Here is an 82,607-nt window from a genome sequence, read left to right on the forward strand (position 1 = left end):
GGCTCCTCCAGCATCCGGCGCGGACTGCCGCGCGTCGCGGGTGGCGAGCCCTGGCCGCCCGCGGGGACCGTGCCCGCGCGTGCGACCGCCGACACCTCCTCGGCCGTGGCGGCGGACGCCCCCGCGATCGCGGAGACTCCGGCTCCGGCCGCGGCACCCGCGACGGCGGAGCCCGCCATCCCCGGCACCGTGCTCGCCCCGGCCGCCGACATCAGCACACCGCTGCCCTGGACCCGCACGGTCTGGAACGGTCGTGCCCCCCGACACCTCCCGGCCGCTGCCACGATCGCCACCCCGACCGCTCGCCGGCGCCCGACCTGGACCCAGGCGATCGCGGTGCTGTTCGGCGCCGCCGCTCTCGGTGTGCTCGCGGCCGCGGCCGTGGCTCTGGTCCGCGCGCTGCTCAGCCTCCCCTTCCTGCAGGACTTCCTGGCAGCCTTCCCGGGCGAGTACGAGCCGCCGATCCCGGTCGAGCCCGGCTTCGCGCCGTGGGTCAACTGGGCGCACTTCTTCAACATGTTCCTGATCGTGCTGATCATCCGGTCGGGCCTGCAGGTGCGCACCGAGAAGCGGCCGAGCGTGTTCTGGACGCCGCGGAACAACCCGAAGGGCAAGATCAGCCTGAACCTCTGGTTCCACCAGGCGCTCGACATCCTGTGGCTGCTGAACGGCGTGATCTTCGTGGTGCTGCTGTTCGCCACGGGACACTGGGTGCGGATCGTGCCGACGAGCTGGGAGGTCTTCCCGAACGCGCTGTCGGCGGCGCTGCAGTACATCTCGTTCGACTGGCCGCACGAGAACGGCTGGAACAACTACAACAGCCTGCAGCAGCTCGCCTACTTCGTCACCGTCTTCCTCGCGGCACCGCTCGCCGCCGTCACCGGGTTCCGCATGTCGGGGCTCTGGCCCAAGAAGGCGGAGCGCCTGTCGAAGGCGTACCCGGTGGAATGGGCCCGCGCCCTGCACTTCCCGGTGATGCTGTACTTCGTGGCGTTCATCATCGCGCACGTCGCGCTCGTGATGCTGACCGGCTTCCTGCGCAACCTCAACCACATGTTCGCCGCGCAGGATGCCGCGACGTGGACGGGGTTCTGGGTGTTCATCGCCTCGCTCGTCGTGATCGCGATCGCGTGGGTCGCGGCGCGCCCGCTCGTGCTCGCGCCGATCGCGAGGGCGTTCGGCAAGGTCTCGGGGCGCTGATCCATGACCGACCGCACCACCATCGAGGACTACTGGCGCGAGGCCCGCATCGCGCTGCCCCACCTGCCCGAGGCCCTTCCCGAGGCGTGGGGTTTCGGCGCGACGCCGGAGCACGCCGACGAGCTCCTGGAGCTCGTGCTCCGAGGCATCAAGGTGGGCACCGCGTCCTCCGTCTGGGACTACGAGGAGACGGGGGACCCGCTGCCGACCGTCGGCGAGCTCAGCATCATCCTCGACGGAACCGGCGCCCCGCGCGCCGTGATCGAGACCACGGCGATCGACATCGTGCCGTTCGACGAGGTCGACGAGGCGCACGCGTTCGCCGAGGGGGAGGGGGATCGCACCCTGGCGCACTGGCGCGAGGTGCACGAGCGCTACTGGCGCACCCACTCCGAGAGCCCGCGCGGCTACGAACCCGACATGCCGGTGCTGTGTGAGCGCTTCCGGCTGCTCCTGCCGACCGGCGTGGAGGACTGAGGAGAGGGAGATCATGGCAGAGGCCTACATCGTCGACGCGGTCCGTTCACCGGTCGGACGCCGTGGCGGCGCTCTCGCGGAGATCCACCCCGCCGACCTCGGCGCGCACAGTCTGCGGGCCCTCGTCGACCGCACCGGCATCGACCCTGGCGCCGTGGACGACGTGATCCTCGGAGCCATCGATGCGCTCGGGGGACAGGCCGGGAACGTCGCGCGCACCGCGTTGCTCGTCGCCGGCTTCCCGGAGCACGTGCCCGGCGTGACGATCGACCGCCAGTGCGGATCCAGTCAGCAGGCCGTGCACTTCGCCGCGCAGGCGGTGCTCAGCGGCACCAGTGACCTCGTGATCGCCGGCGGGCTGCAGAACATGTCGCGGATCCCGCTCACGGCGGCCGCGACCGTCGGCCGGGAGTACGGTTTCACGACGCCGTACGCTGAGTCGCCCGGATGGCAGGAGCGGTACGGCGACCAGGAGATCTCGCAGTTCCGGGGCGCGGAGCTCATCGCCGAGCGGTGGGACATCTCGCGGGAGGAGATGGAGCGGTACGCGCTGGAGAGCCACCGCCGGGCAGCCGTCGCCCAGGACGAGGGGCGGTTCGCGGCGGAGATCGCGCCGCTCGCCGGGCTCGACCACGACGAGGGCGTGCGCCGGGACACCACGCTCGAACGCATGGCCGGCCTGCCGCCGCTCGCGCCCGGGGGACGGATCACCGCGGCGGTCGCGTCGCAGATCAGCGACGCATCGAGCGCCGTGCTCATCGCCAGTGCGCGGGCGGTGCAGGAGCACGGCCTCACCCCGCGGGCCCGCATCCACCACCTCTCCGTCCGCGGCGACGACCCCGTGCTCATGCTCACGGCACCGATCCCGGCGACCCGGCACGCGCTGGCGCGCACCGGGCTCCGGATCGAGGACATCGACCTGCTCGAGGTCAACGAGGCGTTCGCCTCCGTCGTGCTCGCCTGGATGCGCGAGACCGGTGCGCCGCACGAGAAGGTCAACGTCAACGGCGGCGGCATCGCCCTGGGGCATCCGATCGGCGCGACCGGAACCCGCATCCTCGCGACCCTGCTCAACGAGCTGGAGCGCACCGGCGGCCGCTACGGCCTGCAGACGATGTGCGAGGGCGGCGGCGTCGCGAACGTCACGATCATCGAACGCCTCTGAGAGCAGACGGAAGGGCCGCCCCGCGGGGCGGCCCTTCCGGTGAGTACGAGGGTCAGGGGCGCACGAAGCGGACCTCGGTGAGCGTCTCGCCGAGGAACGGCTCGGTGTGCGCGGCGCCGTCGAGGTGGAACCCGTTGCGCGTGTAGAAGCGGTGCGCGCGGGGGTTGTCCTCGGCGACCCAGAGGTAGAGCGGCTCGTCCTTCTCGGCGGCGGCGTCGAAGAGCTTCTGGCCGATGCCGGTCGAGTGGTACGCGTCGAGCAGGTAGATGAAGTACAGCTCGCGGAACGCCGGGGCGTCCTTGTCGCGGGCCGGACCCGAGCCGACGAAGCCGACGATCTCGCCGTCGACGAGCGCCGCGTTCATCTTGAAGTCGGGGCCCTGCGAGGCCCAGTGCGTCCAGAGCTCGGCCATGCGCCGAGGCGAGACCTTCTCTAGCGCCGCCTTGCTGATGAGGTGATCGTAGGTCTCATGCCAGCACTGCGCATGCACGCGACCGAGGGCTTCCGCATCCACATCACGGACCGGACGGACGATGACTTCGGGCTGGGCTTCGGCGCTCATGCGGTGACTCTACGGCGGGTCCGTGGAAATCGGAAATCGGGATGACGGCCGGGGAAAGGCCCACCGGGGGCATGGAGGAATCGGACAACGAAGTTCGGCCGTCGTGCGCGGATGGCTACGATCAGTCCTCGTGAACGTGATCTGGCGGACCCTCCTCGTGATCCTCGGTGCGCGTCGCCGCGTGCGGCAGGGGAAGACCCTCGACCCCACCGCCGTCGGCACCGTGACGGTGACCACCCTGCCCACCGACCTCGACATCCTCCGCCACATGAACAACGGCCGGTACCTGTCGCTGTTCGACCTCGGTCGCTGGGACCACCTCATCCGCACGGGGTTGTTCGACGTGATGAAGGAGCAGGGCTGGTACGCGGTCGTGTCGAGCGAGACGATCACCTTCCGCAAGTCGCTCCAGCTCTGGCAGCGGTTCGAGGTGCAGTCCCGGTTCATCGGGCACGACGAGAAGGCCCTGTTCCTGGAGCATCGCGCCGTGGTCGGCGGCGAGGTCTACGCCAGGGCCATCGTGCGGGCCCGCGTGCTGCGGCGCTCCGGCGGCACGGTCAGCAACGAGGAGCTCTTCGCCGCGGTGGGCAAGCCCGACGGGGTGCCGGAGATCGACGCGTGGGTGCACGACTGGGCGGCCGCGTCCGCCCTGCCTCCCGTGCGCACCCCGGCCCCCAGCATCTGGAACTGAGCCGACTCCAGCCCGCACGGTCGGGCACCCCGGGATTCCGCGACCGGCGACCTAGGGTGGTCACATGGCAGAGTCGTCGTCATCCTCCGCGGAGGCGGGGGCATCCGCATCCCTCGCCGATCAGGCGGTCGAGCTCGCGCGCCGCTGGGTGATCGAGGCGGCCGCGGCCGACGTCGACCCCGCCGCGGAACGCCTCGCCGGAGTGCTCCGCGACGCCAACGGTCTGCCGTTCACCCTCGGTTTCGTCGACGGCGTGATGCGGCCCGAGAGCCTGACCGCCGCGGCCGCCCAGCTGCGCCGGATCGCGCCCATCGTGCCGGAGTTCCTGCCGTGGTACCTGCGCTCCGCGGTGCGGCTCGGCGGCGGCGTCGCCCCGGTGCTGCCGACCCCGGTCGTCCCCCTCGCGCGACGGGCGCTGCGCGAGATGGTGGGGCACCTCGTGGTGGACGCCCGGCCCGCGAAGCTCGGACCCGCGATCGAGAAGCTGCGGGAGTCGGGCTCGCGCCTGAACCTCAACCTCCTCGGGGAGGCGGTGCTGGGCGAGGCGGAGGCGCAGCGGCGGCTCGACGGCATCCACGAGCTCATCCGGCGTCCGGACGTCGACTACGTGTCGGTCAAGGTCTCGGCCATCGTCAGCCGCATCTCGATGTGGGGCTTCGACGAGGTCGTCGACCGGGTCGTGGAGCGGCTGCTCCCGCTGTACGTGACGGCTGCGGCAGACGGCACCTTCATCAACCTCGACATGGAGGAGTATCGCGACCTCGACCTCACGATCGCCGTCTTCACGCGGATCCTGGAGGACCCTCGGCTCATCGGGCTCGAGGCCGGGATCGTGCTGCAGGCCTATCTGCCTGACGCCCTCCCGGCCCTCCAGGAGCTCACCGCCTGGGCGCAGGACCGCGTGATCCACGGGGGAGCCCGCATCAAGGTGCGCCTCGTGAAGGGCGCGAACCTCGCGATGGAGCACGTCGAGGCGACGCTGCACGGGTGGACGCCTGCGCCCTACGACACGAAGCTCGACACCGACGCCAACTACCTGCGCTGCCTCGACTGGGCGCTGCGGCCCGAGCACACGACCTCGGTGCGGATCGGCGTGGCCGGCCACAACCTCTTCGGCATCGCCCACGCGTGGCTGCTGGCCGGGGAGCGGGGCGTCCGCGACGATGTCGAGTTCGAGATGCTGCTCGGCATGGCCCAGGGGCAGGTGCAGGCGGTGTCCCGGGAAGTGGGTCCGGTGCTGCTGTATGTGCCGGTCGTCACGCCGGCCGAGTTCGACGTGGCCATCAGCTATCTCGTGCGGCGGCTGGAGGAGAACGCGTCGTCCGAGAACTTCCTCTCCGCGGCGTTCCACCTGCACGACGACGAGACGCTCTTCGCCCGCGAGGCCGGCCGCTTCCTCGACGCACTCGACCGGGCGGGGGACCCGGCCCTCGGCCTCGGCTCGCGGCGCACGCAGGACCGCCTCGCGCCCGTGCACGAGTCCGTGCGGCCGGCGCCGGTCAGCCCGGTCGCGGAGGCCGATCTCACCAAGGCCGTGCTCGGCATCGTGCGCGGCTCGGACGACGCCGACACCGGCGCCTTCCTCGAGACCGCCGTGTATGCGGCGCGCGAGCGCGGGGAGGACACCGGGGGCGCCCCGGGCTTCGCGAACACGGCCGATACGGATCTCGCCCTCCCCGCCAACCGCGAGTGGGCGGCGGGGATCCGCGCACGGCTCGCGGATTCGACGGTCGGGACGGAGGTCCTCGACGCCGCCCGCGTCGACGACGCCGACGACCTCGGCCGCATCGTGCGCGGCGTGCAGGGCGCGGCGGCGGCCTGGGGTGCGCGTCCCGCGGCCGAACGCGCCGAGGTGCTGCTGCGCGCGGCGGCGGCGCTCGAGTCCCGGCGCGCGGAGCTGGTCGAGGTCGCCGCCGCGGAGACCGGCAAGGTCTTCGCCGAAGCCGATGTCGAGGTGAGCGAGGCCGTCGACTTCGCCCGGTACTACGCCGCGACGTGCCGTGAGCTCGATGCGATCTCCGGCGCCGTCTTCGTCCCCGCCCGCGTGACCGTCGTCGCGCCGCCGTGGAACTTCCCCCTCGCGATCCCCGCCGGTGGCGTGCTGGCGGCGCTCGCCGCGGGCTCCGGCGTGGTCCTGAAGCCCGCCCCGCAGGCGCGGCGGTGTGCGGCGGTGCTCGTGGAGGCCCTGTGGGACGGCGGCGTCCCGCGTGAGGCTCTCGCTCTCGTCGACATCGAGGAAGGCGACCTCGGCCGTGCCCTCATCACGGACGAGGCGGTGGACCGGGTGATCCTCACCGGATCGTGGGAGACCGCGGCGCTGTTCCGCTCCTGGCGTCCCGACCTGCCCCTGCTCGCGGAGACCAGCGGCAAGAACGCCATGATCATCACCCCCTCGGCCGACCTCGACCTCGCCGTGGCCGACCTCGTGAAGAGCGCGTTCGGTCATGCGGGGCAGAAGTGCTCCGCAGCGTCGCTCGCGATCCTCGTCGGGCCGGTGGGGCGCTCGCAGCGTTTCGCCCGTCAGCTCGCCGATGCGGTCCGCTCGCTGCGGGTGGGCTGGCCCTCGGATCCGCTCGCCGAGGTGGGCCCCGTCATCGAGAAGCCCGAGGGCAAGCTCGCCTGGGCCCTCTCCGAGCTGGAGGGCGACGAGCGGTGGCTCATCGAACCCGCCCTCGATCCCGCCGACGACGGCAGCGGCCGGCTCTGGCGTCCCGGCGTGCGGGTCGGCGTGCAGTCCGGCTCCCGCTTCCACACCGAGGAGTTCTTCGGCCCGGTCCTCGGGATCATGCACGCCCCGACCCTCGCGAAGGCCGTCGATCTGCAGAACGCCGTCGCCTACGGTCTCACCGCGGGACTGCACACGCAGGACCCCGACGACCTCTCCTTCTGGCTCGACCGCGTGCAGGCCGGGAACCTCTACGTCAACCGCGGCACCACCGGGGCGATCGTGCAGCGGCAGCCGTTCGGCGGGTGGAAGCGCTCCTCCGTCGGGGCCGGTGCCAAGCCCGGCGGGCCGAACCACCTCATCGGACTCGGGTCGTGGCGCGCCCAGCACGGGTCCCCGGCGTCGAGCACGCTTCATCTGCGGGGGCTCGACTCCCGGATCACGGGGCTCATCGAGGCCGCGCAGCCGTCCCTCCCGTTCGAGTCGTTCGAGTGGCTCCGGCGGTCCGCCCTGTCAGACGCGTTGGCCTGGGACCGGGAGTTCGGCCGGGTGCGGGACGTCTCGCGGCTGGAGATCGAGCGCAACCTCTTCCGGTATCGCCCTGTGCCCGTGGAGATCCGCGCCACCGAGGACGCCGCCCTGCACGACCTGCTGCGGGTCGTGATCGCGGGAGTGCGCGCGGGGGCAGGGTTCGTCGTGTCCACTCCGGTCGGGCTTCCGGCGGGCGTGCGGCGTGCTCTGGGCGACCTCGACGCCGTGGTGTTCCTGGAGACGGAGGACGAGTGGCTCCAGCGGATGCGGGTGGCCGAGGGGGCTGGAGCCTCGGGAGATGCCGGTGTTCCGGCGCTTCCGCGGCATGAGCGCGTGCGGCTCGTGGGCGGACGGGAGTCGGTGGCGGCGCTGCGCTCCGTGCTGACGGTGGCGACGGGCGGTGATCCGGACCTCGCGGTGTACGACGCGGAGGTGACGGCGGCGGCCCGCATCGAGCTCCTTCCGTTCGTGCACGAGCAGTCCGTCTCGATCACCGCCCACCGCTACGGAAACCCCGACCCCTGGAGCGCCTCCGTCATCTGACCCCCGCGGGGCCCGTCCGCCGGGGTGCCCCGCCCGTTTCGGTGCGGGTGCAAAAACGTACCGCTCCGGGCCGTCCGGGGCGCGTTTCTGATCCCGCTCGCCGGGGGCCGCCGCGCCCGTTTTGGTGCGGGTGCGAAAGAGGGCCGCCTCGGTGCTGCTCGGGTGCGATTCTGATCCCACCTCCGGGGTGTACGTGTCTCCACGCCGCGGGTGCGAAAAGGCGCTCCTCCGGAACGATGGGCGTGCGTTTTCGATCCCGCCTGCGGTGGGTGTGCGGGATTGGGGTGGGAGGTTCCTGGGACGCGGGATCGAAAAGGTGCCCTCGGGGGCCTGGGGAGGGGCGTTAGTGATCCCGCGGCGCGGGACGGGGCCAGGGGCTACGGGAGGCGGTGTAAAAGATTCTTGACACGCGCGGGAGTGCAGACGTATCCTCGTGTCAAGAATTTTTGACACGAGGAGATTCGCATGGTCTACGAGGAGCGCAACGTCTGGGCCGGGCTCATCGTCAGCCCGATCGTCGCGGTCGTCTACGTCGTGCTGCTGCTGCAGCAGGCCGGCGGCGGACCGCTCACCGCCACGGACTGGTTCCCGCTGATGCTCTGGACGATCGGCGGGGGCATCGTCGCGACGATCGTGCTCAGTGTCCTCTGGGGCATCATCGCGGGGATGTCCGATCCGGAGGGCATCGGCCGCTCCGACATCCGCGACCGGGACATCGGCCGGATGGGTTCCCGCGTGGAGCAGGCCTTCGTCACGATCGCCGGTCTCGGCGTCATCGTCCTCTGCGGTCTCGGCGCCGACGTGTTCTGGATCGCGAACACCATGTTCGCCGGGTTCCTCGTGGCGGCCGTCGTCGGCGGTGTCGCCCGGGCCGTCGCGTACCGGCGGGGGCTGCGCTGATGGTCAAGCCCACCCTCGTCTCCAACACCATCCGGGCCCATCGCGAGCGTGCCGGACTCACGCAGGCCGAGCTCGCCCGCACGATCGGGGTCACCAGACAGACCCTCATCGCGATCGAACAGCAGAAGTACTCGCCGACGCTGGAGCTCGCGTTCCAGATCGCCCGGGCCTTCGGGGTCGGGCTCGACGACCTGTTCGCGTATCCGACCGACCCCGGAGGTGCCGCATGACCGAGACGATGCCCGCCTGGACCCGCGAGACGTACGGCCCGGCCGCCGGGACAACACTGACCCGCCAGCCCGTCCCCGAGCCGCATCGAGGCGAGGTCGTGCTGCGCGTGCAGGCCACCGCCCTCAACGCCGGCGACGTGCGGCTGCTCCTCGGCGACCCGCTGCTGGTCCGGCCGTTCTTCGGGCTCACCCGCCCCAAGCACCCGGTGCGCGGGCTCGACGTCGCCGGCACCGTCGTGGCGGTCGGCGCCGACGTGGTGAACGCCGAGCTCGGCGAACTCGTCGTCGGGGAGCTGCAGGGCGGCGGCGGCCTCGCCTCCCACGCACGCATCGCGGCCGACCGCGTCGTGCCCGTGCCCCCGGATGTGACACCCGAGGCGGCGGCCTGTCTGCCGATCGCCGGAGGCACCGCGTGGCAGGCGCTCGATGCCGCCGGAGTGGGGTTGCGGCACCGTGCGCAGCGGGTCCTCGTGATCGGGGCGTCCGGCGGCGTGGGGACCTTCGCCGTGCAGCTCGCGGCGCTCCGCGGTGCCGAGGTGTGGGCGACGTGCCGTGCGCGCAACGCTCTGCTGCTGGAGCGCCTCGGAGCCGTGCGCACGCTCGACCACCGTACGTCTCCGCTCACCCACCTGCCCTCCTCCCGGTTCGACGCCGTCATCGACATCGCGGGAGGTGTGCCGATCCGCGAGCTGCAGCGCCTCGTCCGTCCGGGTGGCCGCGTGGTGCTCGTGACCGGCGACGGCGGACGCGTGCTCGGCCCTGTGCCGCGGATGATCCGCGCCGCCGTGCTCTCGCTCCGCGGACCCCGGGTGGTGTCGCTCACGGCGACCTCGCGCCCCGAGGTCCTCACGAAGCTGCTCGAGCTCGTCGAGGAGGGGCATCTGGTTCCGGTGATCGAGCGCACGTACCCGTTCGACGAGGCCGTGTCCGCGCTCGCGCACGTCGAGGCCGGGCACACGGTCGGCAAGGTCGTGGTGACGCAGCGCGAGGGCTGAGGGCGACACGGGATGGATGCTGGTGGCGCCCAGGGTCCGGTGGCACAATGGTCACCGGCGTGCCCGAGTCGCATCTTCCCCTCCGCCTCGTCCGAGCAGTGGGTCGAAGGACCGCCGGGCCCCTGGACAGCGTCCGCCGCGCCCGTTCACACGAGGAGCATCCATGTCGACGCCGGAGACCGCCGTCACCACCGCCCCCACGCGCACCGCGCACCGCCGCCACTACCTGATGTGCCGTCCCGAGCACTTCACGGTGAACTACTCCATCAATCCGTGGATGGAGCCGTCGCGGCCGACCGATACCGCCAACGCCGTCGCCCAGTGGCAGAAGCTCTATGACCTGTACCTCGAGCTCGGTCACGAGGTCGAGCTCATCGATCCGCTCCCCGGCTACCCGGACATGGTCTACACGGCCAACGGCGGCTTCCTCATCGACGGTCGCGCCTACGTGCCGGAGTTCCGGTTCGTCGAGCGCCAGGGCGAGGCTCCGGCCTTCGCCGACTGGTTCCGCGCCGCCGGCTACGACACGGTCATGCCGAAGGAGGTCAACGAGGGCGAGGGCGACTTCCTGCTCGTCGGCGATGTGATCCTTGCGGGCACGGGCTTCCGCTCCACCGGTGACAGCCACCGCGAGGTCGGCGAGGTCTTCGGCCGCGAGGTCGTGTCGCTGAACCTCACCGACCCCCGCTTCTACCACCTCGACACCGCGATCGCGGTGCTCGACCCCGTGCAGGGCGTGGAGAACGGCGGCCCCGAGCGGGCGAACATCGCCTACCTCCCCGGGGCCTTCGACGACGCCAGCCGTGCCGAGCTGGAGAAGCGCTTCCCGGACGCGATCCTCGTGTCGGACGAGGACGGCGCAGTGTTCGGCCTGAACTCCTCGAGCGACGGCTACAACGTCATCATCTCGCCGCGGGCGAAGGGTTTCGAGCAGCAGCTCCGGGAGCGCGGCTACAACCCGATCACCGTCGACCTCTCCGAGCTCCTCCTCGGCGGCGGCGGGATCAAGTGCTGCACGCTCGAGCTGCGGGGTGCGAAGTGACGATCGAGCAGGCGGCGGGCGCTTCGACCCTTCGACAGGCTCAGGAACCCGGCGAGGTCGCGGAGCCGCACGTCGCGCACAACTACCACCCGCTGCCCGTGATGATCGCGCGCGGCGAGGGGGCGTGGGTCACCGATGTCGAGGGCAAGCGCTACCTCGACCTGCTCGCGGCCTACTCCGCGGTCAACTTCGGGCACCGGCACCCCGCGCTCGTCGCGGCACTGACCGAGCAGCTCGGTCGGGTCACGCTCGTCAGCCGGGCGTTCCAGAGCGACACCCTGGAGCCGTTCGCCGCCGCCCTCGCCGAGCTCTGCGGCAAGGAGCTCGTGCTGCCGATGAACACGGGTGCCGAGGCGGTGGAGACCGGCATCAAGGTCGCCAGGGCCTGGGGCTACCGCGTGAAGGGCATCCCCGAGGGGAAGGCGCGGCTCGTCGTGGCGAAGGGCAACTTCCACGGCCGTACGACGACGATCGTGAGCTTCAGCGACGACGAGACCGCGCACGACGACTTCGGCCCCTACACGCCGGGCTTCGACCGCGTGCCTTTCGGTGACGCGGAGGCGATCGCCGCGGCGATCACGGAGGACACGGCGGGCGTGCTCGTGGAGCCGATCCAGGGCGAGGCCGGGGTCGTGATACCGACGGAGGGGTACCTGCGCCGCATCCGCGAGATCTGCGACGAGAAGAACGTGCTGTTCATCGCCGACGAGATCCAGGCCGGCCTCGGGCGTGTCGGCGAGACGTTCGCGTGCGACCGCGAGGGCGTCGTGCCGGACCTGTACCTGCTGGGCAAGGCGCTCGGCGGCGGCATCCTGCCGGTCTCGGCCGTGGTGGGGAACACGGATGTGCTGGGCGTGATCCGCCCCGGGGAGCACGGCTCCACGTTCGGCGGCAACCCGCTCGCGGCGGCCGTCGGCCTCCGCGTGGTGGAGATGCTGCAGACGGGCGAGTTCCAGGAGCGTGCGCGGGCGCTCGGTGCCCACCTCGAGCAGGCGCTGCAGCCGCTGATCGGCCACGGCGTCACGGAGGTGCGCATCGCCGGGCTGTGGGCGGGCGTCGACATCGATCCGGCCGTCGGCACCGGCCGTGAGGTCGCGGAGAAACTGCTCGACCGGGGTGTGCTCGTAAAGGACACGCACGGGCAGACCATCCGCATCGCCCCGCCGCTCGTCATCCGGGCGACCGAGCTCGACTGGGCCGTCGAGCAGCTCAAGGTGGTACTCGACGCCTGACCGCGCCCGACCCACCCCCTTCTGCAGGAGCCACCCCCTTGCGAACGTTCGCAAGGGGGTGGCTCGTCTCGAAGGGGGTGGGTCGACGGATCAGGCCGGCGGGGAGTCGGGGTCGAGCGTGCGGAGGGTGTCCTCCTCGGCGGCGTTGTCGGCCGCGAGCTCGTCCTCGGTGTTCTCGTCGCCGCCCAGCGGAGCGGGGTGGCCGGGGCCGGAGCTGCCCTGGATGGCGCCGCCGGTCGACTCGCCGCGGGAGCTGTCGCCCTGGATCGCGCCGCCGGTGCCGTCGCCCTGGCCGGAGTTCTCGTCAGGGACGTCGACGCCGGGAGCGCCTTCGGCCGGATCCTGCGGGTGCGGGGTGCTCATGTTCTCGTCCATGACCCGACGCTACGACCGTCGGGCCGAGATGAGGAAGGCGTTGACAAACGCCTTCGCAGCTCACTCGCCGTCGCGGCGCGGGAGGCGGATGGGCGTGGTGGCCGCCGTCTTCTCCGTGTAGTCGACCGGCTCGACGGGCTGCACGACCCGCAGCGGCCGCGTCTCGTCGAGCGTCAGCCGGAAGCGGCTGCTCTCCTCACGGCGCAGCCTCCCCGACGTCAGCACCCAGGTCACGCCGATCGCGCACGCGATGAAGCCGGCGGTGCCGCCGAGCATGATGGCGGCACGAGGACCGAACGCGTCGGCGACCCAGCCGGCGATCGGCGCGCCGACCGGAGTCGATCCCATGATGACGGCCATGTAGAGGGCGAGCACGCGCCCGCGCAGTGCCGGATCGGTCGTGATCTGCACGTAGCCGTTGGCCGTGGTCAGCAGCGTCACGATCATGAAGCCGGTGAACGTGAGCGTGACGGCATAGGAGAGGTACGTGGGCATCGCGGCCGAGACGAAGGCCGCGATCCCGAAGCCGCCCGCCGCGAGGATCACCACGCGCACCCTCGCCCGGTCCCGACGCGCGGCGAGGAGGGCGCCGATCAGGGACCCGATCGCGAGCACCGAGCTCAGAACCCCGTACCCGTCGGCGCCGGCTCCGAACTCCAGCGCCATGGTCGAGGCGAAGATCGGGAAGTTCATGCCGAACGCGCCGATGAGGAACACCGTCACGAACACGACCTTGAGGTCGCTTCGCGCCCAGACGTAGCGGAAACCCTCGGCGAGACCACCGCTGCTGCGGTTCTTCGGACGCGGCGCGAGCAGGTGCGTGCGCATGAGCAGCAGCGCGACGATCATGGCGAGGAAGGTCGCGGCGTTGACGATGAACACCCAGCCGGAGCCGATCGCGACGATGAGCAGGCCGCCGACCGCGGGGCCGATCATGCGGGCGAGGTTGAAGGAGGCGGAGTTGAGCGCCACGGCGTTGGAGGTCTCCGTGGCGGACACCATGTCCGACACGAAGGCCTGTCGCGCGGGGGCGTCGAAGGCGTTGACGATGCCGAATCCGAGGGCGAACGCGAACATCATCGGCAGGGTCATCACCCCGGCGAGCAGCAGGGAGCCCACGGCGATCGCGAGGGCGAGGAGCGCGCCCTGCGTGGTCAGGAGGATCCTCCGCCGGTCGAAGCGATCCGCGACCCAGCCGGTCAGGCTCACGAGCACCAGGGGTGGGCCGAACTGCAGCGCCATGGTGACGCCCATCGCGGTCGCGTCGTTGTCGGTGAGCTCGGTCAGCACCACCCAGTCCTGCGCGGTGGCCTGCATCCACCCGCCGACGTTCGACACGAGGGCTCCGGCGAACCAGATCCGGTAGTTGATGTTCGCGAAGGAGCGGAACATGGCGCTCATCGCTCCACCACCCTCCGCATCAGGGCGCTCGCTTCTCGCAGCGTCGCCAGCTCCGCTTCGGTGTAGTCGACCTCGCGGAGCATGTCGGCCAGCAGCACGTCGCGGCGGCGGATGGTCTCGACGACGATCTCGACCCCGGCGGGGGTGATGTCCACCTGCACGCGGCGGCGGTCGTCCTCGTCAGGGGTGCGGGCGACATAGCCCTGCTCCTCCAGGCCGTTCACGATGCTCGTCATCGAGGGGGCGGTCACGCGCTCGCGCTCGGCGAGGGTGGAGATCGTGCGCCGACCGTTCATGCGGAGGTCGGCGAGGACGGCGAGCTGGGTGTCGCTCATCATGTCGGCGGCACGGGCGCAGCGGAGCCGGCGGGCGAGCCGGAACGTGGCCATGCGGAGGTCTGTGGCGGTGAGGTGCAGGGAATCATCGGACGCAGACATACTTAGTTAGTCTATCTAATATTTCTGGCCCGGGGGCGGCCAGGGGCGGGGCACCGGGCACAATGGAGGGGTGACCCGAACCATCCCCCTCGAAATCGCCGTCCAGGATCCCGCCGGAGTGCGCATCGCCGCTGAGGTCGGCGCCGCGCGCGTCGAACTCGCCACGGCCCTCGCGCTGGGTGGGCTCACCCCGTCGCCGGCCACCCTGGAGCTCGCGCTCGAAGCCGCGGGGGTGAAGGGCCCCGAGGTGCACGTCCTCATCCGTCCGCGCGCCGGCGGCTTCCACTACAGCGCCGACGAGCTGGCCGTCGCCGAACGGGACGTGCGGCACGCGGTCGCGGCGGGGGCCGCAGGAGTGGTGATCGGCGCGCTCGACGGCGAGGGGCAGCTGGATCGCGACGCCATGGCGCGGCTCCGGGATGCGGCCGGGGGAGCTCCGGCGACGCTGCACCGCGCGATCGACGTGACCGCCGACCCGGTGGCGACCCTGCGGGCTGCGAGGGAGCTCGGGCTCCGGCGCGTGCTCACCTCCGGAGGGGCGTCCGCCGCGATCGACGGCATCGACACCCTGCGCGCGCTGGTCGCCGCAGCCGAGGGGCAGATCGAGGTGATGGCCGGCAGCGGCGTCGACGTCGCGAGCGCTCCGGTGCTCGCCCGGGCCGGTGTGGACGCCCTCCACTTCTCCGCGAAGCGGGCCGTGACCGAAGACGGCGGCGTGCGCATGGGCTCCGCCTCCGACGGGGTCGGCGGCTACGAGGTGACGGATCGCGACATCGCCTTCGCCATCCGCGACGCCATCCGCGGCGCCCTCGCGGAGACCGACCGGTAAGGCAGGATCATGACCGAGACCCGCGAGTACACCGACAGCCACGGCATCGCCATCGTCTACGACGTCCACCCGGCGGAGGGCACGCCCCGCGGCGTCGTCCAGCTCCTGCACGGGGTGGGCGAGCACGCGGGACGGTATCCGGCGCTGATCGCCGCGCTCACCGGAGCCGGGTTCACCGTCTATGCCGACGACCATCGCGGGCACGGACGCACCGGTATGCGCCAGCACGGCGACCCCGCCCGGCTCGGACGGCTCGGCCCCGGCGGACTCCGGGCGGCCAAGGACGCGGTCTGGCAGCTGACCGGCATCATCCGTGACGAGAATCCCGACCTCCCGCTCGTGCTCCTCGGGCACTCGTGGGGGTCGTTCCTCGCGCAGATGCTGGTGAACGAGCACGCGGAGGCCTTCGATGCGGTCATCCTGTCCGGCTCGGCGCTGCGGACGCCCCGCTCCCTGAACCCGGCGCCGCTGAACGCCGCGTGGGCTGCCGACGACGCGACCGGATACGAGTGGCTGAGCCGCGACCCCGCGGTGTGGAAGGCCTTCGAGGAAGACCCGCTCACGACGGGGGTGCCGCTGCTCAAACTCTTCGGCCTGCTCGACGCGGCGCGACTCTACGGACGCCCGGCGAAGCACCTCGCGCGCGACGTTCCGATGCTTCTCCTCGTCGGCCGTGACGATCCGGTCGGCGGTCCCCGCAGCGTCCACAAGCTCGCCGACGCGTACCGCCGACGCTCCGGGCTCACTGACGTCACGACCCTCGTCTACCCCGACGCCCGGCACGAGATCTTCCAGGAGCTTCAGCAGGACGAGGTGCGCGCCGACGTCCTCGCGTGGCTCGACGCCCACATCCCCGCCCGCTGACCCCCGCCCCGGCCCGTTCCGGGTCCAGGTCCAGTTCCGGTCCGTTCCGGGTCCAGGTCCAGTTCCGGTCCGGGATCACTTTCGCCCCTTCCGCCGCTCCCGCGGGATCACTTTGGTTCCCGGAACACGTCCCAGAGGCGCGTTCTTGCACTCGCGAGGAGTGTGCGGGCGTCGGCGTGCGTCGAGGAGGCGGCGTCCGCGGCGGCGTATCGGGATCGCTTTCGCGCCTCCGGCCATCCCGCGGGATCACTTTCGTGCCGCCGGCCATCTCGCGGGATCATTTTCGGGCCTGGGGCGGGCTGCGAAAGGACGTTTTCGAACGCGCACGGTGAGCTGGTGCGTTGGCGCCCGCGCGCATCGTCGGGATCACTCGCGCCTCACCCGCTCCGGGATCACTTTCGTGCTTCCCTCCGATCCTGCGGGATCATTTCCGGACCTGGGGCGGGCGGTGGGAGAGCGTTCTCGAACACACGCGGTGAGCGGGTACGCCGGTGGTCGCGCCGCTGATCGGGCGGTGGTGGTGAGTTCGGAGCGTGCGCGTGCCGGAGGACCGCGCGGTGGCGGGATCAGGAACGGCTGGGGGACGGGATGGCGGGTGCGGTTTTGATCCCGAGGGAGGTGTGTGGCGGGCGTGTCCGGGTGGCGGGGGACTGTGACGCGGGATGACGCGGGGTGAAGGCGTGTGACGGACGGGGATCGCGGGCGACGGGGGCAGCCCTAGATTCGGGGCACATCCGCACGAGCGAGGGGGAGGGCCCGCGGCGATGAGCTTCCTGACGGACTGGCACGAGTGGCATGCGGCGCGCGAGCGCTATGCGGGGTCGGAGTACGGGCCGTCCGCGCTGGAGTCGACGAACTGGCTGATCACCGAGCCCGCGGCGGTCGACGGCGTGCCCGGGCTCTGGGCCCTCACCGGGGACGGCGGCATCCGCGGCAGCGAACTCGGACCGTCGGGGTCGGTCGTCACCCTCCGCGGCACCCAGACCCTGCGTCTCGGGCGGCGGGAGCTGCGTGTGTTCGACCGCAACGGACTGCTGGCGCTCCGCGTCTGGAACCCCGCCCGTCCGCAGCGGGAGTGGTTCACGGCGATCGACGCCTACGCCCCCGACGAACGATGGCGGATCCCGGCCACGTTCGAGTCCGCGCCGGACGAGCGGATCGTCGTCACGGCGGTGGACGGCGAGGAGCGCGAGACCCCGATCGCCGGGCGCCTGCGGTTCGAGCTCGCCGGTGCCCCGCATGAGCTCACGGTCACCCGCGGCGGGAGCGGAGCGCTGAGCGCGGTCTTCGCCGATGGGACGAACGGGCTGGAGACGTACCGGTTCCGGTTCCTCCCGGTCGACGAGCCCGGTGCCGACGGGTCCGCCGTGATCGACTTCAACCGGGCGTATCTGCCGCCCTGCGCTTTCTCGGACCAGTTCATCTGTCCCCTGCCCACGCCCGGCAACCGCTACTCCACGCCGATCAGGGCCGGGGAGCGGGTGGTCGTGCTCGGCGGCTGACCACGGCGGCAGCACGCGCCTTAAGCTGGATCCGTGCACGGAGAATACAAGGTTCCTGGGGGCAAGCTCGTCGTCGTCGACCTCGAGGTCGAGAACGACCGGATCGCGCGGTTCCGGCTCGCCGGGGACTTCTTCCTCGAACCGGACTCCGCGCTCGACGACATCAACGCGGCCGTCGAGGGACTCCCCGCCGAGTCCGACGCCACGGCCATCGCCGCTGCCGTCCGCGGCGCCCTTCCCGAGGGGGCGCAGCTGCTCGGCTTCAGCCCCGAGGCCGTGGGCACCGCCGTGCGTCGCGCGCTGGTCACCGCACCCGGATGGCGCGACTTCGACTGGGAGATCGTCCATGAGAAGGCGGTCTCGCCGCGCATGAACCTCGCCCTCGACGAGGTGCTCACCTCCCGCGTCGGCGAGGGGCGTCGGCGTCCGACGCTGCGCATCTGGGAATGGGACGAGTCGGCCGTCGTCATCGGCTCCTTCCAGTCGTACCGCAACGAGGTCGACCCCGAGGGCGCCGCGAAGCACGGCTTCGACGTCGTCCGCCGCATCTCGGGCGGCGGTGCGATGCTCATGGCCGCGGGGCAGATCATCACCTACTCGCTCTACGTGCCGGCCTCGCTCGTGGCGGGCATGACCTTCGCCGACTCCTACGCGTTCCTCGACGACTGGGTGCTGCAGGCGCTCCGGTCGCTCGGCATCGACGCCGTCTACCAGCCGCTCAACGACATCGCGAGCCCGACCGGCAAGATCGGCGGCGCCGCGCAGAAGCGCCTCGCGAACGGGGGTGTGCTGCACCACGCCACCCTCTCCTACGACATCGACGGCCAGATGATGACCGAGGTGCTGCGGATCGGCCGCGAGAAGCTCAGCGACAAGGGCACGACCTCGGCGGCCAAGCGCGTCGACCCGCTGCGGAGCCAGACCGGGCTGGAGCGCGCCGAGATCATCGAGCGCTTCAAGGACACGTTCCGCTCGCTCACCTCCGCCGAGGACGGCGGCATCACGCCGGACGAGTACGCCGATGCCCAGGCGCTGGTGGAGTCGAAGTTCTCGACCGACGCGTGGCTGCACCGGGTTCCGTGAGCCGTTCGACAAGCTCAAGCCCTTCGACAGGCTCGGGGGCCCAGGGCCTGGGGCGGGTGTCGGTGATCGAGGGGGACAACCTCGCGGTCGCAGCGACTCTGCCGTCCGCATCCTTCACACTCGTCTACCTCGACCCGCCCTTCAACACCGGGCGGGTGCGGGAGCGGCAGGTGGTCACCGCCCGCCGCACGTTCACAACTCCGGAAGAATCGGCGGATCCGGACGGGTGCAGCCCCCAACCGGCCGAAAGCGCGTCGGATCTCCTGAGTTCTGAACACGCGGTCGGCGAGCCCGAGGTGCGGCACGGCTTCCACGGGCACCGGTATGAGCGGGTGCGCGGCATGCTGCGCGCGTACGACGACAGCTTCGACGACTACGGCGCCTTCCTCATGCCGCGGCTGGAAGAGGCCTGGCGGCTGCTCGCCGACGACGGCACCCTGTACCTGCACCTGGACTACCGCGAGGCGCACTACGCGAAGGTCATGCTCGACGCGGTGTTCGGCCGGGACTGCTTCCTCAACGAGCTCATCTGGGCGTACGACTACGGCGCGAAGTCCCGGCGGCGGTGGCCCACCAAGCACGACACGATCCTGGTGTACGTGAAGAACCCGCGGACGTACGTGTTCAACTCCGACGACGTCGACCGGGAGCCGTACATGGCGCCGGGCCTTGTGACCACGGAGAAGGCCGCACGCGGCAAGCTCCCGACCGACGTGTGGTGGCACACGATCGTCCCGACCACCGGACGCGAGAAGACGGGATATCCGACGCAGAAGCCGGAGGGCGTCCTGCGGCGTATCGTGAGCGCGTCGAGCCGGCCGGGTGACCGGGTGCTCGACCTCTTCGCGGGCAGCGGCACGACCGGAGCCGTGGCTTCCGCACTCGGTCGGGAGGCGGTGCTCGTGGACGACAATCCGGAGGCGGTGCGGGTCATGGCTGCGCGCATCCCACACGCGGAGGTCCGTCTGGCCTGAACGGGACGCGCTCGGCGGAGGCGTCAGATCCCGATCGAGACCTTCCGGAGCGTCGCGGTCACCGTCCAGAACGTGCGCATGCCGGCGGTGAGCCGCATCACCGACCCGGGTCCGAGCTCCACCGGAGGGAGTGCGGGTGCGGTGAACGTCACGGTCGCGCGACCGGAGAGCACGACGAACACCTCGTCCTCCTCGACGTCCACCGCGGTGCCCGGCGTCATCTCCCAGACGCCGATCTCGATGCCTCCTGCGTCGTCGAGCACCGAGTACGCCGTGGTCGGCGCGCCGTCGCGGACGTCCTCGTCGGGCAGCGGGGTGTGCGTCAGCGCGAGGCGTCCGGCGTCGACGACGGCCCCCGGGGCGAGCGCGGTCACGAGTCGAAGCCCATGCCGAGCGCGTCGAGCGTCTTCAGGAACAGGTTGCGGCGCCCTTCGTTGTGGTCGGCCTTGTCCATCGCGGCGCGGACGAGGTTGATGCCGACGGACGCGGCCGGCTCCGGCGGGAACGGGATCGGCTTCTCGCGCACCATCCGCAGCTGCGTGCGCTCGGTCTCCTCGCCGGCGAGTTTGTCGAGCATGACGTCGGCGGCGAACCGGGCGGCGCCGACCCCGAGGCCGGTGAACCCTGTGGCGTAGGCGACCCGGCCGCCGCGGGCGGTGCCGAAGAACGCGCAGAACCGGCTCGACGAGTCGATCGCGCCGGCCCAGCGGTGCGTGAAGCGGAGGCCGGCGAGCTGCGGGAAGGTGGTGAAGAAGTGCGAGGCCAGCCGCCGGTGGCTCTCCATCCGATCCTCGTAGGCGGGGCGCACCTTGCCGCCGAAGTGGTAGACCGCGTCGTAGCCGCCGAACAGGATCCGGTCGTCGGCGGTGAGGCGGTAGTAGTGGAACTGGTTGGCGCTGTCGGCGAGTCCCTGGCGGTTCCGCCAGCCGATGGACGCGAGTTGCTCCGCCGACAGCGGCTCCGTCATCAACACGTAGTCGTACACAGGCACCGTCATGAGGCGGTTGCGCTTCAGGAGCGAGGGGAACACGTTCGTCGCGAGCGCCACGGCATCGGCGGTTACCCGGCCGTGCTCCGTGACGAGGGTCACCGGGCCGGAGTCCGCGCCCTCGATCCGCCGGACGAGGCTGTGCTCGTGGATCTCCACGCCGAGCTCGACGGCCACCCGAGCGAGCTCCAGGCCCAGCTTCGCGGGGTGCACGAGGGCGCTGCCCTCCCGGTCCCACGCGCCGGCGAGGAACGTGGGGGAGTGGACCTCCGCCTGCACCGCCTCCCGGTCGAGGAAGCCCTCCTCCTCGCGCAGCCACTCGACCTGATGCGGCTCCACGGCGACCGCGAGCTGGCCCGTCCGTTCGAACTCGGCATCCATGTCGTACCGCCGCACGGTCTCGGCGATGCCGTCGAGGTTCTCGTGGCCCAGCTCCTCCAGCCGGTCGATCTCCTCGGGCCAGCGGTTCACGCCGTTCTCGTGGCCGTGGGTGAGGCTGGACTCGCAGAAGCCGCCGTTGCGCCCGGACGCCGCCCAGGCCACGCGGGACGCCTCCAGGAGGACCACCTTCCGCTCCGGATCCCGCTCCTTCGCGCGCACGGCCGTCCAGAGTCCGGTGTAGCCGCCGCCGACGACCACGAGGTCCGTGTGCACGGTGCCGCGCAGCGGCGGATGCGAGGGGCGCTCGACGTCGTCGAGCCAGAAGACCGACAGGGCCGTGTCGCGCAGGGCGTCGTCGACGACGGACTGCGGAGGACGCCGGCGTTCGAAGACCGTGGTGCCCATGTTCACTCCGATGCGAGGGGAGCGCGTCAGCGCGTTCCCCAGTTGTAGAGGTCTTTGTAGAGGCCGGCGTAGAGCAGGCTCTCCGTCTGGATGATGCCGGGGATGGTGCGGATGCGGGTGGCGATGAGGTCGAGCAGATGGTCGTCGTCCTCGCACACCGCCTCGACGAGGATGTCGAACGTCCCGAGGGTGACGACGACGTACGCGAGCTCGGGGATCGCCGTGAGCTCCTCCGCGATCGCGCGGGGGTCGCCGGACACCCGGATGCCGATCATCGACATGCGGTGGAAGCCGAGTTGCAGCGGGTCGGTCACGGCGACGATCTGGATCAGGCCCGATTCGGTCAGCCGCTGCACCCGTTGGCGGGCCGCGGCCTCGCTGAGCCCCACCTCGCGGGCGATCTCCGCGTAGGGACGTCGCCCGTCCTCCTGCAGCAGTTCGACGATGCGCTTCGAGATATCGTCGAGGGCGGGGGGAGGCGTCTTCGGACTCATGTACCGATCGTGACATTCCGATGGGCCTTGCGCAACTGAATCCGTCGATCACTGGCCGAAAAGCTACAGATTCCGTGTCCGGATGGCTACCATGGCGCTATGTCCTCACCGTCGACGATGACCGTGCCCCTGCAGAACTTCATCGGCGGCCGCGCCGTCACGGCAGCCGGGAGCGGCCGCCTGCCCCTCATCGATCCGGTGACGGAGGAAACCTACGGCGAGATCCCGATCTCCGACCGCACCGACGTGGATGCCGCGTACGCCGCGGCCGCGGCGGCATTCCCGATCTGGAGGGACACCCCGCCGTCCGCGCGCCAGCTCGCGCTGTTCCGCATCGCCGAGGACATGGCCGCGCGGGCCGAGGAGTTCGCCGACCTCGAATCGAAGGACACCGGCAAGCCGAGGGCGACGCTCGTCGCCGATGAGATCCTGCAGTCGGTGGACCAGCTGCGGTTCTTCGCCGGCGCCGCGCGGAGCCTCGAGGGTCGAGCCGCCGCGGAGTACCTCCCCGGGCACACCTCCTTCGTGCGCCGGGAGCCGATCGGCGTGATCGGGCAGGTGACGCCGTGGAACTACCCCCTGAACATGGCGGTGTGGAAGATCGCTCCCGCGCTCGCGGCCGGCAACGCCGTCGTGCTGAAGCCGGCGGAGTCCACGCCGCTCACCACGCTGCTGCTCGCCGAGATCGTCGCCGCGCACACCCCCGCCGGCACCCTCAACGTCGTGCTCGGCGATCGCGAGACCGGAGCGGCCCTCGTCGAGCATCCGACGCCGCAGATGGTGGCCATCACCGGCTCGGTGCGGGCGGGCATGGCCGTGGCCCGCTCCGCGGCCGAGGACGTCAAGCGCGTGCACCTGGAGCTCGGCGGCAAGGCGCCCGCGATCGTCTTCCCTGATGCGTCGATCGAGAAGGCGGTCGATGGCATCGTCACCGGTGCCTTCTTCAACGCGGGGCAGGACTGCACCGCCGCGACCCGGGTGCTCGTGCACGCGTCGGTGCACGACGAGCTCGTCGCCGCACTGGTGGAGCGGACCCGCACGCACGCGCGGACCGGGGCGCCGGAGGAAGAGGGTGTGCTGTACGGGCCGCTGAGCAGCGCGGCCCAGCTCGCGCAGGTGCAGGGCTTCGTCGACCGGCTTCCCGCGCATGCGACGGTCGCGACGGGCGGGGCGCGGCAGGGCGACCGTGGCTACTTCTGGGAGGCGACCGTCGTGACCGGCGTGCAGCAGCACGACGAGGTCGTGCAGAGGGAGATCTTCGGACCCGTGCTCACCGTCCAGGCCTTCGACACCGAGGAGGTGGCGCTCGCGATGGCGAACGACGTGCCGTACGCGCTCGCCGCGTCGGTGTGGACGCGGGATCACGCTCGCGCCATGCGCTTCTCCCGCGATCTCGACTTCGGGTGCGTGTGGATCAACACCCACATCCCATTCGTGTCGGACATGCCGCACGGCGGGTTCAAGCACTCCGGATACGGGAAGGACCTGTCGCAGTACGGCTTCGACGACTACACCCGGATCAAGCACGTGATGAGCGCGCTGGACTGACGACGGGACCGCTCAGCGCGGGGTGAGGTGCTTGACGCGGCGGTGCTCCCGGAGCGTGAACTGCGGGCGCTGGTCGATCTTCGTGGCCCCGTCGAGCTCCCACCCGTGCCGGGCGTAGAAGCCGTCGGCGCGGTCGTTGCCGTCGAGGACCCAGAGGTAGGCGCGGGTGTGGCCGGCGTCGATCATGCGCTGCTCGGCGGCGTCGAGGAGGGCGTGCCCCGCGCCCGTCGACCACGCGGTGGGATCGGCGTAGATGCCGTACAGCTCCGCATCGTCCAGTCCGTCGGGGTCGCGGCCGGAGCCGGACGAGGCCCAGCCGACGACGGTGCCGTCGCGCTCGGCCACCAGGGTTCCGAGGCTCGTGGGCAGCGGGTCGGCGAAGATGCGGCGCCACCCGTCGGCGCGCTCCGAGACGGACAGCCCGTCCAGCACCTCCTGGTCGATGAGGCCCTCGTAGGCCGCCTGCCACGACCGCACGTGCACTCTCGCCACGGCCTCGGCATCGTCGGCGACGGCGTCTCGGATCACCAGGGGCGTCATCCCTCCACTCTATGCACGCCCGCCGACGTCCTTCCGACACCTCCCGTCCCTTCCTCCTTCGGTCACCGGGTCACACCTGCACGACCTGGGTACGTCTGTGGGACCCAAACCCGTGTTCCGTCCTGCAACCGTGCCCGGGTCGTGCAAGCGACACAGCCGGAGAGGACGGGTCGACGGGTGCGACGCGATGTGGCAGGCTGGCGGGCACCGACTCCGCACGAGAATCGACCCTCAGAGGTTCCGCCGCATGTCACGACCCCTCGCAGGACCGCAGACCCTGCTCCGTACACTCAACGGCCGCGCGATCCTGGAACGCCTGGCCCGGAGCGGACCGCAGACCCGGTCCGAGCTCATGGCGGCGACCGGCCTCTCCCGCACGGCCGTGACCCAGGTGCTGCGGATGCTCGATGCCGCGGGAGCCGTCACCGCAGCCGGGGTCGACCGCGACACCCGCGGACCGGCGGCCGGCCGCGTCGCGCTGCACCCGGCCCTCGGCTTCGCGGCCGCCGTGCACGTGGATCATCACGCCGCCCACGTCGTCCTCGTCGACGCCAGCGGCACCGTCAGGGCCGAACGGCACGGAGCCTTCCCTCCGGGCGAGGACCGGGTCGCGCACATCGCCGCCCTCGTCGCGGCCTGCCGGCGATCCGTGAAGGGCGCGCTCCACCTCGCCGTCGTCGGAGTGCCCGGGATCGTGGCCGCCGACGGTGCGATCCGCGACGACCAGGGGCCGGACGGCGGCGCCTTCCGCTCGGCTCTCGTGGCCGCCCTCGACTGCCCGGTCCGCGTCGAGAACGACGTCAACCTCGCCGCGCTCGCCGAGTCGACCGCCGGCGTCGGCATCGACCTCGCGAGCTTCGCGCTCCTGCTGCTCGACGACGACCTCGGAGCCGGCATCGTGATCGACGGGACGCTGCATCGCGGGTTCTCCGGTGTGGCGGGCGAGGTGATGTACCTCCCGCAGACGCCGGTGCCCATCGGCGCCCCCGTCGCGGGCGCCACGGTGGTGCGCGACCTCGCCCTCGGCCTGGGGCTGGATGTCGACGCGCCGTTCCTCGCCCACCTGGAGGCGGCACAGCGTGGCGACGAGGCGGCGCAGGCGCTCGTCGCCGAGATCGGACGCCGGCTCTTCCTCGCGGCGGGCAGCGTCGCCCTCGTGCTCGATCCCGAGGCCTTCATCCTCGGCGGGGAGGCGGTGCACCCGGCGCTCCTGGACGCGATCGAACGGGTCGCGGACGAGTTCTCCGCGCAGCTGCCGCTCCGGTTCCTCGCCTCGGCGTTCGGGCCGGAGGCGCCGCTCGTCGGAGCCGTCGGGGAGGCGGCCTCCGCGCTCCGTGCCGACGTCTTCACCCGGATCCTCACCCCCTCCCGCGCAGCCGCCGCCGGCCGCTGACCGCCCGCCCGACAGGACACGCCATGACCGCCTCCTCCGCCCTCGCCGACCGACTCGGACTGCCGTCCGGTGCCAGGGCGGTCATCCTCAACGCCGACGACTTCGGGATGTGCCATGCCGCGAACGCCGCGATCTCGGGGCTCCTTCTCCGCGAACGGATCGACTCGGCGACGGTGATGGTGCCCTGCGCCTGGTCCCCGGAAGCGCTCGCTTTCGCTGCCGCGCACCCGGACCTCGACGTGGGCGTGCACCTCGTGCTCACGAGCGAGTGGCGTCGGTACCGGTGGCGTCCGCTCACTGGGGCCTCGACCCTCGTCGACGCCGACGGCTTCTTCCCCGCCGACGTCGCGACGGTGGAGCAGCGCGCCTCCGAAGCGGACGTCGCGGCCGAGATCGCCGCCCAGCTGCAGACCGCGCTCGATGCCGGTGTTGACGTGACCCACCTCGACAACCACATGGGCTCCGTCTACGGGCTGCTGACCGGCCGTGACTTCCTGCGCGCCGTCTTCGAGCTCGCCGCCCGACAGGGCCTCCCCTTCCGCCTGCCCCGCGAGATGGAGGGGGCGGACGCCGATCCGATGCTGCAGGCGAAGCTCACCGAAGCCGCGGCGGTGGCCGATGCGTTCGGGGTGGAGATCGTCGACCGGCTGTGGACGCACCCGTTCGAGCTGCGCGGCGAGGGCACCGCCGACGAGGAGTCGTACGAGCAGGTCCGAGACGGCTTCCTCGCGGTGCTGCGCGCCGTCCCGCCCGGGGTCACCGAGATCTACCTGCACCCGATGGCCGATGGCGAGGAGCTGCGCGCCGCGGTGGACTTCGCGGCGGCCAAACGCGGCTATGAGCTGCGGCTGCTCGACGACCCGCTCGTGCAGCAGACGATCGCCGAGGAGGGCCTGGTCCGCGTCGGCTGGCGCGCGCTACGGGAGCTGCAGCGCGGAGACACCCGGTGACGGCGCTCGGCGAACGGCTGCGCGACCGCCGTCTCGACGCCGCTCCCACCCGCTCCCAGACCATCGCCTTCGGGGCCTCGGGGTTCCCGACGCAGCTGATGACGCAGACGTTCTCGGCGTTCGTCGTGTACTTCTACGTCTCGCACCTCGCCGTCCCCGCCGGGTGGGTGGCGGCCGCGATGATCGCACACGGCATCCTCAACGCAGCGCTCAACCCGGTCGTCGGAGCGCTCTCGGACCGGATCCGCACGCCGTGGGGCCGCCGCATCCCGTGGATCGGGCTCGGCATCGTGCCGCTCGTCGTGGCCTTCGCCCTCGTCTGGATGCCGCCCGCGCTCCCGGCGGCCGGGCTCATCGTGTGGTTCCTCGTAGTCGTCGCGGTGTACGACATCGCCTTCGTCGTGGTGGTGCTGAACATCTCCGCGCTGTTCCCGGAGATCTTCCGGACCACGGAGGAGCGCGCCCGCGGGAACGTGCCGCGGCAGATCTTCGCGATCCTCGGCATGGTGCTCGGCACGGCCGGAGCTCCCGCGCTCTACGACGCGATCGGCTGGCCGGGGATGGCGCTCGTGCTGTCCGGCGTCTGTCTCGTGCTGCTCGCCTGGTCGTTCCTCGGCGGGATGATCGAGCGCCGGGTACCGGAGGCCGCCTCCGAGGCGATGCGCTGGCGGGACCAGCTCGTCTACACGTTCCGCAACCGCGCCTTCGTGCCGTACGTGCTGGGCTCGCTCTGCGTGCAGACCTCGATCGCCGTGATCCTCGCCGCCGTGCCGTTCTACGTCCGCTACTCGCTGGGGGCGGCCGAGGGGGAGGGGAGCCTGCTGCTCGGCGCCATCTTCCTCACGGCCATCCCGTCGATCGTGCTGTGGAGCGCGGTGGTCCGGCGCACCTCCCCGCGCACGGCGCTGCTGTGGAGCGTCGCGGTCTTCGGGGTCGCGGTGCTCGGCTACCTCCTCCCGACGTCCGTGGGGGCGGCGGCTCTCGTCGGGATCGCGGTGGGGGTCGGCGTCGGCGGGCTGCTGCAGCTCCTCGAGGTCGTGCTCGCCCAGATCATCGACGACGATGCGCACCGCACGGGCCACCGCCGCGAGGGCGCCTACTTCGGCGTGAACGGCTTCGTCGTCCGCGGCTCCGTCGTCCTCCAGGCGATCGTCGCCGCGGCCGTGCTGACCGCGACCGGCTTCGACGCCGAGCTCGGCGACGCGCAGCCGGAGGCCGTCGACGGCGGCATCCGGCTCATGCTGGCGGTCATTCCCCTGGCCTTCACCGCCGTCGGATGGCTGTGCTTCTGGGTCTACCCGCTCCGTGCACGGGACGTCTGAGCGTCGCGGAAGGGAGAACAGGGGGCGACCCTGCCGAGGGGCCGCCCCGAGTGCTCACCAGAGCTCGGTGCTGTACGGACGCGCCCACAGCGCGACCGTGAGGGTGACGGCCTTGAGCCAGGCGTCGAGCATCTCCTGCACATCATCCTCCCCGGTGCCGCCGTTCCTGAGGAACGGGCGGATGGTCAGCGTGATCGGGGTGATGAAGCCGATGAGATCGCGGAGGGGGATGTACGCCGAGGTGGACGCCACGCCGTCCGTGCGGTTCTTGCCGCTGGGGTGATGGCGTCGGCCGATCTCCTCCTGGTAGGCGAGCCACGTCTCGTCGTAGGGACGGTTGCACAGGTCGTCGATCCACCGGGCGAAGCGGCGGCGGACGGCTCCGAGGTAAGCGGGATCCGGGGTGCCATCTTCTCCGGCGAACGTGGCGACGAGGTGCGGGTGCGCACCCACGAAGCCGTACCAGACGTCCAGGATGGCCTCGGTCTGGGGCACGAGGATGGCCCCGGCGCGGCGGAGGGCCTCCTCGTCGGCGCTCGACCAGAGCACCGAGGCCTTCAGGCGCTCAAGATCGGCGAGGGTGACGGGCGATGTCGGGATCCGGGGGTCAGCGTAGTCGTATCCGGCGGTGTGTTCGTGCACGAGGCGGTATCCATCTCTCGAAGGGCGGCGGATACCGCCTCCGTAGACGAGCGGAGCGCGGCACCCGTGGTGTGTCCCTCGACTCTGCCGCAGGAGAGCGGACGAAACAGCTCAGATCGACCGGACTTCGGTGCGGATCGTCCAGAGCTCCGCTCGTGTCAGACGGCGGCGGCGCGGCGAGCCTCCCAGCCCGTGCGCACCATCTCGTCGACCGTGTAGCGCATGGTCCAGTCGAGGTCGCGGGCCGCGAGCTCGCCGGTCGCCACGATCCGATCCGGGTCTCCGGGGCGCCGGGGGCCGATCTCCGGGGTGAAGTCGATGCCGGTGACGCGGGCGACCGCGTCCATGATCTGCTTCACGCTGAGGCCGTCGCCGGAGCCGAGGTTGTACGCGGGCTCGATCGGGGCGCCCGAGGCCAGGCGCTGTGCCGCGGCGACGTGGGCGGCGGCGATGTCGCCGACGTGCACGTAGTCGCGCACGTTCGTGCCGTCGGGGGTGTCGTAGTCGTCGCCGAAGATCTTGGGGGTGCGCCCCTCGATCAGCGCCTCGAAGACGATCGGGAAGAGGTTGTGCGGGCTGACGTCGTAGACCGTCGGGTCGGCCGAGCCCACGACGTTGAAGTACCGCAGCGAGGTGTGGCGCAGCGGGCGGTCGGAGTCGGCGGTGGCGATCGCCTGATCGCGGAGCAGCCATTCGCCGATGAGCTTCGACTCGCCGTAGGGGCTCGCGGGCCGCTTGGCGGTGTCTTCGACGACGAGGGAGACGTCCGGGGTGCCGAACACGGCCGCCGAAGACGAGAAGACGATGTTCGCGACACCCGCCGCCGCCATCGCCTCGAGGATGATCCGCGTCCCCTCGACGTTCTGGGCATAGGTGTGCAGCGGGCGCTGGACCGAGACGCCGGCGTACTTGTAGCCCGCCACATGGATCACGCCGTCCGCCTCGTGGGTGCGCAGCGTCTCCTCGACGAGCGCGCGGTCGAGGATGCTGCCCTGCACGAACGGCACGCCCTCCGGCACGAACGAGGCCACGCCGCTGGAGAGGTCGTCCAGCACGACGGGGGAGAGGCCGGCCTCCGCGAGAGTGCGGACGACGTGGGCACCGATGTAGCCGGCGCCGCCGGTGACGATCCAGGACATGCGTTCCTCTCCTGCCGCGGCGGTGGCGGCTCGACCCTTCATTGTGTCAGGCGTCGCGGCGCGGACCTGCGGACGGGCTGACCTCGAACAGGTGCGGGGCGTCGAAGCCCTCGGCGGCGAACCGCCCCCGTACCGCGTCGGCGAGGTGCGGCACGGCGTCGCCGTCGACGAGGGCGATCGCGGCACCGCCGAACCCGCCGCCGGTCATGCGCGCGCCCACCGCCCCCGAGGTGAGGGCGGTCTCCACGGCGGCGTCGAGTTCGGGCGTCGAGATCTCGAAGTCGTCGCGCATCGACGCGTGGGACGCGACGAGGAGGTCGCCGATGCCACGGGCGCCCGCGGTGCGCAGCGTCGCCACAGTGTCCTGCACGCGCTGGTTCTCCGTGACGATGTGGCGTACGCGGCGGAAGGTCACGTCGTCCATCAGGCTCTCGGCGCGGGCGAGGTCGGCCACGGCGACGTCGCGCAGCGCGGGCACCCCGAGGATCGCGGCCCCGCGCTCGCACGCGGCGCGGCGCTCCCGGTAGCCGCCGGTGGAGTGCGCGTGCGTGACGCGGGTGTCCATCACGAGCACCGCGAGGCCGGCGTCGGCCATGCCCAGCGGCACGACGTCGGCGGTGAGCGAGCGGCAGTCGAGGTAGATCGCGGAGTCGGGCTCCCCGAGCATCGACGCCATCTGGTCCATGATCCCGGTGGGCGCGCCGACGGCCTCGTTCTCCGCCGTCCGTCCGATCCGGGCGAGGGCCACGGCGTCGAGACCGGTGCCCCAGAGCTCGTCCAGCGCGGTCGCCGTCGCTCCCTCGATCGCGGCGGACGACGAGAGCCCGGCCCCGACCGGGACGTCGGAGGCGATCGCGATGTCCAGGCCGGAGACCGCGGTCGTGGGGGCGCCCGCGCGGAGGGCCCAGGCGACGCCGAGCGGGTAGGCGGCCCACTCCGACACCGCGGGTGCCGCGCCGGCCGGGGTGGGGAAGAGGCGGTCGAGGTCGTCGAGGGCGATCTCGACCGGCTCGTCCGCGATGGTCGAGGCGACGCGGAGCCGACCGTCGGCGCGGCGACCGACCGCGGCGACGGTCCGCTGCGGGATCGCGAACGGCAGCACGAAGCCGTCGTTGTAGTCGGTGTGCTCGCCGATGAGGTTCACGCGGCCCGGGGCGGACCAGACGCCGTCCGGCGCGTGTCCGGTGAGGGCGGTGAAGAGGTCGACGGCGGCGTCGTGTGCGGAGGTCATGCGGAAGCTTCCTGATCGGTGCGGGCGATCGCTTCGCGGAGTCGGGCGGCGCCCTGCTCGGGCGCGACCTCGGCGGCCCACGCCCACATCGCGGCCTCGGAACCTGCGAGGAACTTGAGCTTGTCGGCGGCGCGGCGCGGGCTCGTGAGCTGCAGGTGCAGGCGCACGGTGTCGCGGCCGACGTCGACCGGAGCCTGGTGCCAGGCGGCGATGTACGGCGTCGGGCTGTCATAGAGCGCGTCGACACCGCGGAGGAGGCGGAGGTAGAGCGGGGCGAGCTCGTCGCGCTCCTCCGCCGTGGTCTCGGCGAGGTCGGGCACGTGCCGATGCGGCATGAGGTGCACCTCGAGCGGCCACCGCGCCGCGAAGGGCACGAACGCCGTCCAGTGCTCGCCGCGGAACACCACCCGCTCGGACGCCTGCTCCTCGGCGAGGATGCGGGCGAAGAGGTCGGGCGCGGTGCGGTCGACCGCGTCCAGCACCCGGGCGGTGCGCGGGGTCACGTAGGGGTACGCGTAGATCTGGCCGTGCGGGTGGGGGAGCGTGACGCCGATCGCCTCGCCGCGGTTCTCGAACGGGAAGACCTGCTGGATGCCGGGGAGGGCGGACAGGGCGGCGGTGCGGTCGGCCCAGGCCTCGATGACGGTGCGGGCGCGGGTCACGGTCTGCGTCCCGAAGGAGCCGGAGTGCTCGGGGCTGAAGCACACGACCTCGCAGCGGCCGACCGCGGTACGGGTGCGCCCGAGTCCGAGGGCCGCGAGGTCGTCGAGGCCGCGCGGGGGGTTCGTCGCCCCGGGGGCGGTGCCGACCGGCTCGGCGAGGGCGGGGCCGAATGCGGGGGAGCGGTTCTCGAACACGGCCACGTCGTACCGGGACGGCACCTCGGACGGATTCCCCGGCGTCTGCGGCGCGAGCGGGTCGGCATCGGCTCCCGGCATCATGACGCGGTTCTGACGGTTGGCGGCGACGGTGATCCAGTCGCCCGTGAGCACGTCGAGCCGCATGGTCGCTGTGTCCGGCCGCGGGGCCAGGGTGCGGGCGTCGACCGACCGCTCGGCACCGAGAGTGGTGTCCGGGTCGTCGTAGTAGATGAGGTCGCGGCCGTCGGCGAGGGTGGTCGGGCGCTTGACGACACCGGCGCCGAGACGTATCGGCGGGATCTCCGAGGCGGGCGTGTTCACGTCAACATGGTAGGCACGGTCGCGTGCTAACGTCAACACGACGGAGTTGTGAACGGAGGTTCCCGTGGCCGAGAAGCCCACGACCGCCGCGCGCGTGTCCATGGCCACTGTCGCGGCGCGCGCCGGCGTCTCGGGGCAGACCGTCTCCCGCGTCGTCAACGGCAGCCCCCGCGTCGACCCGCAGACCCGGGCGCGGGTCGAAGCCGCCATGGCCGAGCTCGGCTACCGACCGCATCGCGCGGCGCGGGCCCTGCGCACCGGGCGCAGCCACACCCTCGGCCTCGTCGTGACCACTCTGGCCACGGTCGGCAACTCCCGGATGCTGCAGGCCACGGCCGAAGCGGCGGCGGATCGTGGATACGCGCTCACCGTCGTCACGGCCGCGGACGGCGTGGAGGCCGCGTTCGCCCGGCTCGCCGATCAGGGCGTGGACGGGGCTCTCGTGCTGAACGAGGCCTCCGCGCTCGTCCCCGCCGCGACCCTGCCGCCGGAGCTGCACCTCGTCGTCGTGGATGCCCCCGCCGGCGCCGGAGCGGCCGTGGTGCACAGCGATCATGCCGCGGGATCGCAGGCCGCCACCCGCCACCTGCTCGATCTCGGGCACGAGACCGTCCACCACCTCGCGGGACCGGCGGGCTCGTTCGCCGCCGCCGAGCGCGAGCGGGGCTGGCGTGACGCCCTGGCGGATGCCGGCGTCGTGCCACCGCCGGTCGTGCGCGGCGACTGGAGCGCGGAGTCGGGCTTCGCCGCGGGCGCGGCTCTGGGCACGGCGACCGCGGTGTTCTGCGCCAACGACCAGATGGCGCTCGGGCTGCTGCGGGCGGTGGCGGAGTCCGGGCGCGCGGTTCCGTCGGACGTCAGCGTGGTCGGCTTCGACGACATCCCCGAGGCGGCGAACTTCCTCCCGCCGCTCACGACCGTCCGGCAGGACTTCCCGGCGCTCGCGCAGCGGGCGGTCACCGCGCTCATCGCGGCTGTGGAGGCCGACGGGACGACGACCGATCCTGCAGCACCCGCGGTGGTGCCGACGCGGCTCGTGGAGCGGGCGAGCACAGCACACCGCTGACGCTCATCCGCGGGGCAGCTGCTCGTCGGGGCGAAAGGTCGTCGCGGCGCCGTCCGGCCACGACACCGTCGCGTCCCCTCCCCGCAGCTCGAGTTCCGGTGGAGCGGGCGAGCCTCCGAGCAGCACGCCCACCGCGATCCAGGTGCCGGGTCGCACCGGCGCGGAGAGCCACGGGGTGACCGTCTCCGGGCCGAGCGGGGTCACGTCCCGCTCCCGCCGGACCCCCGCGGTCGCGTCGTCGAGGCCGTGGAGGCCGACCACCCGACTCTGCGTCTCCCCGCCGGGGGTGAGGGCGGCGGTGACGGCGGCGGGGCCGGTCCCGACCACGGTGGCGGCGGACAGGGCCCATCCGCCGATGCGGAGGACGTCGCCGTCGTGGATCGCTCCGTCCGGCCCTGCGCCCGCCCGTACCCGCACGAGCCGCACCTCCCACGGTCCGCGCACCACCGACACCACATCGACCATCGGGCCGACCGTGGTCTCGACGGCCATGCCGCCTCCGCCGACGTCGAATTCCATGCGGACGCCGTCGTGCCAGTGCGCGGGGCCGCAGGAGCCGCCGAGCGCCGTGCCGTCCGTCTCCCTCAGGCGCCCCGTCAGGAAGCCGGAGCGGTGGCTCGCTCGGCCCCCGCGCACCACGGCGACCGTGCCGTCGAGCGGGTCGCGTGCCCCGGGGCCGGCGAGAACGGGGGCGGTCGCGGTGCTGTACGCGAGCTTCGCGTACAGCGGCGCATCGGGCTGGAACGCACCGGGGATGCGGTGGTCGGTGCCGTGGTTGACCACGCGCACGACGCCGTCCGGGGTGCCCGTCGCCAGCCACCCCGGGGCGAGCAGGACGCGGGTGAACGGGCCCCGATCGATCGGCAGGGGCTGTTCGACGGCGGTCCAGAACGGATGCGCGGCGGGGAGGGCGAGCGGCAGGAGACCCTTCGCCGCCCAGTACGGGGAGCCGGGGCCGGAGTAGTCCTGGGCGAGCGGGCGCCAGGCGCCGTACCAGCCGAGGGGCAGCACTCCGGTCGCATCCGGCGCACCGCGGGCGGCGAAGTGCCGGACCTGACCGCTCACCGCCCGGCGCAGGAGGCCGGGGTTATGCCGCGAGGTGCCGGAGAACGCCGCGGCCCCGGCCGCGGCGGCCGTCGCGAAGCGGTAGGTGAGGCTGCGCCCCTGGATGAGCGGTCCGCCGTCGGCGCCGACGAGATGCAGGGCGTCGTCGAGGAACGCGTCGAGCCGGCGGCGGAACCGGGCGACCCGGTCCGTGTGACGCGGCTCCGCGCCGACCATGTCCGCCCAGAGCAGCGGATAGAAGGACAGCGCCCAGCCGGCGTAGTGGTCGAACGACCGGGCGGCGCCGTCGGCGCTCCACCCGCCCTCGCGTTCGAACCCGTCCAGGAGCGCGAAGTCGGTCGCGCGGTCCGTGGCGGAGGACGGCCCACCGACGCTCTCCAGGAACTGCTCGACGAGCACCCGGAACCACGCCCAGTTGTTCGGCGGGTAGCTGCCGCCGACGAACGTCGCGAGGTAGTCCACGGTGTGGGTCCGGGCCGTGTCGTCGAGGCGCGCCCACACCGTGTCGCGCGTGAGGTGCAGGCTCAGCGCGAGCGCCGCCGCCTCGACCTTCGCCTGGTCGACCTCGTCGGGGCGCGGCCACCGTTCGGCACCATCGGGGTCGACGCCCGCAGCGAGGCCTCGGGCGTAGCGGTCGGCCAGCGCCTCCGTGCCGAGCGGGTCGCCGGCGATGCGGAACGCGGCCAGCAGGAACGTGCGGCTGAATCCCTCGAGCGCATCGACCGCGGCGCCGAAGCCGCCAGGAGCGCCGGGGTAGCGGATGCCCGCGCCCGCCGGGCTCGCGTGACGGGCGGCCCCGTCGAGGATGGCATCGGCGACCGTCGTCAGGTGTGCGCGCGTCCATCCCGTGTGCGGGGAGAGCGCGCGGTCCTCCGGAGGCAGTGCGAGGGACGTCATGCGCTGTGCGCGAGGTCGGCGCGGTGCACGGGGTGTCGAGGCGGACGACCGGCCACCCACGCTTCCAGCTCGTCGAGGGCGGCGTCGGCCAGCCGGTGTGCCTCGGTGCCGAGGGAGCCGGCGAGGTGCGGGGTGACCGCGACGTTCGGCAGGTGCAGCAGCGGGTGGTCGGGCGGAAGCGGCTCCGGGTCGGTGACGTCGAGGATCGCGTCGAGGCGACCGGAGGCGCACTCCGCGAGCAGCGCGTCGTGATCGAGGAGGGAGCCACGCGCGGTGTTGAGCACGGTGGCGCCGTCGCGCAGCGCCGCGAGCTGCGCGCGGCCGATCATCCCCCGCGTCGCGGGCAGGGCCGGTGCGTGCAGGGAGAGCAGGTCGACGGCGGGGAGCAGGGCGTGGAGCGGGACCAGCCGGGCGCCGGCCGCGGCCACCTCCTCGGGGTCGGCGAACGGGTCGGCGACGAGCACCTGCAGTCCGGGAAAGGGCCGCAGCAGTTCGACCACGCGGCGCCCGATGCGGGAGAACCCGACGATGCCCACCGTGCGGTCGAGGTTGCCGATACGGCCCCCGACGCGGGGGCCGACGCGCAGGTCGTGCTGTGCGTCGGCCGTACGGAGCGGGAGGAGGGCGCGCTTGCCGGAGAGCAGGATCATCGCGAGCGTGTACTCGGCGACGGGAGCCGCGTTGGCCTCGGCGGCCGAGGTGAGCAGGATGTCGCGCTCCCAGAACGCGTCGGACACGAGTCCGCGCACGCTCCCCGCCGCGTGGAAGACGGCGCGCAGCCGGGGCAGACGGTCGAGCAGGTCCGCGTCCAGGACCGGCGCGCCCCAGCCCGTCACCAGCACCTCCACGCGGAGGAGGTCGTCCCGAGCCGCGGCGTCGAGGGAGGGCGTGTGCAGCGCGTCGGGGGGTGCGGCGAGGGTCTGCAGGCGGGCGCGTCGAGCGTCGTCGAACACGAGGTCCCACGCCTCCGTCGACAGCGCGGCGAGGACGGATGGTCGAGGGGTCATGAGTCTCCGCAGTTCTGGGTATGCGCTTGCCGAGGCGCGGGGTTCCAGTGAAGACTGTGCGTTCGAGCGCAGGCAACGTGATCGAACCGAAACCGTCTGCATCGAACAGACTCGAACAACGAAGGCGAGAATCCGATGATCCCCCGCGGCACCCTCGGCGAGCACGCATCGCGGAGGTCGTCATGACCGAGGAGCGTCCCACCCCGCGTTTCGGCCTCTCCCGCCGGGAACGGATCCTGGACGAGCTGCGCCGGACGGGGGCGGTGCGCGTGGCCGATCTCGCCCGCGACTTCGGGGTGGCGGAGCTCACCATCCGCCGCGACATAACCACGCTCGCGGACCGCGGGCTGCTGACCCGGGTGCACGGGGGAGCGGTGCTGCGGAGCGCCCTGGACACGACCGTCGCGCGGGCCGCCCTCCCCGGGCCGCAGTTCCGGATCGGGATGGTGGTGCCGTCGCTGAGCTACTACTGGCCGCAGGTGGTCGTCGGTGCCCGGAGCGCCGGGGTCGAGGCGCGGGTGCAGCTCGTGCTCCGCGGGGCCAGCTACGCCGCGCAGGACCAGCGCCGCCAGATCGCGGCGCTCCTGGAATCCGGGACGGTGCACGGGCTCATCGTGGCCCCCGAGACGCAGGGCGCCGACGGACACGCGCTGCTCTCCTGGCTGGACATGCTCCCTGTGCCGGTCGTGCTCGTGGAGCGCCGGACCCCGTCCGCTCTCGCCCTCACCCGGATGCAGACCGTGGCGACCGACCACGCGTTCGGGGGCGCGCTCGCCGCCGGGCACCTCGCCGCACTCGGACACCGGCGGGTCGGGATCCTCACCTCTCCGCAGTCACCGACCTCCGCCGGGCTGCGGCAGGGCTGGTCGCGGGCCGTCGCCGAGCTCGGGCTCACGGTGACGGTGGACCGCGACGCCGCCCTGGACCGGATGGAGGGATCGGCGCAGGCGGAGGTGGTCTCGGCGCTGCTCGCCGAGATCCGTGAGACGGGGGCGACGGCGCTGCTCGTGCACTCCGACCCGCAGGCGCTTCTGCTCCAGCAGCATCTGCAGGACGCGGGCTGGCGGCTGCCCGACGACCTCTCGCTCATCGCCTACGACGATGAGGTCGCCGAGCACGGGTCCCCGCCGCTCACCGCGCTGCGGCCGCCCAAGCAGCATGTCGGGCGCCGTGCGGTCGAGCTCCTCCGCGATCGCCTGCGCGAGGGCCCGAACCGGCCCGCGGAGCGCGTCGAGGTGGCTCCCGCGCTGCACGTGCGCGCCAGCACGGTCCCTCCGCGCTAGGGGCGGTTGCGAGGTCGTGCGTCTCATGCCATGATCTCGGAAAGCGCTTACCAAGATTCTCCTGTCAGCGCCGACAGCTTCCACCGAGAGGAACGGACCGAGATGGCACAGGCCCCCACCCGCGAGATCGGGATCATCATGAACGGCGTCTCCGGGCGCATGGGATACCGGCAGCACCTGGTGCGGTCTATCCTCGCGATCCGCGACGAGGGCGGGATCGAGCTCCCCGACGGCACCCGCGTGACCGTGCGGCCGATCCTCGTCGGACGCAGCGAGGCCAAGCTCGCCGAACTGGCCGCGAAGCACGGCATCGAGGACTGGACGACCGACCTCGACGCCGCCCTCGCCGACCCGCAGTGGGAGATCTACGCCGACTTCCTCGTCACGAAGGCCCGGGCGTCCGCGATCCGCAAGGCCATCGCCGCCGGCAAGGCGATCTACACCGAGAAGCCCACCGCCGAGTCGCTGGACGAGGCCCTGGAGCTCGCGCGGCTGGCGCGCGATTCCGGCGTGAAGACCGGCGTCGTCCACGACAAGCTCTACCTCCCGGGGCTGCAGAAGCTCAAGCGCCTCATCGACTCCGGCTTCTTCGGCCGCATCCTGTCCGTCCGCGGCGAGTTCGGCTACTGGGTGTTCGAGGGCGACTGGCAGCCCGCGCAGCGTCCGAGCTGGAACTACCGCACCGAGGACGGCGGCGGCATCATCACCGACATGTTCCCGCACTGGAACTACGTGCTGGAAAACCTCTTCGGCGAGGTCACGAGCGTCTACGCGCAGGCCGCGGTGCACATCGCCGACCGCTGGGACGAGAAGGGCGAGCACTACACGGCCACAGCCGAGGACGCCGCCTACGGCATCTTCGAGCTCGACGGCGGGGCGATCGCCGAGATCAACTCCTCGTGGACCGTGCGGGTGAACCGCGACGAGCTCGTGGAGTTCCAGGTCGACGGCACGCACGGCTCCGCCGTCGTGGGGCTGTTCGGCGCCAAGATCCAGCCGCGCAACGCCACGCCGAAGCCCGTGTGGAACCCCGACCTGGAGGACAGCCACGACTACGACGCCGACTGGCAGCAGGTGCCGACGAACGACGTGTTCCACAACGGCTTCCGGCAGCAGTGGGAGGAGTACCTCACCTCGTTCGTCCTCGGCACCGACTATCCGTTCGACCTGCTCGCCGGCGCGCGCGGGGTCCAGTTCGCCGAGGCCGGACTCGCGTCCAGCGCCGAAGGGCGCAAGATCGTGCTCGAGCCGCTGACCCTGGACCACGCATGACCACCCTCCGCCTGCTCGCCGCCGACGGCCGCACCGCCGAGGCGGAGCTCCGGGAGGCCGGTGCCGTCACACGGCCGGAGGGTCCGCTCCGCAGTCGGGTGGCCTACGCCGCCGCGCACGTCGTGCCGAAGGTGCACGCCGACAACACGCCGGGACGCCCGGCCGACATCGACTGGGACGCCACGCTCGCGTTCCGGCGCAACGTGTACTCGTGGGGACTCGGCGTGGCCGACGCGATGGACACTGCGCAGCGCAACATGGGCCTGGATGCGGCGGCGGTGCGCGAGCTCATCGCCCGCAGCGCCGAGGTCGCCCGCGAGGAGGGCGGGGCAGTCGTCGTCGGGGTCAACACCGATCACGTCGACGACGCACGCATCTCGCTCGATCAGGTGATCGCCGCTTATCTCGAGCAGCTGCACTTCGCCGAGGAGCAGGGGGCGGGGCCGGTGCTCATGGCGTCGCGGCACCTCGCCAGGGTCGCGGAGAGCGCGGACGACTACCGCCGCGTGTACCGCGAGGTGCTGTCCCGCGCATCGGCACCGGTCGTGCTGCACTGGCTCGGCACCGCGTTCGATCCGGAGCTGGCGGGGTACTTCGCGCCCTCGTCCTCCGGGGGGAGCGGCGGTCCCGCGTGGCAGGAGGCCGCCGAGGTGCTGCTCGACATCATCGGCGAGAACCGCGCCGCGGTCGCCGGGGTGAAGATGAGTCTGCTCGACGCGGAGTCCGAGGTCTGGGTGCGCGAGCGGCTGCCGGAGGGGGTGCGCATGTTCACCGGCGACGACTTCCACTACGTGGGCCTCATCGGCGGAGACAGTCTGGCCGACGCGGCCGCGCCCGAGGGGTCCGCGTCGCGCGGGCATTCGGATGCGCTGCTCGGCGCGTTCGCCGCTCTCGCCCCGGTGGCCTCCGCCGCGATCCAGGCGCTCGACGCGGACGACCCCGAGCGGTACCTCGCCCTCCTCGGGCCGACCGAGGAGCTGAGCCGGCAGGTGTTCGCGGCGCCGACCTTCTACTACAAAACCGGGGTCGCCTTCCTGTCCTGGCTCAACGGTCATCAGCCGGCGTTCCAGATGGTCGGGGGACTGCACTCTGCGCGGAGCCTGCCGCACCTCAGCCGCATCGTCGAGCTGGCCAACGGGGCGCTCGCCCTGGAGCAGCCGGAGCTCGCGCGGGAGCGCTGGCACAGCCTGCTCCGGCTGAACGGGGTGGACGCATGACCGCCCCCCGGAGCCTGGCGGCGGAGCGCGAGTCCCGGGCGGCCGGCGTCGGGACCGTGCCGCACCCGCGGCTCTCGATCAACCAGGCCACCGTGAAGCACGCGGACCTCGCGACGGCCCTGCGCGTCACGGCGGCGGCGGGGGTCGAGGCCATCGGTCTGTGGCGGGAGCCCGTGCAGGCGGTGGGCCTCGATGTCGCCGCCCGCATGCTGACCGACTCCGGCCTGCGCTTCACGACCCACTGCCGCGGGGGCTTCTTCACGCTGCCCGCGGGCCCGGAGCGCGAGGCCGCCCTCGACGACAACCGCCGGGCGATCGAGGAGGCGGCCACTCTCGCGGCGGCCGGTGCCGAGGGGTCGACGGCTGTCCTGGTGCTCGTCGCCGGCGGTCTTCCCGAGGGGTCGCGCGACCTCGTCGGGGCGCGGGAGCGCGTTCGCGATGCGATCGGCACCCTCGCGGAGGACGCCCGGGCCGCCGGGGTGACCCTCGCGATCGAGCCGCTGCATCCGATGTACGCCTCCGACCGTGCCGTGGTCTCCACCCTCGGTCAGGCGCTCGACATCGCCGCGGACTTCGACCCTGCCGTGGTCGGTGCCGCCGTCGACACGTTCCACATCTGGTGGGACCCGCAGGTGCTCGACCAGATCGCCAGGGCCGGACGCGAGGGCCGCATCGCCACGTATCAGGTGTGCGACTGGAAGACCCCCCTTGCCGCAGACCCCCTCCTCTCCCGGCACTATCCGGGGGACGGGGTGATCGACTTCAGCGCCCTGACCCGCGCCGTGCAGGACACCGGCTACGACCGTGACATCGAGGTGGAGATCTTCCATGCCGACGTGTGGGCCGACGACCCGGCTCGTGTGGTCCGTCGCACGGCCGAGGCCTTCGCGACGGCGGTCGCCCCCCACCTGTGACCCCCGGTCTCGTCCCCACCGAGGTTCCGGATGCACGACCCCGCCACGGATGCACGACCCGTTCCCGGGTGTCGGTCGTCCCGTCGTGCTCAGGTCGTGCATCCGTCCCGGTCTCGGTCGTCGTGTGTCGGATCGACCGGGGGACACCGGCACGACTCGGGTTCGTCTGCAGGGTCAGACCTGGGTTCCGGTCGTGCAGGCGGGACGAGGTCGTGCAGGTGGGACTCGACGAGGAAGTCCGTACCGTCCCGTTCCCCGGTCTCGGTCGTCGTGTTTCGGACCCACGTCGTGTATTGGTCCCACAGGGACACCTGCACGACTCGGGAACGTGTGCACGGCCAGACCCGGGGTTCGGTCGTGCAGACGGGACGAGGTTGTGCAGACGGACTCGACACGGGGAACGGAAGGGGCCGGGTCGTCCGACCGGGGAGCCCGGGGTGGACGGGCCGGACGGTGCCGGCGGACGGGAGGACTGAGAGGATGACGGGATGACGGGGATCCGTGCGGGGCTGTGCTCGGTGACGTTCCGGGCGCTGCCGCCGGAGAGGATCGTCGGGCTCGCGGCTGCCGCGGGCCTCGACGTGATCGAGTGGGGCGGCGACGTGCATGTGCCGCCGGGGGACGTCGACCGCGCGGCGGAGGTCGCGCGGATGACCACCGATGTTGGGCTCGCCGTCGCGTCCTACGGGTCGTACTTCCGCGCCGGTCCGGAGGAGTCGCTCACCGCCGTCCTCGACAGCGCCGCGGCCCTGGGTGCCCACCGCGTGCGGGTGTGGGCGGGTGCGCACGGCTCGGCGGAGGCGTCGGCGGAGGAGCGCCACCGCATCGTGACCCGCCTCCGGCAGGCGGCGGACGAGGCCGCGGCGCGCGGCATCGGGCTCGCCCTGGAGTTCCACGGCGGCACGCTCGCCGACACCGCCCCGGCCACCCTTGAGCTGCTGCAGGAGGTCGACCACCCGATGCTGTCGACGTACTGGCAGCCCACGGTCGGCGCCCCCGTCCCCGTGGCGCTCGAGGAGTTCCGTCGGCTCGGCCCGCAGGTCTCCGCCGCTCATGTCTTCTCCTGGTGGCCGCGCACCGAGCGCCACACCCTCCGCTCCCGGTCCGCGCTCTGGACACGGTTCTTCGCGGACGTCGCCGCCGCCCCGCAGCCGCCGCGCGACGCGCTGCTGGAGTTCGTGCCCGGCGACGCCCCTGAGCTGCTCGCCGGCGAGGCCGCTGCCCTCCTCGGGTTTCTGGGGCGGCAGCCGTGAGCGCCCCTCGAAGCGGTTCCGGCGCCGTCGGTAGGCTCGGAGCATGACCCCGCCCGTCACTCCGGCAGAGCCGCCGGCCGCGCGCCGCCCCCGTCACGCGCGGGGACCGGCACCCACGCTGCACGACGTCGCACTCGAGGCCGGAGTGTCCCTGGCGACCGCGTCGCGCGTGCTCAACGGTTCCGAACGCAAGGTCGCCGCCCCCTTCCGGGAACGGGTGGAGGCCGCCGCCGAGGCCCTCGGCTACACGGCCAACGTCTCCGCGCAGGCGACCGCCCGCGGACGCTCGCCGGTGATCGCGCTCCTCGTCGCCGACATCGCCGACCCCTACTTCGGTCTCATCGCCTCGGGCGTCGCCCGCGGAGCCGACGAGCAGGGCCTCGTCGTGACGGTGGCCATCACCGAGCGCGATCCGGCGCGGGAGGCCCGGATCGTCCGCGCGCTGCGCGGACAGCGACCGCAGGGCCTCATCCTCGCCGCCTCGCGGACGCAGGAGGAAGGGCAGGCCGAGACGGCCCGCGAGCTCGCCGAGTTCACCCGCCTCGGGGGCCGTGTGGTCGCGTTCGGTGCGGACGGCGACGGGGATCGCCGGGTGGAGATTGACAACCGGGCCGGGGCCGCCGCGCTCGGTCGTCGCATGGCGGCACTCGGCTATCGTTCCGCCGTGCTCGTCGGGGCGGCGGAGGGCGTGCGGACCTCGGACGACCGGCTGGCGGGCTTCCGCGCCGGTTTCGCGGAGGGCGGGGGAGAGGTCGCGCAGACCGTCCGCGGAGACTTCCGCCGCGAGTCCGGGGCGGCGGCGATGACCGAGGCCCTCGCCGCCGGTGTCCCCGCGGGCACCGTCGTGTTCGGCATCAGCGACGTCGTGGCGATCGGCGCGATGGCGGCCATCCGCGCGGCCGGCCGGGAGGTCGGCGCGGACATCGCGGTCTGCGGCTTCGACGACGTGCCCTCGAGTCGCGATGTGACACCGGCCCTCACCACGGTCTGCGTGCCGCTGAGTGACGCCGGGTACCAGGCCTTCCGCGCGATCGTCGACGAGGACTGGCAGCAGCCGTCGCTCCCCCTCGAGGTGGTCGTCCGCGCGAGCACCCCGGGGCTCGGGGCATGACCCGCGTCGTCATCGCTCCGGACAGCTTCAAGGGCACGATCACCGCGGCCGACGCCGCCGCGGCGCTCGCTGCCGGCTGGCGGGAGGTCGAGCCGGCCGCGGACATCGTCCTCCGCCCGATGGCCGACGGCGGGGAGGGGACCGTCGCGGCGTTCGCGACGGCGGTACCGGATGCACAGCGCCTGCCGGTCACGGTGGACGGTCCGGCGGGCGCTCCCGTCGAGACGTCCTGGCTGCTCCTGCCGAGCACGACCGACGCCCCCGGCGGCACGGGCGTCGTCGACATCGCCTCGACCTCGGGCATCGAGCTCCTCGACGGTCTGCGCCCCTGGGAGGCCGACACGATCGGCTTCGGGCAGGCGATCGCCGCGGCCCTCGATCACGGCGTCTCGCGCCTGATCCTCGGCATCGGCTCCAGTGCTTCCACCGACGGCGGCACCGGCCTGCTCACCGCTCTCGGGGCACGCTTCCTCGACGCGGACGGTGAGCCGGTGGCGCGGGGCGCGCGTGGTCTGGTGGATATCGTCACGGCCGACCTCGGGGCGCTGCGCACGGCAACCGACGTCCGCGTGCTGACCGATGTCACGAATCCGCTCGTCGGCCCTCGCGGTGCGGCGGCGGTGTTCGGTCCGCAGAAGGGCCTCACGGCTCCGGAGGACATCGCCCGTGTCGACGACGCGCTCGCGCACCTCGCCGCCCTCCTTCCTGTCGATCCGGCGCTGCCCGGCACCGGTGCCGCCGGAGGGACGGGGGCCGCGCTCGTGCGCTGGGGCGGGGTCCTCGCTCCGGGGGCGGCCGAGGTGGCGGCCCTCATCGATCTGGCCGGGGCCGTGCGGGGCGCCGAGGTCGTGATCACCGGCGAGGGATCCTACGACGGACAGTCGGGCGACGGGAAGGTGCCGTCGTTCCTCGCCGCGCTCGCCGCCGAGGCAGGGGCGCGTCCTCTGCTCGCGGCGGGTCGGATCGCGGACGACGCGGATACGAGCCTCTTCGCGGAGGCGATGTCGTTGACCGCGCTGGCGGGGTCGCCGACCGCCGCCCTGACCGACCCCGCACGCTGGCTGCGGGTCGCGGGCGCGGCTCTCGCCCGGACGCGGTGACCGGCCAGGACGCCCCGCCCGAGGGGGCGACGACGGTGCGGCCGCGGCCATGCGTTGACACGGCAGAAGCGTCGGCATAGACTCGCAACACCGAACGGGAATGCGCTTTCCCGAATCCTTCACGAAGATGTCGAGGACCCCATGTCGTCTGCCCCCTCCGCGACCATGACCCTGGCGCTGGCCGCCGATCGTCCCGAGCCTCCGGGCATCGTCCGCTGGTGGAGCCGCCACTGGCACCCGCTCGTCTTCGTGCTCGCGGTGCTCGCGCTCTGGTGGGTCTCCACGAGCCTCGGGTGGGTGCCGGCCTTCATCATCCCGTCGCCGGCCGACACCTGGGCCGCCTTCACCGACAACGCCGCCTACCTTGCGCAGAACACCTGGGTCACCACCTACGAGACCGTGATCGGGTTCGTCATCGCGGTCGTCGTCGGCGTCCTCGTCGCGGTGCTCATGGTCTACTCGCGAGGCCTGGAGCAGACGCTCTATCCCGTCATCCTCTTCGCGCAGGTCATCCCGAAGATCGCCATCGCCCCGCTGTTCGTCGTGTGGCTCGGGTTCGGGGCGGAGCCGAAGATCCTCGTGGCCGTGCTCATGGCGTTCTTCCCTGTCGTCATCTCGGCCCTCGCGGGTCTGCGCACCGTCGACCCGGAGATCCTCCAGCTCGCGTCGACCATGGGAGCCAGCCGCTTCAAGACCTTCCTCAAGGTGCGGCTGCCCGCGGCTCTGCCTGAGCTCCTCTCCGGCCTCAAGGTCGCCGCGACCCTCGCGGTCACCGGTGCCGTCGTCGGTGAGTTCGTCGGCGCGAACGAGGGCCTCGGCTACGTGATCCTCCAGGCCAACGGCAACCTCGACACCGCGATGCTCTTCGCCGCGCTCATCATCATGTCGCTGCTCGGCGTCATCCTCTTCGGCATCATCCAGATCGCCGAGCGCTTCCTCATCCCGTGGCACGCCTCCAAGCGCGACGTCGCCGCGGCCACCGTCCGACTCTGACCCCCCTCGCCCCCACGAAAGAAGGCACTGATGAAGAAGTCAGGCACCATCCTCAGCTCGATCGCCCTCGCGTCCGCCGCGGTGCTCGCCCTCTCCGGCTGCGGAGGATCGACGGCCCCGGCGAGCTCCGGCGACGGTGACGGTGACGGCGGCGAGCTCACACCGGTCACCCTCATGCTCAACTGGTACCCGTACGGCGAGCACGCGGCCTTCTACTACGGCGTCGACCAGGGCATCTTCGAGGAGCACGGCATCGACCTCACGATCAAGGCCGGCCAGGGGTCGACGAAGACCGCACAGGCCGTCGGGCAGGGGCAGGTCGACTTCGGCTGGGCGGACACCCCGGCCGTCCTCGCGAACATCGACAAGGGCGTCGGCATCAAGAGCGTCGGCGTCTTCCTGCAGACCACGCCGTCGGCCGTGCAGGTCTTCGCCGACTCCGGCATCTCCAGCCCCGAAGACCTCAAGGGCAAGGCCATCGCTGTCTCCGCGGGCGACGCCCCGACCACCACCTTCCCGATGTACCTCGAGGCCGTGGGCCTGGAGGAGGGCGATGTGACGCAGCAGAACCTCGACGCCGCGGGGAAGATCGCCGCCATGCTCTCGGGCAAGGTCGACGGCCTCATCGGCTTCGCGCACGACCAGGGCCCCACCATCGCCGACAAGAGCGGCAAGGACGTCGAGTACCTGCGCTACTCCGACGCCGGCCTGAACTTCTTCAGCAACGGCCTGATCGCCCCGACCGACACCATCGAGAACGACCCGGACCTCGTCGAGGCGCTGGTCGCGGCGACCTCCGAGGCCTTCGCGGCGGCGCAGGAGGACCCCGAGGCGGCGGTGGCCGCGATGGAGGGCAAGGACCCGCAGATGCCGTCGCAGGAGGTGCTGCTGCACCAGTGGGAGGAGACCATCGAGCTGCTCCACACCGACGCCACCGACGGCCAGGCTCCCGGCGCGAACGCCACCAAGGACTGGGAGTCCACGCTGGAGGTGCTGTCGGAGGCCGGGCTCATCTCGGGCGACGGCGACGTGGACACCTACTTCGACGACGCCTTCACCCCCGGGAAGTGAGACCGATCGTCATGGACACTCACGTTCAGCAGGAACGCGGACCCGCGGCCACGAGCACCGCTCCGGCGCTCGAGGTCTCGGATCTCGCGATCACCTTCGCCTCCAAGCGCCGCCAGGTCACGGCTCTCGAGGGCGTCGACCTCCGCGTCGAGGAGGGGGAGTTCCTCTCGATCGCCGGGCCCTCGGGATGCGGCAAGTCGACGCTCCTGAAGGCCGTGGCGGGACTCACCGCTCCGAGCCGCGGCAGCATCCGCCTGCGCGGCGACGAGGTTCGCGGACCGCGGCAGGATATCGGCTACGTGTTCCAGCGGGCGGCGCTTCTGGAATGGCGCAGCGTCCGCGGCAACATCCTCCTGCAGGCCGAGATGCGCGGGATGGACATGCGCAAGGCCCAGGCCCGTGCCGACGAGCTCATCGAGATGACCGGGCTCACCGGCTTCGAGAAGTCGCTGCCGCACGAGCTCTCCGGAGGCATGCAGCAGCGGGTGTCGCTGTGCCGCGCGCTGCTGCACGAGCCGCGGGTGCTGCTCATGGACGAGCCGTTCGGTGCCCTCGACGCCCTCACGCGCGAGCGCATGAACGTCGAGCTCAACCGGATCTGGAGCGCCACCGGCACGACCGTGCTGCTCGTGACCCACTCGGTCGCGGAGGCGGTCTACCTCGCCAGCCGCGTCATCGTGATGGGGCCGCGCCCCGGACGGATCCTGGAGGAGCACCGCGTCGACCTCCCGGCCCGCCGCGGCTACGTCGATGTGCTGGAGACGGAGGAGTTCCACCGCGTCTCCAGCCGCGTCCGCGAGCTCCTCGGCTCCTCCACCGACGCCGACTGACCCCGCCCCGTCCCGCCCCGTCCCGCCCCCGCCCCGTCCCGCCCCCCGCCCGCGTGCGGGATCAAAACGGCCCCTCCCCAGCGTCCCCTGGGCCCGTTTTCGATCCCGCCCCAGGGGTGGTCGGCGGGACGGGATCAATTAGGTCCCTCCGGAACCCTCGGGGCGCCCGTTTTCGATCCCGCGCGGGGAGTGGCGGACGGATCGGTGCCGACGGTCCGACGCGCGACAACAGGAGGGGCCCCGTCGCCCGAGCGTGCGCGGAACGAGACAGCCCGGCGGGCGGGATGAGGAATGCTCCCGCGAAACGCTGACGAGGGTCCTTCTTGATCCCGCACCGGCGCCCCCACGGCGCGGGATCGAAAACTCCCCCCGGCGGCTGCCGAGGGGAGCGGTTTCGATCCCGCAGCACGCCCGGGAGACGGCGCCGCGGGAGGGAGGCTCAGTCGCCGAGGGCGGCGGACACCACGGCGCGGGCCTCAGCCTGCACCTCGGCGAGATGCTCGGGGCCCCGCAGGCTCTCGGCGTAGAGCTTGTACACGTCTTCGGTTCCGGACGGCCGCGCGGCGAACCAGGCGTGGGGAGTCTGCACCTTGAGGCCGCCGATCGCCGCACCGTTGCCGGGGGCGTGCGACAGCTTCGCGATGATGTCCTCGCCGGCGAGCGTGGTCGCGGTCACCGATTCCGGGGCGAGCTTGCCGAGCGTCGCCTTCTGCTCGGGGGTCGCCGGAGCATCGACGCGCTGGTAGGCGGACGAGCCGAAGGCGTCCTCCAGTTCCGCGTAGCGCTGCGAAGGGGTCTTGCCGGTCACCGCGAGGATCTCGGCCGCGAGCAGGCAGAGGAGGATGCCGTCCTTGTCGGTGGACCACACGGAGCCGTCGTGTCGGAGGAACGAGGCCCCCGCCGACTCCTCGCCGCCGAACGCCACGGAGCCGTCGAGCAGTCCGGGCACGAACCACTTGAAGCCGACCGGAACCTCGAGCAGACGCCGTCCGAGCGACTCGGCCACGCGGTCGATGATCATCGACGACACCAGCGTCTTGCCGACCGCGGCCTCGCGCGGCCAGTGCTCCCGGTGCGAGAAGAGGTAGTCGATGGCGACGGCGAGGAAGTGGTTCGGGTTCATGAGCCCGGCGTCGGGGGTGACGATGCCGTGCCGGTCCGCGTCGGCGTCGTTCCCAGTGAGGATGTCGTAGTCGCCCTTCTTCGCCACGAGCGATGCCATGGCCGACGGGGACGACGGATCCATCCGGATCTTCTCGTCCCAGTCCAGGGTCATGAAGCGCCACGTGGGGTCGACCTCGGGGTTCACGACCGTGAGGTCGAGTTCGTGCATCTCGGCGATCAGCGACCAGTACTCCACCGACGCGCCGCCCAGCGGGTCCGCGCCGATACGCACGCCGGCGCGGCGGATCGCCTCGAGGTCGATGATCGACGGCAGGTCGCGCACATAGGCGTCGCGGAAGTCGTATCCGGTGATCGCGTCCCAGTCCACGTCGGCGAAGCGCTCGCGGCGCACGGCGGTCAGGCCGTCCGCGATGAGCTGGTTGGCGCGGTCGGCGATCCAGCCCGTCGCATCGGTGTCGGCGGGACCGCCGTGGGGCGGGTTGTACTTGAAGCCGCCGTCGCGGGGCGGGTTGTGCGAGGGGGTCACGACGATGCCGTCTGCGCGACCCGGGTCGTCGGCGGCGCGGTCGCGGTTGTACGTGAGAATCGCGTGGCTCAGCGCGGGGGTCGGCACCCAGGAGTCCCGGGCGTCGACGCGCACGTCCACTCCGTTCGCGAGCAGGACCTCGATGGCGCTGCGCTCCGCCGGGAGGGAGAGCGCGTGGGTGTCGCGCCCCAGGAAGAGCGGACCGGTGATGCCCTGCGCGGCGCGGTAGTCGACGATGGCCTGCGTCGTGGCGAGGATGTGGTTCTCGTTGAAGCTCTTCGTGAGCGACGAGCCGCGGTGCCCGCTGGTGCCGAACACGACCCGCTCGCTCGCGACATCCGGATTCGGCACGCGGTCGTAGTAGGCGGCGATCAGCTCGTCGACGTCGATCAGGTCACTTTCCTCCGCGGGGAGGCCGGCACGGCTGCTCATGCTCTCAGTCTGCCCCGTGCGGCGGATGCTCGCATCCGGCTTGACATGCGCGATTGCGATGAGTCACCGAGGGATAGGCTGAACGCCGTGACTGCACGCCGAACCTACAGCTACCTCGGACCGGCCGGAACCTTCACGGAGGCGGCGCTCGACCAGGTGGCCGAAGCCAGGGGGCAGGAGTGGCGACCGGTGCACAACGTGGGCGAGGCGCTCGCGGACGTCCTCGAAGGACGCAGCGACGCCGCCATGATCGCGATCGAGAACTCCATCGAGGGCGGGGTCTCCACCACCCAGGATGCGCTGGCGACGCTGCCGGGGCTCCGGATCATCGGCGAGTATCTCGTGCGGGTGAACTTCGTCCTCGTCGCGCCACGCGGCACCACTCTCGACCAGGTCGAGGTCATCGCCGCGCACCCCGTCGCCTACGCGCAGTGTCACGGCTGGCTCGGCGAACACCTCCCGACCCACTCGCATGTGCCGGCGGCGAGCAACGTCGCCTCGGCCATCGGCGTCCTCGACGGCACCTCGCCCGCGCAGGCCGCGATCGCCGCCCCCGGCATCGTGCAGCACTATGACGTGGAGGTGCTCGCCGAGGGCATCGGCGACAACGCGGCGGCCGTGACCCGGTTCGTCCTCGTCACCCGCACCACGCGTTCGCCCGCGCCGACCGGTGCCGACAAGACCTCGCTGATCGTCGAACTCCCGCACGACCACCCTGGTTCGCTCCTCGAGATGCTGGAGCAGTTCTCGACGCGCGGCATCAACCTCTCTCTCATCGAGTCGCGGCCCATCGGCGACGAGCTCGGCCGGTACCGGTTCGTGATCGACGCGGACGGCCACATCGAGCACGAGCGGATGGCCGACGCCCTGCTCGGGATCCGCCGCTTCAGCCCCCGCGTGGTGTTCCTCGGGTCCTATCCCCGTGCTGACCGGCAGATCGTGCAGTATCCTGACCGCTACTCCGACGAGGTCTTCATCGAGGCCCGCGACTGGCTCCGCGGCATCCTCTCCGGCGAACCCGAGTCCTGACGCGGCCCGCTGCAGGTCCCGCGGGATCAACATTGCACCTCATGCGCTCCGGGGAGGAGCTGTTTCGATCCCGCACGACGAGGAGCGGGTCAGTGCTCCTGGAATCGCGGCCAGGCGCTGCCCGGCAGCATACGGGCGTGCAGTGCGCCCTTCGCGGAGGCGAGGCTGGGATAGGTTCCGGCCGCCGCGTCCGCTCCCGCCATGGTCACCACGTAGCCGTTCTCATCGTGGCGGATGCTCCCCACGACGCCGTTCGTCCCGTACGCGACCCAGAGTGCGAGTGTCTTGGTGCTCATCGTCGAACCCCTCTCTCTGCCGCCGAGGCTACGCCTCCCTGACATCCGGAGCCAGCCCCCTCATCGCGGAGAGGACCGAACGCCCATCCGTGAGCACGCCTCAACCCCGGATGCCGTGGCGAACCGTGAGTGCGCGACGCACACGGGCGGCGAGGGCGGCGCCACCGTCGCGCAGATCGAGCTCGGTGACGCGGATCACGAGCCAACCGTGGTCTTCGAGGTCGCGCTGACGCCGGATGTCGATCCGCCATTGGTCACGGTCCGTCCGATGGCCGTCGCCTTCGTACTCGATGGCGATGCGGCATTCGGGGTAGGCGAGGTCGACCCGTGCGAGGAAGTGTCCGTCCAGGGAGACGAGGTGCTGGATCGCGGGTTCCGGGAGGCCGAAGCTGCGGAGGAGCAGACGCGTCTCGGTCTCTTTCGGCGACTCGACACCCAGGCGTGCGAGAGGCAGCGCCTCGCGTACGCGACCGCAGCCGGGGAACCGCCCCCATCGCGTCAACCGTCGATCGATGGTCTCGATGGTGGCGACCGGCCGACCCGTCCGCAGCCCCGGATAGGCGTCGGACGATGTGAGCAGGGCGTCGAGCGCGACGACCATCGGCACGGAGACGAACTCCCGCGCGCAGAGGAAAAGTGCGCTGACCGGATCCACCGTCGGAACTCCGTGGAGGTGCCATGTGTCGGCCCTTCCCGGCGCGATGCGGCGCCCTCGGACACCGATCGTCCGGGGCGGCGAGGTCCCGGTGTGCACGGCGACGTCGAGGGGCTCATCGGGGGACCATCGGACGGACGCGGGGAGTCTCCACAGTCGGAGAGCGGTGCGTCCGGCGAACGCCTGACCCTCGCGAAGACGCGGCAGGTAGGAGGCGACTCGATCGTCGAACGTGGAGGCTTCCGCTGTCGATCGCACTCCGGCGAACGGTCGCGCGAGGTCTCGGCTGGAGTATCTCTTCCGCCCGACCCCGATGGCAGCGGCATCACGGACGGCGAAGTGAGGGCCGAGGTCGGGCGGGAGGGGCACACGGTGTCGCATCCGTCCATGCTGTCCGCGCAGGATCGGCGTCCCGACGGATGATCGTCCTCAGCCCGGCTCTTGTGGAAAACACGGACTGACTGGCGAATGTGGCGGAGGTCCTGTTCCCGCGCCGGATCAGAAATGTCCCTTTGGCCGCGGCCGAAGGCACGCTTTCCGTCCCGTATGCCGACACAGCGAGGGGTCCGCGGCGACGACGACGACGGCAGGCGCGCGGGATCAGAAGGGTGCCGCGGGACGCGCGCGGGGGACCGTTATCGATCCCGCACCAAGCGAGAGATCGGACGCGGGATCAGAATCGTGCCGTCTGAGCCGTGTGGGGGAGCGTTAGTGATCCCGCGACGGAACTCCCGCGCCCGCGACGGAACTCCCGTCCCGCGCGACGCGGGTCACGCGCCGGCGACGAGCTCCAGCGTCTGAGCGCGCCCCGCGGCCGAGTCCTTCGGCTCCGCGTCGTAGGCCCCGGCGACGGGGGAGAGCATGACTTCGTCCACCCCGTAGGTCGCCGCGAAGGAGCGCACCTCGGCGGCGACGGACTCCCCGGTGCCGACGAACCACCGCGACCGCGCGGCCTCGACCACCTGATCGGTCGCGGCGTCGTGCTCCGCGGCGAGGGCCTGTTCGACGGTCTCGAGCGCGACGAGCGGCTGGTTGAGCCGGAGCCGCGCCATCATCCGCAGCTGCGGGAGGGCGCGGGCCTCGGCCTCCTCCGCCGTGGGGGCGGCGACGGCGTTCACGGTGAGGAAGGTCCGCGGCTCCGGGTGCTCCTCGCTCCGACGGTAGTTCGTGCGGTAGAGGTCGAGGGCGCGTTCCAAGCCCTGTCCGGAGAAGTGGTTCGCGAACACGTACGGCAGGCCGAGGGAAGCGGCAAGCTGTGCGGAGTAGTCGCTCGAACCCAGCAGCCACACCTCGGGCACCCCGGTCGCGGCGGGGGTCGCCCGCACGGTGTACTCCCCGCCGGAGGTGAAGCGCACGGTGGCGCCGTCGGCGGTGAAGAGCGCCGCGATGTCCTGCACGTGGCGGGGGAATTGCTCCACGTCGCTGGTGGTCCCTGACCCGCGGAGGAGCTGGGTGATCACGGGGTCGCTGCCGGGGGCGCGGCCGAGGCCCAGGTCGATGCGGCCGGGCGCGATGGCTTCGAGGGCGGCGAACTGCTCGGCGACGATCAGCGGCGCGTGGTTGGGCAGCATCACGCCGCCGGAGCCGAGGCGGATGCGCGAGGTGCGCGTGGCGGCAGCCGCGATGAGGACCGGCGGCGTGGTCGAGGCGACCGCGGGCATGTTGTGGTGCTCGGCGAACCAGTAGCGGCGATAGCCGAGCCGGTCGGCGGCCGCGGCGAGGGAGAGGGAGGCGGTGATGGCCTCGGCACTGGTCTGGCCGGAGCGGACCGGCACGAGGTCGAGGACGGAGAGGGCGACGTCGTTCATCCCCGGATGCAACCTCGGCGGCCGCTCCGGCATTCCCTAGGCGGCGAGGCGCGAGGCGGGGGTGAGCGCGTCGGCGAGAGCGTTCCTGGCGAGGCGATAGCGGATGAGCCAGGCGGCGCTGAAGCTCTGCTCCGGCAGGTCGCGGAGTGCGGCGCGGTCCTCCGCCGGCAGCCCGTCCCGCGTGGCTTCGCGCAGGAGGTCGTCGCGGGTCGCCGGGTATTCCATGTCGGCGAGGAAATGGTCGAGGGTCGAGGAGAGTGCCATGGGTCGTCCTTTCCGTAGGAAGAGAGGAGAGCAGCGGGGGCGGTGCCGCAGCACCGCCCCCGGGGGATCAGGCGTCGATCGCCTGGCGCTGTTCGCCGGACTCGACGGTGATCTTCCGCGGCTTCGCCCGCTCGCTGACGGGGATGACGACCGACAGGACACCGCTCTCGTATGAGGCGCTGATGTTGTCGAGGTCCACACCGTCGCCGAGCGAGAACTGGCGCAGGAACGACCCGGCCCCGCGCTCGCGGGCGAGCCAGCGCACGCCTTCGCGGGTGTCGGCCGTGCGCTGGGCGCGGATCGTGAGCTGCCCGCCGTCGAGGTCGACGTCGATGGAGCCGGGATCGGCTCCGGGCAGGTCGGCGTGCAGGATGTAGCGGTCCCCGTCGCGGTACAGGTCCACCGGCATCGACCGGGGCGCGCGCACGGAGTCCAGCACGCTCGCGGCGAAGCGATCGAGCTGGCTGAAGGGATCGAAGGTCAGTGCCATGAGGTTCTCCTTTCGTGCGGCCCTGCAAGGGCTGAGGTGGCGTGCAGATTATCTGCACTTCAGGTATAGATTTGTTATAGAACACGCGTAGAAACTTCGCAACCCCCGAACCGAGGACTCCCGGATGACCGCACCCGACTCGCGCACCCCGCTCTACGGCATCGCCGTGGCCGCCCAGCTCGTCGACCTGCCAGAGGCGACGATCCGGCTCTTCGAGAGCAAGGGACTCCTCGCGCCGGCCCGCAGCGACGGCGGCACGCGCCGCTACAGCGACGACGACATCACCCGTCTGCGCCGCGCGGCCGCGCTCCGCGGCGACGGCATCAACATCGCCGGGATCGCCCGGGTCCTCGACCTGCAGGATGAGAACGCGGGCCTCCGCCAGGCTCTCGACGCGGGCGGACCGGAACCCGACTGACACTCGGGCCACCCTGCGGCGACAGGGGGCGCCGACGACGCCGCTACGCTTTCCGCATGGAAGCCGGGATCTTCTACGTCCTCGTCGGAGCCGTCGCCGTGGCCGCCGTCGCGCGGTGGCGCGGATGGCCGGCTCCGCTGCTCGTGACCGTCGTCGCGCTCGCCGCGTCGTTCCTGCCGTTCGTGCCGGAGCTGGAGATCGACGGGCACCTGCTGCTCGGGCTGGTCCTGCCGCCGCTGCTGTATTCCGCCGCCCTCGACGTGTCGTTCGTCGGGTTCAAACGCAGCCTGCCGCAGATCCGTCGCCTCGGGATCTGGCTCGTGCTGCTCACCGCGTTCGCCGTGGGGCTCGTGGCTTGGTGGATCCTGCCGTCGCTCACGCTGCCCGGCGCGCTGCTGCTGGGCGCCATCGTCGCCCCGCCGGACGCGGTGTCGGCGGCGGCGATCGGCCGTCGTCTCGGTCTGCCCCGCCGCATCATGACGGTGCTGTCCGGGGAGAGCCTCATCAACGACGCGACCTCGCTCACGCTCTACCGGGTGTTCGCCGCGATCCTCGCCGGGGCGACGCTGTCGATCTGGGATGGCATCGGGCAGTTCCTCCTGGCCGTCGGTGTGGGGGTGGGCATCGGGCTGATCTTCGGGATCGTCCTGCACCAGCTCCGGATGCGCATCGGCGACCCGGTGGTTATCGGCACGTTCGGTCTGCTCGCCCCGTTCGGTGCGTACAACATCGCGGAGCATCTGCTCGGCTCCGGCGTCCTCGCGGTCGTGGCCATGGGGCTGTTCGTCGGCTTCAACGCCCCGCGCACCGACTACACGACCCGGCAGCAGGAGGCGCCGCTGTGGCTGTCGGCCGACCTGCTGCTGGAGAGCTTCGTGTTCGCCTACATTGGCCTCCAGTTCCCGCGGGTGCTCAACGACCTCGGCAGCGAGTCGGTGGGGCACATCCTCCTGCTCTCCGGCGCCGTGCTGCTCGTGGTGCTCGTCGTCCGGCCGCTCTACATCTATCCGATCAGCGCGTGGTCGAACTTCCAGGACCGTCGTCGGCTCGCCCGCATGGATCGCGGCATCGCGTCCGGGGAGTTCGACGAACGGCGACGGCGGTCCCGGCGGTGGCGCGACCAGAGCACGGATGAGCTGCGGACGCAGATCGTGCGGGAGCGCATGGCCGGGCTGCGGCTCACCTGGAAGGACAACGCGGTCATCTCGTGGGCCGGCATGCGGGGCGTGGTGACCCTGGCGATCGCGGTGGCCGCCGCCGATCTGGCCGGGCTCGATACCGAGGCCTCGCACGCCATCGTCGTCGTCGCCTTCATCGTCACCGTCGGCACGCTCCTGCTGCAGGGCCTCACGCTGCCGCTGCTCATCCGGCGGCTCGAGATCGCGGGGGACGAGGAGCACGAGGAGGACGTCGCGGCGCTGGAGATGGTCAAGGCCAAGAGCCGCGAGGCCGGCAAGGCGTACCTCGCCGAGAAGCGCCGCGAGTGGGAGCAGAAGCACGGCGAGGTCGACCTCGGCATGTTCGATGCGTTCACGAAGCGCATGACCCGGGTGGAGAAGGACACCGACGACGCGCAGCAGGTCGAGGACTCCGTGGCCCGCCCGTCCTACGACGACCTCGTCGCCCTGACCAAGGGATGGCTGCAGGTACGGCGGGAGATCCTCGTCGCGGAGCGGGATGCCGGCGAGCTCGACGAGGAGGTCATGCGGGAGCTGCTGGCCGCGATGGACGCCGAGGAGCTCGCGCTCGACACCCGTGGCGCGACCCGCCCCCTGAGCCGCAACTGACCTCTCCTCTTCCCCCCTTCCCCTCGACCCACCCCCCCTTCCCCCTCGAACCACCCCCTTCCGGTCGACCCACCCCTCTGCGACCGCCCGCAACGGGCCGGGAGGCACGCAAAGGGGCGGGTCGACGGCGGGAGGGAGGGAGAGACGAAGAGCGCCCCACGTCCTGACGGAGGTGGGGCGCTCGTGAGGAGACCGGGTCAGCGTGCGCCGGCGGGCTCCGGGGTGGAAGCGGCGTCGGCCTCGGGGGCGTCGCCGCCGGAGTCGTCGGCGAAGGGCAGGCCCTCGCGCGGCGCGTTGTAGAGCTCCTCGTCGAGGATGCCCTCGCGCTTCGCGACGATCGCGGGGACGAGGGCCTGACCGGCGACGTTCACGGCCGTGCGGCCCATGTCGAGGATCGGGTCGATCGCGAGCAGCAGGCCGACGCCCTCGAGCGGCAGACCCAGGGTGGACAGCGTCAGCGTGAGCATGACGACCGCGCCCGTGGTGCCGGCGGTGGCGGCGGAACCCACGACCGAGACGATCACGATCAGCAGGTACTGCACGAAGTTCAGCTCGATGCCGAAGAACTGCGCGACGAAGATCGCGGCGATGGCCGGGTAGATCGCGGCGCAGCCGTCCATCTTCGTCGTCGCGCCCAGCGGCACGGCGAACGAGGCGTAGGAGCGGGGCACACCGAGGTTGCGCTCGGTCACGCGCTCCGTGAGGGGGAGCGTGCCGATGGAGGAGCGGCTCACGAAGGCGAGCTGCACCGCCGGCCACACACCCGAGAAGTACTGCTTGATGGAGAGGCCGTGCGTGCGCACCAGGATCGGGTACACGACGAACAGCACGAGCGCGAGGCCGATGTAGACGGCGGCCGCGAACCAGCCGAGCGACGCGAGCTTCTCCCAGCCGTACTTGATGACGGCGGAGCCGATGAGGCCGAACGTGCCGAGCGGGGCGATGCGGATGATCCACCACAGCACGCGCTGGATGACCTTGAGCAGAGACTCGGTGAAGACGAGGAACGGCTCCGCCTTCTTGCCGGCCTTGAGCGCCGCGATGCCGACGACGGCCGCGACCACGATCACCTGGAGGATGTTGAAGCCGACGCTCGAGGTGAACGCGCCCTCGGTGGCTCCGGGGGAGGTGCTGACGGTCAGGCCGAGGAAGTTCTGCGGGATGAGGCCGAGGAGGAAGTTCCACCAGGTGCCGACCGTGTATGGCTCGCCCGGCTCCAGGCCCTCGCCGGCGCGGCTGCCCGGCTGGATCACGAGACCGAGGACGATGCCGATGATGACCGCGATGAAGGCGGTGATCGCGAACCACAGGATCGTCTGGCCGGCGAGGCGGGCGGCGTTCTGCACGCGACGGAGGTTCGAGATGCTGGCGACGATCGCGGTGAAGATCAACGGGACGACGGCCGCGCGGAGCAGCGTGACGTAGGAGCTGCCGATCGTGTCGAGGGTCGCCGACAGGCCGGTCGGGTTCTCGGCCGTGGCGCCAAGCTGGCGGCCGATCAGACCGGCGGCGATGCCGAGGACGAGGGCGGCGATGATCTGGAAGCCGAACGAGGTCAGCAGCTTCCGGACCGGCCCGCGGGTGTCTGGCGCCTTCTGGGCGCGTGCGGTGGTGCTCATTGAGGTGGGGACTCCAGAATCGCGGCGCGCCGGGTGCACGCCATGAGGCTCAACGCTAGGAGAGCCTGAGAATTCCCTGGGCGGTTATGACGAAGGATGACGGCCGCCCTCCCAGGCCGTCACCCTTCGCTGCGTGCCGCCCTCAGGGCGTGACGCAGTCCTGGAGGTTGTCCTGGATGATCTGGGTCGTGAGGGCCTTGTCGGCCTCGTCCCGCTGCTTGTCCTCGCCGTCGGCGATGTAGCCGAGCGTCTCGTCGCTGAGGTCGGAGTCGACGAGGGCTTCCGCCAGGCAGGTGGCGGCGTCGTCGGTCATGGCCTCCTCCTGCGGGGTGCCCTCGAAGACCTTCTGGATGCCGTCGGCGACCTCGCCGACCGAGGGACGGCTCTCTCCGGCGCAGGCGGCGAGGGAGAAGGCGAGGGCAGCGGCCGGGACGATCGCCAGGAGGCGGAGGCCGCGACGCGAGGGGATGCGGGTGCTGATCATGAGGCGACGGTACCCACTCACAGCCGACTCATAGAAGGGGCTTGCGTTCCCGTGCGTGACCGTGCTCGCCCTCCCGCCGACCCACCCCTCTTCGTGCGTCCCGGCCCCCTGCGTGCGTCCGTAAGGGGCCGGGGTGCGCGGAAGGGGGTGGGTCGAGAGGGGTCAGCGGTCGGCGAGGACGAGGAGGTCGCCGACCTCGCAGTCGAGCGCCTCGCAGATGGCCCGCAGCGTGGAGTAGCGGATCGCGCGGGCGCGGTCGTTCTTCAGCACGGACAGGTTCACGATGCTGACGCCGACGGCGGCGCTCAGCTCCGTCAGCGTCATCCCGCGGGCGACCAGCAGCTCGTCCAGACGGCAGTGGATGCCGGTGAACTCGTCGTCGCTCTCCGCCGGGCTCACACCAGGCCCTCCGTCTCGCGCTCCAGGGCGGCCCGCTCCTGCTCTACGCGCATGCCCTGACGGAACACCGCGGCGAGGGCGAGGAGGCCGAGCGCCGCGGCGAACGGCAGCGGTGTGACGGTGAGCCAGTAGGTGTGCGGGTACCAGGTGCTGTCCGCCGGCAGGGCCTCGCGCAGTCCGGTGGTGGCGGCGATGCCGTTGAGGAGATCCGAGAGGACGCCCAGCACCCCGAACGCGATCGCGCCCCCGACGAGGGCGCGGGTCACGGTGCGGGAGAACGCGCGGCCGCGGAGGGTGTGGAAGCAGATGAGCGCGAGGACCACGGCGGGGATCGTGGTCAGGGCGAGGGTGCTGAGCTGTGCGGCCGCGGCGAGGAGGCGCAGCCCGAGCGAGGCGTTTCCGACCGTGAAGTCCGACAGCTCCGTACCGCCGCAGGTGAGCATCGTCGTCGTGCTGTCGCCGTACTCCGAGCACGGGAGGCTCGAGGGCCAGTCGAGGAAGACGATCGTCCGGCCGTGCAACTCCGCCCAGTCGACGGTGAACGCCTTGACGACGATGACCACCGCGCCGAGTGCGGAGAGCGTGATCCACCATCCGGACAGCGTGAGCGCCGCGTCGAGGGCGACCGTGCGGCTGCCACGGCGACGGCTGTTCCAGACCACGAGGGCGACGACGGCCGCACACACCGCGAGCGCGATCCCGATGTTGAGCAGAGACGGCCAGACGGCCTCCGAGCCGAACGAGATCATCAGACCAGTCCCTCCGTCTCCTTCTCCAGCACGACCTTCTCCTGTTGCAGCCGGATGCCGCGACGGAAGGCGACGGCGATGAGGCCGATGGTGACCCCGGTGGCGAAGATGGGGGCGACGGCCCAGAACTCGATCGGATGCACCGGTTCGCCGTCGCCCAGGCCGAGGGCCGCGGTCACGCCGTTGCGTCCCATCGTCTCGAGCATCACGATCGCCATCGGTGCGAGCACCAGCGTCCAGCCGATCACGTCGAAGGCGCGTGCATTGCCCGCCACGAAGAATCGGCCGCGGAGGAAGTTCCAGGCGACGAGCGTGACCGCACCGATGACGGCGACGGCGGCCAGGGCCCACAGCGCGGTGGCGGCGACGATGGCGGCGATCGACACGCTGTTCACCCCCGTGGCGAAGACCATCGCCTCCTGCGCGATGCCCTCGATCGAGATCTGCCCGGAGTCGGTGGTCGCCGAGATCGGCTGCTCGTCGATGGGGAGCGTCCACGCGATCCCGTCGTCGCGGAAGGTGCTGCCCACGCGGAGCACCGTCGCGAGGCCGACGGCCACAAGGGCTGCCGCCGCATAGAAGATGACCGCGCTCGCATCGGCTCGCTCGGAGCGGGTGGCGGTGGTGGCGGTCATCAGACCAGTCCCTCCGTGTCGCGCTGCAGGCGATCCCCGACGACGAAGACCGTTCCCACGATGGCGGCGGCGAAGGCCCCGAGGAGATAGGGGAACGGCTCGACGGTGAGCACCGCGGTGTCGAACGACCCCTCGGTCACCTGGGCCATGGCGGCGCCGGCGAGCATGTTGTCGAAGAAGCGGGCGGCGGCCGCCCCCACGAGGGCCAGGATGGCCGCCCCCATCACCAGCCTCGTGTTCGTGCGATCGAAGACGGTCCCGCGCAGGATGCGCAGGCTCAGGGTGATCAGAGCGGCGACGAGTCCTGCCGTGGTGACCGCGAACGCGATCTGGCCGAGCACGCCGGGCACGACTCCGGTCGCGGGGAGACCGGTCACCGTGACCACCCCCGCATCGATGACGACGGGGAGGCTCTCCTCGTCTGCGGTCGCGATCGCGGGCGCATCGATGAACTCCACGCTGACAGGGATCGTCGCCTGTGAGGTGAGCTCCACGATCCGCACCGTGGCCAGGCAGACGGAGGTGATCGCGATGAAAGCTCCCACCAGGATGAACAGCGCCAGCGCCACGCGGTCCCCCGTCGACAGCGTTCGTTCCGTGTTCCGCACGTCGGCTCCTCCCAGTCCGTGTTTATCGACTTTCGTTAACATAACGACTGTCGATAAACCCGTCAAGGCCTCGCTATGCCCACGGCGAACACGGGCATACCCGCCATTTCTGGTCGTTACTCTCGATGTACAAGCGCTTCATGCGTCTTCGCCCCGTGCGAATAAGGAGTCAACATGTTCGAGAGATTCACGGACCGAGCCCGTCGAGTGGTCGTCCTCGCCCAAGAAGAGGCGAAGATGCTCAACCACAACTACATCGGCACCGAGCACATCCTGCTCGGCCTCATCCACGAGGGCGAGGGCGTCGCAGCCAAGGCGCTGGAGTCGCTCGGCATCTCCCTCGACGCCGTGCGCGAGCAGGTGCAGGACATCATCGGCCAGGGTCAGCAGCAGCCGACCGGCCACATCCCGTTCACGCCGCGCGCCAAGAAGGTGCTCGAGCTGAGCCTCCGCGAGGCCCTGCAGCTCGGTCACAACTACATCGGCACCGAGCACATCCTCCTCGGCCTCATCCGCGAGGGTGAGGGCGTGGCCGCTCAGGTGCTCGTCAAGCTGGGCGCCGACCTCAACAAGGTGCGGCAGCAGGTCATCCAGCTGCTCTCCGGCGCTCCGGGCCGCGAGCCCGCGTCCGTCGGCGCGCAGTCCAACGACACCCCCTCGGGTGCGCAGGGCGGCTCGCAGGTGCTCGACCAGTTCGGTCGCAACCTCACGCAGGCCGCGCGCGACAACAAGCTCGACCCGGTGATCGGGCGCGAGAAGGAGGCGGAGCGGGTCATGCAGATCCTCTCCCGCCGCTCCAAGAACAACCCCGTCCTGATCGGCGAGCCCGGCGTCGGCAAGACCGCCGTCGTCGAGGGCCTTGCCCAGGCGATCGTCAAGGGCGATGTGCCCGAGACGCTGAAGGACAAGCAGCTCTACTCGCTCGACCTCGGCTCGCTCATCGCCGGTTCCCGCTACCGCGGCGACTTCGAGGAGCGTCTGAAGAAGGTCACCAAGGAGATCCGCACGCGCGGCGACATCATCGTCTTCATCGACGAGATCCACACCCTCGTGGGTGCGGGTGCCGCCGAGGGCGCGATCGACGCGGCCAGCATCCTCAAGCCGCTGCTCGCCCGCGGTGAGCTCCAGACGATCGGTGCCACCACGCTCGACGAGTACCGCAAGCACTTCGAGAAGGACGCCGCGCTCGAGCGCCGCTTCCAGCCGGTGCAGGTGAACGAGCCGACGCTGCCGCACGCGATCAACATCCTCAAGGGGCTGCGCGACCGGTACGAGGCGCACCACAAGGTGCAGATCACCGACGGCGCGATCGTGGCCGCGGCGAACCTCGCCGACCGCTACGTCTCCGACCGCTTCCTCCCGGACAAGGCCATCGACCTGATCGACGAGGCGGGCGCACGCCTGCGTCTGTCGATCCTGTCCAGCCCGCCCGAGCTGCGCGAGTTCGACGAGAAGATCGCCGCCGTGCGCGAGCAGAAGGAGATCGCCTCCGAGGAGCAGGACTTCGAGAAGGCCGCCTCGCTGCGCGACGAGGAGAAGAGCCTCCTCGCCGAGCGTCTGCGTCTCGAGAAGCAGTGGCGTGCGGGTGACGTCGCGACCCAGGCGGTCGTCGACGAGGGACTGATCGCCGAGGTTCTCGCCCAGGCGACCGGCATCCCCGTGTTCAAGCTGACGGAGGAGGAGTCCAGCCGACTCGTCTTCATGGAGAAGGCGCTGCACCAGCGCGTCATCGGTCAGGAGGAGGCCATCGCGGCGCTCTCCAAGACCATCCGTCGTCAGCGTGCCGGCCTCAAGGACCCGAAGCGTCCCTCGGGCTCGTTCATCTTCGCCGGCCCCACGGGCGTCGGAAAGACGGAGCTGGCCAAGGCGCTCGCGGAGTTCCTCTTCGACGACGAGGCCGCGCTCATCTCGCTCGACATGAGCGAGTTCGGCGAGAAGCACACCGTCTCGCGGCTGTTCGGTGCCCCTCCCGGGTTCGTCGGCTTCGAAGAGGGTGGCCAGCTCACCGAGAAGGTGCGGCGCAAGCCGTTCAGCGTGGTCCTCTTCGACGAGATCGAGAAGGCGCACCCGGACATCTTCAACTCGCTGCTGCAGATCCTGGAAGAGGGTCGCCTCACCGACGGTCAGGGTCGGATCGTGGACTTCAAGAACACGGTCATCATCATGACCACGAACCTCGGTGCGCGCGACATCGCCGGCGGCCCCGTCGGCTTCCAGATCGAGGGCAATAACGCCACGAGCTACGAGCGGATGAAGGGCAAGGTCAACGAGGAGCTCAAGCGGCACTTCAAGCCCGAGTTCCTCAACCGCGTCGACGACATCATCGTCTTCCCGCAGCTGAGCAAGAGCGAGCTGGTGCAGATCGTGGACCTGTTCACGAAGCGCCTCGGCGAGCGTCTGCTCGACCGCGACATGACGATCGAGCTGTCGCAGTCCGCCAAGGAGCGCCTGATCGAGATCGGCTTCGACCCGGCCCTGGGTGCGCGTCCGCTGCGTCGCGCGATGCAGCACGAGATCGAGGACCGTCTGTCGGAGAAGATCCTGCACGGCGAGCTCGACTCGGGTGACCACGTGAAGGTCGACGCGAAGGACGGGGAGTTCCTGTTCGAGCACGGCCCGCGCGGCGAGAAGGTCGCGGTCGGTGTGAACACCGGCGGCGGCGCGATCTCGGGCACGCCCGACCTGGCGATCACCGGCAACGACTGATCCTCGACACGATCACCCGAAGGGGCGGATGCGACGGCATCCGCCCCTTCGTCGTCTCCACCCCGTCGCGTCTGGGCACAGCTTCGGAGATGAGAGACGACACACGGGGCGCGGCTCCCTGGCGCCGGGGTGTCGGCCGGGATCTCCGAAGCTGTGCCGCGTCTGGGAGTCGTCGGGAGGGGCGGGTCCTAGGCTGGTCGGGTGAGCGCGTACATCGTCCGGCCGGCCCGCAGCGCCGACATCGTCAGCATCCGGAACCTGCTCCAGCCGATGGTGGAGCAGCGCATCCTGCTCGGCAAGGACCTCGCCGTGCTCTACGGCGCCGTGCAGGAGTTCGTCGTGGCCGAGGCCGACGGCGAGCTGATCGGCTGCGGGGCTCTGCACGTGATCTGGGAGGACCTCGGCGAGGTGCGCACCCTGCTCGTCCGCGACGACTGGCTCCACCACGGCGTCGGACGGGCGATCGTCGAGCGGCTCGAGGAGAACGCGCGCGCGCTCGGGCTCACCCGCCTGTTCTGCCTCACGTTCGAGGTCGACTTCTTCGGGCGTCGCGGCTTCACCCCGATCGGGGAACAGGTCGTCGACCCCGACGTGTACTCGCAGCTCCTGCGCAGTGGCGACGCCGGTGTCGAGGAGTTCCTCGATCTGGCGCACGTGAAGCCGAACACGCTCGGCAACACGCGCATGCTCAAGGTGCTCTGAGGCCGGGCCGACCGCCTCGCGCCTCCCAGGCTCGCGGAGGGGGATCGCTTAACCTGGAGGCATGCCCCGTCACTCCGCCGCCGTGTACCGCCGTCGGCGGCTGGCCGTGCTGCTCGGGCTGATCCTCGTCGTCGCGCTCGTCGGCGGCTCCGTCTGGCTCCTCGTCGCCCGGCCGTGGGCGGCCACCGGCGCGCAGGAGCCGGCGCCCGCGCCGACCTCCTCCGCTTCTCCCGGACCCACGCCGTCCGGTTCCGCCTCGCCGGCGCCTTCGCCATCCGCCGACGCCACTCCGGCTGTCGTCGCGTGCGAGGCGAAGGACGTCGAGGTGAAGGCCGTGACGGACGCGGAGTCTTACGCCGACGGCGCGTCGCCGAAGCTCTCCATCTCGCTGACCAACAAGGGCGCCAGGGACTGCACGATCGACGTGGGCTCCACGACCCAGGTCTTCACGGTCTCCAGCGGCTCGGACGTGTGGTGGCGTTCGACCGACTGCCAGGAGAACCCGAGCAGCATGATCGCCACACTCACCGCCGGGTCCACCGTGGTGAGCAAGGAGCCGGTGGTCTGGGATCGCACCCGATCCAGCGTCGAGACCTGCGCGCAGGAGAACCGGCAGCGCGCGCCCGGCGGTGGCTCCTCATATCACGTGGGTGTGTCCATCGGTGGGTTCCCCAGCGCCACCACCACCCAGATCCTTCTGTTCTGAGAGCCCCGACCGGTACTTGTGCTGACAGGGCCCGGTCTTTGGGATACCATAGAGGTGACTCTCCCGCTATGCGGCAACATGCCATCCCCAGTGGCGTCGAATCACAGCGTCCCCAGCGCTTCGACACCGCCGCTCGAGAGTCCGAGGGCCCTCTCGAGTACCCCAGTCCCCAATGGAGGACTCGAGAGGGCCCCAATCTTTCTCCGGCGCCGCCACGCCGCCCCGATGCCTAAGCTGGAACCATGGCAGCGAAGAAGTCGAAGTCCGCGAAGAAGAAGCCCGCGCCCGAGGACTTCCGGTCGGAGGCTCTGGCGCTCGCCCTCGAGAAGCAGGACGTCGCCGCCGTCGCCCTCGCGCTGCGCCACGGCACCACGGTCGTCCCGCTCATCAAGCCCGGAGCCCGTGACAACCCGCTCGACAGCGGCGAGGTGTGGACCTATCGGGACCCGAATTCGGGCGACCTCGCTCTGCTGCTCTTCAGCGACGCGAAGAACAAGCCCGCGAACCTGCCGCCCGGCGTCGGCATCTACGACGCCGCCTGGCTGCGCGCCTTCCTCTCCGCGCACCCGATCACGACCGTGTTCCTCGACATCGCGGGACCGCACCCGATGCAGGCCGACCCGGTGGAGCTGCTCAAGGCGCTCGACGCCTGACCCGGGCGGTCCTCCGGCTCAGAACGGCGGGATATCGTGGTCGGGACGACGGGTGCTGTTGCGTGCCCGGATGTCGCCCAGCGCCGCGCGCAGGGTCTTCGAGCGGTCATCGACCACCTGCTCGTAGCCGAGTCGGGCGGCCTCGGACCGCCGCTGCGCCGCCTGCGTCACCGGCCGCACCTCGCCCGCGAGGCTGAGCTCGCCGACGGCGGCGACCGTGCGCGGAACCGAGATCATCTGGATGGACCCGGCGACGGCGATCGCGATGGCGAGGTCGGCCGCGGGTTCGGTGAAGCGCACGCCGCCGACCGTGGATACGTAGACGTCGAGGCTGCCGGTGGGCACGCCCGCCCGTCGCTCCAGGATCGCCAGCACCATGGCCACCCGTGAGGAGTCGAGGCCGTGCACGATGCGGCGCGGGTTCGGAGCGTTGCTCGGCACGGTGAGCGCCTGCACCTCGACGGGGAGGGCACGACGGCCCTCGAGGGAGATGGCCACACAGGTCCCGGGTTCGGAGGCGCCCTGCGACAGGAAGAGACCGGAGGGGTCCGGGACCTCGGCGATCCCGTCTCCGGTCATCTCGAAGCAGCCGACCTCGTCGGTGGGACCGAAGCGGTTCTTGAGCGCGCGGATGAAGCGCAACGAGGTCTGGCGGTCACCCTCGAAATGGCACACCACGTCGACGAGGTGCTCCAGTACCCGCGGCCCCGCCACCTGGCCGTCTTTCGTCACGTGCCCGACGATGATGATCGGCAGATCGCGCTCCTTCGCCACCCGGATCAGGGTTGCGGCCACCTCCCGCACCTGGCTGGGCTGGCCGGCAGCGCCGTCGGTGAGGGACGACGACACGGTCTGCACGGAGTCGACGATGACGAGCTGCGGCTGCACATCGTCGATGTGACCGAGGATGGTGGCGAGGTCGGTCTCGCTCGCGAGGTAGAGCTCATCGTGCAGGGCCCCCGTCCGCTCCGCCCGCAGACGCACCTGGGCCGGCGACTCCTCGGCGCTCGCGTAGAGCACCCGACGCCCGCTCCGCGCGGCCTGCGCGGCGACTTCGAGCAGCAGGGTGGACTTGCCGACGCCGGGCTCGCCGCTGAGGAGGATCGCGGCACCCGGCACGATGCCCCCGCCGAGCACCCGGTCGAACTCGCCGACCCCGCTCGTGCGGCGCGGCGCGTCCTGCGTCGTGATCTGCGTGATCGGGCGCGCCGCGCGATCGGCGGTCGGAGGGAGCGCGTTCACGCGTCGGAGGATGCCGGTCTGCGCGGCCTGCTCCTGCACCGTGCCCCACTGCTGGCACTCCCCGCAGCGACCGACCCACTTCGCCGACGTCCACCCGCACTCGGTGCAGACGTACGCGGGGGGAGCAGGTTTCCGGGTGGCCATGCCCTCAGGCTATCGGCGGCATCAGACATCCCTATCGACCAGGCGATTATTCACGGCCCGGTTCCCCCACCGGGCACCGACCCCGGCCGATAATTGAGACATGTCCAACGGCGGGTCCGTCTGCGGGCCGATCTCCAGCTACTCCCGGGTGCGCATCCTGCACCTCCTCTTCGAGGCCGGGCACTCCGGTGCCTCCGGGGAACTCGCGATCGGCGATCTGTGCGAGGCCACCGGCCTCCACCCGAACACGGTGCGCGAGCACCTGCAGCGGCTCATCGAGGGCGGCTACGTCATCCCGACCGTGGAGCACCGCACCACGCGCGGTCGCCCGCGCACGCTGTACCGCGCTGCCACGGGTGCGCCGGATGCCTCCAGCCCGGTCGCGCGGAACAAGGCCAAGGCCGCCGCCCGTCGCGGCGACCTCCTCCGCAGCGTCCTCCCCGGTACCGGGACCGCCCTCGGCAAGGACGCCACCTACCAGCTCGACGCGCTCGTCGAGCACCTGGAGGAGAGCGGCTTCGAGCCGGTCGTGGACGACCGCGGTCTGACCGTCGATCTGAGCCCGTGCCCGCACGCGGCCGGCCGGCCGGAGGACCGCCCGATGCTGTGCCAGGTGCATCTCGGGCTGATGCAGGGCATCCTTGCAGAAGCGGGGGGTCCGCTCGAAGCCGAGTGCGTGCGCGAGGCTGCGCTCCCCTCCGAATGCACCGTGCAGCTGCGCGACACCGCCGCGCAGACGTCGAACAGAACGGGAGTCGCTCATGGAATGGCTTGATCCGCTCGCCCTGGCCCGATGGCAGTTCGGCCTGACGACCGTCTACCACTACCTCTTCGTCCCACTGACGATCGGCATGGCGCTCGTCTCCGCCATCTTCCAGACCGCGTGGGTGCGAACGGGCAAGGTGCAGTATCTGCACCTCACCCGCTTCTTCGGCAAGATCTTCCTCATCAACTTCGCGATGGGGGTCGTCACCGGCATCGTGCAGGAGTTCCAGTTCGGCATGAACTGGTCGGACTACTCCCGCTTCGTCGGCGACGTCTTCGGCGCCCCGCTCGCCTTCGAGGGGCTGCTGGCGTTCTTCTTCGAGGCGACCTTCATCGGCCTCTGGATCTTCGGCTGGGACAAGCTCCCGCAGAAGATCCACCTGGCCACCATCTGGTGCGTCTCGATCGGCAGCATCCTGTCGGCGTACTTCATCATCGCCGCCAACGCGTTCATGCAGAACCCGGTCGGCTACACGTACAACGAGGTGACCAACCGCGCCGAGCTCACCGACTTCTGGGCGCTGCTGACCAACCCCGTCGCCCTCGCCGCGTTCCCGCACACCATCTTCGGCGCGCTCATGTTCGCCGCCGGTGTCGTCATCTCGGTGTCCGCCTGGCACCTGGCGCGCGGGCAGCACTTCGACACGATGCGCATCTCGCTGAAGTTCGGCCTCTGGGCGATGATCTTCTCCACCGCGGGCGTCGTGCTCACCGGCGACCAGCTGGGCCTGGCGATGTACGCGGCGCAGCCGATGAAGATGGCCGCCGCCGAGGCGACGTTCAACACCGTCTGCGGCGCCGATGCCTCCTTCAGCCTCTTCACGCTGGGCACGCCGGACGGCAGCTCGGAGCTGTTCTCGATCCGGGTGCCGTATCTGCTGTCGCTGCTGTCGACCCACACGCTCGACGCCTGTGTGCACGGCATCAACGACCTGAACGCCGAGTACGCCCAGACGTATGCGAGCACGGGCCTCACCGACTTCGCCCCCGTCCTGTGGATCACGTACTGGTCGTTCCGCTGGATGATCGGCCTCGGCATGGCCGCCGCCCTCGTCGCCGTCGCCGGCCTCTGGGTCACCCGCAAGAAGGCCACGAAGCCGGTCGCGCCGTGGATGTGGAAGGTCGCGATCTGGTCGTTCCCGCTCGCGCTCGCCGCCAACATCATGGGCTGGGTGTTCACCGAGATGGGTCGACAGCCCTGGATCGTGTTCGGCCTGATGTCCACCCGCGACGGCGTCTCGCCCGGCGTGAGCGGGCTTGAGGTCCTGATCTCGCTGATCGCCTTCACCGCGATCTACGCCACGCTGGCCGTGGTCGAGGTCCGGCTTATCGTCAAGGCCGCCCAGAAGGGGCCGGACACCGACGAACAGCCCCATGAGGAGACGGCTCAGCTGCCGTCGGTCGTGTACTGAGAGGAACGAGCATCATGGATCTCGCAACGATCTGGTTCTGGGTGGTCGCCTTCCTGTTCGTCGGCTACTTCGTCCTCGACGGGTTCGACTTCGGTGTCGGCATGTCGCTGCCGTTCCTCGGCAAGAACGACGTGTCCCGCCGACAGGTCATCAACACGATCGGTCCCGTGTGGGACCTCAACGAGACGTGGGTCATCGTGGCCGGGGCGTCGCTCTTCGCCTCGTTCCCCGAGTGGTACGCCACGCTGTTCAGCGGGTTCTACCTGCCGCTGCTGCTCATCCTGCTCGCGCTCATCCTCCGCGGCGTCTCGTTCGAGTACCGCCATCAGCGGGAGAGCCGGAAGTGGAAGCAGGGCTTCGACCGGATGATCGTGATCGGCTCCGTCGTCCCTGCGCTGCTCTGGGGCGTCGCCTTCGGCAACATCGTGCAGGGGGTGGCGATCGATGAGAACCACATCTACGTCGGCGGCTTCTTCTCGCTGCTCAACCCGTACGCGCTGCTGGTCGGTGTGACGACCCTGCTGCTCTTCTTCCTGCACGGCGTGCTGTTCGTCGCGCTGAAGACGGACGGTCAGGTGCACGAGGATGCACAGAAGCTCGCGAAGAAGGCGGCCATCCCGACGATCCTCGGCGCCGCCGCGACGGTGATCTGGACGGTCGCGATCGCGATGGGCCGCGAGGCCCCGCTGCTCTGGCTGGTCATCGGCGCCGGTGCGCTCGCGGCGGTCAGCCTGATCGCGGCGGTCGGCTTCTCGCTCGTCCGTCGCGACGGGTGGGCGTTCTTCGCCGGAATGCTCACGGTCATGTTCGCCGTCGTCATGCTGTTCTCCGCCCTGTTCCCGTTCGTCATGCCGTCGACCATCGACCCGGCGTACAGCCTCACGATCGCCAACGCGTCCAGCACCCCGTATACGCTGCAGATCATGAGCTGGACCGCGCTGATCGCACTCCCGCTGGTCATCGCGTACCAGACCTGGACCTACTGGGTGTTCCGCAAGCGCGTCACCCGCCGGTCGATCGAGGGGGCTCCGGCGCACGCGTGAAACCCGTCGATCCGAGGCTGCTCCGATACGCGGCCGCCGCCCGGGGGTTCCTCCTGGCGTCGGCCGCGATCGGCATCCTCCAGACCGCGGTGACGATCGCCTTCGCCTGGCTCCTCACCGAGGCGGTCGTGGGCGCGATCGCGGGGCGCGACGTCACGGTGACCCTGCTCTGGCTGCTCGGGACCGCGCTCCTGCGGGGTCTGCTCATCGCGGCGTCCGACGCCGCAGGCACCCAGGCCGCCGCCCGGACCGGGATGCAACTGCGCGCGGCGCTCGTCGCGGCCGTCGGGCGTCTCGGCCCGGGCTGGCTCGCACGGCGCAACCAGACCCAGGTCGCCGTCACCGCCGGTCACGGCCTGGAAGCCCTGGATGCGTACTTCGCCCGGTACATCCCGCAGCTCGTGCTCACCGTCATCGCGACGCCGGTGCTCGTCGCGGTCATGTGGTGGCAGGACTGGCCGAGCGGGCTCACCGCCGTCATCACCCTGCCGCTCATCCCGCTGTTCCTCATCCTCATCGGCATCGCGACCCGCACGGTGCAGAAGAAGCAGTGGCAGACGCTGCAGCACCTCGCCGCCCGCTTCGCGGACACGGTGCAGGGGCTGTCGACGCTGCGGCTGTTCGGCCGGGACCGCCGGGCGGCCGACCGCATCGAGGTGACCGCCGACGAGTACCGCCGCGAGACCATGAAGGTGCTCCGGTTCTCGTTCCTCTCCGGGTTCGCGATGGAGCTGCTGTCGTCGCTCGCGGTCGCGCTCATCGCGGTCGCGGTCGGGTTCCGCCTGCTGTCGGGTGACCTGAGTCTGGAGGTCGGGCTCTTCGTGCTGCTGCTCGCCCCGGAGGCCTTCCTCCCCATCCGTCAGGTGGGCGTGCAGTTCCACGCGGCGGCCGAAGGGGTCGCGGCCACGGAAGACGTGTTCGACGTGCTGGATGCCGCGCGTGACCGGGACCGCGGTGGCGTGCGCCCGCACGACCCCGGCACGGATGCACGACCGAACCCCGTGGACTCGGCTGACAGTCGTGTCGGGGTCGTGCAGGCGGGACGCGAGCTCGTGGTCGAGGGACTCCGCGTGCGAGACCTCCCGCCGGTGTCGTTCGTCGCGGAGCCGGGGACGGTGACCTTGATCGAGGGGCCGAGCGGCTCGGGCAAGTCGAGTCTGCTCGCCGCCCTCCGTGGCGCGGTGGACCACACGGGCACGGCGACCTGGGGAGGACGGGACATCGCCGAGCTCGCGCCCTCCGACTGGCTCGCCTGGGCCGGGCAGGCTCCGGGGCTGCTGCGCGGCACGGTCGCGGAGAACGTCGCCCTCGGGGATGCTGCTCCCGACCTCGCCCGTGTGCGGAGCGCTCTGGATGCCGCCTGCGCCGAGGGGATCGAGGCCGACCGTGTGCTGGGTGTGCAGGGCGCAGGGCTGTCGGGAGGTCAGGCGCAGCGCGTCGCGGTGGCCAGGGCGCTGTACCGCCACGACGGAATGCCCGGGAAGCTGCTCGCTCTCGATGAACCCTCCAGCGCCCTCGACGCCGACACCGAGGAGCGGCTGTGGCGGTCGCTGCGCGCACGGGCGGATGCCGGCGCCACCGTCCTGCTCGTCTCGCACCGCCGCTCGGCCAGGGACATCGCCGACCGGATCGTGGCGCTGGGGGTGAGCGCATGATCGAGACCAACCGCAGCGACCGGGTCCGGGAGGTGCTCCGGCTCGCGCAGCCGCCGTTCCGACGCTTCCTCCCTGGGCTGATCTGGGGTGTGCTGTCGGCGACGGCCGCAGTGAGCCTCCTCGCGGTGAGCGGCTGGCTGATCGTGAGCGCGTCGATCGTCGACTCCCTCGTGCCGCTGTCCATCGCGGTCGTCGGGGTGCGGTTCTTCGCCGTGACCAGGGCCGTCACGCGGTACCTGGAGCGGCTGAGCGGTCACGACGCCGCGCTGCGGCAGCTCGCGACGACCCGGTCCGACATGGTGCGCCGCCTCATCCCGCTCTCGCCGGCGGGGCTCGGCGCGACGGACCGGGGCCAGGTGCTCGCGGCACTTGTCGACGACGTGGAGAATCTGCAGAACCTCCCGCTCCGGGTCGTGCAGCCGCTCGCGGTCTCGGGCGTCGTCGCCCTGGGAGCCGTCGGCTTCCTCGCCTTCGTCTCGCCGCCCGCCGCGCTGACCCTCGCGGTCTGCCTCCTCGTCGCCGCGCTCGCCGCCGTCGGGCTCGGCTGGATCTTCGGCTCCCGTGCGGAGGCCGCGGTCTCGGCACGGCGGGCCGAGGTGTCCGCCGCCCTCGTCGACTACTTCGGCAGCCTCGATGTGCTGCTCGCGTTCGGCGCGGAGTCACAGGCCCGAGAGCGGATCCGGGTGGCGGATGCCGCCCTGCGTCGGGTCGTCGGCCGGGCGTCGCTCGCACAGGCCGTCGCGGCCGGAGTGGTTTCGCTCATGGCAGGGGTCGCATCCGTCTGGGCACTCGCGGTGGCGGCCCCTGGCCTCGCCACCGGAGTCATCGACGCCCCGTGGCTCGCGGTCGCGGTGCTCGTGCCGATGGTCGTGTTCGAGGTGTTCGGTGCCGTTCCGATCGCGGCAGCCTCGTGGCGGAGCGTCCGTGCGAGCGCGGAGCGCATCGTGGACGTGCTGCCCGAACGGATGCCGCCGGAGCTGCGGACCGACGCGGGGGAGGACGTCGAGGTCGACGGCGTCCCCGCGCTCACGCTACGGGGAGTCACGGCGCACTGGCCCGGAGGAGCAGCGGCGCTGACCGGCATCGACCTCGACCTCGCGCCCGGCGAGCGCATGCTCGTCTCCGGCGCGAGCGGTGCGGGCAAGAGCTCGCTGGCGGCCGCGCTCGTCGGGTTCCTCCGCGTGAACGGCGAATACCGGATCGGCGATCTCGACGCGGCGGCGCTGTCCGGGCCCTCGCTGCGCCGCGTCGTCGGTCTGTGCGAGCAGCAGCCGCAGCTCTTCGACGAGGACGTGCGGCAGAACCTCCTCTTCGCCAGGGACACGGCCACCGACGAAGAACTCCTCGCCGTGCTCGACCGTGTGGGACTCGCGGCGTGGGTGCGCGAGCGCGGAGGGCTCGATGCGCGGGTGGGCGACCGCGGTGCGCTGGTGTCCGGCGGTCAGGCGCAGCGGATCGCTCTGGCTCGCGCGCTGCTCCGTGGCTTCCCGGTGCTCGTGCTGGACGAGCCGACGGCGGGCGTCGACCCCGAGGCCTCGGACGCTCTCCTGCGCGACCTGCTGCAGGCGACGGGGGAGCAGTCGGTGCTGCTCATCTCGCACGTGGCGCCGCCCGCGGGGACGGTCGACCGGGTCGTGCGGATCGAGGGCGGCCGGACGGTCTGAGCCTCAGCCGACGAGGTTCATGTCGGCGGGCGGCTCCATCACGATGCCCTGCGCCTCGAACGCGCGACGGCGCTCCTCGATCCGGCGGTGCATCTCGACCTGGGCCTCGTCCACCACACGCGGGTCGAGGTCGACCGTCGGCGGATGCGGGTCGCCGTGGTGCGCGGCGATGTATGCGTCGAGCTCAGGGCCGCTGGTCCAGGAGGTGATGAGCGCGTACCGGGGGCCGGTACCGCGATGCCATACGGCATGCCAGAAGCGCTGCGTGTCGACGATGATCCGGGAGCCGGCGCGCAGCGGCAGGCGGACCTCGGTGGCCGGGTCGAACCGGTCGGAGCGGAGGATGAGCATCGAGTCGGTGTCATCGGTGAGGTTGTAATACCCGCGGACCACCCAGCCCGTGCCCGGCTCGTTGAGGCGGTTGTTGTCGTCCTGGTGCAGGTTGTAGATCGCGTCGGCGTAGTCGTTCGGCTGGAGCTCGATGACCCGGCAGCGGCCGACGCCGGCGCCCGGGGCCAGGGCGCGGCGCTGCAGGGTCGGGGCGATCGCGACCTGTGAGGGAATCCAGACGCCGTCCTTGTCGGTGCGCGGCGGCGTGTGGTTCCAGAAGCCGTTGCAGTCGATGTCGCCCGCGTAGCTCGTCAGGGGCGCGAAGCGGGTGATGCCGGAGGAGCGCCAGCCGACGTACTCGAGGTCCCGCCACTCGGACGGGTCCACCGGGGTGGTCTCGTCGTCGAGGACCACGTATCCGGTCTCGGCGAGCGCCGCAGACGTGATGAATCCCATGCTGCTTGCATCCTTCCCGTCGTTCTGCCCCCGGAGGCGGCGGGTTCTTAGGCAATCCTAATCCCGACCTCCCCTCGCCGACCCACCCCCTTGCGTGTGTCCCACCCCCTTCCGCCCGCACGCAGCGGGGTGGCTCGGCCGGAAGGGGGTGGGTCGGCGAGGGATATCCTGAGGCCATGACGCAGCCCCAGGGTGCCCTTCTCGTGGGCAGTGTGAACTTCGACGACGCCGAGACCACGATGTGCACGGCGGCGGAGCTGCTCGGCGACCGGTTGCGCCGCATCCCGGACGGCGAGGTGGGCAAGCGGTTCCACTGGATCATGTTCCAGCCCGACGTCATCGGCCAGGCGGACGGCATCGAGCGGATCGGCGACGAGCCCATCCCGTTCCCCGCCGGCATCGACGCACGGGGTCTCCGGATCGCCGAGGGCGTGGACCCGGCGACGATCGTGCTGCCTCCGCTGGGGTACGCCTCGGCCGCGATCGAGTCGTACGGGCTCTTCGCCCGGCTGCGTGAGGAGGGGGCCATCCCGGCGGGCACCCGGTTCCAGGTGTCGCTGCCCACCCCGCTCGCCGTCATCTCCTCCTTCTTCCACGGCGACGACCGGGCCGCGATCGAGCCCGTGTACACCGCCGCGATGCTCCGCGAGCTCGACGAGATCCTCGCGGCGATCCCGCACGACGACCTCGCGGTGCAGTGGGACGTCGCGAGCGAGATGGGCATCCTCGAGGGGGCCTCCGGCTACGGCGCCGTCATGGCGGCGTGGTGGCCCGGTGACCCGTTCGACGGACTCGTCTCGCGTCTGGCCGCCCTCGTCGACGCCGTCCCGGACGGCGTGGAGGTGGGCGTGCACCTCTGCTACGGCGACGCGGGGGAGAAGCACTTCTTCGAGCCGACCGACGCCGGCTCCCTCGTCCGCTACGCCAATGCGGTCATCGCCGCGGCCCATCGCCCGCTCACCTGGCTGCACCTTCCCGTGCCGATCGGTCACGACGACGAGGCTTACTTCGCCCCACTCGCCGCGCTCACCCCGGTCGAGGAGCTCTACCTCGGCCTCGTGCACCGGGAGGACGGCGCGGAGGGTGCGCGTCGCCGGATCGCCGCGGCCGTCCCGTTCGCGCCGAAGTTCGGCGTCGCCACGGAGTGCGGCATCGGGCGTGCCCCCGCCGGATCCACGAAGGGCATCCTCCGCGCCCACGCCGAGGTCGCCACCGCCTGGTGACCCGCCGATTCGCGCGCTCGGCCCCGGTGTCGTAAACTGATCCGCGGTGACGTGTCCGAGCGGCCGAAGGTGCAACTCTCGAAAAGTTGTGTAGGGTAACCCCCTACCGTGGGTTCAAATCCCACCGTCACCGCCATGGAAACCCCCGAGAAATCGGGGGTTTTTCCGTGTCCCCGCCCATCAGCGGGGTTGCATGCGCCTCAGCTCCGAGCCTGGATGCGGAGCCTGGAGACCTCGCCGCGGGCGTGCTCGAGCTCTTCGGCGTGCTTGTCGTCCGGTTGGGCGATGGCGTGCACGAGGTCGAACAGGGCGTGACGGAGGTGCTTTCGGGCTCGCCTCTCGCGGTGGCCGGGAGCGGCTCGCAACCATGTCTTCCGGGCTTTGCGGTCGACCATGGCCTCGATCTCCTCGTCGGTGACGGTGCCGGCTGCGACCTCGGGCGCGAGAAGGTCGCGCACGAACTGGTGCTCTCGGGGCGCGGCGAGGCGGAACGCGATGCTGAGAATGACGAGGGCGAGGATGACGGACCCGGCCATGACCGCGACGACCCCCAGACCGTTCCCGCCGCCGAGACCGGTGGCGTCGTCCCAGGTGAAGTGGAGGAACATGCCGGCGAGGACGAACAGGATGCCGCGGAGCACACGCCGCGGCTGAGCAGCCGTGCCGAGGATGTAGATCGCGCCGCTGCAGACCAAGGCGCTGAACAGAGGGTGCGAAACCGCGCTGGTGGCGATGCGGGTGATGGAGATCGTCACAGCGGCGCTGTCCGGGTTCGCACTGAGCGAGGTCATGGTGCCGTTGGCGGCGTAGAGGAAGTCCTCGAAGACGGCGAAGCCGAGGCCGAGGAAGGCGCCGATGATGAGTCCGTCGTTCGCGGTGCGGATGAGGCGCGGGGCGAGCCCCATCAGCAGGATGAGACCGCAGAGCTTCGCGAGTTCCTCGGTGAAGGGAGCGGTCAGGCCTGCCGCCCAGTTCGCAGCCCAGTCCTGGCCGAACAGCTTGGGGTAGATGCCGAGCATGGCGGAGTTGACGGGCAGAGCGAACGCGAACGTCGCCGGGATCGCACCCCACACCAGGGCAGCGGCGATCAACCCGCCGGGCTGGCGTTCCCACCGGTCGATGTGGTGGAACCATCCGGCCCACGCCGCCCCGCTGAGCAGGCACAGAACGGCGGCGACGGCGAACGGCTCGGCGTAGAACACGACGTCGCTGCGGAAGTACGACCAGATGTGCACGACACCGATGCCGGTCAGCACGACGTACACCCAGAAGCAGAGGTTGCGGAGCTGGACGAACCGGAACGGCTGCCCCCACCCGGAAATGTCGATGGCGACGCGCTGCCGCTCCTCGGGGTCCAGCGTTGCGGTGCCGAGTGTCTGCTGGCTCATGAGGCGTCCTCCGCGTCGAGGGTACGGATGCTGGCGACCATGTCGGCGATCTGCTGTGCCGCAGCCTTCATCTGCGCGGGCGAGCCGTGTGCGGTCACCTTGATTCCCGTTCCGTCGATGACGAATGCGGTGATGACGCCGTCCTCGTTCATGCTGCTGTACTGCTGAAGGACTCCGCTCTCACCGGAGTCGGTGCGCATGGTCGCCGCAGCGCCGTCGACGCGGAAAGCGGGGTCGACGGTTGCCGCGGTGACCTTGTCGATCTGAGCGAGCAACTCTTGCGGGGTGCCTTCGAAGGCGCCCGTCGTCACATCGAACTCAACGCCCGAGCCCGTGAGCGTCGCGTCGCCGCTCTGGTCCACAGACCCGTCCGCGTTCAGGCGGTGACCCGCCTCGATGTTCCACCCCACGGCCGGCGTGAAAGCGATGTCCTCGGTGAGTGCGAGCTCGTCACCGGCGACCACCGGGTCGTTCCAGGGGATCGCCGCATCGATGCGGGGGATCACGACCGTGAACACGAGGAACACGACCCCGACGAAGATCGCCTTCGCGAACGTGCGCCTGTCCAACCCGAGCACTCGATGCTCGACCGCCACCCGTTCGTCCGCGGACGCGACTCGCGACATCGACAACCTCTCCGTCTGGTGGTAGCCGATGCGCCGCCTTCCACGACACTGTCAGGGGCGAGCAGACCTCGTCAACATCACCATGGCGACCGCGCTGGAGAAGAGTCGCCGACGGGGCCTAGCCTCCGGTCGGCCCCGGGATGTGGTCTATGGGTGCACCTGCGGGGATCAATGGCTCGCGCTGCACCGAAGCGCGGAACTCGCCGAGGATGCGGTTGAAGTGCGTGATCGTCCAGCTGTGCAGGTACTGCGCGTCGATCGGCTCGCGCTCCTGCGGGTCCGTGATCAGATTGATCAGGTGCGGCGAGCTCAGCTCTGCCGGTGGATCGTTCGCGTAGCGTTGGGCGACGAGAGCGAGTTTGAAGTTCCGCCACTTGACGCCGTACAGCTTCTCACCCATCCAGTAGGGAAAGCCGTCACGTGCCGACGCCTCTTGGTGACCGGCGAGCCAGTTCGACTGGTCGACGCCGTCGATGACGCGGTCGTCGGGCAACTCCGCGCCGGCTGCGGAGATCAGCGTGGTGAACCAGTCGGTCACATGCATGATCTCGTTGCTGACGACGCCTTCGGCGACGTGGCCGGGCCACTGCACGATGCAGGGGGTGCGCAGGTTCCCCTCGCCGCCGGCGAAGTAAGACCCTTCGAAGAAGCCCGGCGTGCCGCGCCAGGTGAGTACCTCCTCCGGGCCGTTGTCACCGGCGAACACGATGATCGTGTCGTCGGAGAGGCCGAGCTCGTGGATCAGGTCGACGATGCGGCCGAAGTCGGCGTCGAGCTCGAGGAGCGCGTCCGACCATTCGCCGTTGCCGGAGGTGCCCTGGAACTCTTCCCGGGCGAGGACAGGCATATGCATGAGCGAGTGGTTGAAGTAGACGAAGAACGGCTTGTCCTCATCGACCGATGCGCGCATGAAGCGTTCCGCGCGCTCGAGGTACTCGCGGTCGACGTCCCGCCGCACGTCGAGGGTGAGCTGGACGCCTTCGGTCACGTCCGCGTCGCCGTGCGTGCCTTCCCGCATGCGCGATACCGGGTCGCGTTCGGGGTCGTACCAGGGATCGGAGGGCCACAGCGCCTCGTCGTAGGTGCGGGCCGGTCCGTACCACTCCCGGAACCCCTTGTCGGTGGGCCAGCGCCCCGCGCCTTCGCCGATGTGCCACTTGCCGTACACCGCACACGCGTACCCGGCCTCGGAGAGGACGTCGCCGAGGGTGCGCTCCCACGCAACGAGTCCCCATCCGCCCGGAGCGCCGAGGGGCACGCTGTGGGTGCCGGAACGGATCGAATACCGCCCCGTCATCAGAGCCGAACGGGTCGGCGTGCACTGGGCTTCGGGGGCGTAGTTCGTCATGCGGAACCCGCGTGCCGCGAACTCATCGATGCGCTTGGTCCAGACGCCCCGCAACGGACCGCCGCTGTAGCAGCTGAGTTCGCCGAACCCCAGGTTGTCGACATGGAAGAACAGAATGTTCGGTCGCGTGGTCAAGATCGTGCCCCCTTCGACTCCGCCATCGCCAAAGATACGACCCACCGCGGTGGGTCGCCAGCGATAGATCAGCGAACTTCAACGCTCGACGTGTCCGGGATCCCGAGCGTGATAACGTAGATGTCGTTCACGGGCCTATGGCGCAGTTGGTAGCGCGCCTCGTTCGCATCGAGGAGGTCAGGGGTTCGAATCCCCTTAGGTCCACAGGAACAGAACGAAGGAACCTCGCCCCGCAGCTCGCGGGGTGAGGTTCTTTCGTTGGAGCTGGCGCACGGGGCCGATTCGACCGCTGCGACGAGACCGCTCAGCAGCGGCCGGGGGTCGATTCGGTGCCCCTAGGCTGAGGACATGGACGCGACGCCCAGCGAATCCGGCTCGACCCTGCATACGCATGCCGTCGACAGCCAGCGCCGTGCCGCGGCCCTCGGCGAGGGGAATCGGGTGCTGTCGCGCACGCAGAAGGTGTACGTGGCGCTCCGGGACGACATCGTCCGCACCCGGCTCGCCCCGGGCGAGGTCGTCATCGAGCCCGAGCTGGCCGCGCGCTTCGGGGTGTCGAAGACGCCGGTGCGTGAGGCCCTGCAGATCCTCGTCGTCGAGGGGCTCGTCGTCGCCCTTCCCCGACGCGGATACGTCGTCCGCCCGCTGGGCATCAACGAGGTGCGCGAGGTGCTCGACCTGCGGTTGATCATCGAACCGCCGATGGCGGCGGGGGCGACCCGCTACGGCAACGAGGCCTTCGTCGAGGAGCTCAGCTCGATCCTGGAGGCGCAGCGCAGCGGCTCCGGTACGGCGGAGCTGACCGACGCGGCGCGCGCGTTCCACGAGTGCATCCTCGGCGCGGCGCGCAACGCTCGGGCGAAGACGCTCATGAGCGGCCTGTTCGACGAGACGACACGGAGTCATCATCTGATCCCGGCCATCGATGCGCGCATCCACTCGGACGTCGAGAACAACGGACACCAGCAGGTGCTGGAGGCGATCCGCACCGGAGATCCGCAAGCCGCCGAGGAGGCCATGCGCCGTCATCTCGTCGAGCTGCGGGAGTTCGTCCTCCACGCTTTCCTCGAGGCCTGAACCACCCTCGCCTCGTCCTCGTGGCGTCATGAGCGCTTTAGATATATCTCAGGAATATGCCTATTGTGGCCAAGATATTCGACGGCTATGGTGGGTGCCGACACCGCGGTCGGCTCTTCGGCCTCGATGGGAGTTGCCGAGAGGATCCAGGATTGTTGCGACGTCGTATCCGCACCTTCACCGAGCTGTTGAGCTTCGCTCCGCCCGCGTTTCCCACCGAGGCGAAGCGCGTGGCTGAAGCCCGCAGCCTCGACGACCTCCGACGGCTGGCGAAGCGACGCGTTCCCGGATTCGTCTTCGACTACGTCGAGGGTGCTGCGGTGACCGAGCAGGCTGCGCGCGACAACGAGTCGGCCTTCGCCCGTCGGAAGTTCGTGCCCTCCGTCACGGAGAGCGCCGCGGGGGCGTCACTCGCTACCCGGCTGCTGGGACGCGAGCACGCGATGCCGCTCGGCATCGCGCCGATCGGTCTCACCGCCCTCATGCGGGCGACCGGCGAGACCGACGGTGTGCGCGCGGCCGCGAGCCGCGACGTGCCCTTCGTGCTCTCCACGATGGGCACGCGGAGCATCGAGCACGTCGCAGACGCGGCCCCCGGTGCGCGCCGCTGGTTCCAGCTCTACCTGCGGCGCGATCGCGCCGCGTCGCTCGCCCTGATCGAGCGGGCCGCCGCGGCAGGGTTCGACACGCTCGTGCTGACCGTCGACACCCGGGTCCCGGGGCAGCGCTACCGCGACGACCGCAACCGGCTTTCGATGCCGCCGCGGCTGACGTTGCGCACTGCCGCGCAGTCGGCACTCCACCCGGCGTGGTCGCTCGACCTCCTGGCGCACGACGCACCGGCCATGGCGAACTTCGGTCCGCGGTCGGGAAGCGTCACCGACGTGGTGAGCAGCATGTTCGATCCCGCCCTGTCCTTGGACGACGTGCGGTGGCTGCGGGGGAACTGGGCCGGGCCCATCGTGGTGAAGGGCGTCCTCTCCGCCACCGACGCCGAGCGCTTCATCGACGCCGGCGCGGACGCCATCTGGCTCTCCAACCACGGTGGGCGCCAGCTGGACCGTGCGATCGCGCCCATCGAGGTCGTGGGCGCCGTGCGGGCCGCCCTTGGCGACGACATCCCCCTCCTGCTCGACTCCGGTATCCGCAGCGGACTCGACGTCGTGGCCGCGATCGCCGCGGGGGCCGACTTCGTCTTCCTCGGCCGGGGATACATGTACGGCCTCATGGCGGGCGGCCGCATCGGAGTGGAGCGGGCGCTCGACCTCGTGGCGGACGAGACCCTGTCGACGATGCAGCTTCTCGGCGTGCGCACGACCGCCGAGCTGCGCGGCCGGGGGACCGCGGTCCTCGCGCCCACCGGATAGCCACGACCACGCCAGCACTTTTCAATGACGAAAGGACACCCCATGGCCCACGAACAGCAGCGCACCATGACCCCGCAGGCGAGGCGCGCGATCGCCGCCGCCTACTTCGGCACCCTCATCGAGTGGTACGACTACGCCCTCTACGGCGCCGCCGCGGGCCTCGTGATCGGCCCGCTCTTCTTCCCGGACGTCATCCCGGCTTCCGCCTCGATGCTCGCCTTCGCGACCTTCGCCGTGGGCTTCGTCGTGCGGCCGCTCGGCGGCCTCCTCATCTCCCACCTCGGCGACCGGGTCGGCCGGAAGCCCGCGATGATCCTGACCATCGTGCTCATGGGGATCGCGACCGTGGGCATCGGGCTCCTCCCGACCGCCGAGGCGATCGGGGTGGCCGCGCCGATCCTGCTTATCCTGTTCCGCTTCATCCAGGGCTTCGGTGCCGGAGCGGAACTCGCCGGTGCCCTCACGCTCGTCGCGGAGTACGCGCCCGAACCGCGCCGGGGAAGGGTCATCGGACTGGTCACCTCGGGGGCCCCGGGCGGAGCGTTCCTCGCGACGCTGGCATTCACGTTCGCCTCGATGCTTCCCGGCGACGTGCTGCTTGGCTGGGCCTGGCGCATCCCGTTCCTGGTCTCCGCCGTCCTCTTCGTCCTCGCGCTGTGGATCCGTCGCCGTCTCGAGGAGACGCCCGAGTACCGGGACGCCGTGGCGAACGCCGAGCACACCGCGATGAAGGTGCCCCTGGCCGAGCTCTTCCGGCGCAGTCCTCGCGAGCTCTTCCTCGGCTTCTTCAGTGTGTGCGGTCACAACGTGACGAACTACGTGCTGAGCGCCTTCGCGCTGAGCTATCTCACGCTGACGGTCGGCATGCCCCGGGTCGAGGCGCTGATCGCGGTCCTGGTGTCCTCGCTGCTCACCGCCTTCGCTCCCGTCCTCGGTGGAGTCGCGGTCGATCGTTTCGGGGCCAAGCGCGTGGTCGTCTTCGGTTCCGTCGCCGGGATCGTCCTCACGTACCCGGTCTTCCTCTCGCTGCAGTCCGGCGACCCGGTGCTGGCCGCTCTCGGGATGACGGCGCTCGGTGTCATCGCGGTGGGAGCGACCGCCGCCTCCACCGGGACCTTCCTCACGAATCTCTTCCCGACCCGCTACCGCTTCACGGGCGTCGCGACGGCCCGAGAGCTCAACGGCGCTCTGGTCGCGGGGCCGACCCCCCTCATCGCCTCCGCTCTCGTCGCGGCCGCCGGGGGAGGACTCTGGCTCGTGGTGCTGTTCGTCATCGGCGCCTGCCTGGTGTCGCTGCTGGCCGTCGTCGCGACGCCGAAGCGCGTCGGGGATCTGCAGCCCGAGGACCACTCCGACTCCTCCGGATTCGCGCCGGCGGGAAGGGCCGCGGACTGAGGGGCGGGCGACACGCCCGGGAATCGACGGTGATTTGCCCGATGCTCGGAACCCACGTAAGTTATTACCTGTTCGCCCCAAACGGTTGAGCGGAGGTCCTCGGACCGGCTCCCGTCAAGCATCGAACACCTCCCGAATCCCACACACTCTGAGTGAACAGGATGAAGGATGCTGATCCGTTCCCACGGTCAGGCCGAAGAAACTCGGACTTGACAACGGAAACGAGATCGGTAAGATAGAGAAGTTGCCCTGCGG

77 protein-coding genes and 2 tRNA genes are annotated in these 82,607 nt (G+C 71.2%); 48 read left to right on the forward strand and 31 right to left on the reverse strand.

All coding sequences use genetic code 11. The annotated features are described in order from the left end of the window. The 3 genes from BK819_RS15365 to BK819_RS15375 all read left to right on the forward strand — a co-directional run. The coding region (locus BK819_RS15365; RefSeq protein ID WP_256209492.1) for a cytochrome b/b6 domain-containing protein at positions 1-1,200 on the forward strand (1,200 nt) is incomplete at its 5' end. A gap of 3 nt (positions 1,201-1,203) precedes the next feature. Beyond that, a complete protein-coding gene (locus BK819_RS15370; RefSeq protein ID WP_071329904.1) occupies positions 1,204-1,677 on the forward strand; it encodes an ASCH domain-containing protein in 474 nt (157 codons plus the stop codon). A gap of 13 nt (positions 1,678-1,690) precedes the next feature. Continuing rightward, positions 1,691-2,842: an acetyl-CoA C-acetyltransferase gene (locus BK819_RS15375; RefSeq protein ID WP_071329905.1), complete on the forward strand. Its 1,152-nt coding sequence runs from the start codon at positions 1,691-1,693 to the stop codon at positions 2,840-2,842. Positions 2,843-2,894: 52 nt separating this feature from the next. Here BK819_RS15375 and BK819_RS15380 read toward each other — a convergent pair whose 3' ends face one another. After that, on the reverse strand, positions 2,895-3,404 hold the full coding sequence (locus tag BK819_RS15380; RefSeq protein ID WP_071329906.1) for a GNAT family N-acetyltransferase: 510 nt from the start codon (positions 3,402-3,404) through the stop codon (positions 2,895-2,897). Between the two features lie 130 nt (positions 3,405-3,534). On the opposite strand from BK819_RS15380, the gene BK819_RS15385 reads away from it, so the two are divergent. The 7 genes from BK819_RS15385 to rocD all read left to right on the forward strand — a co-directional run bounded on the left by BK819_RS15385 (position 3,535) and on the right by rocD (position 12,233). Then, entirely contained in the window at positions 3,535-4,095 is a 561-nt protein-coding gene (locus BK819_RS15385; RefSeq protein WP_025105424.1) for an acyl-CoA thioesterase, read from the forward strand. 64 nt (positions 4,096-4,159) lie between these two features. Next, positions 4,160-7,834 carry a bifunctional proline dehydrogenase/L-glutamate gamma-semialdehyde dehydrogenase gene (locus BK819_RS15390; RefSeq protein WP_071329907.1) on the forward strand — a complete coding sequence of 1,225 codons (3,675 nt, stop codon included), beginning with the start codon at positions 4,160-4,162 and terminating at the stop codon, positions 7,832-7,834. 465 nt (positions 7,835-8,299) lie between these two features. Beyond that, positions 8,300-8,734 (forward strand): hypothetical protein, encoded by a 435-nt coding sequence (locus BK819_RS15395; protein ID WP_071329908.1) that lies wholly within the window; start codon positions 8,300-8,302, stop codon positions 8,732-8,734. Next, positions 8,734-8,964, forward strand: coding sequence for a helix-turn-helix transcriptional regulator (locus BK819_RS15400; protein ID WP_071329909.1), 231 nt, complete (start codon positions 8,734-8,736; stop codon positions 8,962-8,964). The genes BK819_RS15395 and BK819_RS15400 overlap by 1 nt, the downstream gene beginning before the upstream one ends. Then, positions 8,961-9,959: an NAD(P)-dependent alcohol dehydrogenase gene (locus BK819_RS15405; protein ID WP_071329910.1), complete on the forward strand. Its 999-nt coding sequence runs from the start codon at positions 8,961-8,963 to the stop codon at positions 9,957-9,959. The genes BK819_RS15400 and BK819_RS15405 overlap by 4 nt, the downstream gene beginning before the upstream one ends. A 163-nt stretch (positions 9,960-10,122) precedes the next feature. After that, positions 10,123-11,001: a dimethylargininase gene (gene ddaH, locus BK819_RS15410; protein WP_071329911.1), complete on the forward strand. Its 879-nt coding sequence runs from the start codon at positions 10,123-10,125 to the stop codon at positions 10,999-11,001. A gap of 2 nt (positions 11,002-11,003) precedes the next feature. Beyond that, a complete protein-coding gene (gene rocD, locus BK819_RS15415; RefSeq protein ID WP_071329966.1) occupies positions 11,004-12,233 on the forward strand; it encodes an ornithine--oxo-acid transaminase in 1,230 nt (409 codons plus the stop codon). Positions 12,234-12,323: 90 nt separating this feature from the next. Here the strand turns inward: rocD and BK819_RS15420 are convergent, their stop codons facing one another. From BK819_RS15420 to BK819_RS15430, 3 genes are read right to left on the reverse strand one after another with little or no spacing between them, the layout of a single operon-like run. Then, the gene (locus BK819_RS15420; protein WP_071329912.1) at positions 12,324-12,608 is read right to left on the reverse strand and encodes a hypothetical protein; all 285 of its coding nucleotides are present in this window, start codon (positions 12,606-12,608) and stop codon (positions 12,324-12,326) included. Positions 12,609-12,668: 60 nt separating this feature from the next. After that, complete coding sequence (locus tag BK819_RS15425) at positions 12,669-14,000, reverse strand: MFS transporter (protein WP_071329967.1); 1,332 nt, start codon at positions 13,998-14,000, stop codon at positions 12,669-12,671. Between the two features lie 5 nt (positions 14,001-14,005). Then, positions 14,006-14,446, reverse strand: a complete 441-nt coding sequence (locus BK819_RS15430) for a MarR family winged helix-turn-helix transcriptional regulator (protein WP_062636968.1) — start codon at positions 14,444-14,446, stop codon at positions 14,006-14,008. 70 nt (positions 14,447-14,516) lie between these two features. On the opposite strand from BK819_RS15430, the gene BK819_RS15435 reads away from it, so the two are divergent. The 5 genes from BK819_RS15435 to BK819_RS15455 all read left to right on the forward strand — a co-directional run bounded on the left by BK819_RS15435 (position 14,517) and on the right by BK819_RS15455 (position 19,698). Continuing rightward, positions 14,517-15,275, forward strand: a complete 759-nt coding sequence (locus tag BK819_RS15435; RefSeq protein WP_071329913.1) for a copper homeostasis protein CutC — start codon at positions 14,517-14,519, stop codon at positions 15,273-15,275. Between the two features lie 9 nt (positions 15,276-15,284). Continuing rightward, positions 15,285-16,139 (forward strand): alpha/beta fold hydrolase, encoded by an 855-nt coding sequence (locus BK819_RS15440; protein WP_071329914.1) that lies wholly within the window; start codon positions 15,285-15,287, stop codon positions 16,137-16,139. A 764-nt stretch (positions 16,140-16,903) separates the two neighbouring features. Then, the gene (locus tag BK819_RS15445) at positions 16,904-17,641 is read left to right on the forward strand and encodes a DUF1684 domain-containing protein (protein WP_071329915.1); all 738 of its coding nucleotides are present in this window, start codon (positions 16,904-16,906) and stop codon (positions 17,639-17,641) included. Between the two features lie 33 nt (positions 17,642-17,674). Beyond that, positions 17,675-18,724, forward strand: coding sequence for a biotin/lipoate A/B protein ligase family protein (locus BK819_RS15450; RefSeq protein WP_025105437.1), 1,050 nt, complete (start codon positions 17,675-17,677; stop codon positions 18,722-18,724). A gap of 56 nt (positions 18,725-18,780) precedes the next feature. Next, entirely contained in the window at positions 18,781-19,698 is a 918-nt protein-coding gene (locus tag BK819_RS15455; RefSeq protein ID WP_143049332.1) for a site-specific DNA-methyltransferase, read from the forward strand. Between the two features lie 23 nt (positions 19,699-19,721). Here BK819_RS15455 and BK819_RS15460 read toward each other — a convergent pair whose 3' ends face one another. From BK819_RS15460 to BK819_RS15470, 3 genes are read right to left on the reverse strand one after another with little or no spacing between them, the layout of a single operon-like run. After that, on the reverse strand, positions 19,722-20,072 hold the full coding sequence (locus BK819_RS15460) for a cupin domain-containing protein (protein ID WP_071329916.1): 351 nt from the start codon (positions 20,070-20,072) through the stop codon (positions 19,722-19,724). Next, positions 20,069-21,472: an FAD-binding oxidoreductase gene (locus tag BK819_RS15465; protein ID WP_071329917.1), complete on the reverse strand. Its 1,404-nt coding sequence runs from the start codon at positions 21,470-21,472 to the stop codon at positions 20,069-20,071. The genes BK819_RS15460 and BK819_RS15465 overlap by 4 nt, the downstream gene beginning before the upstream one ends. A 26-nt stretch (positions 21,473-21,498) precedes the next feature. Beyond that, positions 21,499-21,966, reverse strand: coding sequence for an Lrp/AsnC family transcriptional regulator (locus tag BK819_RS15470; protein WP_025105441.1), 468 nt, complete (start codon positions 21,964-21,966; stop codon positions 21,499-21,501). A gap of 99 nt (positions 21,967-22,065) precedes the next feature. Between BK819_RS15470 and BK819_RS15475 the strand changes: the two genes are divergently transcribed. Next, positions 22,066-23,514 carry a gamma-aminobutyraldehyde dehydrogenase gene (locus BK819_RS15475; protein ID WP_071329918.1) on the forward strand — a complete coding sequence of 483 codons (1,449 nt, stop codon included), beginning with the start codon at positions 22,066-22,068 and terminating at the stop codon, positions 23,512-23,514. Between the two features lie 12 nt (positions 23,515-23,526). On the opposite strand, the gene BK819_RS15480 is transcribed toward BK819_RS15475, so the two are convergent. Further along, on the reverse strand, positions 23,527-24,054 hold the full coding sequence (locus BK819_RS15480) for a GNAT family N-acetyltransferase (RefSeq protein WP_071329919.1): 528 nt from the start codon (positions 24,052-24,054) through the stop codon (positions 23,527-23,529). Between the two features lie 247 nt (positions 24,055-24,301). On the opposite strand from BK819_RS15480, the gene BK819_RS15485 reads away from it, so the two are divergent. The 3 genes from BK819_RS15485 to BK819_RS15495 are packed head-to-tail and all read left to right on the forward strand — an operon-like array spanning position 24,302 to position 27,719. Next, positions 24,302-25,447 carry an ROK family protein gene (locus BK819_RS15485; protein ID WP_071329920.1) on the forward strand — a complete coding sequence of 382 codons (1,146 nt, stop codon included), beginning with the start codon at positions 24,302-24,304 and terminating at the stop codon, positions 25,445-25,447. Between the two features lie 23 nt (positions 25,448-25,470). Continuing rightward, entirely contained in the window at positions 25,471-26,397 is a 927-nt protein-coding gene (locus tag BK819_RS15490; RefSeq protein WP_071329921.1) for a polysaccharide deacetylase family protein, read from the forward strand. Beyond that, positions 26,394-27,719 carry an MFS transporter gene (locus tag BK819_RS15495; protein ID WP_071329922.1) on the forward strand — a complete coding sequence of 442 codons (1,326 nt, stop codon included), beginning with the start codon at positions 26,394-26,396 and terminating at the stop codon, positions 27,717-27,719. Before BK819_RS15490 ends, BK819_RS15495 begins: the two co-directional genes overlap by 4 nt. Positions 27,720-27,773: 54 nt before the next feature. On the opposite strand, the gene BK819_RS15500 is transcribed toward BK819_RS15495, so the two are convergent. The 4 genes from BK819_RS15500 to galT form a co-directional block, all read right to left on the reverse strand. Beyond that, positions 27,774-28,361: a protoglobin domain-containing protein gene (locus BK819_RS15500; RefSeq protein ID WP_071329923.1), complete on the reverse strand. Its 588-nt coding sequence runs from the start codon at positions 28,359-28,361 to the stop codon at positions 27,774-27,776. 158 nt (positions 28,362-28,519) lie between these two features. Next, on the reverse strand, positions 28,520-29,500 hold the full coding sequence (galE, locus tag BK819_RS15505) for a UDP-glucose 4-epimerase GalE (RefSeq protein ID WP_071329924.1): 981 nt from the start codon (positions 29,498-29,500) through the stop codon (positions 28,520-28,522). A 46-nt stretch (positions 29,501-29,546) separates the two neighbouring features. Beyond that, positions 29,547-30,731: a galactokinase gene (gene galK, locus BK819_RS15510; RefSeq protein ID WP_071329925.1), complete on the reverse strand. Its 1,185-nt coding sequence runs from the start codon at positions 30,729-30,731 to the stop codon at positions 29,547-29,549. Next, positions 30,728-31,912, reverse strand: a complete 1,185-nt coding sequence (galT, locus tag BK819_RS15515; RefSeq protein WP_071329926.1) for a galactose-1-phosphate uridylyltransferase — start codon at positions 31,910-31,912, stop codon at positions 30,728-30,730. Before galT ends, galK begins: the two co-directional genes overlap by 4 nt. Before the next feature lie 100 nt (positions 31,913-32,012). On the opposite strand from galT, the gene BK819_RS15520 reads away from it, so the two are divergent. Next, complete coding sequence (locus tag BK819_RS15520; protein ID WP_071329969.1) at positions 32,013-32,978, forward strand: LacI family DNA-binding transcriptional regulator; 966 nt, start codon at positions 32,013-32,015, stop codon at positions 32,976-32,978. Between the two features lie 3 nt (positions 32,979-32,981). Here BK819_RS15520 and BK819_RS15525 read toward each other — a convergent pair whose 3' ends face one another. Together BK819_RS15525 and BK819_RS15530 are read right to left on the reverse strand one after the other, a co-directional pair. Beyond that, on the reverse strand, positions 32,982-34,940 hold the full coding sequence (locus tag BK819_RS15525; protein WP_071329927.1) for a DUF2264 domain-containing protein: 1,959 nt from the start codon (positions 34,938-34,940) through the stop codon (positions 32,982-32,984). Continuing rightward, positions 34,937-35,947: a hydroxyacid dehydrogenase gene (locus BK819_RS15530; RefSeq protein ID WP_071329928.1), complete on the reverse strand. Its 1,011-nt coding sequence runs from the start codon at positions 35,945-35,947 to the stop codon at positions 34,937-34,939. The genes BK819_RS15525 and BK819_RS15530 overlap by 4 nt, the downstream gene beginning before the upstream one ends. Positions 35,948-36,129: 182 nt before the next feature. Here BK819_RS15530 and BK819_RS15535 point away from each other — a divergent pair, with 182 nt between their 5' ends. The 10 genes from BK819_RS15535 (at position 36,130) to BK819_RS15580 (ending at position 46,991) form a co-directional block, all read left to right on the forward strand. Further along, the gene (locus BK819_RS15535; RefSeq protein ID WP_071329929.1) at positions 36,130-37,230 is read left to right on the forward strand and encodes a substrate-binding domain-containing protein; all 1,101 of its coding nucleotides are present in this window, start codon (positions 36,130-36,132) and stop codon (positions 37,228-37,230) included. 102 nt (positions 37,231-37,332) lie between these two features. Next, positions 37,333-38,502 carry a Gfo/Idh/MocA family protein gene (locus BK819_RS15540; RefSeq protein ID WP_071329930.1) on the forward strand — a complete coding sequence of 390 codons (1,170 nt, stop codon included), beginning with the start codon at positions 37,333-37,335 and terminating at the stop codon, positions 38,500-38,502. Then, entirely contained in the window at positions 38,499-39,719 is a 1,221-nt protein-coding gene (locus BK819_RS15545) for a DUF993 family protein (RefSeq protein ID WP_071329931.1), read from the forward strand. The genes BK819_RS15540 and BK819_RS15545 overlap by 4 nt, the downstream gene beginning before the upstream one ends. Beyond that, on the forward strand, positions 39,716-40,633 hold the full coding sequence (locus BK819_RS15550; RefSeq protein WP_083391830.1) for a sugar phosphate isomerase/epimerase: 918 nt from the start codon (positions 39,716-39,718) through the stop codon (positions 40,631-40,633). Before BK819_RS15545 ends, BK819_RS15550 begins: the two co-directional genes overlap by 4 nt. Before the next feature lie 488 nt (positions 40,634-41,121). Continuing rightward, entirely contained in the window at positions 41,122-41,886 is a 765-nt protein-coding gene (locus tag BK819_RS15555; protein WP_071329932.1) for a sugar phosphate isomerase/epimerase, read from the forward strand. A 43-nt stretch (positions 41,887-41,929) separates the two neighbouring features. Continuing rightward, positions 41,930-42,997 (forward strand): LacI family DNA-binding transcriptional regulator, encoded by a 1,068-nt coding sequence (locus BK819_RS15560; RefSeq protein WP_083391831.1) that lies wholly within the window; start codon positions 41,930-41,932, stop codon positions 42,995-42,997. Next, entirely contained in the window at positions 42,994-44,097 is a 1,104-nt protein-coding gene (locus BK819_RS15565) for a glycerate kinase (RefSeq protein ID WP_071329933.1), read from the forward strand. The genes BK819_RS15560 and BK819_RS15565 overlap by 4 nt, the downstream gene beginning before the upstream one ends. A gap of 141 nt (positions 44,098-44,238) precedes the next feature. After that, on the forward strand, positions 44,239-45,090 hold the full coding sequence (locus BK819_RS15570) for an ABC transporter permease (protein ID WP_083391832.1): 852 nt from the start codon (positions 44,239-44,241) through the stop codon (positions 45,088-45,090). 30 nt (positions 45,091-45,120) lie between these two features. Further along, entirely contained in the window at positions 45,121-46,161 is a 1,041-nt protein-coding gene (locus BK819_RS15575; protein WP_071329934.1) for an ABC transporter substrate-binding protein, read from the forward strand. Positions 46,162-46,172: 11 nt separating this feature from the next. After that, positions 46,173-46,991 carry an ABC transporter ATP-binding protein gene (locus tag BK819_RS15580; protein WP_071329935.1) on the forward strand — a complete coding sequence of 273 codons (819 nt, stop codon included), beginning with the start codon at positions 46,173-46,175 and terminating at the stop codon, positions 46,989-46,991. A gap of 439 nt (positions 46,992-47,430) precedes the next feature. Here BK819_RS15580 and pgm read toward each other — a convergent pair whose 3' ends face one another. Further along, positions 47,431-49,074: a phosphoglucomutase (alpha-D-glucose-1,6-bisphosphate-dependent) gene (gene pgm / locus BK819_RS15585; protein WP_071329936.1), complete on the reverse strand. Its 1,644-nt coding sequence runs from the start codon at positions 49,072-49,074 to the stop codon at positions 47,431-47,433. A gap of 45 nt (positions 49,075-49,119) precedes the next feature. Between pgm and pheA the strand changes: the two genes are divergently transcribed. Continuing rightward, positions 49,120-50,103 (forward strand): prephenate dehydratase, encoded by a 984-nt coding sequence (pheA, locus tag BK819_RS15590; RefSeq protein ID WP_071329937.1) that lies wholly within the window; start codon positions 49,120-49,122, stop codon positions 50,101-50,103. Between the two features lie 89 nt (positions 50,104-50,192). On the opposite strand, the gene BK819_RS15595 is transcribed toward pheA, so the two are convergent. From BK819_RS15595 to BK819_RS15615, 5 genes are all read right to left on the reverse strand, one after another. Beyond that, positions 50,193-50,399 carry a hypothetical protein gene (locus BK819_RS15595; protein ID WP_025105466.1) on the reverse strand — a complete coding sequence of 69 codons (207 nt, stop codon included), beginning with the start codon at positions 50,397-50,399 and terminating at the stop codon, positions 50,193-50,195. Positions 50,400-50,499: 100 nt separating this feature from the next. After that, entirely contained in the window at positions 50,500-51,054 is a 555-nt protein-coding gene (locus BK819_RS16640) for a hypothetical protein (protein WP_143049331.1), read from the reverse strand. Positions 51,055-51,824: 770 nt separating this feature from the next. Beyond that, entirely contained in the window at positions 51,825-52,862 is a 1,038-nt protein-coding gene (locus BK819_RS15605) for an LLM class flavin-dependent oxidoreductase (RefSeq protein ID WP_071329939.1), read from the reverse strand. Positions 52,863-52,898: 36 nt separating this feature from the next. Next, positions 52,899-53,126: a DUF2795 domain-containing protein gene (locus BK819_RS15610; protein ID WP_071329940.1), complete on the reverse strand. Its 228-nt coding sequence runs from the start codon at positions 53,124-53,126 to the stop codon at positions 52,899-52,901. A 67-nt stretch (positions 53,127-53,193) separates the two neighbouring features. Continuing rightward, positions 53,194-53,616 carry an Hsp20/alpha crystallin family protein gene (locus BK819_RS15615; RefSeq protein WP_060922486.1) on the reverse strand — a complete coding sequence of 141 codons (423 nt, stop codon included), beginning with the start codon at positions 53,614-53,616 and terminating at the stop codon, positions 53,194-53,196. A gap of 124 nt (positions 53,617-53,740) precedes the next feature. Here BK819_RS15615 and BK819_RS15620 point away from each other — a divergent pair, with 124 nt between their 5' ends. Together BK819_RS15620 and BK819_RS15625 are read left to right on the forward strand one after the other, a co-directional pair. After that, positions 53,741-54,034 (forward strand): MerR family transcriptional regulator, encoded by a 294-nt coding sequence (locus BK819_RS15620; protein WP_071329941.1) that lies wholly within the window; start codon positions 53,741-53,743, stop codon positions 54,032-54,034. 56 nt (positions 54,035-54,090) lie between these two features. Beyond that, positions 54,091-55,821 carry a sodium:proton antiporter gene (locus BK819_RS15625; protein ID WP_071329942.1) on the forward strand — a complete coding sequence of 577 codons (1,731 nt, stop codon included), beginning with the start codon at positions 54,091-54,093 and terminating at the stop codon, positions 55,819-55,821. 197 nt (positions 55,822-56,018) lie between these two features. Here the strand turns inward: BK819_RS15625 and BK819_RS15630 are convergent, their stop codons facing one another. From BK819_RS15630 to BK819_RS15655, 6 genes are all read right to left on the reverse strand, one after another. Further along, positions 56,019-57,440 carry a dicarboxylate/amino acid:cation symporter gene (locus BK819_RS15630; RefSeq protein ID WP_177173854.1) on the reverse strand — a complete coding sequence of 474 codons (1,422 nt, stop codon included), beginning with the start codon at positions 57,438-57,440 and terminating at the stop codon, positions 56,019-56,021. Positions 57,441-57,582: 142 nt separating this feature from the next. Next, complete coding sequence (locus BK819_RS15635; RefSeq protein WP_071329943.1) at positions 57,583-57,924, reverse strand: hypothetical protein; 342 nt, start codon at positions 57,922-57,924, stop codon at positions 57,583-57,585. Positions 57,925-58,086: 162 nt separating this feature from the next. Further along, positions 58,087-58,323 carry a helix-turn-helix transcriptional regulator gene (locus tag BK819_RS15640; RefSeq protein WP_071329944.1) on the reverse strand — a complete coding sequence of 79 codons (237 nt, stop codon included), beginning with the start codon at positions 58,321-58,323 and terminating at the stop codon, positions 58,087-58,089. After that, positions 58,320-59,072 (reverse strand): hypothetical protein, encoded by a 753-nt coding sequence (locus BK819_RS15645; RefSeq protein ID WP_071329945.1) that lies wholly within the window; start codon positions 59,070-59,072, stop codon positions 58,320-58,322. Before BK819_RS15645 ends, BK819_RS15640 begins: the two co-directional genes overlap by 4 nt. Beyond that, positions 59,072-59,707 carry a hypothetical protein gene (locus tag BK819_RS15650; protein WP_071329946.1) on the reverse strand — a complete coding sequence of 212 codons (636 nt, stop codon included), beginning with the start codon at positions 59,705-59,707 and terminating at the stop codon, positions 59,072-59,074. Before BK819_RS15650 ends, BK819_RS15645 begins: the two co-directional genes overlap by 1 nt. Beyond that, entirely contained in the window at positions 59,707-60,315 is a 609-nt protein-coding gene (locus BK819_RS15655) for a hypothetical protein (protein WP_071329947.1), read from the reverse strand. The genes BK819_RS15650 and BK819_RS15655 overlap by 1 nt, the downstream gene beginning before the upstream one ends. 174 nt (positions 60,316-60,489) lie before the next feature. Here BK819_RS15655 and BK819_RS15660 point away from each other — a divergent pair, with 174 nt between their 5' ends. The 4 genes from BK819_RS15660 to BK819_RS15675 all read left to right on the forward strand — a co-directional run bounded on the left by BK819_RS15660 (position 60,490) and on the right by BK819_RS15675 (position 65,082). Continuing rightward, entirely contained in the window at positions 60,490-63,021 is a 2,532-nt protein-coding gene (locus tag BK819_RS15660; protein WP_071329948.1) for an ATP-dependent Clp protease ATP-binding subunit, read from the forward strand. A 201-nt stretch (positions 63,022-63,222) separates the two neighbouring features. Further along, positions 63,223-63,723: an amino-acid N-acetyltransferase gene (locus BK819_RS15665; protein WP_071329949.1), complete on the forward strand. Its 501-nt coding sequence runs from the start codon at positions 63,223-63,225 to the stop codon at positions 63,721-63,723. Positions 63,724-63,784: 61 nt separating this feature from the next. Then, entirely contained in the window at positions 63,785-64,429 is a 645-nt protein-coding gene (locus BK819_RS15670; protein ID WP_071329950.1) for a hypothetical protein, read from the forward strand. Between the two features lie 242 nt (positions 64,430-64,671). After that, entirely contained in the window at positions 64,672-65,082 is a 411-nt protein-coding gene (locus BK819_RS15675; protein WP_071329951.1) for a dehydrogenase, read from the forward strand. An 18-nt stretch (positions 65,083-65,100) separates the two neighbouring features. On the opposite strand, the gene radA is transcribed toward BK819_RS15675, so the two are convergent. Then, entirely contained in the window at positions 65,101-66,468 is a 1,368-nt protein-coding gene (gene radA / locus BK819_RS15680; RefSeq protein ID WP_071329952.1) for a DNA repair protein RadA, read from the reverse strand. A 100-nt stretch (positions 66,469-66,568) separates the two neighbouring features. Between radA and BK819_RS15685 the strand changes: the two genes are divergently transcribed. Genes BK819_RS15685 through cydC form a run of 5 tightly spaced genes read left to right on the forward strand, consistent with a single transcriptional unit; the run spans position 66,569 to position 73,007 of the window. Then, positions 66,569-67,243 carry a metalloregulator ArsR/SmtB family transcription factor gene (locus BK819_RS15685; RefSeq protein ID WP_071329953.1) on the forward strand — a complete coding sequence of 225 codons (675 nt, stop codon included), beginning with the start codon at positions 66,569-66,571 and terminating at the stop codon, positions 67,241-67,243. Next, positions 67,230-68,645, forward strand: coding sequence for a cytochrome ubiquinol oxidase subunit I (locus tag BK819_RS15690; RefSeq protein ID WP_071329954.1), 1,416 nt, complete (start codon positions 67,230-67,232; stop codon positions 68,643-68,645). The genes BK819_RS15685 and BK819_RS15690 overlap by 14 nt, the downstream gene beginning before the upstream one ends. A gap of 14 nt (positions 68,646-68,659) precedes the next feature. Continuing rightward, entirely contained in the window at positions 68,660-69,688 is a 1,029-nt protein-coding gene (cydB, locus tag BK819_RS15695; protein WP_071329955.1) for a cytochrome d ubiquinol oxidase subunit II, read from the forward strand. Beyond that, entirely contained in the window at positions 69,685-71,343 is a 1,659-nt protein-coding gene (cydD, locus tag BK819_RS15700; RefSeq protein ID WP_071329956.1) for a thiol reductant ABC exporter subunit CydD, read from the forward strand. Before cydB ends, cydD begins: the two co-directional genes overlap by 4 nt. Then, positions 71,340-73,007, forward strand: a complete 1,668-nt coding sequence (gene cydC / locus BK819_RS15705; protein ID WP_071329957.1) for a thiol reductant ABC exporter subunit CydC — start codon at positions 71,340-71,342, stop codon at positions 73,005-73,007. The genes cydD and cydC overlap by 4 nt, the downstream gene beginning before the upstream one ends. Positions 73,008-73,010: 3 nt before the next feature. Here the strand turns inward: cydC and BK819_RS15710 are convergent, their stop codons facing one another. After that, on the reverse strand, positions 73,011-73,793 hold the full coding sequence (locus tag BK819_RS15710) for a hypothetical protein (RefSeq protein WP_071329958.1): 783 nt from the start codon (positions 73,791-73,793) through the stop codon (positions 73,011-73,013). A 176-nt stretch (positions 73,794-73,969) separates the two neighbouring features. Here BK819_RS15710 and BK819_RS15715 point away from each other — a divergent pair, with 176 nt between their 5' ends. Continuing rightward, positions 73,970-75,016: a hypothetical protein gene (locus BK819_RS15715; protein ID WP_071329959.1), complete on the forward strand. Its 1,047-nt coding sequence runs from the start codon at positions 73,970-73,972 to the stop codon at positions 75,014-75,016. Positions 75,017-75,061: 45 nt separating this feature from the next. Continuing rightward, positions 75,062-75,152 (forward strand) — tRNA-Ser (locus BK819_RS15720). A gap of 64 nt (positions 75,153-75,216) precedes the next feature. Here the strand turns inward: BK819_RS15720 and BK819_RS15725 are convergent. The 3 genes from BK819_RS15725 to BK819_RS15735 all read right to left on the reverse strand — a co-directional run bounded on the left by BK819_RS15725 (position 75,217) and on the right by BK819_RS15735 (position 78,513). Then, complete coding sequence (locus BK819_RS15725) at positions 75,217-76,404, reverse strand: PrsW family intramembrane metalloprotease (RefSeq protein WP_071329960.1); 1,188 nt, start codon at positions 76,402-76,404, stop codon at positions 75,217-75,219. After that, on the reverse strand, positions 76,401-77,030 hold the full coding sequence (locus BK819_RS15730; RefSeq protein ID WP_071329961.1) for a hypothetical protein: 630 nt from the start codon (positions 77,028-77,030) through the stop codon (positions 76,401-76,403). The genes BK819_RS15725 and BK819_RS15730 overlap by 4 nt, the downstream gene beginning before the upstream one ends. Before the next feature lie 118 nt (positions 77,031-77,148). Continuing rightward, entirely contained in the window at positions 77,149-78,513 is a 1,365-nt protein-coding gene (locus tag BK819_RS15735; RefSeq protein WP_071329962.1) for a sulfatase-like hydrolase/transferase, read from the reverse strand. Positions 78,514-78,644: 131 nt separating this feature from the next. On the opposite strand from BK819_RS15735, the gene BK819_RS15740 reads away from it, so the two are divergent. The 4 genes from BK819_RS15740 (at position 78,645) to BK819_RS15755 (ending at position 82,352) form a co-directional block, all read left to right on the forward strand. Next, positions 78,645-78,717: transfer RNA gene (locus BK819_RS15740), tRNA-Ala, on the forward strand. Positions 78,718-78,861: 144 nt separating this feature from the next. Continuing rightward, complete coding sequence (locus tag BK819_RS15745; RefSeq protein ID WP_083391833.1) at positions 78,862-79,590, forward strand: GntR family transcriptional regulator; 729 nt, start codon at positions 78,862-78,864, stop codon at positions 79,588-79,590. A 152-nt stretch (positions 79,591-79,742) separates the two neighbouring features. Next, positions 79,743-80,957 (forward strand): alpha-hydroxy acid oxidase, encoded by a 1,215-nt coding sequence (locus tag BK819_RS15750; RefSeq protein ID WP_071329963.1) that lies wholly within the window; start codon positions 79,743-79,745, stop codon positions 80,955-80,957. Positions 80,958-80,999: 42 nt separating this feature from the next. Continuing rightward, a complete protein-coding gene (locus BK819_RS15755) occupies positions 81,000-82,352 on the forward strand; it encodes an MFS transporter (protein ID WP_071329964.1) in 1,353 nt (450 codons plus the stop codon). Positions 82,353-82,607 lie beyond the last annotated feature (255 nt).

The sequence above is a fragment of the Microbacterium sp. LCT-H2 genome (assembly GCF_001866135.1).
Classification (GTDB): Bacteria; Actinomycetota; Actinomycetes; order Actinomycetales; family Microbacteriaceae; genus Microbacterium.

Coding starts and splice junctions, on each gene's coding strand:
- BK819_RS15370 (WP_071329904.1), top strand. CDS start 1,204: ATGACCGACCGCACCACCATCGAGGACTACTGGCGCGAGGCCCGCATC.
- BK819_RS15375 (WP_071329905.1), top strand. CDS start 1,691: ATGGCAGAGGCCTACATCGTCGACGCGGTCCGTTCACCGGTCGGACGC.
- BK819_RS15380 (WP_071329906.1), bottom strand. CDS start 3,404: ATGAGCGCCGAAGCCCAGCCCGAAGTCATCGTCCGTCCGGTCCGTGAT.
- BK819_RS15390 (WP_071329907.1), top strand. CDS start 4,160: ATGGCAGAGTCGTCGTCATCCTCCGCGGAGGCGGGGGCATCCGCATCC.
- BK819_RS15395 (WP_071329908.1), top strand. CDS start 8,300: ATGGTCTACGAGGAGCGCAACGTCTGGGCCGGGCTCATCGTCAGCCCG.
- BK819_RS15400 (WP_071329909.1), top strand. CDS start 8,734: ATGGTCAAGCCCACCCTCGTCTCCAACACCATCCGGGCCCATCGCGAG.
- BK819_RS15405 (WP_071329910.1), top strand. CDS start 8,961: ATGACCGAGACGATGCCCGCCTGGACCCGCGAGACGTACGGCCCGGCC.
- ddaH (WP_071329911.1), top strand. CDS start 10,123: ATGTCGACGCCGGAGACCGCCGTCACCACCGCCCCCACGCGCACCGCG.
- BK819_RS15420 (WP_071329912.1), bottom strand. CDS start 12,608: ATGGACGAGAACATGAGCACCCCGCACCCGCAGGATCCGGCCGAAGGC.
- BK819_RS15425 (WP_071329967.1), bottom strand. CDS start 14,000: ATGTTCCGCTCCTTCGCGAACATCAACTACCGGATCTGGTTCGCCGGA.
- BK819_RS15430 (WP_062636968.1), bottom strand. CDS start 14,446: ATGTCTGCGTCCGATGATTCCCTGCACCTCACCGCCACAGACCTCCGC.
- BK819_RS15440 (WP_071329914.1), top strand. CDS start 15,285: ATGACCGAGACCCGCGAGTACACCGACAGCCACGGCATCGCCATCGTC.
- BK819_RS15445 (WP_071329915.1), top strand. CDS start 16,904: ATGAGCTTCCTGACGGACTGGCACGAGTGGCATGCGGCGCGCGAGCGC.
- BK819_RS15465 (WP_071329917.1), bottom strand. CDS start 21,472: ATGGGCACCACGGTCTTCGAACGCCGGCGTCCTCCGCAGTCCGTCGTC.
- BK819_RS15470 (WP_025105441.1), bottom strand. CDS start 21,966: ATGAGTCCGAAGACGCCTCCCCCCGCCCTCGACGATATCTCGAAGCGC.
- BK819_RS15475 (WP_071329918.1), top strand. CDS start 22,066: ATGTCCTCACCGTCGACGATGACCGTGCCCCTGCAGAACTTCATCGGC.
- BK819_RS15480 (WP_071329919.1), bottom strand. CDS start 24,054: ATGACGCCCCTGGTGATCCGAGACGCCGTCGCCGACGATGCCGAGGCC.
- BK819_RS15485 (WP_071329920.1), top strand. CDS start 24,302: ATGTCACGACCCCTCGCAGGACCGCAGACCCTGCTCCGTACACTCAAC.
- BK819_RS15490 (WP_071329921.1), top strand. CDS start 25,471: ATGACCGCCTCCTCCGCCCTCGCCGACCGACTCGGACTGCCGTCCGGT.
- galE (WP_071329924.1), bottom strand. CDS start 29,500: ATGTCCTGGATCGTCACCGGCGGCGCCGGCTACATCGGTGCCCACGTC.
- galK (WP_071329925.1), bottom strand. CDS start 30,731: ATGACCTCCGCACACGACGCCGCCGTCGACCTCTTCACCGCCCTCACC.
- BK819_RS15520 (WP_071329969.1), top strand. CDS start 32,013: ATGGCCACTGTCGCGGCGCGCGCCGGCGTCTCGGGGCAGACCGTCTCC.
- BK819_RS15525 (WP_071329927.1), bottom strand. CDS start 34,940: ATGACGTCCCTCGCACTGCCTCCGGAGGACCGCGCGCTCTCCCCGCAC.
- BK819_RS15530 (WP_071329928.1), bottom strand. CDS start 35,947: ATGACCCCTCGACCATCCGTCCTCGCCGCGCTGTCGACGGAGGCGTGG.
- BK819_RS15535 (WP_071329929.1), top strand. CDS start 36,130: ATGACCGAGGAGCGTCCCACCCCGCGTTTCGGCCTCTCCCGCCGGGAA.
- BK819_RS15540 (WP_071329930.1), top strand. CDS start 37,333: ATGGCACAGGCCCCCACCCGCGAGATCGGGATCATCATGAACGGCGTC.
- BK819_RS15545 (WP_071329931.1), top strand. CDS start 38,499: ATGACCACCCTCCGCCTGCTCGCCGCCGACGGCCGCACCGCCGAGGCG.
- BK819_RS15550 (WP_083391830.1), top strand. CDS start 39,716: ATGACCGCCCCCCGGAGCCTGGCGGCGGAGCGCGAGTCCCGGGCGGCC.
- BK819_RS15555 (WP_071329932.1), top strand. CDS start 41,122: ATGACGGGGATCCGTGCGGGGCTGTGCTCGGTGACGTTCCGGGCGCTG.
- BK819_RS15560 (WP_083391831.1), top strand. CDS start 41,930: ATGACCCCGCCCGTCACTCCGGCAGAGCCGCCGGCCGCGCGCCGCCCC.
- BK819_RS15565 (WP_071329933.1), top strand. CDS start 42,994: ATGACCCGCGTCGTCATCGCTCCGGACAGCTTCAAGGGCACGATCACC.
- BK819_RS15570 (WP_083391832.1), top strand. CDS start 44,239: ATGTCGTCTGCCCCCTCCGCGACCATGACCCTGGCGCTGGCCGCCGAT.
- BK819_RS15575 (WP_071329934.1), top strand. CDS start 45,121: ATGAAGAAGTCAGGCACCATCCTCAGCTCGATCGCCCTCGCGTCCGCC.
- BK819_RS15580 (WP_071329935.1), top strand. CDS start 46,173: ATGGACACTCACGTTCAGCAGGAACGCGGACCCGCGGCCACGAGCACC.
- pgm (WP_071329936.1), bottom strand. CDS start 49,074: ATGAGCAGCCGTGCCGGCCTCCCCGCGGAGGAAAGTGACCTGATCGAC.
- pheA (WP_071329937.1), top strand. CDS start 49,120: ATGCGCGATTGCGATGAGTCACCGAGGGATAGGCTGAACGCCGTGACT.
- BK819_RS15595 (WP_025105466.1), bottom strand. CDS start 50,399: ATGAGCACCAAGACACTCGCACTCTGGGTCGCGTACGGGACGAACGGC.
- BK819_RS15605 (WP_071329939.1), bottom strand. CDS start 52,862: ATGAACGACGTCGCCCTCTCCGTCCTCGACCTCGTGCCGGTCCGCTCC.
- BK819_RS15610 (WP_071329940.1), bottom strand. CDS start 53,126: ATGGCACTCTCCTCGACCCTCGACCATTTCCTCGCCGACATGGAATAC.
- BK819_RS15615 (WP_060922486.1), bottom strand. CDS start 53,616: ATGGCACTGACCTTCGATCCCTTCAGCCAGCTCGATCGCTTCGCCGCG.
- BK819_RS15620 (WP_071329941.1), top strand. CDS start 53,741: ATGACCGCACCCGACTCGCGCACCCCGCTCTACGGCATCGCCGTGGCC.
- BK819_RS15625 (WP_071329942.1), top strand. CDS start 54,091: ATGGAAGCCGGGATCTTCTACGTCCTCGTCGGAGCCGTCGCCGTGGCC.
- BK819_RS15630 (WP_177173854.1), bottom strand. CDS start 57,440: ATGAGCACCACCGCACGCGCCCAGAAGGCGCCAGACACCCGCGGGCCG.
- BK819_RS15635 (WP_071329943.1), bottom strand. CDS start 57,924: ATGATCAGCACCCGCATCCCCTCGCGTCGCGGCCTCCGCCTCCTGGCG.
- BK819_RS15645 (WP_071329945.1), bottom strand. CDS start 59,072: ATGATCTCGTTCGGCTCGGAGGCCGTCTGGCCGTCTCTGCTCAACATC.
- BK819_RS15650 (WP_071329946.1), bottom strand. CDS start 59,707: ATGACCGCCACCACCGCCACCCGCTCCGAGCGAGCCGATGCGAGCGCG.
- BK819_RS15660 (WP_071329948.1), top strand. CDS start 60,490: ATGTTCGAGAGATTCACGGACCGAGCCCGTCGAGTGGTCGTCCTCGCC.
- BK819_RS15670 (WP_071329950.1), top strand. CDS start 63,785: ATGCCCCGTCACTCCGCCGCCGTGTACCGCCGTCGGCGGCTGGCCGTG.
- BK819_RS15675 (WP_071329951.1), top strand. CDS start 64,672: ATGGCAGCGAAGAAGTCGAAGTCCGCGAAGAAGAAGCCCGCGCCCGAG.
- radA (WP_071329952.1), bottom strand. CDS start 66,468: ATGGCCACCCGGAAACCTGCTCCCCCCGCGTACGTCTGCACCGAGTGC.
- BK819_RS15685 (WP_071329953.1), top strand. CDS start 66,569: ATGTCCAACGGCGGGTCCGTCTGCGGGCCGATCTCCAGCTACTCCCGG.
- BK819_RS15690 (WP_071329954.1), top strand. CDS start 67,230: ATGGAATGGCTTGATCCGCTCGCCCTGGCCCGATGGCAGTTCGGCCTG.
- cydB (WP_071329955.1), top strand. CDS start 68,660: ATGGATCTCGCAACGATCTGGTTCTGGGTGGTCGCCTTCCTGTTCGTC.
- cydC (WP_071329957.1), top strand. CDS start 71,340: ATGATCGAGACCAACCGCAGCGACCGGGTCCGGGAGGTGCTCCGGCTC.
- BK819_RS15710 (WP_071329958.1), bottom strand. CDS start 73,793: ATGGGATTCATCACGTCTGCGGCGCTCGCCGAGACCGGATACGTGGTC.
- BK819_RS15715 (WP_071329959.1), top strand. CDS start 73,970: ATGACGCAGCCCCAGGGTGCCCTTCTCGTGGGCAGTGTGAACTTCGAC.
- BK819_RS15725 (WP_071329960.1), bottom strand. CDS start 76,404: ATGAGCCAGCAGACACTCGGCACCGCAACGCTGGACCCCGAGGAGCGG.
- BK819_RS15730 (WP_071329961.1), bottom strand. CDS start 77,030: ATGTCGCGAGTCGCGTCCGCGGACGAACGGGTGGCGGTCGAGCATCGA.
- BK819_RS15745 (WP_083391833.1), top strand. CDS start 78,862: ATGGACGCGACGCCCAGCGAATCCGGCTCGACCCTGCATACGCATGCC.
- BK819_RS15755 (WP_071329964.1), top strand. CDS start 81,000: ATGGCCCACGAACAGCAGCGCACCATGACCCCGCAGGCGAGGCGCGCG.